Genomic DNA, 115,343 nt, shown 5'->3' with positions numbered 1-115,343 from the left:
GATGTAGCGAATAATTGAGAAGGATTATAGACATGCGGATTCATTTCACCTATATCCCTCGGCCAAGCCAAAGTAAGCATGTCTTTACTGTCTTTATTTGAAGTTGAATTTTCTTTTGATTCATTTGTACATCCAAGTAAAAGCGTTGATAAAATTAAAACGATTGCGGATATAAATAACACTTGTTTGCTGTTTCTTCTTTTTGACATGACATTGGTGCCTCCCAGTACCATATTGAGAATCTTTATCAATTCTAATGAGTAACTATATTATTGTCAATATAATGTCGAAATTCTCGAAAGATATAAATTTGTTTTGTTAGAAACATATAAACTCAAAATCCTTTTCTTTGATGATGCTGTTCCAAATAATTTATTCTACGTCCCTACAAGCCTTCAAATGCCCCGCGCACCTGTACGTTCCACCATGCCTACTGATATAAAAGATTCTATTAAAAAAGGTCAACCAGTAATTTTACTGGTCGACCTTATAATACGAACGCACCCGTACGATTTGTGATCGAATTAAGATTCGTTGATTCGTACTAAAGCAGCAATATTGCGATAGGTGCAGTAATAATTAACGTGATGAGCGTCCGTTCAAACCAGATTACAATCAACTTCGTAATGCTGATTGGGATTTCGGTTGATAGGATACAAGGTATCGTCGCTGAAAAGAACAATATGGATGATACAGATACCACGGCAATAATGAACTTAGTTACCAGAGGTGCATCAACTACGAGAAGCGCCGGCAGGAACATTTCTGCAATTCCTATAGCTGAAGCTTTTGCAGCCAAAAATGGTTCAGGTATTTGCAATGCCCAAGTAAATGGGTAAAAAAGATAGCCAAGTAAATTAAATACTGGAGTATACTCCGCTAATACAAGGCTAATGAGACCAACGGATAAAATGGACGGCAGAATGCTCATTGTCATAAGAAAACCGTCCTTTAAGTTATCCCATAAATTTCTGCCAAGACTTACCGAATTGTTTGCTCCCACCATCGCACTATACCAGGCGTTTTTGAGAAGTCCTTCTTTGATAACCTCTTCTGGATCGGCATTATCCGAATAATAATCGTCGCTCATTTTATTTAATGGCCAAATACGTACGGTAATGGCAGTGACAAGGTACGTTATCCCTAAAGAAACCCAAAAGAAAAGGGACCATATGTCCATAAGCCCGAGAGTCTTTGCTACAACAATCATGAACGTTGCTGAAACGGTTGAAAAACCAGTTGCAATAATAGCGGCTTCTTTAAGCGTATATTTTCCTTCTTTATATAGCCGATTCGTAATAAGCATACCAATGGAGTAGCTTCCTGCTAAATCAGCGACCATATCAACTGCTGAACGCCCCGGCGTTTTAAATATCGGCCTCATGATTGGCTGCATCAGTACACCCAAAAATTCAAGAAGCCCGTATCCAATGAGAAGCGCCAAAAATAGAGCACCAAAAGGAACGACAAGTCCTACAGGTATGACAAGTTTTTCGAAAAGGAAAGGACCCATACTTGGGGCCATTAACCATTCGGGCCCAATCTTGAAATATATTAAGATCGCAACAACAGCACCTATTACTTTTAAGAAAGAAAAAACTATTGATACCTTATCCTTGCTCCAGCTTTTTGAAATAAATGGATAGACAGCTCCTAATAGAATGACAATAAGAGCATAAATAGGAACGGCTGACGGCAAGGTTACTTTGATCCATGTTACTATATGATCAATTGGTATGCTTGAAACACCATTTATGGTAATAGGAATAAAAAACATAAAACTTCCTATTAAACTATATATGATAAACTTCAGTATATTAGTAGTTGATTGAATTTGCGGCTTCTCTTGTTTCGTATTTGTCGCCACATTTGGTGATCCCATAATTATTCCCCCTATTATATAATTGCATGCTGGGTAAATTCTTGGCGTCATACCCACATCCGATCCTCTTATCGCTCCTGTCTCACGATTTGGTAAGGCAACAGGACCAGAATACAACGTTCGATTACGATAGGGCTTTTAGTTCTCCGCTTGCCGCCATATCGTTTAAAATTAAAATTCGGCACGCCCCCCTAGCCTAACCAGCAGAATACGGGAAGAAAAGCCTTGGAACTTTATTTATTATTGGGCCAATCCTGTTACACAAATGCCATTGCCCGTGGTGCATCGTTAGGATTCCCCAGAGCTTTCACCCTCTTCCAGCTCTTATTGAGGATTCGAAGCCAAACACTCCCAGTTATGTGCCGCTTTCCAATCCCGCCTTATACCCGCCATCTGGGGCTCAGCTATATTCCGATTGTTCATTAATATGACAAGTACTGTCTTTTGTATGCAATCCTGTTCCTTCATAAAGTCATTATTCCACTTATTGTATCCGCTTTCATTTTGATGGACCTCCTCGTTATTTAACATTCATTGTATACTGAAAATTCAAATAATAATTTTATTTTTTGATGATTATTTTATAATTTATTTACAAAAATTCATCTGATATTGTTCATTTTATAATCTATATTAAAATTAGAGCAAAATTTAATAGCAGAATGCGTGGTTTTGGTGCAAAAAACTTATACTGATTGTGTGGTCTATTAAACTTCTGCAGATGAAACCCAATGGAATTCTCAACGATCTGCCCATTTCTTTGCTTAAGAAAATGAGCTGAACGTTATTTTAAACAGTTTTCTTTTGCTTCTTGCTTGGGTAAAAAATAGTTTTTTTACACTTACGTTTATTTAATTGTTAAATTGGGGAACTATAAATTTAATCGATGACTTGAAAACTAGGATGGGTATGATGAGAATTAAGGTAAAAAAAATAATATATTACCTGATTAAATTAAGAGGTAGAATCTTTATACCATTTGCCATTTTATACATATTAGTTGCTGCGTATGTTGCTTTTTCAATAGAGCCACAGACGTTCGAATCATATTTAACCTCAGTTTACTGGGTTCTTACAACGCTTGCTACGGTTGGTTTTGGGGACTATGCACCAGTCACCGATCTTGGAAAAGCATTTACCATTGGTCTTTACATCACTGGTATTGGGCTTGTTAGTCTTTTTATTGGAAAAATCATTAAATCTGTATATCTTATCGAAAAACGTAAAGTTGGTGGAAAAATGAAATATACAGGTAAAAATCATATCATTTTGATTGGGTGGAGTGTTAAGTCAAAATCTGCACTCCAAGAAATTTTTAAATCTGATGAAACCATTGATATTGTAATCATTGATAACTTGGAAAAAGCTCCTATGATGGAGGAGCGTCTGTTTTATGTTCGCGGGGATGCCACCGATGAAGAAACATTACTCCGTGCAAATCTGCCTAAAGCAAAAGGCGTTATCATTTTTGCTGACCAAATTACACAAGATAATTATGCTACAAAGGATCCGTTACTTGTCGATGGAAAGACATTATTAGTTGCCACTGCCATAACGGCCATTGAAGAAAAAACAAATACGTCCATCCATGTCACAGCCGAGGTGATCAATCAAAAGCATATTCGTTTATTCGAGCGTGTAAAGGTGGACGAGTTTATTCCTACGCAAGAAATGATCTCCCACGCAGCAGTACGATCATTATTTTCTCATGGAGTCACCCACATGTATTCAGAACTTATGAGCACGAAATATGAGGAAACTATGTATGAGATTCCTAAACAAGATGAATGGCTAACCTATCGTGATGCGTTTATAGATCTTCTTAACAAAGGAGCCACACTGGTAGCAGATCGTGGTGATCTTAACATAAACCAAAAATTAGATGCACGAATTCCCGATGATGCACAGCTTTTCATTATTTGCGATAAAGAAACCATTTCCCAAATAAATTCAAAGATACATTAGAAGCAGAAATCTTTAGGGATGCTATAATAGCATTCCTCAGTTTGTAGACAAGAGGGTTCTATCTAAAGTTAGAACTAGGTTGATTGGAGCGGGTGTACGAGACTTCTTCTTAGAAAAGCGCGTCTAGGGGAGACCCCGCAGGCACAAGCGGAGGAGGCTCCCGGACCGCCCGCGGAAAGAGATTGCCTCTCGTTCCAATCAACGTCCAAATTGTACTAGCGCCATAAACTCAATTTTCTTCGTGTTTGCCTACAAATAAGCATCCTTAAATGAATAAGGCTTTAAAACAAAAAAAGAACCTTCAATCAATGATAGATTAAAGGTTCTGTTATTTTTAATTTCAATGTTACTTCAGTATCCAAAAATTAACTATAAACTAGCTCTTTTTTTTTGCTTAGACCAAGCGTCTCTGATGTTGAAGTTTGAATTTCGTGCAGAAGCTCAGTATTTTCCATTAGTGACTCTCCATAAGAAGGAATCATTTCTTTAATTTTCGGTTCCCACTCTTCCATACGTTGCGGGAAGCATTTATTAATTACCTCAAGCATAACATGAACAGCAGTAGAAGCCCCTGGAGAAGCACCTAGCAATGCTGCAATCGAGCCATCGGATGCACTGACAACTTCCGTACCAAATTGAAGTGTACCTTTGCCGCCTTCAGCAGTATCTTTGATAACTTGTACACGTTGGCCAGCCACTACTAAATCCCAATCCTCGCTCTTAGCGTTCGGGATGAACTCTCGTAACTCTTCCATGCGCTGTTCCTTCGATAACATAACTTGCTGGATCAAGTATTTTGTCAATGGCATCTCTTTTGCGCCTGCCGCCAACATAGTTAAAACATTATTAGGTTTTACGGAAGTTATTAAATCCAGCATTGAACCTGTTTTTAAGAACTTCGGAGAGAAGCCTGCAAATGGTCCAAAAAGCAACGATTTTTTATTATCGATAAAACGTGTATCAAGATGCGGAACAGACATTGGTGGAGCACCAACTTTAGCTTTTCCGTATACTTTTCCATGATGCTGCGCAACAACTTCCGGATTATTACATACCATGAAGTATCCGCTAACTGGGAATCCGCCGATATGCTTCCCTTCAGGAATACCGGATTTTTGCAGCAAATGCAAGCTTCCGCCCCCGCCGCCGATAAAGACGAATTTAGCATTATGGCGTTCTACGCTGCCAGTATCGACATTACGCACTTTTAATTCCCATGTATCATCGCTAGCCCGTTTAACATTATCAACACTATGTTTATATTTGATATCGACGTTTTTAGTCTTTAAGTGGTCAAACAACATGCGTGTCAAAGCACCAAAGTTAACGTCAGTACCGTAATCAATTTTTGTTGCCGCTATAGAATCATTTGATGGACGGTCTTGCATAATAAGTGGAATCCATTCCATCAGTTTTGCTGGGTCATCGGAAAACTCCATACCTTTGAACAGAGGATTTTTTGACAGCGCTTCAAAACGTTTCTTTAAGAACGCTACATTTTTATCCCCTTGTACCATACTCATATGAGGCAATGGCATGATAAAGTCTTGCGGATTATCAATCAGCTTACAGTTTACAAGATACGACCAAAACTGCAATGAAACTTGGAACTGTTCATTAATTTTAATTGCTTTGCTTATATCTATAGATCCGTCAGATTTTTCGGATGTATAGTTAAGCTCACAAAGTGCAGAATGACCCGTACCCGCATTATTCCATTCGTTAGAGCTTTCTTCTCCTGCGTTTGCAAGCTTCTCAAATACTTTGATTTCCCATTCCGGTGCTAACTCTTTCAGTAATGATCCCAAAGTCGCGCTCATGACTCCGCCGCCAATTAAGATAACGTCTGTTTGTTTCTGTATGTTGCTCATTATAACCTTCCTTATCCCCTATATTTTCAAAAAAGATGTAGGCGCTCCTGCTTAGGTGTCACAAAAAGCCAGGCACGAACAAGGAACACACCTTTTCTGTCTCCTTATAACTATATCATAGTCTATTATTATTATTTCATAGATTAAAATATTCTACTATTACTTTTTTTGTTAAAATATTGATTTTGTGAAGAAATTAGCTTAAACTTATCCGCCCCGATAGTCGCATTAAAAGATTTCTTCAGCAACTTCCCCTTATTGAAGGAAGAAACTGTTAGTGAAATAATATTGACACATCGGAAAAACGACGAAAAAAACACATTTATTGACAAAATCAGAAGTGAAATTAGAAGGATTTGTAACCATTTCCCTAAACAATAAGTACCTTCCTGAAAATGTTAAACTCCTACCTTTTTAACTTGTATCATAAATTTCACCCAATTATTAGATATTATAACAATACCAATAATTACTGATAATTAAACCAATATAAGGTAAGACCATTGATAATATTGCTAATTTTAAGACTTATAGCATAGTCCTTTTAAAAAATTCCTTACTTTATTGCTATTACAAAAAAATATTATTCTAATACACATTCCTTATATTCATTATATTATTTTCGCATAAAGATATTTTCAACTTTGTGTTCTGATCCTTTTTTCAAGACGAGTTTTGCCCGTCCTTTTGTCGGCAGTATATTTTCATGTAAATTTTTCAAATTGATTTCATCCCAAATTTGAGTCGCTTGTTTAATGGCCTGTTCCTTAGACAAGTTAATATAACGATGAAAATAGGATTCAGGACTTTGAAATGCGGTCTTTTGAAGTAAAAGGAACCTTTCAACATACCATCTTTCTATGTCATTTACATCTGCATCTACATAGAGTGAGAAATCAAAAAAGTCACTGACGAATACTTGGTTTTCCTTGTCTACTTGAAGAACATTAACACCTTCCACTATTAAGATATCCGGATTACAGATAGTCTGCACTTCATTTGGCAAAATGTCATACTTCAAATGTGAGTAGATTGGAACTTCCACTTTATTTTTTCCTGCTTTTACATCTCCGATAAGATTGATTAATTTTTGAGTATCATAACTTTCAGGAAACCCTTTTCTTTTCATGAGTCCTTTTTCTTCTAAAAGATCATTTGGGTACAAAAAACCGTCGGTAGTGACAAGACCTACGTTTCTGTGATTATCCCATCTAGATAATAAAGTCTGAAGCAACCTTGCTGTCGTACTCTTTCCTACAGCAACACTCCCTGCAATCCCAATGATATAAGGTACTTTTTTAACATCAGTTTTTAAAAATGAAGTGGTGGCTGTGTTAAGCTGCTGAGATGCTTCAACATGTAAATTGATCAAACGAGTCAAGGGCAAATAAACCTCTTCTACTTCCTGAATGGATATTTCTTCATTTATTCCTTTTAAGTTATCCAATTCTTCTTCAGTTAAAGGAAGAGGAGTATGGTTTCGCAGAGATGCCCACTTTTCTCGATTGAATTCAAAATAGGGAGTATAGGAACTCATGATTTTTCGTTACCTCACTTTTTAGAGTTACTATCAGTTTAACAAGGATGATGATCATAAAAAAGATGTTCCTGATCCCTTATCCAAGTAAAGTGATTAATCTTTGAATGATAACCCGCCTGTCTCCAAAGCAGCCCTAAGTTTAGGTAAAGAAGCTGGTCCCATACCGTGAAATTTCAAAATCTCTTTTTCACTATATGTTGAGAGCTGTTGTAAAGAGGTTACCCCATTGTATTCCAATGCACGTCTGGCAGGTGCCGAGAGCACTGAAAGAAATCCGGTGTCCGTTTTTCGTTCCTGCTCACATACAGGGCAGGTCGGACAATCGCTGGATTTATAGTATTTGTGTCCCTTTTCGCAAGTCCTCATATTCTTCTGTGAAGTTGTCATTGTCAACTTCCCCTTTACTTAAGATTTTTAATCCGAACATAAAAAGTTCACACTTCACAATGAAGCAATCATTTTAATCCATTTTATCATCTCTTGTTAAAACTGAACTGCCCTTTTGGTTTCATTGGAAAAGGGCTGCCGCAGCAACCCTTTGTAAAAACCCAAAGTGAATGATAGATTAACCCACTTTATCTTCCTTAGCCTCTGCCTGAGCATTGGCTTGTACACGCTTGTCTATTCCAAAAGCGAAATAACTAATTACAACGATAGCCAGAAAACCTACTCCAACCATAAGTGATATGCGTGTTTCATCATTAAACCACATACCGATTAATACCATGACCAAGAAAGCGATGGTCAGGTAGTTTGTAACAGGTGCAAAAGGCATCTTGAATGGATGATTGTGCATTTCAGCTTTTTTGACTTTCCTGAATTTAATTTGACTGATCAGAATGACAAACCATGGAATCATTCCAGGAAGTACACTCGCACTGTATACATGCACAAATAAATTTTCTGGTGCAATATAACTTAATACAACCCCAAGTGCTAACCCGACTATCACTCCAAAAGTACCGAATAAAGGAACACCACTATTAGATACTTTAGCAAAGAATTTTGGTGCTTGTCCATTCATCCCTAATGTGTAAAGCATGCGTCCAGCACTGTAAATACCACTATTGCAGCCAGACATAGCAGCCGTGATTACGACAAAATTAATGATTCCAGCTGCTGCCGTGATACCAACCTTCGCAAATGTCGCAACAAATGGACTGCCAATCGCGCTTAATTGATCCCAAGGGTAAACGGTTACAATAATGAAAATTGCACCGATATAGAAGATTAAAATACGCCAAATGGTACTTTGAATCGCTTTCGTTATCGTTTCTTGCGGATTCTTTGCTTCACCAGCTGTAATCCCAATTAATTCTACACCTTGATAAGCGGCAACCACCAGTGAAAGAGCAAAGAAGAAGCCCTTCCAGCCACCTGTAAATAAACCGCCATGCTCCCAAAGATTCGATAATCCTAAGGCTTCCCCTCCGTTACCGAATCCAAAGAAGATAAGTCCAAAACCTGCAACGATCATTAAAATGATTGTCACGATTTTAATCAATGCAAACCAAAATTCAATTTCCCCAAAGGATTTAACGGAAATTAAGTTCGCTGCTCCAAGAATCACCATTGCGATTAAACCTGGAATCCAAGCAGGGAGATCAGGGAACCAATACTGCATGTACGTCCCCACTGCAATAATTTCTGCCATCCCGACAATAACCCATTGGAACCAGTTACTCCATGCTGTCATATACCCAGCCAATGGATGAATGTACTTATAACCAAATGTCGCAAATGAACCTGTACTTGGCTCCAAATACAACATTTCCCCCATTGCGCGCATGATCAAGAATATAAAAAGCCCAGATATCGCATAAGCTAACATTACAGACGGGCCTGTCCATTGGATCGTGCTGGCTGAACCCATAAATAAACCGACACCAATCGTTCCGCCCAAAGCGATCATCTGAATATGACGACCTTTCAACTCCCTATTCAAATCTTTGTTTGCCATTCCATTTCCCCCTACACTACTAATAGTCGAAATTTTTTCAAGATGCTTAATACACTCCCTATTTAGTATAGAAATGATATAGCAGGCTCCACTTTTTTTATCTTTCTTAAAGCTGCCTCATAAAATCATTCTTCACTCTTAAGCATTCTGACAGTTGGAAAGATTACCATAAAATTTCATGTTATTTCTTAATTCTGTTCAAGGTTTCATAGAAAGCGCTTACTTTTTAACGTTTATAAAAGCTCACCCCTTAAACATTAAAATTCCCCTGTATAAAGTAACCCGAATAAAAGAGTATTGCAACTCTTTTATTCGGCTGGCAGGTTTATTATGCTGTTACTAAAAGGGACTTTATTCTCAGCTTTAACAACATATCATTCGTCATTTTCTCCAAATCATATTCCGCCTTGAATCCCCACTCTTCCTTCGCACAAGTTGAATCAATTGTATTTGGCCAACTGTCTGCAATGGATTGTCTTACAGGATCGACTTCATAATTCATGACAAATTCCGGAATATGCTTTTTAATTTCGGCTGCAATTTGCTCCGGATCAAAGCTCATGGCAGAAACATTGAAAGAATTCCGATGTTTCAATTTTGAGGCATCTGCCTCCATTAATGTAATGATGGCTGCTAAAGCGTCCGGCATATACATCATATCCATATACGTTCCCTTATCAATGTAAGAAGTATATCGCTTGTTTTTAATCGCTTCATAGTAAATTTCAACTGCATAGTCGGTCGTTCCGCCGCCAGGAGGTGTCGCATACGAAATCAGTCCCGGGAATCGAAGACCTCTCGTATCAACCCCAAATTTATGATGATAATAATCACATAATAATTCTCCGGATACTTTGTTCACGCCGTACATCGTGTTCGGCCGTTGAATGATGTCTTGCGGTGTCCAATCTTTAGGAGTGGTTGGACCAAAGGCACCAATGGAACTAGGTGTAAATAATTGGCAATCGAGTTCTCTTGCAGATTCCAAAGCATTGACCAATCCGCCCATGTTTAAATGCCAAGCTAAAAGCGGCTTCTTTTCAGCTGTTGCCGACAATAAAGCGGCTAAATGTATAATCGTATCCACTTCATGTTTTTTTGCCATGTTATACATCGCTTTTTCATCTGTAACATCCAATATCTCAAATGGACCCGATTGAGCAACATCGCTGTCCGTTTTTCGAATATCTGTTGCAATGATATTGTCAGCTCCATAAATCTCTCTCATTTTCAGCGTCAATTCTGAACCAATTTGACCTAAAGCCCCCGTTACCAAGACCTTTTTCATCAAAAATCCCTCCCCATGTTTTAAACTCTGAAACAAGCAATCTCTTATATGATCGACATCTCTTTTCCTACTTTTTCATAAATGGCAATTGCACGATCCAGCATCTCTTTTGTATGAGCAGCAGTAGGCATATTCCTCACTCTTCCTGTTCCTTTTGGAACGGTAGGGAATACGATGGATTTAGCATACACACCTTCTTCATTCAGCCTTTTGCTGAATTGCTGCGTTTTTGCTTCATCACCTATAATGCAAGGCGTAATCGGTGTTTCGCTCTCCCCGATATCAAACCCTAATTCTTTTAGGCCTTTTTTCAAATAATCGCTGTTTTCCCACAGCTTATTTTGAAGTTCTGAGCTATTCATCAAAATATCGATGGCTTCTATACTAGCTGCAACTGCTCCCGGTGTGGCAGCCGTTGAAAATAAAAATGGACGGCTTCTCACTTTTAACCAATCAATCAAATCTTTCTTTCCTGCTACATAGCCTCCAACAACACCAATGGCTTTGGATAATGTACCAATTTGGAAATCCACTTTATCCGATAATCCAAAATGTTTTACCGTTCCTGCACCATTACCTAATACACCTGAACCATGCGCATCATCAACATACGTAATTAAATCGAACTCTTCAGCTATCTTCACAATTTCAGGAAGCTTGGCAATATCCCCATCCATCGAGAAAACCCCATCGGTAATAATCATGATCTTGTTATACAATCCGGACTCCTTTGCTTGACGTGCTTTTGTCCGTAAATCGTCCATGTCGGAATGGATAAAAGGAATAATTTTCGCCTTGGATAATCGGCAACCATCAATGATTGAAGCATGATTCAGTTCATCTGAAAGAATGGCATCGTGTTTATCCATCACTCCTGAAATCGCTGCCATATTACAGTTAAATCCAGATTGATAAGCAATGGCTGCTTCTGTATGTTTAAACTCGGCAAGCTTTTCTTCTAATTTGACATGAATATCTAACGTTCCGTTGATCGTACGAACGGCACCGGCACCGACACCATATGTTTTAGTCGCTTCTATGCAAGCCTCTATTAATCGTCTATCTGTTGCTAAACCTAAATAATTATTGGATGATAAATTAATTAGCTCTCTGCCTGCAATGGTGATTACCGGACCGTTTGGACCTTCCACCGGATCAATAACGTTGTAAAGCCCTTTTTCTTTTAAATCTTCCAAATTTTCTTTCAAAAATTTATTTAATATTTCACTTGACATTTAATATACCCCCTCATTGATGGTTGGAATAAATGCAGGATCTTTATATGTTTTACCCCTATTTAAAAAAACATTGTATTTTTTCCCTTTTTTCCAAAAATACACGTGTCTTCTCCATAAACACACTCAACATTAACGTAAATCCCTTTATACTAAGTGTTATTACAATCATAATAATTGATAATTTTAATGTTGTCCATATTGTGTGGACAAAAAAATTTGAATTTTTGTAGTTTTTACAATCAGCATTCGCCTGAAATGCGTTTATATCAATGGAAATACGAAGAGAATTTCATCAATTTTCCAATGTAACCGATGTTTTATCTACGGGTTTTTTGGAGACATTAACCATTAACCTAATAAAGGAGTGGTATTGTGAAAACTGAAAATGAAAAGACCTCAGAAGGCCTAAATGAGATTTTTGAGATTATCAATGCAAAAGGTGACATTGGTGAATTAAAAGAAATCGTCCAAAAATCTGATGAACAAACAAATGAAGTCAACCAAGGGGATTGATTATCCTCTTTCAGTTTTGTCGAAAAAGGGAGTCCGGAATGGTCTCTTGCCGAATCCCTTCCACGATTTTACCGAAGTGATTTCACCACTTTTTAAAACAATACTTGGTGCCCCCTTCCAGATGAGACTTGGCAGATAGTCGGCGGAAAGGGAGCGAATTTCTTAAACTTTTTTAAAGAAAAAACTGAAATTGTCTATGGTCTGCAAGGGCATTAATTATCCTCTTTTTTGTCTGTTTTACATTGTACTAATGGACGTTAAAGTCCATTACAACAATAAAAAAAGAGCTGCTGATCAGCTCCGGATATTGCCGTAACTTACACGTAAAAAGTAAATCAAAAAACAAAAAAGTTATGCACATTCAGAAGGAAATGTGCACAACTTTAGTTGGAAATTTAAGCCAGCTCAATTCTGATGCCGACTTAAAATTCACATTATTGATTCATCTTTTTCATTCTGTGAAGTAAAGGACCATCTGAATGATTGTTTTCTCCAATTACAAAACTCGTCATATAATAGGTCAAATATTGACCGTAATGATTATTGGTATTTAACAATAACTCGTCCACATAGTATACCCCTTTGGGGATTTGATCCATTAGCAGCACCGATAATGAAGCATATATCCCGCAGGCCACTTGAAAGTATGTTGCATTGGTTTTGTATTTGGAAAAGATATCGCGATTCTTTAATGTATTATACATATAACGCTCCTTATCTTGATAAACGATAAGGACACCAACTAGATCTTCCCCGTCAAGTTCGGCTTCAAGCGGATCGAGAACCTTCATGTCATGGTTCCATAATTGATCGGCGTCATCCAGTTTCGAGCGGATTAACTCCGTCGTATGGTCATTTACCTTATATAAAAAGCCGCCTTCCATATCATACAATTTACCTAAAGTATATACTTCCTCATGAGGCATTAGACAACCGTAAAACTGTTTGTCCCCTAATGTGACTTTAAATTCGACATCATAAACATTTTCATATAAAAAGAGCGGTGTATGGTGATTCATAAACATTGGATAGCTTGAAATAGCCTCATCCAGAAAGCACTCGGGAGACCATGTTGTGTAAATGACGTCATTCTTTGCCTTCGATTTGTCCTTAAAAAACGAATTGTCATGCTCTACAATGTAACAGCCTAGCGGTCGTTCCTCTGAATCACTCTTTAACAGCTCAATGGCCATCCATTGCACCACCCCTGGATTCATTCCCGACCCAATTATAGCTGTAGAATTGGAAAATCGATCTTTAAACTTTTCAAAATGCCTGATCCGTTCAATTAGAGGAAACCCATAATATAATTCTTCATTTTCATCGACCATTGTGTTTTCTAAAGCGGAATTAACATAATTAACGCCTAATGCGTCGCAGCATTCCAGCATTTCAACCGTATCCGCCCATGAAAGATCAATCACACATAATGTTTTTGTGCTTTCAAGATGCTTGATAAACCGCTTTTTATCTTTTAAATCAAATTGATGCAGTACAATTTGATCTTTTAGGTGTGGAAATAATTCATGATAATATTTTTCTTCCTTTTGTTTAATATCAATTAAGTGAATAATACAACTGGATATAAAAAGATGGAGTGGATCCTTTTTATCAATAGCTGATTTATTCAATATGGCAAGTATTGATTTTGCTGCCCCTCCTGCACTCCCAAGAATGGTTATCACTTTTTGGTAATCATCCATTTTTACACCTCGTCCAACCTTTTATTATAAACTATGTAGTTACGGGTGAAATGCAATGGGCAACTGATGAAATGAGCAATACGTACAAGCTATCATCAATTCAAAATAATAGGAATGGTTATGAAGAAACTCCTGCATCTAAGAAGGGGTGTTACGTTTTAATATGCTTTTATCGGGTCCCTTAAAGGGAAAATAATATATATCCAAAGCTATTCCTGCATCTATTTTCATGATAAGTGCAATAATTAACAAGTAGAGATATCCAAAGAAATAAAGGAGAATGACTATGAATTATCAGAATATCACGATTGCCGGCAGCGGCGTTTTAGGAAGTCAGATTGCATTTCAAACCGCATTCAAAGGATTTAACGTATCAGTATATGACATCAATGATGAAGCATTGGAACGTGCAAAAGATAGGATCACTAATTTGAAGCCCTACTATAAAGAAGACATAGGAGCTGCGGAGGAAGATCTTAATGCTGCTTATGCCCGCATTTCTTTCCACAGTGATTTATCTGGGGCAGTTGCCGAAGCTGATCTTGTGATTGAAGCGATTCCGGAAGTGGTTCAAATCAAAACCGATTTTTACACAGAGTTAGGAAAAGTGGCACCTGAAAAAACAATTTTCGCCACGAACTCTTCTACATTATTACCAAGCCAATTTGCCGAAGCAACAGGCCGTCCAAAAAAATTCCTCGCTTTGCACTTCGCTAATGAAATCTGGAAAAACAATACGGCAGAAATCATGAAGCATCCTGCAACGGATAGTGAAGTTTTCGAAGAAGTGATTGATTTTGCAAAAGCGATTGGAATGGTTCCTCTGCCTTTACATAAAGAACAGCCAGGCTATATTCTGAATTCCTTATTGGTTCCTCTTTTGGATGCTGCCCAAATGCTCTTATTAAAAGGAGTGGCCGATACGGAAACCATCGATAAAACGTGGATGGTCGCAACAGGGGCACCTCTTGGTCCATTCGCTATATTGGACGTGGTAGGAATCAATACCGCTTATAATATTTCACTTGCAAAAGCGAAAGCGACAGGTGATCCAGAGATTGAAAAGCTGGCTAACTTATTGAAAACAGAATATATCGATAAAGGGAAAATCGGAAGAGAAGCAGGAGAAGGCTTCTATAAATATCCAAACCCCAATTTCGCAAAAACAGACTTTTTAAAAGGTTAATGATTCAGAAGGTGCCTTGAGAGAGCCTTCTTTTTTTACTATTTGCACTTTATATCCCTTCAATATCGTCATAAGAAAAAGACCATGAAATCGTGAAAAGTACTTTTCACGATTTCATGGTCTGATTTATAATGTAGATGTTACAGTGTTATCCCCTATATCTCAAAGTTAATCCTTTTAAGAAATTCCTCGCGTATCGATCTCCGCACTCTTTATAATTCCTATGACCCACTTTTCTTAGTATAGCGCTTAATTCCCCTTTGGTTATCATGACTCCTGCTTCTTCCAAAACTTCGATCATATCCTCACTGGTTAATGTTAATGCTATTTTCAGTTTCTTCAAGAGGATATTATTCACACTTTCCTTAATCTTTACAGCCGGTGCCTGACTTTGAGGCTGACCAGGTTTTGGCTCTTGTCTCCCTCTTTTAAAAATGATCAAACCATTTAAAAAGGACTCTAACATCATGTTATTGCAGGTTACCCCATCTTCCTCTTCATCCATATCATCATATTCTTCATATTCATCATAATAATCATCTTTTGGTTTTGTGAGCATCTGCATGACTTCTTCCATCGTCACTTCAATCTCCCCGAGTTTAAATATCTCTACCATATCTTTATTTTTAATATCAAGCGCATATCTTAATCGAATTAATATATCATGATTATGCATCCAAAAACCTCCTATGTATTTCTCTATTCACAGTACTCTCATTATTACACAAATGGATGGAAATAAACGCAGATTAAAATCCGAGAACCTTTTACAGATTCCCGGATCACTCTGCTTATTGCTCCCATCAACATTCTTTTCCAAAGTTATCAAGCAATGCACGCACTTCATCTGTTGATTTCGTGTTCATCAATTGATTTCTTAATTCACCAGCTCCACGGAATCCTTTGACATAAATTTTGAAAAAGCGATGAAGCCCTGTGATTGAACGTGGTAGTACTTCCGCATATTGATCTTGAAGATCGAGCTGCAATCTTAAAAGATCAAGGTATTCTTTACTGCTATGCTCTTTTGGCTCTTTTTCAAAAGCAAAAGGATTTTTAAAAATTCCTCGCCCGATCATAACGCCATCAATACCATATTGTTCAGCAAGCTGCAGTCCAGTTTGACGATCAGGAATGTCTCCATTGATTGTTAGTAGCGTATTTGGTGCGATACGGTCACGTAATTTTTTGATTTCCGGAATTAGCTCCCAATGCGCATCTACTTGGCTCATTTCCTTTCTTGTACGTAAATGAATGGAAAGGTTCGCAATATCCTGTTTTAAAATTTGCGTCAGCCACTCCTCCCACTCATTTACATCATTATAGCCAAGTCGTGTTTTCACGCTGACAGGCAGTCCGCCCGCTTTTGCTGCTTGAATAAGTTCTGCCGCCACGTCTGGACGCAGAATTAGGCCACTACCTTTCCCTCTCGATGCCACATTCGGTACAGGGCAGCCCATATTAATATCGATGCCCTTAAATCCTAGCTCTGCCATGCCAACACTCATTTGACGGAAATATTCGGGATTATCCCCCCAAATATGTGCCACCATTGGCTGCTCATCTTCTGTAAAAGTCAAACGGCCACGCACACTTTTCATGCCCTCTGGATGGCAATAGCTATCCGAGTTTGTAAACTCTGTGAAAAATACATCCGGTCGACCGGCTTCACTTACTACGTGACGAAAAACAACATCTGTCACATCTTCCATTGGTGCAAGTACAAAAAATGGTCGTGGTAAATCACGCCAAAAATTATCTATCATTTCAAACTCAAATCCTCTCACTATGGATACAACTTCAAACTCTCGGTCAAAAAATATAAAAGCCAAGTGCTCCACTTCTTTTACACTTATATCATGCTTAATAACTCATTATCAAACACAAGTACATTTTGGACATTTATAATTTGTGAAAATCAGCAATGTTTATTTTAAGGAAAACCGGTCCGAATGTAATTGACGGCGGACTTGAATACCCAAAACGCATTTACCGCTCAAACCCACCAGAATTACATTATGAAGAAGAATAAAAAATAGGAGAACATGTTTTAATAGAAACATGTTCTCAGAAAATCAGTATTTTATTCAATACATGATTCCAATATATTAATCCATTTACATCAGTGTAAAAACTATATACAAAAGCAACTAGCGATTCGTTAGTTTCCTTCTTTTAAAATGAGTTGCGAGACACACTCTACATGGCTCGTCTGCGGGAACATATCCACAGGCTGTATGGCCTCAACGCGATAAGAAGTGCTCAGTTCTTGTAAGTCCTTGGCCAAAGTGGAAGGGTTGCATGATACGTACACTATGGTTTTCGGTTTTACTTTCAAGATTGTCTGCAGTAATGATTGGTCACAGCCTGATCTTGGCGGGTCGACGACAAGTACGTCCGGTTTCCAGCCTTCTTTGGTCCAGCGTGGAAGGATATTCTCGGCCTTGCCTGTTTCATAGTATACATTGTCGCGTTTATGTTTTTTGGCATTTTTCTTGGCGTCCTCGATGGATTCTTTAATGACGTCCATCCCTCTGACTTCCTTGGCATTTTCAGACAGCCATAGACCAATGGTTCCTACACCGCAATAAGCGTCAACCACTTTTTCCGTGCCGGTTAAGGCTGCCGCTTTTTTCACTTCATCATATAAGCGAACAGTTTGAACGGGGTTAAGCTGGAAGAATGTACGCGCTGATAGTTCGTATGATAGGTCACCCAATGTTTCGTTGATGACTTTTTCGCCTGCCAGGTGAATCGTTTTTTCGCCAAATATCAGTGATGTGTTTCGGTTGTTGATGTTTTGAACGACCGATTTCACTTCTGGCAATTGGTCCCGAATTTGTTTTAGCAACTGATCTTTTTGTGGAATTTCCTCCGCACCTGTAACAAGGACAACCTGCACTTCACCTGTTTCAAAGCCTACCCGTGTAATGACCGTACGAATAACACCTTTTCTTTTTCTTTCGTTATATATTGAGATGTTCAGGTTCTTTAGAATCTTTTTCACTGTACGTGTTACCTTATTTGTTGCCTTATGCTGTACAAGGCAATTCGGGATATCGATCAGATTATGGGAATTCAAGCCGTAAAGGCCAGCAATCAATTTACCATCTTTTTGGCCGACTTGGTACTGACTTTTATTGCGGTAATTCCAAGGATCTTCCATACCGATCGTTTCTTTTACATTTAATGAAGAAACCGGGAATTTCGAATGGCGCTCCATCGCTTGAATAACGATATCGCGCTTTTCGATAAGCTGCTGGTCATAGCTTAAATGCTGTAACTGACATCCGCCGCATTCAGCGTAAACCGGACATGGCGCTGCAATGCGATGCGGTGATTCTTTACGGATGGTTTTTATTTTCGCCTCGGTGAAGTTTGGCTGCACCTTTGTGACCAAAGCTACAATTTCTTCACCAGGCAATGCTCCTGGGACGAAGACGACTTTCTTTTTGAAATAACCGACTCCCTCTCCATTAATGCCAAGCCGTTTAATCGTAAGGGGAAGGGTTTGATCCACTTCCAGTTTTGTATCTTGAATGTTTGTCATTTCTTTTCACTCCGTTTTTCAATGCTTCTCCACAAATAGAGGGAAGCGTAGCTTAGATATGGAGCCCATTTCTCACTATAGGACTCCATTTCTTCTTGGGTTGGCTTTTGCGGTAAGCCATATAATATTTTCAAGGCATTTTGAATGCCAATATCGGCTTTAGGAAATAGGTTCGGCCGGCCAAGTCCAAAAAGCAGGAAGTTTTCAGCCGTCCATCTACCGATACCGCGTATTTTTATTAGTGTATCCATAACCTCTTGATCGGATAGCTTTTCCATTATATCAAGGTTGAGATGGCCCTGAATGACCTGCTCGGAAAGTCCGATGACGTATTCCGCTTTCCGGCCGCTGAATTGAATGGCTCTCAATTGCTCGATTTTAAGTTGGGCGGTTGTTTCCGGCGTCGGATAAAACCAGGCACCTTCCATCTGGTAGCCGAAGGTTTTAACGAATCGTTCCGTAAGCGTATGGGCAAAGGATAAGTTCAATTGCTGATGTATGATGCATTTAACGAGGCAACTGTAGTAATCGAAGTCCAAGACTATGGCAGTACCGCGGTGCTCTTCGAAGATTTCCCGCAAATCGGATTCCCTGAAATGCCTGGAAACGCCTTCTAATGGCTGATGCCAATGAAAGACCTTTTTTAACCGTTCGATCGCTTTTGACTTGTATACCTCTGAATGACCTTTGATGATAAAAGATGGTTCATCGATATTTCCCATTGCTTGAACCTGCAAAACGATTGGTTCATTTTCTATATATAGCGGAACTTTTACCGTCCTGTTAGTGAAATCAACTACCTGAAGTGGGTCTAACGATAATCGTTCGAGAACTAGATCGAAATTATAGGGTCCTTGAACCTGTAATTTTTCTGTCCACACAAGCGATCCATCCTTTAGCAGTTTTCCACGTATTATAGCATGTTTCCTGAAATATTACTTGAAATTGAGGAGAATGGATAAAAGCGGGACCTGAATTATCTCTACAGGACCCGCTTCTCACTTTAATAAAGCATTCGGTTCGGCAACTGCTTCTCAATCATTAAATCATCAAGGCTACCGAAAGCATACCCCTGTTTTTCAAGATCCGTCAGAATCGAGTCCAAAGCATCCGCATTATCCTTCGATACGGTATGCAATAATAATATCGCACCGGGATGAATCTGCTTAAGCACTTCATCGTGTGCGAACGCGGCACCCTTTTGTTGATCAACAATCCAGTCTCTATATGCCAGTGACCAGAAGATGTGGTAATACCCTTCTTTTTTTGCGATCCTCATCGTTCTTTCATTAAATACCCCACGAGGCGGCCTTAAGTAGTTCATTTCCTTTTGCCCCGTTAATTTTTCCGTTGCTTCTTTTACCCGCTCAAGCTCCGTGCGAATCACATCGTCCGTCACGCTGGTCATATCCGGATGGTTCCATGAATGGTTTCCTACGATATGCCCCTCATTAGCCATACGGACAACAAGCTCAGGTGCCGTTTTTAAATAATGACCCGTGACAAAAAAAGCTCCAGGAGCACCATGTTTCTTCAGGACATCTAAAATTTGGGCCGTATAGCCATTTTCATAACCGTTATCAAATGTTAAATAAACGACTTTTTTCTTTGTATCCCCCTTATAAATCGCTTCATATTCAGGCAGCATTTCATTGAATTTTTTACCGGCATCGGCAGGTGTCCCATTTTTTCCTTTATTGAAACCCCAGTTATAGGATTCTGCAAAAGCCGGGCTTGCCAAAGAGCATATCAAGCAAATAAAAGCGGATAAAATCACCATTTTTTTCATTGGAATATCCCCCATGTTCTTTTTTCTTATTGTTTGGAACATGGAGATTTATATGCATGATATTGTGAAGGTCGAATTGATCTCGTTGTAGGTCGATTTTTTCGCTCCGTAGGTCGAATTTCTGCCGCTTTAGGTCGATTTTTCGCTCCGTGGGTCGAATTTCTGCCGCCGTAGGTCGATTTTTTCGCTCCATGGGTCGAATTGATCTCGCCACAGGTCGTATTTTCGCTCTTGAGCCGTATAAATTTCACTCTGGATCAAATTAACGCCCCGGAGGCCGAATTAGTTCGTTAGTATCTATGACAGACGCAAAAAAGGGCCTCTCCTCCGAAAAGGATTGGCCCTCCATGTTTTGTTTATCCTTTAAATAGCGCTTGTGCCGCCTTCCAAATAATGGCGATAGCGAAAATGAGAACGATTACAATTCCGATTACGTCAAGGAATGTTTCAAGTCCGGAGAAAATCGTGTTTGCCACAGGAAGTTTGATGAAAGCAAAACCGGTTAGCATGGCCATAAAGAATAAGAAGTAGTTATTCTGCATGAAAATCCCCCCTTTCTCTTCTAATGTATGTGCGACCTCTCCAAAAGATTGTACTTTTTTGAGGTAATTTTCGCCTTTTTTTCATATACATTAGCAGGGGGGGAATGAAATGCTGGAATGGGTTATCACTTTAGGCTTTGTTGGTTGTCTTGGTTTAAGTGGTGGAGTGTTTGTTCATTTTGTGAAAAGTGGATTGAATTTAGAGGATGCATCAAGAATCGATCCACTGCCGGAAATAGAGGAGTAAGCTATGCAAAAGACGCTCACCGTTTGGCGAGCGTCTTTTGCATACATTTATTTAAATACTGGTTCTTTGAATTGCGCCAATTTTTCCAATGAAGATTGCTGAACGTCTTTATGCAGGCTGTTTCCATGTGAATCCATGGTAACCACGGCAGTAAATCCTTCAACATTCAGATGCCACATTGCTTCTGGAATACCAAATTCAGTGAAGTTCACACCTTCGACGGATTTGATGCAATCTGCATAATATTGAGCAGCCCCGCCGATTGCATTTAGATAAACGCCGCCGTGCTCACTTAGTGCTTCTAGTGTTTTTGGTCCCATTCCGCCTTTACCGATAACTGCACGGATGCCGAATCGTTTCATGATATCACCTTGGTATGGTTCTTCACGAATACTTGTTGTCGGTCCGGCAGCCTTTACATGCCATTTGCCTTCTTCGTCCTTCAGCATAACCGGTCCACAGTGATAGATGATTTGTCCATCTAGGTCGATTGGTGCAGGATTTTCAGATAAGTGCTTGTGGATGGCGTCACGGCCTGTATACATTCTGCCGTTAATATGAACGACGTCACCAACTTTTAATTCACGGATTTGTTCTTCCGTGATTGGTGCTTGCAGGGTGATTTCACGGGAAGCTTCAACGTCCGATTCTGCAGCGGCTGCCACTTCATCCTTCGCTGCTTTTTCTGCTTCCAAAGCAAAGTCGATTTTCTCCCCTTCTTGATATAACCACTCATTTATTTCGCCTGTTTCCGGATTGACTTTCACTCCTAAACGGCGGAACGCCCAGCAGTTGTAAGCAACGGAGACGAAAAAGCTTGCCGGAATACGGTGCATGACACCGATTTTACATCCAAGCAACGTAGTTTCGCCACCAAAGCCCATCGTGCCGATTCCCAATTCATTAGCTGTCTTCATGATGTAATCTTCAAGTTTACGAAGGTCTTCATTCGGATTCACATCTTCATTACTGCGGAAAAGTTGAGCCTTAGCCAGATCATATCCGGATGAACGGTCCCCTCCGATACCAACTCCGATGAAGCCGGCACTGCAGCCTTGTCCTTGTGCTTGGTAGACAGAGTGAAGGACACATTTACGGATTCCGTCCAAATCACGGCCCGCTTTTCCCAATCCTTCAAGCTCCATAGGCAGACTGTATTGGATGTTTTTATTTTCACAGCCGCCGCCTTTTAAGATAAGACGAACATCAATATAGTCTTTTTCCCATTGATCGAATTTAATGACAGGAAGACCTTCCCCAAGGTTATCCCCGCTATTTTCACCCGATAAAGAGTCAACCGCGTTTGGACGAAGTTTTCCGCCCTTTGTCGCTAAGATGATCGCATTCCGGATTGCTTTTTTTATTTCAAGTTGGTTCACGCCAACTGGAGTTTTTATTTTGAAAGTCGGCAGACCAGTATCCTGACAAATCGGTGATACATTGTCGTCAGCCATTGTAATATTATTCGTGATGGTGGTCAGGCTCAATGCAGAACGAGTACCTGCATTTTCACGTTGTTTTGCACTTTTGACCGCACGACGAACATCCTTTGGAAGATTCGTTGAAGTTTCAACGATAAGACTGTACATACTTTCTTGGAATTTTTGAATATCCAAATTTCTCTTCCCCCTCTTATTTCCCCTAGATTAGATTTAATCATTTCCCTGCTTCTCTATAAATAGCGAATGATACAACACCCGTTTTATTATACATCTAACATAATCTTTCGAAAACAAGTAATTATTTTTCATAATGAAAAGCAATTTGGAGAGAAATGAGCAAACCCGCCAGAAATAACCCATGAATTAAATTTCATCACCAATCATTTCCATTAAAAAAGGATGACGCAGTATTCCCGTCATCCCTTCATGAATATTAACATTGAAAAAATCATACTATCGAAACAGATATTAATCTTCGCGGGTTTTGAATTGTTCCACTTTGCCTTCCAAATCATCTAACATGCCGATTAAACGGTCTATATCTTCCAACTCCGTATTTTCCGGTTCGATATGATCAAGAACTTCCATGAACATCGTGAGGCGTTCTTTTAAGTATGTTAATTGTTCGTTTTTACCTGTAATGGATTTTCCCATGAGGCACTCTCCTTCCGTTCTTCTTTCATCGTAACGAAATCTGCTTGAAAGTGCAATGGCAAGCTATAAATGCACTCTCCGCCATTTGACATTTTTTGTCCCCATTGTTCATAATGGGTTAGTGCATTATTACGTAAGGAGTTTTAAATATGTCAATAATCAAGCAAGATCTTTTAACACCAATTACACCCAAGTATGACCCTTGGGAAGCATATATGGACGTTGAACAATATGGAAAGCTCAGCCTTACCAATGTGGAGTTCACCACCACCACCCTTTGCAATATGCGTTGTGAGCATTGTGCCGTCGGTTACACACTTCAGCCCAAGGACCCGGATGCACTGCCACTGGAATTATTGATTCAGCGCCTCGATGAAATCCCTTTGCTTCGCTCGCTCAGCATCACTGGCGGGGAGCCGATGCTTTCAAGAAAACAAGTGAAGAATTATGTTTTGCCTCTATTGAAATATGCCCGTAGCCGCGGGGTCCGGACACAAATCAATTCCAATTTGACCCTTGACCTGGAACGGTATGAGGAAATCATTCCTTATTTGGATGTTCTGCACATTTCCCATAACTGGGGAACGATCGATGAATTCATTGATATCGGCTTTGCCATGATGGACCGAAAACCATCTCGGGAACAGCGAAAGAAATTATTCGATAAAATGATTGAAAATTCCCGTGCCCTGACCAAGGCTGGTGTGCTGGTTTCTGCAGAAACGATGCTTAATAAACGGACATTGCCGCATCTTGAGCATATTCACAGACAGATTGTCGATGAAATGGGATGTCAAAGGCACGAAATTCATCCGATGTATCCAAGCGATTTCGCTTCGGCACTTGAAACTTTATCATTGGACAAAATGCGTGAAGCGATGCATCATTTGCTTGATATCCGTGATGAAAATGTTTGGATGCTTTTCGGTACCCTGCCATTTTATCCTTGCAATAACAGTAAAGAGGATATAAAGCTGCTTCAACGCCTTTATGGTTCACATAAAGTAACTGTTCGTAATGACCCTGATGGACGTTCCCGGTTGAACATCAATATTTTCACCGGGGAAGTGATCGTGACCGATTTCGGTGACGCGCCTACATTAGGGAATATCAAAGACCAACCTTTGACAAAATCCTATGAAACATGGATGAATTCGAAACTCGCCAATGAATTGAATTGCCACTGTCCGGCAGTCAAATGTCTAGGCCCGAATGTTCTCGTCAAGAATGCATACTACCCGAAGGAGGACTTCAGGATCAGGAAGTCAACCATATGAAGAAAAAAAACTCGCCATTCCGGCGAGTTTTTCAATTTACCTGGGTTGCTGCGAGACTGTAAAGCTGAAGGAAACATGGTCCTGAACCGGTATCCATGCACCGATGCCTTGTGAAGTGATGTTCTTTATCGTAATGGTTCTTTTACTTCCTTTTAAGTTCAAATACACTTCCCCATATGTGATCTTCCCTTTTTCATTGACGGCGGAAGCATAACTGGATAAGTAACCTATCCTATTAGAAGCAACATTGTATACTTCATCTTTTTTTGTACCAGCTCCGATGATCGTTTCAAAAGCCAACGGCAAATTCGTTTTCTCAGTGGCTTTTAACAGCATCATCTTTTGAACATCCTCTGCCTTAGGGATTTTCGCAGTAAGACCGCCACTCACTGCCTTTTGACTTTCCTGGACATAACGGATCCTGTATGGAACCTCACCGCCGCGATTATCGTAGTAATTCGTATTGATTTTTTGGTACTCCCAGTTTGGCGCCGTTTCCGAAGACTCATAATTCAATGCCCAATGGCCAAGGTAAATCGTCGCCCTGTAACCAAAAGCAAGCGGAGCTTTTGCAATTGCCGATTCATTCAACATATGGATGAGTTCTGGATTTTCAATCTTGATATCCGACGAATCGATCAATTGTTCGGCCAACTTACTCGGCTGCAGCATCGGAAGATCCTGGGTTGGGTTCGGATACGTATTCTCCTTTGCAATATTCAAAACGGAAGGTGGGATTTTCACCATATTCGGATTTGCTTTGCCTTCTGGAATATCAGCTGCAAAACTTACATTCGTCTGAATAAAGGCAATTAGGGCAATCATCGTAATAAGAATAGTTCTTCTCATGCTGTCGCACTCCTTTTGAGGGGTTCAATCATTTTGTTATAGATTTTGTTTTTAGCTAACATTCTATACATTTCATTCTTATTTCGATTTTGTAATGAATTTGTAAAGTTCAGAATATTTACTTTTTTATTTAAATCGGTTATACTTATTTTACATTATAAAAAGGAGGCGAAATCGTTCATACCTATTAAACCTTCAGGAGGTATGCTTATCGAACAATCCATGACACCCTTTTAAAGGATGACAGAAAACGAATTCGCCTATACTTAAATCTGATGTAAAAGGATGGTGTGACACTCTAGAATATTTCTCAACTTTTACAAAAGCATGATGAAAAATTTTGGAATGACTTATGAATGGTAATTTACTAATATAGAAATGACTCTGCTAAATCTAACCTGAGCAGAGTCATTTTTATTTTTGAATTATATAAAAAGAAAGACCTCCCGCATCGGAAGGCCTGCATTTCTTATAATAAGTAAAATCCAATTCCCATAATGAAGTAAGCGGCCAATAAGGTAAGGCCTTCAAACCAGTTCGTTTCCCCGTCATTCGAAATCATGATCATCAGAAAGACTGCTGTAACCATTGATATCAGTTCTGGCATTGTGAAAACAAGCGGCATATGAGTTGGATACATTAATGAAATAAGTACGAGTACAGGAGCTACGAACATCGCTACTTGAAGTGTGGAACCAACGGCAATTTCCACTGCGACATCCATTTTGTTTTTATAGGCCATTATGACGGCTGACGCATGCTCTGCCGCGTTACCCACGATTGCAACGATAATGACACCTATGAATAACTCCGACCATCCGAAGGTTTCCCCCACCTCGCTGAACGTATGAACAAGTTTCTCCGATACATACGCAACGGCCAATGTAGCAGCAGCAAGTATAATAATTGCCTTTTTCCTGCTCCACTCCGGTACTTCCTCTTCATGTTCCTCGGGTTTCTCCGTATGCTGATATACCCCACGGTGAGTAACCAATTTAAAGAATAATGCAGCAAGATATAATAAGATCAAAATAATGCTAATTCCTACACTTAACGACATCGTACGTGATTCACTCATATCTTGTGTGAATACTTCCGGTATGACGAAGGCTACAATAACTGCAAAAATCAATAGACCGGCATTATGCCTCGCATCGAATACATTAAATTTCTGCCGTTTGTATTTAGTCCCTCCGACAAAGAATGAAAGTCCTGCCACCAACAATAAGTTTCCTAATACGGAACCAGTTAAAGAAGCCAACACGACCCCCACAAGCCCCGCCTTTAATGAAAAGATGGATATGATCAATTCCACTGCATTTCCAAAGGTTGCATTCAAGAGACCGCCAATCCTTGGTCCCATAACGATCGCTAAGCTTTCAGTCGCACGGCCCATGAATCCTGCTAGCGCAACGATGGTTAAGCAATATACGATGAACATGATCACGCTCGGCCAATGCAATAATGACCCAATGACTGATATAGGGACGCCTAACAGGACAAGCCCAAAAAATATTTTATTCACGATACTTCTCCTCACAATCCTATAATTCCTTTATGTAACAAAAACTATCATACATAATCTTCGGGAGATGACAAAGGAAAATTTTATCATCCTCTCTCTTCTTGTCAATATTTACCCAAATTTCTATTGCTTAATCCTCTTCCTAAGATGTAACATCAGAAGGTATACATTTCTTAGGAGACTTGATTTTATGAATAATAAATTGCTTTTTAGCGTTTTAATCTTAATTGTCGGCATATCGGGGTTTTCTCAAGGGATGCTTCTGCCGATCATTGCCATCATTTTTGAAAATGACGGAATTAGCTCATCCCTAAACGGGTTTCATGCAGCCTCGCTTTATCTTGGAATTCTGTTGATTTCTCCTTTTATGGAAGCCCCGCTCCGTAAATACGGCTATAAGCCTTTGATATTATTTGGCGGTATAACGGTCATTCTATCGCTTGCATTATTTCCTGTTTGGAAATCATTCTGGTTTTGGTTCGTCCTGCGTTTCTTCATTGGAATCGGCGATCATACACTTCACTTTGCTACCCAGACATGGATCACTGCCATTTCACCAAAAACGAAGCGCGGAAGGAATCTTGCCATTTATGGACTTTTCTTCAGTCTTGGGTTCATGGTTGGCCCGATGATGACGAAGCTTCTCGAGATTAATCAGTCTTTACCTTTCATCATCACATCCATACTTAGCCTTCTAGCTTGGTCCACTGTTTTCCTTATTGGAAATGAGCTCCCTGAACAGGATGATTCTGAAAACACATCATTCTTTGGCACACTCAAAAGGTTTACGAAAGTTAGCCGCATAGCTTGGGTCGCTTTTTTACTTCCGTTCACATTTGGCGTGCTTGAAGCATCATTGAATAGCAATTTCCCTGTATTCGCCCTGCGCTCCGGAATCGATTTAACCGCAGTATCCATCATCATCCCGGCATTTTCCGCGGGGACCCTGCTTACCCAGATTCCCTTGGGGATGATAAGTGACCGTTTTGGCCGGCGAAAGACCTTGCTGACGATACTTTTTTCCGGGTTTGCCATATTCACTCTTGCAGGGGTTTATTCTTATTCAGTGCTTGGTCTATTCATTTGCTTTATGTTTGGCGGAATGATGGTTGGTTCGACTTTCTCGCTGGGAATCAGTTATATGGCAGACCTTTTGCCTCGAAACCTATTACCTGCTGGAAATTTATTATGCAGTATCTTCTTTAGCCTCGGTAGCATCAGCGGTCCGTTTTTTGGCGGCCTTGTCATTGAACATATACAAGGCGGGAATTTTTTCTATATGATCAGCATCATGCTTTTCCTTGTCCTCATTTCGTTGGCCTTGTTTAAGGAGAAAATGCCTGCTTCAGTTATTTAGTATAGTTTATTATCTGGACTACTTCTTTTATTATTCAATTTGAAAGGTATTTCTCAATAGCGGCTGAATATTTGGTTAGGATGCACTTTATATTTTTTACTAGATTAGAATCATTCTTCTTTATTTCTGAATAGGATATGTGGTATTATAATAATAACAAAAGGGACATTACGTTTAAAAACCTTTGAAAACATTGCTGTCATCGCAATTACGGTGGCAGCTTTCATATTTTATCCAGAGAAATGACGTTGATTATCTTTCTCAATTATATATCACACAAATGATAATCTATATCATTTACACAAAATAGAGAAGAATGTGGGAGGGAATCTTATGACTACAGATACTAAACATTTAACCCAACCGGCTTCATGCCAAACCACTTGGTTGGAAAAAGCAAAACCTCATCTAGAACTTTTTGCTGCATTGTTCAGCGGTTTATTAATAGTGTTGGGATGGGCCCTTTCAAAGAACGGAATGGAGTCCACTTCCATCGTCATATACTTAGCTTCTTTCTTGATTGGCGGATATGCCAAAGCAAAAGAAGGAATAGAAGATACGATTGCCGACCGGGAATTGAATGTTGAGATGCTGATGATTTTTGCGGCCATCGGTTCTGCGGTCATCGGATACTGGACGGAAGGTGCCATATTGATTTTCATCTTCGCTTTAAGCGGTGCCCTTGAGACATACACGATGAATAAAAGCCATAAAGAAATTTCGGCACTTATGGACTTACAGCCTGAGGAAGCACTGCGCATCACTAACGGATATGAAGAAACCGTATCCGTTTCACAGCTGCATGTCGGAGATCTGATTTTAGTGAAACCAGGTGAGAGAGTTCCTTCAGATGGAAAAATCACTGACGGCCGTACCAATATCGATGAAGCCGCCATCACTGGTGAATCCATACCGGTCAGCAAATCATTGGATGATGAAGTATTTGCCGGAACGGTTAACCTCCGTGGTACGATTACCGTGGAAATCACCAAACCAGCAAGTGAAACATTATTTCAAAAAATAATCACTCTCGTTCAATCCGCACAAAGTGAAAAGTCCCCTTCCCAGCTGTTCATTGAACGGTTTGAAGGTACTTATGTAAAAGTGGTATTGACCGTTGTCGGCTTGATGATGTTCGTACCCCATTTCATATTGGGGTGGAGCTGGACCGAAACATTCTACAGGGCGATGATCCTGCTCGTTGTCGCTTCACCTTGTGCACTTGTGGCTTCTATTATGCCAGCAACGCTATCTGCCATTTCAAATGGTGCTCGTCATGGCATTTTATTTAAAGGCGGCATCCATCTTGAGAATCTAGGTAACCTGCAGGCAATTGCTTTAGATAAAACCGGTACATTAACAAAAGGAAAACCCGAGGTAACGGATGTCATTATCCGCGAAGATTTAAACGAAGATGATTTCTTATTTCATATTGCATCTGTTGAAAATTATTCAAACCACCCTTTGGCAACATCGATCGTACGTTATGCCAAAACGAAATTGCAAAGAGACATCATTAAACCGGATAACATGGAAGATATCTCAGGCAATGGGGTTCAAGCATACATCAATGGCGTGCTTTGGAAAGTCGGAAAAGCTGATTTCGTCGGTCGCAGTGAAGCAGAACTATTCCAAAATGGCATTGCACTGACATTGGCTGAACAAGGCAAGACAATCGTTTATGCAAAGGATGATCAAGGGATTGCCGGTATTCTCACTTTGAAAGATGTCGTGCGTGAAGAAACCATTATAGCCATCGAAGCTTTGAAAAAGGAGGGCATCCATACCGTCATGCTGACAGGCGATGGTGAAAAAACGGCTAAAGCGATTGCGTCGGAGAGCCACATTGATGCATATATTGCCGAATGCCTGCCAGAAACCAAAGTGACTGAAGTGAAAAGGCTGAAAGAACATTTTGGCACTGTAGCAATGGTTGGGGATGGCATCAATGATGCACCTGCACTAGCAACGGCATCTGTGGGAATTGCAATGGGTGAAGGCACGGATGTTGCCTTGGAGACAGCGGATGTTGTTCTGATGAAGAATGACTTGCCGCGCATCGCGGAAGCAGTCAAATTATCCAAGAAGATGAATCGAATCATCAAACAAAACGTCATCTTTTCAATTTCGGTCATCATGATCCTGATCGCATCCAATTTCCTTCAATTCCTTGACCTTCCATACGGCGTCATTGGACATGAAGGAAGCACAATTCTCGTTATACTGAACAGCTTAAGACTTTTGAGAAACTAAACATGAAAAAGGAGCCCTCCAAGGCTCCCTTTTTTTATGATCGTTTCAATTTAGTGATATCCGTTCTTACCATTTGCAGAACCTGATGTTTTATGGTTCGAACCTTTATTTTTTCCTTTTTGCTTTGTGCTGCCATCCTTTTTACTCATGAAAGAACTCCTCCTCATCAAAAGTTGTTATTTCTTGAATAGTATCTGCAGCATGATAGTCCGCTATTACGGGAACTTCAGGAAGCTCATGCACATTCTGGTTTTTGCCTTTCACTTATGAGCGCATTTATTTCCCCTCCCAGTATGATGATGAGCCCTGATAAATAAAACCAGACCATTAATACGATGATCCCTCCAAGGCTCCCATATGTTGCGGAATAATTAGCGAAGTTCTCCACATAAAAAGAAAACAAAAAGGAAACAAGACTCCATCCTGCCGTTGCAAAGATAGCACCGGGCAGTACGGTTATGCATTTTTGCTTTATGTTGGGGGCAATCCAATAAAGGATCGTGAACACAATTAAAAATACAAGCGTACTTATTACCCAGCGAAGCTGGTTCCAAATCATAAGAAATTCATCGGATTGTCCAATTTCGGCAAATAGGAATACTCCGATCTGTTTTCCGAATACCGGCAGCAATAAAACGACAATAAAAACAAAAATCATCGCTAATGTGAGCAGAATCGACATTCCCCGGGAAATAAAGAAAGTTCGACTTTCTTTTACATCATATGCATGGTTAAATGCTTTAATGATTGCATTCATCCCATTCGATGCCGACCATATCGTTCCGATGACACCAAACGACAATAAAGTCCCATTCGCTTCCATTACTTCAGATAGGTTGGCCTCAATGATTTTCATCGAATCGTCAGGCGCATATGTACGGACGGTATTTAATATATCTTCTTGGGAAAATGGCAGATAGGCCAATAAGGTGAATAAAAAAATAAGTAACGGAAACAGGGAAAGTAAGAAGAAATAAGACAGCTGTGCGGCAAGCCCCGACACATCATCCATCTGTAACCGTTTTATGAAAGTCTTGAAGAATGAGCCTTTCAGCCATTCTTTTTTATTGGCCATACCTCCACCCCATTTTCTAATTTAAGGAAATCCGTTCATGGTGACTTGAAGATGACTCATCTTGCTCTGCAGCAAAAACTTCCTTCGTCTCCATCACCACTTGGGCAACTTGCGATGGAATATCTTTCATTTCCTCCACCTTTTGGGAAATGAAGGATACATCATCGGAAATTTTTTCAACAGTGGAACGGACCTTGGATGATGTTTCACGTACTTGTGTAAGCACCCCATTGGGATTCTTCACGAATTCCTTCATATTACTCATGCAGCTTTTACTGTTTTCCAATACAGAATTACGCGTATCCTTGTCAAAAAGGCTTATCGCAGCCCCTGCTAACGCACCAATAAAGACCGCTTGCATAAATTTACTTTTCTTGACACACTTATATTCTTCTCGAATGTTGCTCATATATTCTCCTCCTTGTCATATATTAGTTGATGGATAATGGTAGCTATCTCCATTATACAATGTTTAAAAAAGTTTTTTCCTATCTTTTCCCAAACTCCCTCAGTTTAAAACGTGGAGATGACCAAGGATATTGGGGATCAAGCTTCGTAATATTCATTGACTTCCAGCGGTAATCATGCAAAGATGAAAATAATTTAGGAACGTATGAAAGGATGAGGGAAATGGATTTAACGCAAAACACAGCCGAAAGTGTCGAGTTTATGATCGAAGCAATCAAGGATAAATTAAAAGTGATGAACTTCGGTGCAATCAAATCAACCCATTTTGATATCGAAATGTACGAAGAGCTGCACGATATTTATACAATGGTGATGAAAAAAACGAATTTCAGTGTCCGTGAAATGGAAGCGATCGCCGAAGAACTTGGAAGACTGCGTAATAAGTAACATTCAAATCCTCCCGTACCGGTGAGGATTTTTTTCATTTTTAAAATAATTCTGATACATTTGATATAGAAATTGAAAACTGACAGGAGTTGTAATCATGGTAGAAAGAAGAACACCCATCAGTATTGCGGAAGCAGTGGAAAAAGTGATGAAGCATAAATTAATAGGGCATGCGGAACTGATTCCCCTCAAGGAAAGCCAAGACCGTTTTTTGGCTCAAGATATTGTAGCTACAAATGATGTTCCGCATTTTAACCGCTCTCCATACGATGGATTCGCCCTCAGGTCCAAGGATACGGCAGAGGGTTCCATAAATAACCCTCTTGAGTTCGAAGTGGTTGAAGAACTGGCTGCGGGGATGGTACCGACTATCCCTGTACAAAAAAATCAAGTGGCGAGAATCATGACTGGAGCTCAGATGCCAGCTGAGTGTGATGCCGTAATCATGCTCGAGCTCACAAAGGAATTCGAAAAGGACGGAAAGAAGTACATATCATTTAAACGCCCACTTAAGGAAGGCGAAAACGTTTCTTTTCAAGGAGAGGATGCAAAGAAAGGCGATGTTCTTGTAAAAAAAGGAACAACGATCAATCCAGGGATCATCGGCTTGCTGGCAACATTCGGATATGCCGAAGTCCCAGTTGCCAAGAAACCTGTCGTCGGATTATTCGCTACAGGCTCGGAACTTCTTGATGTTAACGAACCGTTGCAGCCCGGGAAAATCCGTAATAGCAATTCACATGCCATCTCCGCCCAAATTCGGAGGGCCGGAGGAGATGTCCGCTTTTATGGAAAGCTTAAGGACGAATTCGAATTAAGTTACGAGGCCATTTCAACTGCCTTGGAGGAAGTGGATTTGCTCATTACAACTGGAGGGGTTTCTGTCGGTGATTTTGACCTTCTCCCGGATATTTATCAAAAAATGGGTGCTGAAGTCTTATTCAACAAAGTGGCCATGCGCCCCGGCAGCGTGACGACTGTAGCGGTATATAATAACAAATTTTTATTCGGTTTATCCGGCAATCCTTCCGCCAGTTATGTTGGCTTTGAACTATTTGCAAGACCGATCATCCGCACCATGCTGTTTTCGGAACATCCGCATTTACGAAAAGAGACGGCCCTATTGGCAGAAGACTTTTTAAAGCCCAATCCATTCTCACGTCTGCTTCGGACCCGATTATTTTACGAATCAGGCCAGTTGAAGGTAATTCCTAGCGGTGTGGATAAATCCAATATTACAACAAGCTTGGCAGGTGCCAATTCACTGACCGTCTTACCTGGGGGGACCCGTGGTTTCCAAACGGGAGATTTCGTGGACATCCTGCTCCTCGATGACCAGGAAGGATGCAAATGGCCTTGGTGAAGCCTTTTATTTTTCAGGTGGTTGGCTACCAAAATAGAGGAAAAACAACCTTCATAACGAATATTATCAAAAAGCTTCGCAAAGCCAAATTAGAGACAGCCGTTTTAAAACATCATGGACATGGCGGAAAACCGTATGTTAACGGTATGAAGGATTCCAATAAACACTTTCAGGCTGGGGCGGCAGCTTCACTTGTTGAAGGTGATGGAACAATCGAGCTGCTCGGGAATTTCAAGGGTGAAGCCCCTATAACTGAGCTGATTCAATTACTGTGTCTATTTCTCCCTGATGTGATTTTAATTGAGGGTTATAAGCAAGAGGACTTTCCTAAGGTCATTTTAATCAAGGAAGAAAGTGACCTCGTGTTATTGGAACGGCTTACTAATGTCAAAGCAGCAGTGGCTTGGCCCGAATGTCTGGAACGAACCAGGAATCATGCTTCAGTTCCCGTATTCCCTTTGGATTCAGATTCATTCATTACATGGTTTTTAGAACAAATATGAAGGAGGGCACAATGTTCATTCAATTTCCCATAGAAAAACGCCGCAAGATGATCGAAAGTATCCAAGAATATGTGTATCAGGAACATGGCAAGGAAATCGGAGAAATCGCTGCTGAAAATCACTTGCAGTTCATTTTCGAAAATATTGCTCCATTTATTTATAATGAAGGTATCAAAGATGCTAAAAAAGTCATTGAGGACAGATTAGGAAATATCGAAGAAGATTTGTATTCATTGGAACGGCCAATTGATTAAAATGAAAAACAGCATCATAATCGATGCTGTTTTTTCATTTTCATTGTTCGGTCAGAATAAGCGGACCGTTTTTCGTAATGGCAATCGTATGCTCATATTGAGCCGAGTATTTCCCATCTGCAGTGGATGCCGTCCACCCATTCGGATCCCGGCTTGCTTTATATGTACCTACGTTTACCATTGGCTCGATGGTGAATACCATGCCTTCCTTAAGACGCGGACCTTTATTCGGCAGTCCATAATGCGGAACCTGCGGCTCTTCATGAATGACACTTCCTATCCCGTGCCCAATGAAATCACGAACGACAGAGAAGCCTTCCGCCTCGACATATGTTTGTATGGCATGACCAATATCTCCAATTCGATTGCCTTCCACACATACTTCAATCGCCTTATATAAAGATTCCTTCGTCACATGAACCAAATGCTCGGTTTCCTTAGAAACCTTACCGACCGTATACGTCCAGGCTGAATCGGCAAGGGCCCCGTTATAATTGACGACCATATCAATCGTTACGATATCTCCATTTTTCAAAGGGGTCTTACGAGGGAAACCATGACAGATTTCTTCATTTATGCTGGCACATGTCGCATATTCATACCCTTTGTAACCCTTTTGTTCCGGCTTCGCACCATGTTTTTTTAAGAATCCTTCAACAAATTCTTCTATTTCCCATGTTGTCACCCCAGGAACAATCAACTTAGCAATCTCCCTATGACAAGCTGCCAAAATTTTACCCGATTCATGCATCGCTTGGATTTCACGTGCAGATTTTAATACGATCAATTGTGACACTTCCTTTTTTATTCGTCTCTCCTTTTATTTTACTGCAAAGATGAAAGTATATGAATCCTTTAAAATGAAAAATCCCGGCAGCTGCCGGGATTTTTCATTATTTCAATAGATTGAGCGATTCCCGGTTAAATGCCGGAAGATCTTCAGGTGTCCTGCTGGTTACAAGCTGGTTGCCGCAAACAACAACCTCCTTGTCCAAATATGTTGCACCTGCATATTCCATATCGACTTTAATGGATGTATATCCTGTTGCATGGCGTCCTTCAAGTGTTTTGGCTGTAATCAGCAACTGCGGTCCATGACAGATCGCAAATACAGGCTTCTTATCATCCATGAACGATTTGGCGAAAGATACGAAGCGTTCGTCAGCACGCAGCTGATCAGGCGAGAACCCACCGGGGATGAATAATGCATCGAAATTTTCCGGTTTCACTGAGTCGATGCTTTCATCAATCTCGACTTCTACCTCCCCTTGTTTCCCTTTAACAGTTTTCCCTTTTATCATTTCAATCGTCGTTACCGTATGGCCGGCTTCTTCAAATGCCTTTGCCGGTTCACTATACTCCGAGTCCTCAAACATATTCGTTACTACACATGCGATATTTTTACCCATAATAATTCATCTCCTCAATTTTTGATCGAATGAACATACTTTGCACTTTATTTATGTTCCCTCTGCCACCATAAATAAAACACATAATTAATGTTAGTGCTAAATTTCATTAGCCTATCCCCAAAGCAAATCAATGTTTAGGATACTGACCAACAACGTGTATCGCATTGATGATTCTTTTATTGATCCATTTCCTGTTTTCTTCTGTATTCAAATTTCCAAATATCCTTTTCCGCCCTTCTTCCGTGGTTACATAGTAATTAGGCAGGTTATTCAATGATAATGTGATGATGTCATTTTTACATTTACCGCATGAACAAAATGTTTGGTATTCCATACCTGACATTAAAACCTGCACCCAAGTCACAACGATTTCTTCCATCACATTTGTATATTCTCTTTCCATATAATCTCCTTAAAAAAGAAAAACCCGTCCATTTCTGACAGGTTTTCACTCATTTATCGCTGTCCGTGGAACAATTAGGATTTCAACTCTCCGGTTTTTCGCCCTTCCTTTTTTCGTTTCATTGGAAGCAACCGGCTTGAATTCCCCATGTCCTTTAGCGCTGAACATTTCGGGATCCAACTCTTTATTTTCGAGGAGAAGCTTCATAAAATTCACAGATCGCATCACGCTCAGATCCCAGTTGGATTCATACTGGTAATTCTTTATAGGAATATTATCTGTATGTCCGCTTACGATAATGTTTCTGGGTAAATCCATGATTAGTAGATCTGAGATTTCCTTAGCGATTTTTCGGTTTTCACTTCTCACCTCAGCCACACCCGATTCGAACAGCACGTTTTCCCTAATTGAAATCAACATGCCTTCATCCGTTAGGTTCGTTCCCAATTTATTCGTTAAATCATTCTTTTGGATGTAGGCATTTACACGCTCCTGAACTTCCGTAAGTTCTTCTTGCTCGTTTTTCCCTAGCTTCTCAAGATCTTCCGCACCTGTTCTTTGTTCTGGTGACGTTGGCTCATTGCTGGGGGAATCACTTGGAAAATCCATAAAACCCGTTCCGCTTGTAAAAACCTGGTTAAATACATTGGACAACTGCTGGAACCTTACTGCATCAACCGAACTTGAAGCGAACAAGACGATAAAAAGCGCGAGAAGCAATGTTAAGATATCGGCGTAGGGAACCAGCCATGATTCATCGATATGCTCTTCATGCCTTTGTTTCTTTTTGCGCCTAGCCATCTTCTCTCACATCGCCTTCTAACCACTTTTTACGATCTCCAGCAGGCAAATATGATGTTAATTTCTGTTCAATCGTTCGCGGCGCTTCCCCTTCGATGATTGATAAAATACCTTCTATCATCATTTCTTTGATTCGAACTTCCTGCTGCGACTTCCGTTTTAGCTTATTGGCAAATGGATGCCATAAAACATACCCCGTATAAATACCCATCAAGGTTGCGACGAACGCGGCAGATATGGCATGTCCCAAAGCCTCCGTGTCGGCCATATTACCCAATGCAGCTATCAGCCCGATTACCGCACCCAATACACCCAGCGTCGGTGCGTATGTACCGGCTTGACTAAAAATCGCTGCCGCGCTTAGATGACGTTCTTCCATCGCATCTATTTCCTCTGCTAAAATATCACGAATATAATCGGCACTTTGACCTTCGACTGCAAGATTCAAGCCATTTTTCAAAAAAGTATTATCCACCTGATCCGAAATGCTTTCCAATGCCAATAAGCCTTCTTTCCTGGCAATGACCGCCCATTCAGAAAAGGTTTTTATTAAATCTTCAGGCTTTGTCAATTTTTGTTCAAAGAATAAAATCTTGAATATTTTTGGTAGTCTTTTTAATTCCGACAAAGGGAAAGCCGTTACGACAGCAGCTATCGTCCCTACAATAATGATCAAAATAGCCGCCGGGTTTATCAGCGCCGTTACACTAACGCCTTTCAACACCATTCCGACCAAGATGGCCACGATACCCAGAACTACGCCCAAAACTGATGTTATATCCATAATACTCACCCATTCATTTAAAGTCTCGTCTCCTCCTTATATCGGATGAAGTTCAAAAAAAGTGAGGATTATTTTACTATTCGATTTCAATTTTCACTAAATCATCACAAAATCTACCAACTTTATTGCCTTGATGAGCTTAACCAACAGCACATTTCAATATTTTGGGTACAATATCCTTTCAGAGCGGAATTACCAGCCTGTTTTGTACGAAATTATCTCAATACGTCTGGAATATGGGCATCTACTCGTGAGTTTTGGCTGTTTCTACTCGTGAATTTTGGCTGTTTACTCGTGAGTTCAGCATTTTACTCGTGAATTCCGCTTAACGCAAAAAGGACAAAGCCTGTCAGCTTTGTCCCTGTTTTTGTTTCCCGAGGTTTCTTCCGGCCAGCCATTTTATGATGGGTGACAGAAAAAATAAAATGAATAAGATCCTGAATAAATGAAAGCTTGTGACAACGGATAAATCCACATGCACCGACATGGCTGTGACTGCCATTTCGGCGACACCGCCTGGCGCCATGCTCAAAAATAATTCGTTCGCCTGTAAAGATAGGATTGGGGCAAACTGAATGGAAAGATAATAGCAAAATCCAATCAATAGGACATTACTGACGAATACGGCCCCGAACATCTTTCTGAAAAGTCGGGGGTTATCAACCTTCAGTGTGTAGCCTAAATGTGCGCCGATCAACAATTGCGATAAGTTCAACCAAAAGTCAGGAATCTGCGGTGCACCTGGGCCTGCTAAATTGAATAGTGCTGCGGCCATGAGAGGTCCTAGCAAAAAAGGTAGCGGAAAATTGGCTTTCTTTGTGATGAAGATGAATATCAGCAATGTTACCAACATCATGATCGCTAATTTCCCATCATATTCAAATAAGAAAAACGGCCGCTCCGATACGGCCATTACCGCACCTGATTCAACTGACATTACATGGGTCACAATCCAAGGAACAATGGATATCACAAGGATGACCCGCAGTGTTTGCATGAATCCTACAACCGTTTCATCACTATCCTTCATTTCCTCACTTAAGACCACCATCTGGGAAAGGCCTCCCGGAAAACTGCCAAGCATCGATGTGCTCAAGGATAAGTTCATTCGCTTTCCGACAAACCATCCAGTCAACACAGTAAATGAAATGATTGCAATTGTCGTAAAAAGCATAACAGGCAGATATTCAATCATCTCATTTAGCGATTGTTTCGTGAATGAACTGCCCAGTTGCAAACCTAGAATGACCAATCCAGTACTTCTAAAGGTTTTAGACCAATACAAATACTTCCTTAACTTCACTTTAGCAATCATCACGACGAATAATGGTCCAAGCATCCATGGCAGGTATACTCCAAGGCTATCAAACGCATAACCACCCAGGAAAGCTAGAAAAGCTGTAAAGATGACTCTAAAACTCTTACTCTTGATTAAATTTACACTCACAAAATTACCTTCTTTATATAAGCGGATTTTCATCTTTATCTTAACATAAAATAGGCGGATTCAAAGCTGCCTCCACGTTTGTTTTCAACATTCCATTGTCAGGATGCCAATTGGACATTTGCCGTTCTTGGGGCGCCTCCCTCACCAGTGCATTTTTATATTTCATCATGTTTTCGCTCTATGAAAGGAACAGCACGGGACTTCCACTATTTACTAGATTTCCCACCCCCACAAATTCGCTATAAAAGGTAGAATGAGTATATAGGGGTCAAACTCTTATGGAGGGGTGACTAGATGTTATCAAATACAGAAATAGGCATTGACTTAGGAACTGCAAATACGCTAGTTTACAGTAAAAATAAAGGAATCGTATTTAATGAGCCATCTGTGGTGGCCATTGATATAGAGACTAATAAAGTATTGGCAGTCGGTGTGGATGCAAAAAACATGATCGGAAAAACACCTGGAAATATTGTGGCAATCCGTCCGCTTAAGGATGGTGTCATTGCGGACTTTGATGTGACCGCGCAAATGCTTCGGGAAATCATGAAAAAAGCAAGTAAGGCCCTAGGATTATCGATTCGCAAACCTAGTGTAGTGGTCTGCACACCATCAGGTTCCACATCAGTTGAGAGAAGGGCCATTCAGGATGCAGTCAAAAGCTGCGGAGCGAAACAGGTCCACCTTATCGAGGAACCAGTAGCAGCAGCAATAGGTGCGGGCTTGCCTGTCGAAGAGCCAGTTGCCAATGTCATCGTTGATATCGGTGGCGGAACGACTGAGGTCGCAATCATTTCTTATGGCGGCGTCGTTTCTTGCAATTCAATCAGAATTGGCGGAGATCAATTGGATGAAGATATCAGCCAGTATGTCAGAAAAAAACATAATGTGCTGATTGGGGAAAGAACAGCCGAGGAAATAAAAAAAGAAATCGGCTACGCACTCGTTGAACATTCCGTGATCACCATGGAAGTCAGGGGCCGCGATCTTGTAACGGGTCTTCCAAAGCCGATTACAATATCATCCACTGACGTCCAGGAAGCCATCCAGGAATCGCTTCTCCATATACTGGAAGCAATCAGGGCCACTTTGGAAGATTGTCCTCCTGAATTGAGCGGGGATATCGTCGATCAAGGTGTCATCTTATCCGGCGGGGGTGCACTTCTCAACGGGGTACAAGAATGGCTGACGAATGAAATCGTCGTCCCAGTCCAACTTGCAGATAACCCGCTTGAATCAGTTGCCATCGGAACCGGGCTTTCACTTGAGGTCATTCACAAATTACAAAAAGCCGTATACTAGAAATAAATGGCTGTCTTTGAACTGCACCCCAATTGTTAGACAACATCTAACAATTGGAGGTGCAGTTTTTTTTCCTAAATATACGATAGACCAAAAATCAAATGCAGTTTTAGAGTACTTAGAAGGAAAAAAACAAGAAAGACATGAGGTTTATCCCCTCTGAAAAGATGGGTCGCTATCTAAAACATGGAATGGAAGGATTTGTTTCATCCTATACAAAATTACACTTGATGTGAGCACCTTGGTTACGTAATTCTAAGGTGATACGCCTATCCCCATAGCGCCGTCCTCCAGCAACCTTTTTTGCGTATCCAATACAAAGAAAAAAGACCTCAACATTTAAGTTGAGAACCTTTCATGCTTTGTAAAGGTATATAGGATTCACCCTTATTTTATTATCAAGGAAAACTCCCATTTGTTAAATCTTCCAATTCTTGAATTCTTAAGCCTTCAATATCCTTAATCCTAGAAGCTTCGGTATCATTTTCAGGATAAATAAAGCATTGTTTTTCATACGAAGAAGTAGCCAAACCAAAACTTTCCTTGTTTAAAAAATGACAAATCTTCAGGTGAATTTGGCATTTCCCACTCATAAAGCGATTTATCAATCTTATAATTTTCTTTGCATTCTCGTCAGCGTGAAAATAATAAACATTTGCTGTTTGATCATCACCAAGAGGTACTAGCCCATGTTGACTCGCATCTCAATTCTATTAATGATGCTTTTAACTTATTTATTATTTCTTCTAACCCTCGTATCGAACCCATATCGTTTCTAACAACTAGATGAAATTCATCACACACATCAAAGCATAAATCAAGCAGTTCTAAATATACTCGATTTTTTGGATTTCTTTCAATGCCTAACATCTTATCCCTCCCTTCGTCATCAATTACTTTTACACCGTTTACTTCTACTAAAGGATTGATTCCTTGCACCGTTTCTTCTTTTTCCTTTGCGGCAATTATGCTTGCAATTGGAGTTCCATGACCATATAAATCTTTTGTATAATTTTTTTATTAATTACGTCATATTTAACAACAATTTGTCCATTTAATGCAGGTTGCTGATCATTAATAACGCTGTCTAAAATTGCGACTTTTTTAGGCTTATCATAAATACTGATATTAGACACATAGCCCAGATTTCTAACACTCAACATCATTAAATTTCACCTTAATTTCTTTACTACCAAAATTGTATGCTGATAAATAACATAGTGATTATGTAAAAGATTGTTTTTTCATGGTTATACCTCAACTCGATAAACTTGATTTATCTGCGTTACAACCACTTCCTTTAATACATCTGTTGTTCATTAACTTACAATCATTATTCACCATGAACTTTAAAATAAAATTAAATATTCAAACATCATTTCACCATTTATTTCTTTATACTATTTTTCTTTTCTGAAACAGAACACTTCAAAATTGAGACGTAAATTGTGGATATTTACGATACTATAGTCCTTGTTAACAAATAGGTAATATGTGGTCACATATAAAAAAACTGAAAGGGTGTAATTATTGAAAACTAAATTATTTTCAGTTTCAGTGATATGTATATTATCAATTATAATAGCAATGCCCTCTTTTGCTTTTGCAGCAACTAACCTTATAGCTTTACAATGAATCTTCGTATAGTTGATGGAAGTAAAAACGGTCAATATTTTAAATTAAATAAAGGAACTGCAAAATTAAGTGGTACACATTATCAATATAGCTCTGACACTAGCCCTGTAGGTCCTAACCCCATAACTTATCAATTATGGAATAAGACCTCAGGTAACAGTTTTGGTACAATAAAAGCTACACCTAATAAAAATGGTACTTCTTCTAGTGTGTCAGGTAGCTATTCTGGTCTAGGTGGGGGTACTAAGTATTATTTGCAAATTTTTAGAGTTGATGACGGTAGAAATATAAAAGGTTCAGGAAAAATATCAAATTAAACAACTGGAAAGAGCTTATAATTCTTTATAAGTTCTTTCTTTATTAAGATAATATTTTTACGATAGGAGTCTCTAAAATGGTTTATCATTTCAGCGGTTGGATTCTTTACAGTTTTATAATTTTATATATCATTTTGGCACTAATACTAAAATTAAGTTTCAAAAAAAGTTATACCTATCTTTTATTCTATACAATTATGTATGTTTATTTATGTAATGTTATAAACCTCACTCAATTTCCCATTTATGTAGATGATGATCAAAGAGAAGCGTTTGGGGGGCAAAATGTTTGGAGAGAAATGAATTTAATCCCATTTAAATATGAATTTACCAAATTGAGCTTTTTTAATATTTTAATGACTGTCCCACTAGGCTTTGGATTACCCTTCTTATTTAGAGCCTCATTTAAGAAAATTTTAATAGCTGGTGTATTAACTGGAATAGTTCTCGAATCAGGTCAACTACTAACAGCTTTATATGCAGGATATACTTTTAGATTTGTTGATATTGATGATGTAATCTTTAATATATCAGGGACATTATTAGGATACTTCATTTTATTTAAGTTATTTAAATTAATGTTTCATATCCTTGTGAGAAAGTGGCATATAAAGTTTAATTCCATAGTTAAACATATCAATAATACATAATAACGATTTATCCTGTGAAAAACGCCATTTCAAATCGTTATCCGACTACACAGACACGGGTATGATGAAGCATCATCAGCGGGTCTCTATTTGGCATGAGAATTCAAGGAGCAACAGCCATTTTCGCAGTCAACCTCAAACGAATTTTCACGAAAATCAAAGCAGAAAAGTAACTAAATATGAAAGAAATAGATCACTTCCTGTTCATTATCGTACAGGAAGTGATCTATTTTTGTTAAAAAAACAATAACTCATTTAAAACCTTTAGTTTTTCAGCAGCCTCGCTGAAAGCCGATGCGGCTCCCGTACCGCCTCTGGAAAGCTTAGTGCCTCTCGTTACAACCACGCCCACATTGTACAAGCCATAAAAAAATGTAGACAAACCCCTTTTTGCTTTTAAAAGAAACTGATATATTTTCACTTGATTGTGTAGAGAATAAGAAAAGGCTTTTTTTGGTTCAACAGTACTTTGCTTTTTGGAGAAGCCTTAATAGGACTTAATAGGACTTAATAGGACTTAATAGGACTTAATAGGACTTAACGCATGCAATGTTACATAACTTGTGTTATAATATAATTATGTTACATTGGTAAGAGGAGAAGATCTATGGAATATGTAGAAGCCTTTAAGGATATCAATCAAATCAGCAAAATAAAAACATACTTACGCTCTCACTCCAGTCGGGATTATTTATTGTTTGTACTCGGCATCAATACAGGTATGAAGATAAATGAAATGCTCGAAATCACCGTCGCCAGCGTTCTGGATGAAACTGGAAAAATAAAGGAGTTCTATGAGCAGCGTACGGAAAATGACGAAGTAAACCAAATTTATTTGAACCTGAAAGTCCGTACCGCCTTACAAGAATACCTTAAAGGCTCAAAGGTTATCGAAGGTCAATTTTTATTTCTTTCCCCTAAGACAAAAAAGCCGATCACACGTCAACAGGCTCACCGAATCATACATGATGCTGTGGAAGGTGCAGGGCTGACAGGCAAATTCGGAGCAAGTTCGATGCGTAAAACTTTTGGCTACCATGCCTATAAACAAGGAGTGTCACTGGCATTGATACAGAAGCATTACCATCATTCCAGTCCATCGGAGACATTAAAATACATCGGCATATCGAAGGAGAAGAAATTCAAGACGAATATTGACGTTAACTTATAAACATTCTGCTATCTTCTATTAACTCTAACCAACATTTTAAGGAGGAATTCCAGTGAGAATTAGAGAAAGTGAACTTCCTGGTATTGGCCAAAAATTTGAAATCATAACAAGAAATGATGAAAAGTTAGTAATCGTCATTCATGATGACGGCCGTCGGGAATTATACCATTTTGATAATGAACATGAGGACGTCATATCGAGCATCACCCTTAACGATCAGGAATCACGGCAAATGGCTTCCATCATAGGCGGCATGGTTTATAAACCGCAAGCACTTGAAACGATTGAAATGTCATTGGGTGACTTGGTGATTGAATGGTTCAAAGTCGAACCAGGTTCAAAGGCCATCAATCAAACGATCGGTGCGATTGATATCAGGAGCAATTATAACGTGACCGTCATCGCCCATTCTAAAAAAGGAAAAAAACAACTGAATAATCCTGGTCCTGACTCCATCATCGAAACAGGCGACACCCTTGTGATATCCGGTGAAAGAAAAGATATCCGAAACCTCACAAGAGAATTATTGACCGACGAAAGGAGTGACTAAGCTCATATGGACCATTTAGTCTTTGAAGTGGGAACTGCCCTACTTCTAGTGGCATTAGCCGCTCTCGTAGCAGGTAAATTCAAAATATCGAATGTTCCACTATTAATTATCATCGGGATGCTCGTTGGCCCCCATGCCCCGCACTTCGGATTAATTGACCTGCGTTTCATCGAAAGCGATGAAATCATAGCATTCCTCGGTCGGGTCGGTATTTTATTCCTTCTGTTTTACCTAGGGCTTGAATTTTCCGTCAAAAAGCTCATGAAATCCGGAAAAAATATCGTGACAGGCGGAACCTATTACATTTTAATCAACGTGGGAATGGCCTTGCTTTACGGTTTCCTGCTCGGTCTTCCATTGAAAGAGGTTCTGATATTAACCGGGATCATCAGTTTTTCTTCAAGTGCCATTGTGGCAAAGGTGCTTGTGGACCTTAAAAGGACCGGTAACAATGAAACGGAGCTAATCCTTGGCATCATCATGTTTGAAGATATCTTCCTCGCTGTTTATTTATCAGTCGTATCCGGATTGGTATTAAGCTCTTCTGGTTCCGTTTGGGGAACATTACTTTCTACATTTATCGCGATTGGGTATATGCTGATATTTTTCGTTATCGCCCGGAAAGCATCTGGGGTCCTTAACAAATTATTCAATATATCCTCCGATGAGATTTTTATCATCGTCGTGTTCGCATTACTATTCTTCATTGCCGGTTTCTCGGAAACGATTCATGTTGCGGAAGCCATTGGTGCATTACTGCTCGGCCTAGTCTTTTCTGAAACTGAACATAGCGACAGAATCGAGAAACTTGTCATTCCCTTTCGAGACTTCTTCGGGGCCATATTTTTCTTCAGCTTTGGCTTGAGTATCGATCCGACTACCCTTGGCGGAGCTGTCTGGATGGTTCTTGGTGCCGTCATCATCACCATAATCGGTAACTTTGCAGCTGGTATGATTGCCGGACGCAAATCCGGTTTATCTCACAGAGCTTCCGCAAACATCGGTTTAACGATCGTTTCACGCGGCGAATTCTCCATCATTTTAGCCAACTTAGGCATTGCCGGCGGTTTAATGCCTATACTAACCCCGTTTGCGGCACTTTATGTTTTAACCTTAGCGATTCTTGGGCCGATCCTTACCAAAGAATCCAAACACATCTATAATATCCTAAATAAAGTATTCAAATGGACCTCTCCGAAGGTTCAGAAGGAACAGGGAAAAGAAGTGCAATAGAGAAAAACGGCCAGACCGCAATGTCTGGCCGTTTTTGTGTTTACCTTTTATAATCCCATTCCATAATTTACCTGATGATAATATACTTGAAAAAGGGGGCATAAATCATGAATCTTTCTTTAAAAAGAGCCATTAGTTATTTAACATACCTAGTAGTAGTGTTGGGCGTATTATTCATAGGCTTGAAATATGAACAGCACCTATTTACAGTTAGTCGCGAAACTTACGAGATTAAGGGATACTTGCTGTACGAATCTTCACTCCCAGTTTTCCTAGGCATGATACTTGCCATTCCCCGACTTCTGCAAAACTTTTCAAAAAAAGGGCATTGGAAAGTGAATTGGCTAAGGTTGGTCATCCTTGGCTTGCCCTTTCTTTACCTATCCATCATTCCGATTTTGTACTTTACTGGAGCATTTAAACTTGATTTGCCTCTCTCCAAATTTGTTTTTGGTTATTTCGGAGCTAATGGTTCAACCATGTTACTTTCGATCACCGGAGTAGTTGCAGGCTATATCCTTGTCACAAGCTTCTACAAGCTCGCGGAATAGAAATGAAAGGAAATTCTTTTTTAGGAAGCGCCTTTTAATTTCTTTTCTTTTGAGGATTAACTTACAGTAACAGAGGGAAAAGAAGCAGATAACCTAAGTAACTATTCAGGAGTGATGCCCAGATGAATAAGTCGATAAAATTTTCAAAGAAACTGATTAAAGAAATAAAGGAAGATCGTGTGACCGGACTGGCAGCAGAACAAGCTTATTACTATCTACTGGCACTATTCCCTTTGCTCATTTTACTGCTGTCCTTATTACCTTATCTGAACATCGATATTCAGACTGCCCTTGACACGATAAAAACCTTCATGCCTGCGGAAACGATGGAAGTCATCGAGAAAAATATCATTAACATATTATCTGAACGGAACGGAGGCTTACTGACTTTTGGTTTCCTTGGCACCATATGGTCCGCTTCCAATGGAATGAATGCGTTCATCCATTCCATGAATATCGCCTATGATGTTGAAGAAACAAGGAATTTCATTAAAGCCCGCTTCATTTCCATTGCATTGACATTAGGACTGGTTGTGGCATTCATCGTCATGTTGGGTCTCCCCGTTTTCGGAAAAGTGATCATCGATTTATTACAGCAAGTCATTCCGATCCCTGAAGAAACGCAAATAATATTCAGCTTTTTACGGTGGGTTATCGCGGTTGTGGTCATATCACTTGTCCTGACCTTTTTATATCGCTTTGCACCGAATAAAAGTTTTCCCATTAAACATGTCATCCCTGGGGCAGTTACCGCAACTGTACTTTGGCTAGGAATATCACTTGGATTTTCATTCTATGTCAGTAATTTTGCCAACTATTCTTCCACTTACGGCAGTTTAGGAGGCGTCATCATCTTGATGCTATGGCTGTATTTGAGTGGTCTGATTTTTGTGATCGGCGGAGAAATCAATGCAATTCTTCATCGCCAAAACTCCATTCCAAAAAAACCCTCCCGCACGATCGTCCATCCTGTCCCGCTTAAAAGATAAAATCATGAATTACGACAAAAGATAGAAAAGCGGCTGTCCCATTCGGACAGCCGCTTTCGTATTCATCCTTTATTGACAAACTCTTCATATCTTTCATCATGGGCCAGCCATGCAGCGTATTTCCGCTTCATGTATTTTTCCGCTTCCACAAATGTATCGAATGTTTTTTTCTGTTGTTTTCCGTTGATTTCAACAATCCATTGCTCTTCTTCATCTTCATAGATGAATATGTCATGTTTGTCTCTCGTTGAATATAGGCAGCCCTCTGGGGATTCCTTTACATTCAGTTGATTCTTATGTGCGTCTCGTTTAAGGGGCTCGGCAAAGAAGGTCTTTTCGACATATTGGCTATACGCCTTTTCGGACATGGTACAACCTGCCGCTTTTTGGTGGCCGCCTCCATCGTACTTGCCAGCAACTTCAGAAACATCAATATCGTCGTGAATTGTCCGGAAGCTGATTCTTTTACTTCCAACCATCAGGATCGCTATATAATCAAGATGCGAGAACTCTTTCGACAGTTCATTACCCAATTCTGAGTGATATGACTCTGCATGGACCACACCAGCTGTATGGGGACCGACCGTAGCCTGATAGACTTCTCTTTTTTTCCTGTTTATGTACCGATCTACCCGACTCTCTTCAACATTCAGAAGGGTTTGCTCCACTTCGTCAAAAGTAAAACTTTCAGCCGTAGACAGCTTATTTGCAATTTTCATTTCGAATTCCTCTATCGGAATCATGAAAAACAGGTCATTCAATCGTTTTGCCGTTGTATTTTTATTGACTTCCCATTCCCAAGTATCGTATTGTCGGACCAATTCAACGAATTCAGCGACAATGCTTGAAGGTTCCAGGTATTTATTTTCAACTGCATACTGATAGAATAATGATGTCGCTGCCGTCTGTTTACCATCTTCCTGTTCGACAGTTACAGATGCCCAATCATGTTCGTTCAAATGCAATGCTGACTTATGATGATCGATCAGCAGCGCTTTGCCTCCATCTTCTACAAACTGAGTAATCATTTTTTCGTTATCTTCATCAACCGATAGATCAGTAACGATCAATGTATCTTCAAGCTTGGCCTGCTCAAGAAATGCTCCTACGTTCTGATTAAGGCGACCAATTGAATTATAACTTACCACTACTTCTTCTCCGAAGGCCAGCTTAGCTATAATGCCGCAGCCGACTCCATCTAAATCATTATGTGTAAAGAGATGGTACACACAAACCCCTCCTAGTAACTAATAAATTTACTTTTCCCTAAAGACATGAATTTCAATTGCAATCTTTACAATTGTAGCATAATCATATCCGCATATTTTATCATGCTTCCATTACGTGATGCTTTTGTTCGTTTTTTTTTTCGAAAAATCCCCTGATGATTCTTTATTTTCCATAATTTATAACGTCCATTACTTTGAAGTCGAGGTTTTTCCATTGAAGAGGTTGCTGTGAGTGGTGAAGATCAGCATTCACTAATCGATCAAATGGCTAGGAATTTTACGAACTTTGAAGAATTGCTTAATGGTTTAAAAAGCCAGACCCAATCCGACAAATGATCCGGTACATCAAAAAAAGCCGCAGGGACGTTATTCCCTGCGGCTTCCTTATACCAAATCACTGTTCAATCAATTTTCCAAGGTTGGCCATTTCAATTGCACTAACGGCCGCTTCATAGCCTTTGTTACCTGATTTTGTTCCTGCACGTTCAATCGCTTGTTCAATATTTTCAGTTGTCAGCAAACCGAAGATAACCGGTACACCCGTTTCCAAGGAAACGGAAGCCATGCCTTTAGCCGCTTCATTACAGACATAATCATAATGTGAAGTGGCACCCCTGATTACCGTTCCAAGACCGATTACCGCATCATATTTACCTGTATTCACAAGTTTTTTTGCAATTAACGGTAGTTCAAAAGCACCCGGGACCCAAGCGATGTCAACATCATTCTCATCAACGCCATGACGCTTAAGGCCATCCAATGCCCCTCCTAAAAGCTTGCTTGTGATAAACTCATTAAATCTTCCTACCACGATACCGACTTTCAATCCTGATCCGATTAATTGTGCTTCAATAGTTTTCCCCATGTCCAATTCCTCCTAATTTTAAAAAACAATATAATTTTTTGTTCTGTAAGATGTAATTACTTAAATCCTCAAGCTTTCGGGATGTTCAGTTCAAGCTCCTGGTTCCCGATAGTATCATTTTGTTGAAGATACCGAATCAAATCGGCTATCGTAATGAACTTCAGGTTGAATTTATCAGCGATGACTTCTAAATCGGATACCCGGGCCATCGATCCATCTTCATTCATGATTTCACAAATGACACCAGCTGGAGCGGCACCGCATAACTTCGCCAAGTCCACCGATGCCTCTGTATGTCCCGCCCTCCTTAATACGCCGCCTTCTTTTGCGACTATCGGAAAAGTGTGACCAGGCCTTTGGAAATCTTCAGCGACCGAATCTTCATTAAGAAGCTCAAGGATGGTTAAGGACCTTTCAAAAGCACTGATTCCTGTAGAGGTGCTTTTATGATCGACACTTACCGTAAAAGCAGTGCCATGATGATCGGTATTTTCTCCAACCATAGGATGCAGTTTCAATTTCGCTGCCAGTTCTTCAGTGATGGTTGTACATATCAAACCACGTCCATGAGTCGCCATGAAATTAATCGCTTCCGGTGTCGCCTTTTCGGCCAGCACTACAAAATCCCCTTCATTTTCACGGTCTTCATCATCGGATACGATTACTACCTTGCCTGCCTTCAAATCTTCTATCGCTTCTTCTATTGTATGGAACATCATTACACCGCCCTTTTATTAGAATCCATGCTCTGCCAAAAACTCTAAATTCAGTCCTGGTTTTGGATTGCCATTTTTCATTTGATGTATTATATATTTCCCTATCATGTCGTTTTCGATGTTAACGATATCGCCAGCCGCTTTTTGTCCCAATATGGTGTCCTGATGAGTCAATGGAATCAGTGATACAGTCAATAGGTTCCTTTCGATCCCAAATATCGTCAAGCTCGTTCCATCAATGGCCACGGATCCTTTTGGAATGCAAAAGGCACTGAGCCCCTCTTCCAATTGGATTACATAATAAACGGCATTTTCTTTCCGTTCTTTTTTGATGATCGTTCCGGTTCCGTCGATATGACCTGAAACAAAATGACCGCCAAACCTTCCCTGTGCACTCATGGCTCGTTCAAGATTCACAGGTGATCCCAATTTCAATGTCCGTATCGAGGAAGCTTTGACCGTTTCCGGCATCACGTCGACCGTAAACAAACTTTTAGTGAAGGACGTTACCGTTAAGCAGACCCCGTTTACTGAAATACTATCCCCCAGATGAACATCTTCAAGGATTTTTTCAGAACGAATCGATAACTCCATACTGCTTTTTCCTTTGTTCATGGAATGAACGGTACCGATATCCTCAATGATTCCCGTAAACATGTTTTTCCCCCTTTTATAAAATATAAAAAACCCCTTAGGATGACCTAAGGAGTTAGCAGGAGAAATGAGTGAAAAAATTGTATACCTAAAAAGCCTAACATTTTCATTTTTGAAAAATTAGGCGTACGTATACACTTGGGTTCCACACGTCCTTCTCCCATCCAGACTTTACTGTCGGCTTTGGAATCTCACCAAATCCTGCCTTTAACAGGCTCGCGGGCTTAGAATTTCTTCATCACCGCCGGTTGGGATTTTCACCCGACCCCGAAGGACTAAAATAATATGAATCTTTGAATATTTTATCACCATAAAGTGAAGATGTAAAATTTCTAACCTTAAATGGTTCAATTGTTACAGAAACTTCCTCTCTTTATGGAAAAACGACCTCCAAAGTCCCCGATGTGCTCCAAAGAGGTTAATCAGGCTAAATATGTGGAATAGGGTTAGAGGATCACAATTCATATAAGGAGGAAGCCTTATGCTTATTTCCATCATCAACTTGATTTTCTATCTGTTCGTCGTCACGATGAATTTTTCAGCTAATTACCTGCCATTGAACGGCCAGACATCAGGAGAGATTTCCGATAAACTTGATGTCCTTTTCACTCCTGCAGGATATGTATTTTCCATATGGGGCTTGATCTATTTCCTGCTCGCCATCTGGGTATTCAGGCAGTTTTTAAGCAAACACCAAAACAGCCCTGCTTATAAGGCATCCTTCCCTTGGTTCGCTTTAAGCTGTGTCTTGAATGGCGCTTGGCTTTTGGCTTGGCACTATGAGCACTTTTTGTTATCCGTATTCATTATCATTGCTCTTTTGGCTACTTTAATGGTCATTTATACTAACGTAAAAAAAGTGAAGCATGAGTCTTTCGACCTATTTCCGTTTTCCGTTTATACAGGCTGGGTAAGTGTTGCAACGATCGCTGACATTTCTTATTACCTCACGTATATCAAATGGGACGGTTTTGGGGTTTCCAGTTCAACCTGGACGATCGTCCTGCTGATTGCAGCAACAATCCTGGCTTTTGTCTTTGCAGGTAAAAACCGGGATTGGTGCTATCCTCTCGTATTCGTTTGGGCGTTCATAGGCATCGGGATACGAAATAGCTCCGCCTATCCGGTAATTACGGACATTTCTTATATACTGGCTGTCATCACTTTTATCGTATCCATCACCATCTTCATTAAAAGTAGAAGGAATATGGTAGCCTAAAATGCTTGCTGAAGATCTTGCCAGACATCCTGCCAAGCTTCTAGGCCAACTGAGAGACGGACCAGCTGGTCACTGATGCCCATTTGTTTCCGTGAATCATCAGGAACTGCAGAGTGCGTCATGGTAGCGGGATGCTGGATCAATGTTTCGGCATCCCCAAGACTTACGGCAATTTTGATTAGTTTCAATTTATTTAGGAATTCCTGTGCATCCTGTTTTGTGCCATGCAATTCGAAAGAGATAAGGCCGCCGCCATGTTTCATCTGTTTTTGCATTATATAATGATCCGGTGAAGCTTCATCACCTGGATAATATACCTTTTTCACTTTTGGATGTTTCTTAAGTTCATGAAAGATTTCCATTGCATTGGCCGAATGACGGTCCATCCTGACAGGCAAGGTCTTTAACCCCCGCAATAGTAACCAGGCATCGAAAGGTGAAATGATTCCACCGATATCCTTCTGTGTAGTCCCTGCTACCTGATTCATGAATTCCTTCTTACCTACGACAAGTCCTGCAACGACATCCCCATGCCCGCAAAGATATTTAGTAGCGCTATGAAGGACGATATCACAGCCATACTCAAGCGGTCTCTGTAGATATGGCGTCGAAAACGTATTATCCACTACGACCGTCACATTATGTTCCTTCGCAACTTTCACCACCATCTGTAAATCAATCATTTTCATTGTCGGATTGATCGGGGTTTCTACATAGATGCAGGTCGTTTCAGGCCGAATCATTTTCCTTACCTGTTCTTCTGTATCCATCTCACAAAAATCATGAGTGATGCGGTATTTATTTTTCATAAGCTGCAGAAGGCCAAATGTACAACCATATAACCCCTGTGAGCATAGGATATGATCATCTGTTTTCGTTAACGCAAAAAGCACAGCTGAAACGGCGGCCATGCCTGAACCGAAAGCAAGGCCAGCTTCCCCGCCTTCCAAAGCGGCAATCTTTTCTTCAAGCACATGTACCGTTGGATTTCCAAGTCGTGAATATATATATCCATCTTCCATACCGGCGAAACGCCTCTCCCCTTGCTCGGCATTTTCGAAAGTGAATGTTGAGGTTTGAAATAAGGGTGTTGCCAAGCTTCCTAAATGCTTCTTTGAGTCATATCCTTCATGGATGACTGCCGTTTCAAACTTTTTATACTTTCCTGTCATACCGTCTCCTCCTAACCTATGTCTATTGCTATCATATGTCAAAAACCTATATAAAGGAAGCGTTTTCATTCATGGTCATCACCTATAAATGAACCCCTGAATTTAGTAAAGATGATATGATTTCCGTAGGGCAATAGATGAACAAGTTCAGATGGATTTACCCGGGCATTCGTAAAAAAGGGACAGCCGCCATGGCCGTCCCTTTTTCCGAATCATTCATCGACTACGATGTTTCCACCATAGAAGGTTACTCTCGTTAATGGCAGCTCTAGTTCACGAGCCATTTTTTTCAACTCTCGCTCTTCTCTTTCCGTTACGATTGAAATGACAGTGCCATCTGCACCTGCACGCCCAGTTCTACCCGATCTATGGATATATTGTTCGATGTTGTCAGCCATATCAATATGAACGACCGCAGTAAGGCCTTTTATATCTAGCCCCCTTGCCGCTACATCCGTTGCTATCAGCATCGGGGATTTTCCGGAACGAAGCTTGCGCAGCGCTTTCTCCCTGTCGACCTTATTGGATTCGCCGTGAAGCACGCCCATTTCAATACCTTTATAGCTCAGCTTTTCATGTAAGACGCTCAGCTCTGCTATATCATTCAGGAAGGCAAGGGCCTTCACATCTTTAAGTCTTGTGATTTTCTCTAGAATCTTGGACTTTTCCCGTCTCTCAACAACAAAGTAAAGATGGTCCACCTTTGATTCCATTTTTTCATGCTTATCAACCTTGATCATTTCGGGTTCATTCATGAATCCCCTGGCCGCTTTTTCCGTTTCCTCCGGCAGGGTCGCTGAAAACACCATGATTTGCCGGTCTTTTAGCGTTGTTTTGATAATATTATTGATCGTTCCCATATGCTCCGGAGTGATCAATTGGTCACCTTCATCAAGTACTATCGTCTTAACTTCGTGCATTTTCAATTTCTTTTGGGCAATCAATTCGTAAATCCGTCCCGGTGTTCCAGCAATCACCTGTGGACGCTTCTTCAGTTTGTCCAATTGCCTTTTCACATTTGCACCACCGATGAATGCTGCGCCCGTAATGCCGCTTCCCTCTGACCAAATGCGAATTTCTTCATTGATTTGCATGACCAGTTCTCGTGATGATGCCAAAATCAAAGCTTGGGGCGATTTTTTTTCAGGATCTATCTTTTCCAGCAATGGCAGTAAATATGCTAATGTTTTCCCTGTACCTGTCGGTGATTCGGCCATGATATCTTTTCCCTCGACAATCACGGGAATTGCTTTCGTTTGAATCGGGGTAAGTTGTCCGAATCCGGACTTTTTCCAGACCTCTTGTATATATGGTTTTCTATCGTTTATTAATGCGGGTAATTCGCTCATATCGTTCTCCTTTAATATAAAACTTTTCCTATCTTTCATAGTACCATTTATTCTTGTCCAGTAGCCAACGGAATGCGAATTGTAACCGTCGTCCCTTTGTTTATCTCACTTTCAAAATCCATTTCCCCCTGAAGGCGGTGAACGATCTTCCGGCAAATTGCAAGCCCGATCCCTGTGCCCTTTTCCTTCGTTGAGTAAAAAGGCTCACCAATCCGTTCAAGACGCTCGGGCCCCATTCCCACGCCATTATCACTCACGCTGACTACAGCTTGTCCATCGATGATTTGCAGTGAAATTTCAATTTCGCCATTATCCTTTATCGCTTCAATGCTGTTCTTTATGATATTGATTACCAACTGTTTAAGTTCAATTGAATCAGCCATAATATAAATCGGTTCGGCAGTTTTAACCCTGAATCCCATTTCGATATTATTCAAATTCGTTTCTGCCTTCATCAACGTGAAAACCTGCTGTAAACAGTCGGCAAGATCGATCCTGCGAAATGCGACATCCTGTTTCTTCCCAAGAACCAAAAGTTCGCTTGAGATAATATTGATTCGGTCAATTTCCTTCAACATTATATCGGAATGCTGCGGGTTTACTTCCTGGGTCATATCCATTAACTGTACGAATCCTTTTAACGATGTAAGTGGGTTCCTTATCTCATGTGCGACGGCGGCAGCCAGATGTCCGATAACAGATAGCTTTTCAGACATGATCATCAATTCCTCTTCGCGCCGCAATTCAGTAATATCCCTAACGATTGCATATACCCCTAGCATTTCCGCGTGAACGATGATCGGTAAAAAGGTCACACGGATTATCCGTTTTTCATCACTGCTATTCTGGATTGTCGTTTCGAATTTAACAGCCTCCCCTTGAAGGGACTGTAAAAAGAATTCAGATACTTTTTCACTTTCATTCCAGTTGAGGAGATGATTCGCATTCTTGCCTTTCAAATTGTCACTATTATGCCCCAACAGTTTCTCAGCTTCCGGGTTTAGCGAAACTACATTTCCTTCGAGATTCAGCTCAAGGACACAATCCGGGTTATGCTTGAACAGCGACCGATACTGTTCATCCTTCAGAATGAATTCCTGTTGGGACCTCAACATTTTCCCCGTCCAATACCTGATTATGAAGTATAGGAAAAGCCCGGTTATGAAAATGAACATCCAACCTTTGGAATGTTGAAACATTGCATATATCTGAACATCTGCCCTTGCCTGTGTCATAGAGATGTAATCCGTAACGACAATCCATAAGACTCCAATGGTTATATATATAAAAGCCACTTTACATGCAATTTTATGAGATTGGTTCATATTTTTTCCTTTGTATTGTTTTTGGTTTATTATTCCCAAATCACTCAAAAAAAGCCCTCATGTTTTCAACATAAGGACTCTATCGATATTGTACCATATATATTGCAATCATTGTTTTATATAGCTAAAAAATCCAGAGCATTTTAACTGGACCTCCAATGATCAAGAGAGGTTTTTAATGGCTTGATTGAATTCTTCTTCTATATCTTTTGTAGGCTTGGCCGATAATAAGCTGCAAACGATCACCGCTATTGAACCAGCAATGAAACCAGGAATGATTTCGTATACTTCAGCGAACTTATCGATCATATCCCAAACGATCACGGTTGCCGTACCGACAATCATTCCCGCCAGGGCTCCCCATTTCGTCATCCGTTTCCAGTATAGGCTTAATAGAATGACAGGACCGAATGCCGCTCCGAAACCAGCCCATGCATAACCCACCAATTTAAGGATTGTACCGCTTGGATTAAACGCCAATAATAAGGCAATGGCAGATATCGCCAATACACCAAACCGACCTACCAGCACTAATTCCTTATCAGATGCTTTCGGCCGAATGAACTGCTTATAGAAATCATCGGTCAGGGCACTTGCCGATACTAACAGCTGAGATGCAATCGTACTCATGACCGCTGCTAAAATCGCAGCCAACAAAAAGCCTGTAATTAGGGAAGGAAACAGTTCTTTTGCTAAAATGATGAAGACGGACTCAGCATTTTTTCCCCCTAAAGGACTGCTTGTCAGGTTAAAATAAGCAATCCCCACCAACCCGGTGAACATCGCTCCGACGATGGCAAAAATCATCCAGCCCATACCGATTCGCCGTGCGCTTTTCAATTCTTTAACAGATGAAACCGCCATGAATCGAACGATTATATGAGGCTGCCCGAAATAACCAAGCCCCCATGCCAGAAGAGATATGATGCCAATGGTCGATGTTCCTTCAAAAACATGCAATAAATTCGGATTGATCGATTTTATTTCATTGAAGGTGGGATCCCAGCCTCCAATATTTACAATTGTGACAACCGGGACTAGAATTAAGGCTATGAACATAATCGTACCTTGTACGAAGTCCGTCCAGCTAACAGCCAGGAATCCGCCGAATAATGTATAAAGAATAACGACGCTCGCTGTCAGCCAGATGCCCCACCGGTAATCCAAATTGAAAGCCGTGCGGAAAAGCTCACCGCCTGCTACCATGCCTGAAGATGTGTAAAAGGTGAAGAAAATTAAAATGACCGATGCCGATACCACTTTTAAGACCCGGGAGCCATCCTTGAACCGATTTCCCAAGAAGTCGGGAATCGTAATCGAATTACCGGCCAATTCCGTATATGTCCGAAGTCTTGGTGCCACGAATAGCCAGTTTAAATAAGACCCTGCACACAGGCCGACGACAATCCAGCCAGCACTCAATCCGCTTATGTACATTGCACCCGGAAGACCCATCAACAGCCAGCCGCTCATATCGGAAGCACCTGCACTCAATGCAGTTACAGCCGGGCCCAAGTTCCGTCCGCCAAGCATGTAATCGGTTAAATTTGCCGTTTTCCGATAGGCCAAATAACCAATTAACAGCATGCCTGCCATGTATATTCCAATTGATATTATAATTCCGTAATCCAAAAATGAATCCCCCTAGGTTAATTTTTCATCTAGTAAGCTTATCAGAAAAAAAAACATATGTTAAGAAGTTCTTGCACCTTTCACCGATTTCACTTTCAATATAATTAAGAAAATTCATTTTATTAGATTAAATTATAAGGAGGAATACGCCATGCAATCCTATATCAATCATCCAGATGGAGTCTTTCCCTCTGTTTGCTCTCTTGACTGTCCGGATCAATGCGGTTTACTGCTGCACAAAAAAGATGGGAAAATCATTAAAGTTCAAGGAGACCCTGATCATCCAGTCACAAAAGGGAATATTTGCAACAAAGTCCGCAACATGACTGCCCGTCTATATGACCCAAATCGCTTAAAGCAGCCATTAAAGCGCATCGGTCCGAAAGGAGAAGGGAAATTCGCTCCAATCAGCTGGGAAGAGGCCATTGACACAATCACTTCCAAATGGAAAGACCTGATCGATATGCATGGTCCGGAAAGCATACTTCCCTACAGCTTTTACGGAAACATGGGCAACCTTAGCGCTGAAGGAATGGATCGCCGTTTTTTCCACAGGCTCGGTGCAAGCATGCTTGAACGCTCCATTTGTAACGCGGCCGGCTCAGTCGGATACAGCTATACAATGGGTGGTTCATTCGGCACCGACCCAGAAGAAACGATTCATACAAAACTTTTCATCATGTGGGGCATTAACGCTGTGAGCACAAATATGCACCAAGTAACGCTTGCCCAGCAAGCCCGAAAAAACGGGGCCAAAGTAGTGGTCATTGACGTACATAAAAACCAAACAGGCAAGTGGGCGGATTGGTTCATTCCGATTCTGCCTGGTACAGATAGTGCGCTCGCCCTCGGATTAATGCATATCCTATATGCCGAGAATCTAGTCGACCAGGCCTTTCTCGAAGAATACACAGTGGGTGCTGCTGAATTGCGCGAACACGTCCGCCAATATGACCCTGCGACGGTCTCCGCGATCACTGGAGTTCCAATTGATGACTTATATGAATTAGCCAGGATGTACGGCACGACCAGTCCATCATTCGTCCGGATAGGCAATGGCCTGCAGCACCATGACAATGGTGGCATGGCAGTACGCACCATTGCCTGCCTGCCTGCCCTTACCGGCCAATGGATGGCGGAAGGCGGCGGAGCCATCAAAGGGAATTCAGGATATCTCGCGTTTAATACAAATGCCTTAAGACGTCCGGATTTATTGCAAAATAAAGCTACCCGGACCATTAATATGAACCAAATCGGGCAAGCTCTTCTGGAAAAAGAAAACCCGATTCGCTCCATGTTTGTTTACGGCTCCAATCCAGCACTTGTCGCTCCAAATGCAAATAAGGTACAGGAAGGTCTAATGCGGGAAGATCTTTTCACAGTGGTCCATGACCTATTCTTAACCGAAACGGCCATGTTTGCCGACATCGTCCTTCCTGCCACGTCATCTTATGAAACGGAGGATTTTTATAATTCATACTGGCATAATTACGTCCAAATACAAAAACCTGTAGTCGAAAAATATGGCGAATCTAAATCGAATGTTGAATTGTTCAAACTGTTGGCTGTTGGAATGGGATTTGAGGAACAAGCATTTAGAGATTCAGAGGAAGATATGATACGGCAGGCGCTGGATTTTCCCGACAACCCGCATTTGGAAGGCATCACCTATGACTCCCTTTCGAGGAATCAATTTCTCAAAGCCAAAATGCGGCCGATGTTCCCAGGCAAACTCCCGACACCAAGCGGTAAAATCGAACTTTATTCCGAAAGGATGAAGCGGGATGGATACGAGCCTTTGCCAACATATACGCCCATCATTAAAGACAGCGACCTGCCATTTTTATTCATACCGGCACCTAATCACAATTTCTTGAATTCAACCTTTTCTAATAATGCCAAACATATCTCCATGGAAAAGGAACCAAAACTGCACATGAATGCCGCTGATGCCAAAACAATGGGGATAGTACCCGGAGATATCGTTAAAATCTGGAACGATCGCGGTGAATGTTTGCTTACCGCTGCTCCTGGTGAAAATGTATTACCAGGCGTTCTTGTCAGCCAAGGCTTGTGGCAGAATACTCCCGAAACAAAGCAACACATTAATTCCCTTACCCCAGATCGCCTCGCAGATATGGGTAAGGGCGCCGTTTTCTTCTCAGGACGGGTGGATCTTGAAAAAGTCCAACAAAAGTAGATCAACGTTGAGCAATCTTTGAATATACCTGCGATTCTTTGAAATATATCTCCGATTTTTGGAGTTTTATCTGCGATTCCGGCATTTTATCTGCAATTTCGGAGTTTTATCTGCGATTCCGGCATTTTATCTGCAATTTCGGAGTTTTATCTCCGATTCTCGGATTATTTCTCCGATTTCGGAGTTTTATCTCCGATTCCGGCATTTTATCTGCAATTTCCGGAGTTTTTATCTGCGATTCTCGGACTATTTCTCCGATTTCGGAGTTTTATCTGCGATTCCGGCATTTTATCTGCAATTTCGGAGTTTTATCTCGATTTCCCTGAATATATCTCCGATTTCAGAAATATATCTGCGATCTACAAAAAAGGCTGTTCCCTAAGGAACAGCCTTTTCGTCAAGCTATTTACTCTTCATCAAACCAGCCTGTTGGCTGGATATCCAAGTTGTTATTGATTTGCTTCACTTCCGTATAAGCTTCGTAACCGAAAGTTCCCAGTTCGCGTCCATTTCCGCTTTGCTTGAACCCTCCCCAAGGAGCTTCGTTATAAGTTGGGTGATATGAGTTAATCCACGTGATGCCTGCACGCACTTTTTTAATGACACGGTATGCTTTTGCGATATCATTCGTGAACACCGCTCCCGCTAAGCCGTATTTCGTATCATTGGCAAGTCGAAGAGCTTCCGCTTCATCCTTGAATTTTTGAACGACAAGCACCGGCCCAAAAATTTCTTCCTGCACAATCCGCATGTCCGGTGTCGTATCAACAAAAATAGTAGGTTCGACAAAGTAACCTTTATCCATGCCTTCTTCTTTAATTCGATTTCCACCGACGATTAATTTGGCACCTTCTTCTTTTCCGATTTGGATATACGATAATATTTTGTTCATATGGGCTTCTGAAACGATAGGTCCCATCTGGCTGTTTTCATCAGAACCTGAACCTACTTTGATCTTTTTCGCCTTCGCAGTAAGACTTGCAATGAATTGATCGTAAATGGACTCTTCCAATAGTAAACGGGAGCCTGCTGAGCACACTTGTCCTTGATTACAGAAAATCCCGTATAGAGCATAATCAACGGCAGTCTCAAAGTCAGAGTCCGCAAATACGATATTAGGTGATTTCCCGCCGAGCTCCAATGTCACTTTCTTTAGGTTACCCAGTGAAGCCTCCATGATCTTACGACCTGTTGCCGTTCCTCCTGTAAAGGCTACTTTGTCGATTTCGTCATGTTCGGCAATGGCTTGTCCGACAACTGGACCCGCTCCCAAAACAAGGTTTGCGACACCCTTTGGCAATCCGACCTCATCCATGATTTCAAATAGTTTGACCGCTGTCACCGGAGTGATCTCAGATGGTTTGAATACAACGGAATTTCCTGCTGCAAGCGCCGGAGCCAGTTTCCAGGCTGACATCATTAGAGGGAAATTCCATGGAACGATCTGCCCGCATACACCGATCGGTTCCCTAACGACCATCGCTTGCTGGCCGTCAGGAACCTCAAAAGTCTGACCTGTCGGTTTTGTAGCCAATCCTGCATAATATCTAAAACAGGCTGCAGAATCAGCAATATCAAAACGAGCCTCACGCAGCGGTTTCCCATTATCCAATGTTTCCAACGCAGCTAGTTCTTCAGCTTTTTCTTCTATTTTGTCGGCTATTTTGAATAAAATGCGAGCTCTTTCCACTGCAGGAGTGCCCCACCAACCACCTTCATAGAAAGCATATTTTGCTGCCTCGACCGCTGCATCCACATCTTCCTGTGTTCCTTCCGCAGCTTTGGCAATAACTTCACCTGTAGCCGGATTCAATACATCCCTCTTCTCACCTGAAGTCGAATTCACCCATTCCCCATTGATGAACATCTTTAAGTCCAGTGCTCCCGTTCCTTCTTTTTTCTTGTTATTTTGCAAAGTTTCCTGCATGTAATTTCCTCCTCGGTTTTAAGTTATCTATCTATATATTAGATATGAGCAAGATTCATGCCAGTTTGAAATATTAGGTAACTCACGGTTTTTTGCCCTTTCCTGTCTCATTTAAATTCAGTGCTGAATTAACTATTCATTTTTGCATAACTTATAGGCCAAACTCTTTCAAGATTATAGAAAAAAGAGATGAGCAGCTGCTCACCTCTTTTCTGATTAATTCCGGTTAATAATGACCAATTTCATTTCCGTCATTTCTTCAATTGCATATTTCAGCCCTTCGCGGCCAGTTCCGCTTTTTTTGACTCCGCCATATGGCATGTTGTCGACACGGTAAGTTGGGATATCATTAATGATAACACCGCCGACTTCCAATTTTTCTGCGGCAGAAAGAGCCAGATTGATATTTTCTGTGTAAATCCCGGCCTGCAATCCGAATTCGGAATCATTGACCAAGTCAATCGCTTCCTCAACGGAAGAAACCTTATTGATCAAAACAATTGGAGCGAAGACTTCCTGACAAGATACCTTTAGCATTGCATCCACTTCCAGCAACACAGTTGGATGCAGGATATTTCCTTCAGATTTGCCTCCTGCTGCAACAATCGCACCGTGTTGTTTAGCTTCAGCGATCCAATCCAGGCTTCGCTGTACATCGCCAGCGCTGATCAATGCCGAAATATCCACCGACGGGTCCAAAGAATCTCCAAGTTTCAAGCCATTCGTTGCTTCTGTGAATTTTTTGACGAACTCATCATATACCTCTTCATGAACATATGCACGCTGTAAGGAAATACAGACCTGCCCTTGAAAAGCGAATGCTGCGGATACACAGCGTTGGATGATTTTATCGATATTGATCCCTTTATCAACGATGACAGCCGCATTCGAACCTAGTTCAAGACTCACTTTCTTTAACCCGGCCTTATTGCGGATCCCGATTCCGACAGCCGGACTTCCTGTAAACGAAATGCTCTTTACCCGTGAATCTGTGACTAATTTATCACCGATTACCGAGCCGCTTCCGGTAACTAAATTAAACGCACCTGCCGGCAAATCCGTTTCAGCTAATAGTTCAGCAAGAAATAGCGAAGATAGCGGTGTTTGGCTCGCAGGTTTCAGGACAAGTGTATTTCCGGCAGCAATCGCCGGGCCTACTTTATGGGCAACCAGGTTCATCGGAAAATTAAAAGGCGTAATCGCACCTACGACACCTAGAGGCTCACGGACTGTGTATCCTATTCTTCCTTCTCCGTCAGCTGTAGCATCCATCGTCAATGTTTCTCCATGAATCCGTTTTGCTTCCTCTGCTGCAAATTTATATGTGGCAATCGTCCGGGATACTTCAACCATTGCCGTTTTAATCGGTTTCGCTGCCTCTTTAGCAATTATTTCAGCTGCCTCATCTTTGCGGCTTTCCAAAAGGCTCGCAAGCTTTTCAAGTATGGCAGCACGTTTATGACTAGGTAAAGCTGCCATTGATTTTCTAGCTTGATAGGCTGATTCTATTGCCAACTCGACATCTTCAAGGCTTGCCGAAGGAATCTCCGCTAGAACTTCCCCGCTATAGGGAGACTTTAGTGTCGTGAAATTTTCAGCTTCTTGCCATTTACCATTAATGAATAATTTCTTTTTCAGCGTTTCCGTCATGACCATCACTTTCACCTCTTATAAAATTTCTTTTTCGACAGCAGTAAATGTCTCATCAAGGATTTCAATTATTCTTTCGACTTCCGATTTAGTAATGATTAAAGGAGGTGCGAATACGAGTGTATCTTGATCAAACGTAACAGACCGGCAAATCAAACCATTCTTCGCCGCTTCAGCAACCAGCCTTGGAGCAAGCTGAGTCTCAAAGCCTTCGCCTGTTTGTTTGTCCTTTACGATGGAGATGCCTCCAATTAATCCAAGTGCCCTGACATCACCAATAATCGGATGTTTGCTTTGAAGCTTCTTAAAGCCGGCAAGCAACTCTTCACCACGCTGTTTCGAGTTTTCTATCAGGTTTTCACGTTCAATTATTTCAATATTTTTCAAAGCAACCGCACAAGCCATAGGATGGCCACTGTATGTGTAGCCGTGTAAAAGCGTGCCTTTTGAAAGGGCAATGAAATCCTGATGCATCTTATCATTCAGGACGACCCCGCCTAACTGTGCATATCCGCTTGTCACACCTTTTGCAAAGCACATCATATCAGGTACAACACCAAAGTGTTCAATCCCAAAATAAGTCCCTGTTCTTCCGAAACCTGTAATGACTTCATCCGTCACCATTAAAATGCCGTATTCATTACAAATCTCCCTTACTTCTTTAAAATAGCCTTCAGGAGGAAGGTTCACGCCGCCGGCCCCTTGAATCGGTTCAGCGATAAATGCCGCAATCGTTTCCGGTCCTTCCTGTTCTATGACCTTACGCAACTCCTCAATGGAAGAACCGTCCACATGGTAAAAATCCGGTGCGATTGAATTAGTGAAGTCTCGGAACGGCTTCAGGCCAGTCGCACTTGTGGCTCCCATTGCCACTCCATGATAGGATTTCGAGCGGGAAATGATTTTTTGACGGTTAGGCTGCCCTTTCAAAAGCCAGTAATGTCGAGCAAGCTTGATTGCCGTATCATTCGACTCCGATCCACCTGAAGTGAAGAAAACTGCATTCAAATCCCCAGGAGCGATGGAAGCGATTTTGGCCGCTAAACGGATTGCCGGCTCATTGCTGAAAGTGGCGAAACTTGAGGTGAAAGCTAACTTCGCCATTTGTTCCTTTGCGACATCAGCCATCTCTTCTTGTCCATGTCCAATATTCACATTCCAAAGTGAAGCCATGCCATCAATGACAGTCCTGCCCGTTACATCCGTAAGATATATTCCCTTTCCTTCCTTAAAGATGAAACTTGGACCATCTGCCTGCTGTTGCTCAATTGACGTAGTCGGATGGATAAAATGCTTTTTATCCAAATCGATTAATTCCTGAATACCCGTAGTCTCTTTAATCATGTAAAAAACACCCTTCTCATGTATGGATTTTTTTCAAGCTAGTTTATTTTTTATATTTATATATATAGATATAGCAAGATGCATGCCAAATTATATGAGCCTTATATTAAAGGTATTCAAGTTAATATGATTCATAAGTGAATCATTAGGAGCGCGTGTTAATTCATATACAAATCATTTGATTCGAATTTGAATCACTCAACTCCCATTCATTAAATTAAATCTTAATTTACACAAATTTTTGAATCCCCCTCTTTATTTTTTAATTGATGTTACAAAACCTGACACACAATCTTGAATTTTCGGAAGATTTGTATTATTATCATGTTAATATTTTTTCATTCCTTTTGAACCGCTATGTTAATCTAAACGAAAGAAGTTGATATATATGCAGGTAGGATTTGAAATGTACCAAAAACAAACATTGAAATTGTCATTAACACCTGAATTACAGCAATCAATCAATATCCTTCAATATTCCTCCCATGAACTGATAGATTTCCTGAACCGACAGGCTTACGAAAATCCCGTTCTCGAAATTAGCTTTAAAGAACCCCTCGCATCATTTTCTGAATCTAGCATTCATACACATAAAATAAATTCTCAGATACGGTCCTATAAAAGTAAAAGTTTTAACGGAGACAATGATTACAACCCTATCAATAATTATTCAATCAACACAGAAACACTGGAAAGCCATTTACTGGAACAATTGAGTTTACTAAGTTCATTGAAAGCATTTGAAAAGAGAATTCTCCAATTCTTGATTGGGAACTTAAATGAATATGGATTTCTTGAATTGGATGCCAATTGGGCTGCCTCTCATTTTTCCGTGTCCGTGGACGAAATCGAAAATATGATTCAAGTATTGCAGTCCCTTGACCCCATTGGAGTCGGGGCTAAAGATCTGACCGACTGTTTACTCATTCAGCTGCGTGAGCATGAGGATTACAATGAATTGGCGTATAAGATCGTTAAAAAGCATTTAACGGATTTAGCAGAAAAACGCTACAGGAAAATTGCCGGTCTTTACCAGGTGACCGTTCAGGAAGTACAAGAGACCTCGGATTTCATCCGTACGTTAAACCCGCGTCCAGTCAGTCACTTTTCCAATGATATGACTCATTACATAGTTCCGGATGTTTACGTGGAAAAAGATAAAGAAGGTTTTCTGATAACGGTCAACAATAGCTGCATGCCTAAACTTTCCATCAATCCTTTCTACAAGAACCACGTTGCTATGAATTCAGTTAATCCAGCTAAAGATTATATAAAGGGGCACATAAATGATGCCCAATTACTTTTAAAAGGGCTTGAGCAAAGGCAAATGACACTTTATAAAGTGACAGCATCAATCGTGGACGAACAGCGAGAGTTTTTCATGAAGGGAATTACTGGATTAAAACCTATGACACTGAAAGACATTTCGGAAAAACTTCAGCTTCATGAATCAACGATCAGCAGGGCGACGAGCAATAAATATATCCAGACGCCGCATGGCCTCTTTAAACTAAGGAACTTCTTTACTAGAGGGTTACACCGCGTGAACAGCCAAGCAACCGAATCAACGACCACCATCAAAGAAAAAATAAAGGTATTGATTGCCGATGAAGATAAGATAAGGCCTTTTTCAGATCAGAAACTTTGTCAAATATTCGAAAATGAAGGAACGAAGATCTCCCGTCGTACTATTGCAAAATACCGTGAAGATCTCGGTATACCGGGATCTTCAAAACGGCGCAGGTTTTAACTTAAAAAGACTCTTACAAAAGATGTATCTTTCGTAAGAGTCTTTTATGTCTTCATCACAACCAAAAAGCCCTGAACCAGAGCTTAATAAAAAGTTTTGGAATCTTAATATATCGTTTTATTTATTACCCCATTTATCCTCGAAAATAAGTTCATCCATCGGCCTTCTTTTTTCCCAATTAGCAAGTTCAAGAATGGGCTTATCCGGATATTGATCCGTATAGCCAATCGACAGGAGTGCAACGGGTTCTACATGCGGCGGAATCTCCAAAATATCACGAATATCATTTTTCTTATAAAAGCTTACCCACCCCATTGCCAATCCTTCCGCACAGGCAGCCAGCCACATATTTTGAATTGCGCAGGCTGTGGATAGAATATCGGTTTCCGGAATGGAGTTCCTCCCTAAAACATGGGAGCCGCCCCGTGTCGGGTCGCATGTAACACAAATGGTGTATGGTGCTTCTTTTAACCCTTCCACTTTCAAACTAAGAAACTTATTTTCTTTACCTCCTTCATAATGAATAGCGAGTGCCCTTCTTTCTTTATCCGCTGCCCATGCCAAACTGTTCTTGGTTTCCTGAGACGAAATCACGATGAAACTCCAAGGTTGCATGAATCCTACAGACGGCGCATGATGTGCAGCATCCAAAATTCTCCGGAGTATATCCTTTGCAATTGGCTTTGGCAAAAAACTCCTGATATCCCTACGGTTATAAATGGCTTTATATACGGCAGCTTGTTCTTCATTAGTAAACATAGTTTCCCCCCTGTTTCCGGCTCCCCAGAAATTTATCTAAACATACAATCTATTTTATAGGTAAACCCTTACAATTAAAATATCCCCGGATTCATCTCGTTCCGTCCACAACAAGATTCGCTCTTTCTTGAGGCCTTTGGGCACCCACATAGAGATCTTCATGAACCATCCAATTATCCTCCCACATTTGACGAGCATCTTCACCATCCCGCTCAAGGCCACGTTTCAAACGCTGATCACGTGGACATTCCACCCAAATCGTGAAATCATGGTACCCTGCCAATTCATTACGGATAGAATACGTTCCTTCTATTATGACAAGGCCCTCAGCAGGAACCTCATGCCATTCGGCCATAGTGTCCGTTTCCCAATCATACCTTTGATACCTTCCTTCTCCTCCCTCCGTAAGCGGTTTCAGGATTTGGTTACAAACACGTTCCCAATCATAATCCGCTCCAATCGGCTTTTGGGATGGAGGCAGTTGAACCCTATCCGATGATGGCAAATAAAAGTCATCCATATGTACGACCGCGCTGCCCGGACATTCTGCTTGGATACGGGCAGCGAGTGTACTTTTTCCAGACCCGCCCCGGCCATCTATGGCCAATATAGAGAGAAATCGTTCTTTGGAAATTTCATGAATTTTAGTTATAAGACTGCTAATCGTATACGGTCCATTAAGTATTGGAAAGTTCATAAGCATTCCCCCTATACTACTTATTTCTATTCATCCTCCCTTAAATTCCTTCCTTGAGGGGATAAAATGAAAAAACTAAAATGAAGGTACTGTTATTAGTTTCAAACAAAAAATAGATTTGGTCCATCACTAAAAAAACGTTTAAGGTTCTTCGAACAGAAGTAAGCTAGGCAGGGTATACTCCTCTTGGATTACAGACGTTTCACTAACAGTCTTGGTAACTATATAAAAATGATTAGGCTGAAGCCGACCTTTTTCTCGCATATCCTGAACTTCAACTTAGCTTTCCATGAATATTAATGGCCGCTTTCCAATAGGTTTTCCTGTTCTGCGAGCATTACGGCTATCTTATCCTGAATTGCCGTAATACCTTTTTCTTCGATAAAATTATTCAAGATGATTGAAAATATGATTTTTTCCCCTCTTTTGGTCGTCACATAACCTGATAAGGAGCTCGTTCCTGAAATCGTCCCTGTTTTCGCCCGAACATTCCCGGCTGCAAGTGTCCCTTTCATCCTCTTTCTAAGCGTACCGCCCACCATTCGATTTTCGTTGCCTGCAATCGGTAGAGCATTCAAGTAAGCAGGAAACCACGTTTTTTCCTGAACGGCATACAGCAGCTTCGTTATTTCATTCGCTGGAATCATATTGACTTGGGAAATTCCAGATCCATCACGCATCATGATCGTTTGCATATCGAGACCCATACTCTTCAGCTGATTTTGAGTAACCTTCAAACCATCCTTCCAGCTTCCCTCCCCTTCTGCCTCTTTGCCCATTTCCTTTACCAAAACCTCGGCATGGCTGTTATTGCTCAATTTCATGAAAGGAATAAGCAGCTGTGAAAGCGGCATGGACTGATGAGTGGCAATCATGTCCGCTCCTACTGGCGTTTTCCCTTTTTTCCTTTTTCCCAACACTTTAATTCCATGTTTCTTCATTGATTTTTCAAATAGGCTCAGCGCATATTCTGTGGGATCTTCCACAGAAATCCACTCTTTGGTCACCCCGGCATCTTCCGGAATGGTACCGGTCACCGTAATGACTTGTGTGCCATGAGACCGTTCAACTTCAATTTTGTTATTAGCGTCAGCCGATACAGTTTTCGTTTTGTTGATGACCTTCACGTAATCGGTTTCAGGCTCCAGCTTCACCGTTGCCCTCTTCCCAGCCTTTTCCGCTGGGGTCATTTCCACGATGATGGTACCGGTATCGTAATCTTCATTCGGGGAAGCGGTTAAAGCCGAAACGGCTGCACCGTAATATTCCTGTTCATCGCTCCAAACTAAGTCTTGGGAATAACGAACATCATCATACCAAGAATCATCGCCTATAAGATCCCCGTGAACGAACTTAACTTGCCTGTGCTTCAGTGAAGCTGCCAGCTCATCAAAATCCTTTTCCAATAATGTGGGATCTCCTTTTCCCTTCAGATATACATTGCCCTGCAGAACATGGCCAACCTGCACTCCTTTTATGTATAGTTCCGTTTGAAAAACATGATCTTCCCCTAAAGTTTCCAGCGCAGCTGCTGCAGTCAAAAGCTTAAGGTTCGAAGCAGGCCGCAATCTCGTTTGCGACCCCCGTTCATAAATCACTTCCCCCGTTTCAGCTGAACGGATGGAAATTCCCGTCAACGCCCCATCCAGTCCTGGCGAATGCTCCAATATTCTTTGAATTTCCTGCCCTAGGTTTCCATCATCATTCGCAGCCTGCATCGATTCTCCATTAAAAAAACAAATCAAAAACAGGAAGAATATAAAACTCAACTTCCTTTTATACGTCAAACCTATCACTCCCACTCTAGAAACTCACCACTTCTATCTTGTCCATTTTTCGATCATATAAAAAGAAAAGATCCACTAGAAAACTCCTTATTTATACATACTCGGGAAACTGCAGGATTATTCGGCCGCCACTCCATGGTATGCGGCTGCTAATTTCTATACATGTACCTATAATAGGGAACTTTTTTGCAAGATAATCCGTATAAGTATAAAGACATAGTAAGGAGTGAATATATGTATTCCAAGATACAGCCACCAACGAAGAAAATATCCAAAGAATCAGTGAAGGTGTGGCGGATGACCGAAGCCATTACCAATCTCATTATCCTCGCCGTCCTTGGCATCCTATTATTTGTTGATGATTATTTCACTTGGAAAGAATGGATTGGATGGATTTTAAACGGACTTATCGTATTATCTTTTATCCATGCTATCTGGTCCATCTTCATTGAACCGATACTGTTGCAAAAGTATTGGCGTTACGACGTGAACGAAGAATTCATTCAAACAAAGCGTGGAGCCTGGAGTGAAACGCATGAACTCATTCCGATGACGAAGGTTCAATCCGTCAAATTGAACCAAGGACCGTTTTTGCGAAAATACAACCTTTATTCCCTAAGCATCGGAACAATGGGCGACTCTCATGACATACCAGCCATCCCCGAGAAGGAAGCGTATGAATTACGAGATAAAATTGCCCATTTCGCGAAAATTAAGGAAGTGGATTAATGATGGAAGAACAAGCAAAACGATTACACCCTATCAAAATCCCTTTCGAATTTTGGAAATTGCTGAAAGGAAATGTATTTTTCATAATCATGCTTTATGTCTTGAATTTCGGTTCTGAAAAGATGTATATGAAGGTACTCCAAATCGGCTTTCTAGTTTATCTGGTTTGGAAAGTCATTTCTGTCATCCTTAAATGGTATACATACAAATACCAAATCAAAGAAGGTACCTTATATATTACTTCAGGGCTTGTCTCAAAATCGTATCGAACTGTCCCGCTTCATAAGGTTCAGAATGTCCAGCAACGCACGACGTTATTTCATAAGATTTTCAGATTGACCTCTTTAACATTCGAAACGGGGATGACAGGTGATCAGGGTAGTGTACCTTTCCAGATGATTTCCCGAAAAGAGGCCGAACGGCTTGAGGGGGAATACGCTTCAAAACAGGAACTTCCGGTTAACGAAGCGGATATTCCCGAAGAACGAATTGCTGAGGATATGGAACCAGCCAATGAAAAAACGATTCATTTCACGCCAAGCAAACAAGATGTGCTGAAAGCTTCCTTTACATCACTCAGTTTCCTGGCTCTTATCCCGATATTGGCTACTTTATATAATACACTCGATGATTTTATCGATTTGGAGAATGCCGAAGGGTTTCTTGCCAAGTTATTGGATTCATGGTGGATCATTACCATCGTTTTTGCAGGCCTCATATGTGTCGCCGTTGCCTTCGGAATCGTTTCCACATTCGTTAAATATGGAAAATATGAAATTTCATCCGATCATGAGCGCATATATATCAAGAAAGGCGTACTGGACGAATCTGCTTTTTCCATTCGGAAAGAAAAAGTACAAGCAGTCGAAATCACCCAATCAATCATTAAAAGATTGCTAGGGTTGGCAGAAGTGAAACTGATCAGTGCAGGAAGCACCGGTGATGAAGAGCTGGAAACGAACACCCTCTATCCTTTTTTATCAATTGAACGGGCATATGGGATGGTAGAAGAGATTTTACCCGCTTATAAAGTGGAACGATCAATGAAGTCACTATCGAAACAGGCCTTCAAAATTCGAATGCTGCGGCCCAGCTTTTTCTGGATTCTCACAACATTGGCAATCTATTATTTCAACGTCTCCCTATGGTATATCTCACTGATTCTACTCGTTCTCATTTATACATTGAGAATAATGGATTACAAAAATAGCCGTTACTTAATAAATGATGAGTTCATTCAGTTCAAAGCCGGAAGTTTGGAAACATCACTATTCATAACCAAAAGGAGCAAGGTCATTCAAATTGAGGTGGAACGTTCGAAGTTGCAAAAGCTTTTCGGGCTTGCCACAATTGAAACGATCAACCGCTCCAAGCCTGTACACCATACAAAGCTCCAAGATGTATCCGTTGAATACGCAGACGAGTTTTACACATGGTATATGGACAGGACAAAAAATATCCAAGTCGAATAGTAATATTGAAATGAAAGAGTTGACGACGGCAGTCAACTCCTTTTTTATCCTCTATATCCCACTCCCTTCCACCTTTGCACTTCATGACAAAATTAATATTGGAATTTTCTAACTTAATCACTTCAAAAACGCGAAAGAAGACCGAAATATCAAATAGAAGCCAAAATTAATTAGAAGTTTATAAGAAGGAGGTTTTTCCAAATGAGAAGACTGACAGACTGGTATTTTAATTCACTAAAAAAACAAATATTGATTCCCTTTTTAGCTTTGATCATGATAAGCGGAATGGTCATTTCTTACATGAGCTATAAAAATAGTATCGAGTTGACGACCCAGGAACTTACCGGAACGACGGAGGAACAAGTCAAGTCAATGAACGATTCTTTCGAGACCTTCTTTCAAAAAACGGAAAATCAATTGGATAGAATCAGTAAATATCCTATCATGATTTCTTATGATAAGAACCTCGAATCCATAATGGATGAATTTTCTTATACGCAAACCAGTAACTCTGAAATAAATGGTATATATCTCGGCACAGAGAAGGATGGAAAAGCATTTATATTCCCAGAAACTGAATTGCCGGCTGACTACGACCCAAGACAGAGGGATTGGTATCAATCCGCATTAAAACAAAAAAACAAGACCATTTGGACGGAACCTTATACCGATCAGGCTACGAATGAGCTTGTCATTACGGCAGCAAAAGCCATATATGATGATCGTGATGAATTAATAGGCGTGCTCGGTGTCGACATCTCGATCGATACATTGATCACGATGGTCAATAAAACGAAATTCGGCGAAACGGGCTATACAGTTTTGCTGGATCAGAAAGGGTCATTCGTTACACATCCAGACAAGAAAAAAATTCAACAGGATATATCAAAGGAAAATATTTTCAAAAAAATGAAAAGTGAATCCGGATCAATGATCGAGGAATTTGAAGGGCAAAGCCGGATCGTCGGATACGCCACAAATCCTACCACTGGATGGAGAATAGCAGGTGTAATGGAGGAAAATGAAGTGAAAGTCCGAGCAAGCCCGATGATAATCGATAATATCATCACACTTTTGATTGTCTTTACCGTCACTGCACTATCTGCCATCTTCATCACCCGTTCTTTAACAAATCCCATTAAAAAGCTGCAGGAATCCATAAGAAAAATGGCTAACGGCGATTTCACATCCAGGAATTCCATTTCCAGAAAAGATGAGATAGGCCAACTTGCAGAAGACACCAGCTTAATGACGAGGAATATGAGTCATATGTTAGGAGTTGTCAACAACCTTTCCGATAAAGTATCGGATTCCTCCATGACGCTAGTGGCTAGTGCCGATGAAAATTCAGCGGCAGCTAACGAGGTGGCCATGACGATGGAACAAATAGCAGCCGGTGCCATAGACCAAATCGAAGTTGGGCAGAATAACGAAAAGGCCGTAAAGCTATTGGCTGACAAAATCAATGATCTTGAGGCGCAAACGGGCAAAATGGCCACGGAATCCGAAAATATGTTCAAGGCTTCCGAAAACGGAATCACTCAAGTACAAGGCCTGAAACAACAATTCAATGAGACGTCCATGATATCCAATAAGATGAGTACGGCAGTCAAATCATTGGATGCACGATCCAATGATATTAGTGCGATCGTAAAAACCATAAGCGGGATTGCAGGACAAACGAATTTACTAGCCCTGAATGCTGCCATCGAAGCAGCCAGGGCTGGTGAACACGGAAAAGGGTTTGCAGTCGTTGCCGATGAAGTGAAGAAATTGGCCGAACAGACGGAAAACTCACTGAAAGAAATCTCTCAAATCATTCAAGCCATGCAAACCGATACAACCAATACCGTTCATTTGATTGATCAAGTCAATCAAAAAATCCATCTTCAGGATACTTCTGTAACGGATACGGAAAATGCCTTCAGTCACATTGCATCCATCATCGCGAACACATTCAGCAATTTTGACGAAATCAAAAAGATGATGAACGATATGGTAAACGAGGTCACACGGATGGCGGGCAATGCAGAAAAATTAAATTCGATCAGTCAGGAAACTGCAGCGGGAACTGAAGAAGTATCTGCTTCCGTGGAACAAACGAATGCTTCCATGGAACAATTAAATGCCCTGGCTAGTGAATTGGATGCCCTATCCCAGGAAATGCACAAAGAAATAAAGAAATTCACATTCTAATCAAAAAAAGGACGGGTCCTAAGGGATCCGTCCTTTTTTAACTTACGACCTATAGAGTTCTTCTACCGTTCGTTAGCGTTTCATCGGTTTCCGTTATTCCTGAGTAAGAAGAACTGGATTTTCTCGCATCCGAATCGACTAACACAAGCAGCTTGCCACTCTTTACATCCGCTTCATAACGATTCGCCTCGTCTTCAGGTATGCCCATACCGATTAATGTACCGGCCAATCCTCCTGTACCAGCACCTACAGCCGCTCCGGCTAATGTTGCAGCAAGCGGTCCAGCTGCCAGTACCGGTCCGATTCCCGGAATCGCCAACGCTCCCACACCAGCTAATAATCCTGCAGCACCGCCCAAAATACCTCCGGTCGCCGCACCTGCTGCGAGCCCCTCCTCAACTTTTGTACCCGTTTCTTCATTCACTGCATTTAATTCTTCTTTATCTTTAGCTACCACTGAAATATCTTCACGATCATATCCTTGGGCCTGTAATGACTCAACAGCCTTTATGGCTTCTTCTCCAGTTTCATATACACCAATTATACGTTTATCCATATCTATCATCCTCCTTAAAGAATGTAAATTGTCGCTCCCCCTTTACATACCCCAGAGGATGAAAGTGCTAAACGTTAATTAACAGGAAAAAAATTTTGAGTTAACCCTTTCTCAGAAAGGGTATATATAATCATAGTATGCATATTTTTAGGAGGTTTTCTTTTTGCTCATCGAGTTACTTAAAGATTTAGTATCTATCGACAGTTCATCGAAAGAAGGAGCTAACCAAGCAGTTGATTACTGTGCGGACTGGCTTAAAGATCAAGGAATTACCGTGAATGTGATCGTAAATAACGGTTATAAGATGCTTGTAAGCGAGATTGGCAGCGGAGATAAAACCCTAATTTGGAATGGCCATGTCGATGTTGTCAGCGGAACGCCGGATCAGTTTTTCCCTGAGATTCATGAAGGAAACTTATATGGACGCGGGACAGCCGATATGAAAGCTGGAGTTGCAGGGATGTTGTGTGCATTTACCGAACTGAAGGATAAGGACTTAGGTTTGAAAATCCAGCTTCAGATCGTATCGGATGAAGAGATTGGCGGGTTGAACTGTTCCGGATATTTAGCGAAACATGGTTATATAGGGGACTTTGTGATTTGTGCTGAACCGACGCAATTGGGTATCGGGCTCCAGGCAAAGGGTGCCCTTCGTATCGATATTGAAGTATCCGGCAAATCCGCACACGGAAGCCGGCCATGGGAAGGCGTGAATGCAATTGAAAAGGCCTATGATCTTTATCAAAAAATAAAGGAACTTCCTTTCACCCGGGAGCATACTCCCCTTTACGCTTCACCTTCACTTAACCTAGCAAAAATAAAAGGTGGGGAGGTCTATAATAAGGTACCGGATGCCTGTTTGCTAAGTCTTGATATTCGCTATCTTCCTACGCAAACAATGGAAGATATCATTGCTCAGATCGAAAGTGTGACAGGAAATAATGTCCACCTTAATATGTACAGTAAACCTGTAAAAACCGAAGAGTCAGACCCATTCATCACTCTGCTCCGTCCGATTATCGAAAGAAACACCAAGCAAGACGCTGTCATTTTTGGACAACATGGCTCCGCAGATACCGTCTTTTTTGCGGCATATGATATCCCAGCGATTGAATTCGGACCAAAAGGTGAGAACTGGCATGGAGATAGGGAATGCGTCAATCTTGAATCGGTAGCAGTCTATCAAAAAATGCTTGTCGATTTCGCTTCTGAATTTGTTTTACATTAATCCAAATCATGAAAAAAGCCGGCATCACATAGATGTCGGCTTTTTTCATGTTCCGCATATCCTCTCCTACTAAAATAAACAGCATTCAATCGTCTATTATTACGTTGTTTTTTTACAAAATATACAGGACTTTAAAACCAGGGATTACACGTCCATATATTACCTCATTAAACAGGATACGCCATTACATCAACACTATTTAACAAAAATACGCTTATACTGACATAATAAATAATATATTTACATTTCTTAGATAAGTACTTTTGACCTAGTTTATATTACATTTATTTATCAAGGGAAACCTTTTTGTAACACAATTACTATTCCACCGAAACATTATTGTCATAAAGACCTGTTATTCTAAGTCTACGATTTAAAACAAAGGAGACTATTCATTTTGAAAAAAATACTACTTCCACTATTCACTGCTTTCTTTTTGGTATTTAGTTTTTCCGGAGTTTCATCGGCTGCTACTACTACATACAAAGTTAAAAGCGGCGACACACTATGGGGTATCGCCAATAAACATAATATAACAGTCAATCAACTCAAAAGTTGGAACAACCTGAAAAAAGATAACATCCATCCAAAACAAGTTTTAAAGGTCAAGAAAACATCGACCGCAGCTAAACCTAAAGCTAAAACATCATCATCATCAAAAAAATATAAAACGATCACGGTGAAGGCAACAGCATACACAGCAAACTGCAAAGGCTGCAGCGGGATTACAGCATCGGGTCTTAACTTAAAGAAAAACCCTAACGTAAAAGCAATCTCAGTCGACCCTAAAGTCATTCCACTTGGAACAAAAGTTCATGTAGAAGGATACGGGGATGCCATTGCTGCAGATAAAGGCGGCGCAATCAAAGGTAATAAAATTGACGTCTTCTACTCTTCTCACTCAAAAGCTATCAATTGGGGCAGAAAAACCGTTAAAGTAAAAATCTATAAATAATGATAAGCACCAGCCTGAAACCTTTCAGGCTGTTTTTTTGTTTTTCCCATTCTTGCAAACAACTAAACAACCAGTTACCGTCAAACGGAAAATATTTACCGAAAATTCAGTCAATGTTATGATTAGTATATCTTAATCAAAAGAGAGGTGTGCGCTTTGAATATTGTCATTATAGGGGCAGGGGCACTCGGCTCCTACTTTGGGGGCAGGTTGCAGCAGGCCGGGCAGGATGTTCAATACCTTGTCCGAAAAAACCGCGCTAAACAATTGAAGGAAAACGGGATCAGCTTAACCAGCCCACATGGAAACTACCAATTCAACGACCTTCATATCACAGAGAATGTAAATGATATAGAAAAGGTCGATCTTGTGATTCTCGCTGTAAAAGGCCAGCATCTGCCAGGCACTCTTACAGATTTAAAGGTGCTTGTTGAAAGGGGCGCAAAGGTCCTCCCGCTTTTGAATGGGTTGGAACATGTATCCATTTTACAGGACGAACTGGGCGAAGAAGCCGTCTTGGGAGGAAGCGCCTTCATCATAGCAACCCTTGATGAAAAAGGTCATGTCATTCACTCCAATGAAAATCACGATTTAATCTATGGCCCGCTTCATCCGTCACAAAAAAAGGTTTGTGATGAATTCGAACAGGCTACCGGATCAGCTATCATGAAGGCAAGCAGAACGGAAAACATATTGATCAGGATGTGGATCAAATATATGTTCATCACCGCTTTTTCCGGTGTGACAACTGCATCTAACCTCCCTATCGGCACGATACGGAGATTCCCGGAAACCAATGGATTGCTAGAAAAGGTCCTTGTTGAAATGAAGGAGCTTGCAAATGCTTATGACGTCGGTATTACTGTGGAGAATATTGCTCAAGCGTTAGAAAACATGGCAGGTTTACCTGACGAATCCACCTCTTCCATGCACCAGGACCGCCGGAAGGGCCTAACCCTCGAAGTGGAACATTTACAGGGCGGTGCACTGCGCCTTGCCGAAAAGGCAGGTTTGAAACTTCCTGTGATCGGAACCCTATATGCACTCATAAAACCTTTTGAAAATTGATTTTCGCCAATACCGGTGCTCCACCGGTATTTTTTTTTGCAGCTTAGTAATCTATCTATATCCTAATGGCACTTTTAATTCCTCTTCTTCCCTTCAGTTATTAAAAATCCCCAAGACCAAAAAGAACAAAAAGAAAACAATATCACCAAAAGAATATTCTGATTCTTTCTTCTGTTACACTATTACCAAGTTAAGAAAGCGCTATCATATAATAAAGGAGAATGCACCTTGAAAATATTAAAAAATCTAACAGTTCAGGTCATCATCGGTATCATTCTGGGTATAACAGTCGGTTTCTTCTTCCCTGCTTTCGGTGAACAACTGAAGATATTAGCTGATTTATTTATTAAAATGATTAAAATGGTCATTGCACCAATCATCTTCTTAACCGTCGTAATCGGAATTGGCGGTATGGGTGATATGAAAAAGGTTGGCCGCATCGGCGGAAAGGCCCTGCTCTATTTTGAGATCGTTACCACTTTCGCACTTGCCATCGGTATCATCGTAGTCAATCTGCTGGGACCTGGTAAAGGCTTTAACATCGATTCAGTCGAGGGCGGAGATGTATCACAATATACAACAGCCGCTTCCGAAACGGAACATGGAGCCATTGCTTTCATTTCTAATATCATTCCTGATAATGCCGTTGCAGCACTGGCCGGCGGAGACTTACTCCCTATTCTATTCTTTGCCGTATTATTCGGATTATCAATGGCGGCAATGGGACCGAAAGTGCAGCCAGTCGTTTCTTTCTTTCAGCATATTGCCGACATTTTCTTCGGCATAGTAGGTATGATCATGAAAGTTTCTCCATTGGCCGCATTTGGAGCAATGGCTTATACAATCGGTAAGTTTGGCCTTGGTTCTTTAACCTCGTTAGGACAATTAATGGGCAGCGTATATATCACAATGGCACTATTCATCATACTAATCCTTGGCTCGATCGCAAAAATGTACGGCTTTAATATTTTCAAGTTCATTGCCTATATAAAAGAAGAGATCCTCTTAGTTTTAGGAACATCTTCGTCGGAATCCGCCCTGCCAAGCGTGATGAAAAAACTCGAAAAATACGGTTGCTCAAAATCGGTAGTCGGTTTGGTTGTCCCAACAGGTTATTCTTTCAACCTTGATGGCACATCCATCTACTTATCCATGGCTGCAATTTTCATCGCTCAAGCATATGGTGTCGATTTAAGCATCTGGCAGGAATTGACCCTTCTGGGAATCTTGATGTTGACATCCAAAGGTGCTGCTGGTGTAACGGGATCCGGTTTCATTACCCTTGCTGCAACATTAGCTGCCTTCCCAATGATTCCAGTTGAAGGAATGGCATTACTACTGGGAGTCGACCGCTTCATGTCTGAAGCACGTGCCATCACCAACCTAATCGGTAACAGTGTTGCTACAGTGGTCATTTCTAAATCAGAAGGTGAATTCAATCCAAACCAAGCCATCTCAGGTGATATGAATGAAGTGGCCGTCTCATCGGAAAAATAATCGAACACTAATGAAGAGGTGTGTAACTTGCACCTCTTTTTTTTATTGCTCCCTTTCTATCAATTAGCCAATTTTCTATAAATAGCCAATCAAATAAATTTCAGAATCAGTGAAAAGTGTTTATACTTTTATGTAACAGGTAAAAGTATAAAGTTAAAAGTTTTAGTAGTTTGATGGATTTAACCAAATTAGGAGGTTTTATCATGAAGGATTACGGATTATTTATTAACGGTGAGTGGTCGGATTTTGGATTGGATAAAATTGAAGTAAGAAACCCGGCAACGGATGAAATAGTTGCCACCGTTCCTAAAGGCGGTGCAACTGAAGCGGCGAAGGCTGCAGATGCCGCATATGAAGCCTTTACGGGCTGGGCTGCACTCTCAGTCTACGAACGCGCTGAACTGATTTGGAAATGGCATCGATTGATTGATGATAATAAAGAAGAACTGGCAAAAATCATGACTGAAGAGCAAGGCAAGCCCCTTAAAGAGGCTCTTGGTGAGATGACATACGCAAACGGCTTTTTATCTTGGTTTGCCGAAGAAGGAAAACGGGTGTACGGCGAAACGATTCCTGCTTCCGTGTCCAATAAGCGTCTTTTCGTGACTAAACAGCCTGTCGGAGTTGTAGCTGTCATTACGCCTTGGAACTTTCCTGCAGCCATGATTACAAGAAAAGTGGCACCAGCGCTTGCCGTCGGCTGCACAGTCGTCATTAAACCGGCAAACCTGACTCCAATAACAGCTTTAAAAATGGCTGAATTAGCTGAAGAAGCTGGCATTCCAAAAGGTGTCATCAATGTCGTGACAGGAAAATCATCAGAAATCGGTGAAACTTGGCTTCAAGATACGAGGGTTCGTAAATTGACGTTTACCGGTTCTACAGAAGTCGGGAAAACCCTTATGAGGGGCTCGGCTGACACAGTTAAGAAAATCTCGCTTGAACTCGGAGGTCACGCACCAGCAATCGTTCTTGAGGATGCCGACCTTAATAAAGCGGTTGATGGCATCATCAGTTCAAAATTCCGTAACGCAGGACAAACATGCGTCTGTTCAAATCGCATTTATGTCCACGAAGCCATACAAGAAGCCTTCATCGAAAAGCTCGTTGCCAAGGTAAAGGAACTAAAGGTAGGAAACGGACTGGAAGATGGCGTCGATATCGGTCCGCTTATCGATCAAAATGCAGTGGATAAGGTTCAAAAACAAATAGATGAAGCAATCAGCAGCGGTGCTAAGCTTGAAGCTGGCGGTAAATCAATAAGCGGCCTTTTTCTTGAACCAACCGTACTGTCCAACATTGATGACAGCATGCTCTGCATGAAGGAAGAAACATTTGGTCCACTAGCTCCTATAGCCTCCTTTAAGACTGACGAGGAGGCAATCAAGAGGGCAAATGACTCCATCTTCGGTTTGGCAGCTTACGTTTTCACTGAAAATATCACCAAGGGCATCAAATTCACCGAGGCACTTGAATTTGGAATTGTAGGCTTGAACGATGGACTTCCTTCCGTTCCGCAAGCTCCATTTGGCGGATTCAAGCAAAGCGGACTCGGCCGTGAAGGCGGACACCAGGGCATCGAAGAATTCCTGGAAGTAAAATATATTTCCTTAGGTTTGTGACACTAAGAAAACGGGCCCGACTCAATTGAGTCGGGCCCGTTTTTTCATTCCAATATATCTTCTTCAAGCTTTTCCTCTTTTCGGATCCTGATGAATTTAACGATATTCAATACTATCGTTTTAACAACCGAGTAAGTCGGAACGGCCAAAATCATGCCGATGATACCGGCAATGTTTCCGGCCACGAGCAATAGGATGATGATGGTCAGCGGATGCGTGTTCAATTTTTTCCCAATGACTAGCGGTGAAATGAAATTGCCATCCAATTGCTGAATGACCGTTACAACCAGAATGACCAATAATGCCTCTGTCGGTGAATGAATCAATGCCACAATGACAGCAGGAGCGGCTCCGATAAACGGGCCTACATATGGAATGATATTGGTTACAGCACCAATCAGTGCGAATAAGAACGCATAAGGCAAACCAATGATCAAATACCCGATGAACGTTCCGATCCCGACAAACATGCAAACAAGCATCTGCCCTTGTATGTATGTAGTAAGCGTCCCGCCAGTTTCCTGAAGTACTGTTAAAGCTGGTTTTCTATAGCGAACCGGTACGAATTTCATAATGGCGGCCGGAAGCTTATCCCCATCCTTCAACATATAAAACAGGATGAAAGGAACCGTTACGACCACTAAAGTAATATTCGTCACTACGCTGAAAACGGAAGTTAAACTGTTCGTTATATTACTAGGTAAATCAGTCAAATATTTCTGAAGCGAATCCCCTACTTCTTGCAGAGGTACATAATCTTGTTCCACCGTCCATAAAAACCATTTTGACTCCGCTGAATCTTCAATGAACTTCCTTGTTTGATTGAAATAATCCGGAAGGTTATTGATTAAGTCCGTAACCTGTTTGGAAAGTGACGGGCCAACCAAACCGACCAATAAACTAATCAATCCCAGGAAAAATACATAAAGCAATAATATCGCCAATCCCCTAGGCACTCTTCTTTTAACGAGGAAATCAACAGTGGGATTGAACAGGAAATAGAGAAAACCTGAAATCAAGATGGGAAAGAACAATGTCGAGGTAAAAATCACGATTGGTTCAAAAAGAAAAGAAATCTTTGTACCAACATAAAAAAGTAAAGACAAAAGTAATAACTCTAACGTCCAAAAATGCAGTTTTTGCTTGAACAAATAATCTCCTCCACTATAAGCATTCTATATGACTCCTTATTTCTAAGGAAACGAAAAAATTCTATGTATGATAATCCTTCATTGTTAGCAGTTTACCATACTTCTATAACTTGAATGAATAATTATATACAAAAATAAAAGAAAAAAGCCTAAAGATACAGTTCCCTATCTTTTTGATGGCTAAGCATCATTTTACACTTTAAATCTTTTATATGTTAGAGGAAAAAAACTAATATGCACCATCATGCAAATTGAAAGATTCATGGTTTTCCCAATACGGGAAACGGACCCAAATAAAAAAAACCCCGCTGTATTGGCGGGGTGGTTTTGAGTCTTATTTTTGATCTTGAAGTACTGCTTCAAGCATCGTACCGTTTTTAGCTAGGTTTGTATGCCATGAAAATGCTTTTTCAAGAATGTGTGGAGTTTGATGCCCGCCAGTTTGCGCAACAGCTTCAGTGAAGTATGCACGAAGCTGTGGACGGTAGTCAGGATGCGCACAATTTTCAATGATTAACTCTACGCGCTCTTTTGGTGCCAAACCACGTAAATCAGCGATCCCTTGCTCTGTCACTAATACATCCACATCATGTTCAGTATGATCCACATGAGAAACGAAAGGAACGATACTGGAAATCTTGCCGCCTTTTGCATATGATTTCGTTACGAAAATGCCTAGGCGTGAGTTACGGGCAAAATCTCCCGATCCACCGATTCCATTCATCATTCTTGTCCCAGAAACATGTGTCGAGTTTACGTTACCATAGATATCACACTCTAACGCTGTATTGATTGAAATCAAGCCAAGACGGCGGATGATTTCAGGATGGTTAGATATTTCTTGTGGACGAAGAACTAGTTTATCACGGTATTTTTCAAGTTCACCGTAAACTTGTTTACCTTTTTCTTCAGCTAATGTGATCGAACAACCTGAAGCGAATTTCACTTTTCCAGCATCGATTAAATCAAATACCGCATCTTGCAGCACTTCTGAATAAACTTCCAAATCTTTAAATTCAGAATCAAGGAAGCCAGCGAATACAGCATTTGCCACTGAACCTACACCCGACTGAAGCGGAGCAAGGCTTTCAGTTAAACGGCCAGCCTTGATTTCTTCACGAAGGAAGTTAATGAGGTGGTTCGCGATTGTTGCAGTTTCTTCATCCGGCGGCACGATTGTAGAAGGTGCATCAAGATCTGTAGAAATGACGATTCCCATTACTTTTTCAGGGTCAACCGCAATACCGATCGATCCAAGGCGATCACTAGCTTTAGTCATAGGAATCGGTTCGCGTTTCCCTTGTTCAGCTGGTGTATATATATCATGCATCCCTTCCAATCCTTCTGGATGGGACACGTTCAATTCAATGATTACATGTTTAGCTTCTTGAACGAATATGGCTGAGTTACCTACAGAAGTTGTCGGGATGATCAATCCTTCTTCCGTAATCGCCAGTGCTTCGATGATTGCAAAATCTATAGGTCCGACAATGCCTTGACGAACTTGTTCAGCTGTATGAGATAAATGCTGGTCCACATAAGTGACTTCATCAGCATTTATTTTATTGCGAATGCCTTTATCCGCTTGGAACGGCAAACGTTTATTTATGATACCGGCTTCCGCCATATGTTGATCGACTTCCGGTCCTAATGAAGCACCAGTATAAACGTCAACTTTGAATTTTTCAGTTTTTGCTTTTTCAACTAGAGCCATCGGAATAACTTTAGCATCACCAGCACGGGTAAATCCACTCATCCCGAGTTTCATCCCATCTTTAATCCATGAAGCTGCTTCTTCCGCTGTAACTACTTTCCCCTTAAATTGTTCATTGCGAATTTTTTTGAAAACGCTTTCGTTCATACAAAAGACCCCCATTTTCGCTTTTCTTACACTTAATTTTACCAATCCTGTGTAATCGTCACATTCATTTTTGAATGAAAAGCCTTAAATAGGTCATAAACCAGCATTTTATTCACACAAGGGAGAATCATTAAAATCCTAAAGCCCTCCTGAATTGACTTGCATACGTTTGACTGACCTGGATTTTGGAATTGTCTTTCATTATCAGTAAAAATGTAGAATGAAAATCGGGAAGGATTTCTTGAATATAGTTGATATTGACGATGTACGAACGATGCACGCGAATGAATAAATCACTAGGTAAAATGAATTCCAATTCACTTAAATTCATTTTATGAAATCCACTCACACGTTCGGACTGAATTTTAGTTTTCCTATTTTGAGCTTCCAGATACATAATTTCATCATATGGAAGCGGTATCCAGCGATCTTCGGTTTTAATGGTCAAGAATGATGTCGGTAAAATTAATGGCTTTGTCGGCAAGATGGCCGTTACCGCTCCTAAAGGATTGCCCTGGTCCATGATAGGAACACTCAGCCCATAGTAAGGTACGCCAAATACATTGCTTTCAACCTGCACCCCTATTTTTTTACGGACACTCAGTGCTTTATATGTCGCTGTGTTTTCACTGATTAAATCACCTGGTTTTATTCTTAAATCAACTTGTTTGCTCGGTTGATAATAAATGTATTTTTCGGAATCAGCCACAGAAATTGAAGCATCCTTCGGTACAAATTCCCTGATGATATTTAAAACGGATTCGACCGTAAATTGATCCATTTCCTTTCACCTCTTAAAAGAACATATTAATAATTTCCCTATTATTAAACAGGGCATTCATAAAATAATTCATCATTTTTTTGGAAAACTTACATTTTTTTGAATTTACTATTCGTAAAATTAAAGAAAAATTGAAGTAACTAAGCGAAAAGCGTCAAAAAAGGCAAAAAAATCGTATTTAAATTTACATCCTTATTCATTATAGTTGGAAAGCTCCCCGATTTCCATGGGGGATTCAAGAAAAAAGTTTCCTTATATACTAACATTTAAATGTCGCGAGGGTGGAAATCAAACGCATAAAAAAGCCGCTCTCCCCATATAGGATAACGGCTAAAGGTCATTTTTTAAAACGGGGATTTTGAAACGAGGATTTTATTCTTAGAGATAGTATCTCTTCTAGATTTTTCAGTGGCAATTCCAATAAAAAGGGTCGGTCATCAGGTTGATATACACCCTCTGAAATGAGCGTATTAACGATCTTCTGTTTTTTTGCATTAACAATTCGGACCAGTCTCCCCATTTTCAGCTCCCTTTCTTTAATCAACTGTATCCGGCACATTCGGCCGGACATTCGGCCGGACATTCAGATGTCATTCTTTAACGCATCATGACCTTCTTTTCCGGTACGGATATTCACAACATTCGCCAATTCATAAATGAAGATTTTTCCGTCACCTGGTTTACCTGTACTCAGGAATTTCCTTGCTACATCCACAACATCCTGAACTGGCACTTCACACACGACGATTTCGATTTTCATTCGATCATGTAGTGACATTTCACGATTTCTGCCTCTATAGGTTTCCACATAACTTTTCTGAAGACCCGTTCCTTTTACTTCCGATACAGTCATTCCGCTTACCCCTATTTTTGCAAGTTCCGCTTTGAATTGTTCAAACTTGATCGGACGTGTAATGATTTCGATTTTCGTTAAAACCTCGGACATATGAGCAACCCCCTTTTAAATGGATTCGTGATAAGCTTTTTCTCCATGAAGTGTAAGATCAAGCCCCATTGACTCATCTTCTTCACTGACACGCAACGGTACGAAAAGGTTAATGACTTTAGCAACGACATATGTGACCACGGCAACGAAGATATATGTCGCAATGATCGCTACAAGCTGCTTCCACAACAAGTTGAAATCTCCATAGAATAAACCATCTGCACCGTTTTCGTTAACGGAAGTGGTCGCGAATAAACCTGTAGCGATCCCACCCCATGTCCCGCCGATCCCGTGCAATCCGAAAGCATCAAGTGCATCATCGTAACCGAGTTTATTCTTCAGGAAGAATACGCCCCAGAAACATACGGCACCACCAATGACACCGATGATGATGGAAGAGGCAGGGGTTACGAATCCGCAAGCAGGTGTAATGGCCACCAAGCCAGAAATAGCTCCTGATACCGCACCCAGCAATGTTGCCTTTTTATTAGCCATATACTCAACGATCAGCCAGCCTATGATACCAGCAGCGGCAGCAACAGCTGTATTGACGAATACATTCATCGCCACTTCATTGATTGTCAGTGCGCTTCCGACGTTGAAGCCGTACCAACCGAACCATATTAATGATCCGCCAAGGAATGTTAAAGGAAGATTATGCGGTGCACTGTCACCCGACTCTTTCCTTTTACCTAACATGATCGCTAAAACCAGACCTGCAACCCCTGAAGAAATATGAACAACGTTGCCGCCTGCAAAGTCAAGTGTACCAAGTTCCGCTAACCAGCCGCCTCCCCATACCCAGTGTGCAACGGGAGCGTATACGAATAAAGACCAAAGGATCGTAAAAATCAGGAATGCTGAAAATCTCATCCGCTCGGCAATGCCACCTGCAATGATCGAGACGGTTAAAACGGCAAAAGTCATTTGGAATAACATGAACAAACTATGAGGAATCGTTTCACTGTATGGTCCAGGTGCAAAGCCTACATCCTTTAAGCCAACCCAGTCCAGACCTCCCAGAAGTGTATTACCAGGTGAAAATGATATTGAATACCCAATCAGCACCCAAAGAATCGAAATGACAGCCAATGGCATATAACTATGCATTGCCGTATTCAGGACATTTTTACTTTTTACCATCCCTCCATAAAATAGGGCAATCCCTGGTGTCATTAACCAAACCATCATTGTCGCCAAAAACATGAATACCGAATCTGCCATTTGCATACTGTTTTTTTCCCCCTTGTTTTTTGTATATGTTATGTTTATTAACACTATTATGTTATATTTTTTATCATATACTTAATTTTCTAATAATTCAACTTAATTTTTATATTTTATAAAAAGATGTTAGGTTATATAACATCACTGTGAATAAAGGCTTAGATAATTTGATTTTTTTGTCTTATAATTAATTTTCCACCTTTTTACGACTCCATTACTATTACATTTACCCCTCTACCTATGTCCCACTTCAAAAAAACCAATAAAAAAAGGGCCCTCATATTGAGGACCCTCAAAAAATATTCAATTAACAGCAACGAGACACTTTCCCACCCTTTGCGTTATACCGTTCATCCTGGGCTTCGCAGAAAAATTCTTTCCTGGTTTTCACGCGCTCTTCAGGATGATGCTTTTTCATATGTGCCACATACGTATCATAACTTGGCACGCCGACGAGCAAACTGACGAATTGCTTTCTGTAGCTGAGAATTGTAATTATTCTTTTCAACATTGCTTTCCCTCCCTTATGACGTCCTTGATACATAAGGTGTTTCATGTAAATCTATTTTCTGGTTCTTCAAGACCTTTATCCATAACCTAATGGCAGAAATCAGGACAGTGATCACCACGATCATGAAGATGGCACAAAGGGCTGCATCCACATAATCATTGACGATAACCCGTTTCATCTCGGCCAGATTAGCTGCCGGAGCAAGAACTTCCCCACTATCATAGGCCGCTTTAAATTTATCCTTATGTGCTAAAAAGCCAATTGCCGGGTTTTCATGGAACAGCTTCTGCCACCCTGCCGTCATGGTCACTATCAACAAGAATGTAGTGGGCACAAGAGTGACCCATGTGTACGCTTTTTTGCCCATTTTGAAAAGGACCGTCGTCCCAAGCAGCAACGCAATGGCGGAAAGCATCTGATTCGCAATTCCAAACAATGGCCAAAGGGTATTGATCCCGCCAAGAGGATCAATGACCCCTTGATAAAGGAAGTACCCCCAACCGATTACACAAATGGCAGTTGCAATTATATTAGGCAGCCATTTATTCGTTTCGGCAAATGGTTTGTAAAAGGTGCCGATGATATCCTGTATCATAAAACGTCCCACCCTGGTTCCTGCATCAATGGTGGTCAATATGAACAATGCCTCGAACAAGATCGCGAAATGATACCAGAACGCCATCAGGGACGCCCCCCCAATCACTTGCGAGAAGATATGGGCCATGCCGATTGCAAAGGTCGGTGCTCCTCCAGTACGGGATATGATGGTCTCTTCCCCAACATCGTCTGCAAGGCCGGTAATCATCTCAGGTGTCACAAGGAAACCCCAATCGGATATGGTAGCAGCCACTTGCGCTGGTTCCGTTCCCACAACGGCTCCCGGGCTGTTAATAGCAAAATATATACCTGGCGTCAATACACAGGCGGCAATCATCGCCATGATGGCTACAAAGGATTCAGTCAACATCGCCCCGTATCCGATTGGACGTGCATGCGATTCGCGTTCAATCATCTTAGGAGTTGTACCTGAGGAAACGAGTGCATGGAATCCCGATACCGCTCCACAAGCGATCGTAATGAATAGGAACGGGAATAAATTTCCGGAAAATACAGGTCCTGTTCCATCGATGAATTGAGTGACTGCAGGCATTTCAAGGCTCGGCATGACAATAAAGATACCAAGTGCAAGTCCGATGATCGTACCGATTTTCAAGAATGTACTTAAATAATCACGCGGTGCCAATAACATCCATACAGGCAAAACGGAGGCAACGAAACCGTAGACAATCAACATGATGGCAATCGTTTCCCCGCTGAAAGTGAACATTGGCGCCAATGTTGCACTCTCGGCTACAAAGCGGCCGAAATATAACGCGAGCATCAAAAGTATGATTCCGATAATCGACCCTTCACCAACCCGTCCCGGCCTTATATAACGCATGTAAATGCCCATAAGGACTGCAATCGGTATGGTCGAGGCAATCGTGAACATTCCCCACGGACTGCCCACCAGCGCTTTTACGACAACCAGGGCAAGTACCGCCAATAAAATGATCATGATACCGAGGATACCGATCATCGCTATCAAGCCTGTAATCGGTCCAATTTCCTCTTTGATCATCTCTCCCAAAGATTTGCCGTTACGGCGCATCGAACCGAAAAGAATGATGAAATCCTGTACGGCACCAGCCAAAACAACTCCGACTACAAGCCATAGCGTCCCTGGCAAATATCCCATCTGCGCTGCAAGGATGGGACCTACCAGAGGGCCAGCTCCGGCAATTGCTGCAAAATGGTGGCCAAACAACACCCATTTGTTTGTAGGAACATAATCTTTCCCATCATTATTCGCTTCCGATGGAGTCTGGCGATTGTCATCTAGCTCAAACACTTTCCGTGCAATGAATTTACTATAAAAGCGGTATGCAATTGAATAAACACAGAGTGCTGCAGTGACAATCCACATGGCATTGATGCTTTCCCCCCGGTTTAGCGCGACGAAACCAAAACTCACCGCCCCCAAAGCAGATATGATCCCCCAAAGTACGACTGACTTAAGCGCTTTCATTTTTTTCCATCTCCCCTCCATTGAACTATTTTACAACTATAAAAAACCTTCATTTATAAGGGACCTGGGCTGAATTACTCCCCATGCCCATTAAATTTAAAGAATTTTATATATATTCTGAATTATATGTCACCATAAGGATTTTTAGCAATAGTAAATTGGTCAATTTGTAAAGTATTTTCCATTATTTTGTCGATAATTACCTCTTTTCCCACCAATATAGATTTATGAATTCACACTCTTTATAAGAACCGCATTGGGTAAATAACCCCATTTTTAGAAGGTGCATCATTAAATGAAACGGAAGTTGTCCTTTTTATTGGACCAACAACAAAAAAATGTGCGCCTGACGGCACACATTCTTTCTTCATCCAATCTGATTTCCCCTTAAAGAACTGCGAAATAGGTCGTAATAAAAACCCCTCTGCCGCAACAATTCATCATGGGATCCCTTTTCAATGACCCTTCCTTCATCAAGTACAAGGATTTGATCACTTTGCTGAATTGTATTCAATCTGTGGGCAATGACAAAACTTGTCCTTCCCTCCATCAAGCGGTGTAATGCTTCCTGGATTTTAAGTTCGGTAATCGTATCTATGCTACTTGTCGCTTCGTCCAAAATCAATAGAATGGGATCGGCTAAAATAGCCCTGGCAATCGATAATAACTGGCGCTGCCCCTGACTTATTCCACTGCCCTCTTGATTCAAGATGGTATCATATCGATCTGGCAGTTTCATGATAAAGGAATGGGCATTGGCAAGCATGGCTGCATTCACCACTTCTTCATCTTCCGCCTCCAGTCGGCCGTAGCGGATATTTTCACGAATCGTACCTTGAAACAAGAAGGAATCCTGTAAAACGAAGCCCATATGCTTACGGAGACTAGACCTCGTCACCTGTTGGATATCCTGCCCATCAATCATTATCCGGCCGCTGCTCGGCTCGTAAAAACGGGCAAGAAGATTAATGATCGTAGTCTTACCGGCCCCAGTGGGACCTACAAGCGCGATGGTCTCCCCTTTTTCCGCCTGGAAATTAACATCATATATCGTTTGCTCCTCATCATTATACGAAAAGGAAACACCCTCAAAGACCACCTCACCGCAGACATCGCGAAGTTCAGAGGCCTGCTTCTCATCCACTTCCTCTTCTTCTTCATCAAGTATGGCGAAAACCCGCTCCGCACCGGCAACAGCCGAAAGGAGTGTATTGAATTGGTTAGCCAGGTCATTGAGCGGACGGGTGAATTGCCTTGAATACTCGGTGAAGATGACAATTACCCCGATGGAAACCGTTCCTATGCCACTCAGCGCCAAAAACCCGCCGACAGCAGCTATTACCGTGAAACTTAAGTTGTTCAGTAAATTCATCAGTTTTGGAATCAGCCCGGAGTATGATTGTGATAGGAAGCCGGCTTTCTTCAAGTTTTCACTCCGGATGATAAAATCCCGGATCACTTTATCTTCTTGTGAAAAAGCCTTTACGATCCGTTGTCCGGAAATCGTTTCTTCTATAAACCCATTCAGTTCCCCAAGGTTCTTCTGCTGTTGTTTAAACAGCTTTCCTGTCCGGTTCGTTATCCACCTCAGACCGAAGAACATAAGCGGAACGATGAATAAGGTTAAAACAGTTAATAAAGGGCTCAAATACAGCATGACTCCGATCGTCCCGACCAGTGTCAGCACACTTGAAAAAATCTGGATGACGGAACTATTCAAAGTGGAACTGACATTTTCTATATCATTCGTGACCCTACTCATCAATTCCCCATGCTGGCGCCGGTCAAAAAAGGGGATGGACAGCTGGTGAAGCTTTTTAAATAATTGATTGCGCATTTCATAAACCGTATCCTGCGCGATTCCAATCATCCAATAATTCTGAAGCCACATGGATAGGGAATAGAATATATAGACTCCAAGAAGTCCGAAAAGAAGGGTGATCAGCCCCCCGCTATCTTTCGTGACAATATAATCATCAATGGACATCCCAACAAGAAAGGGGCCAAGCAATCCCAAAACCGAGCTTATCAGCACCATGAAAAGGACACAAAATAACAGGCTTTTATTCGTTGCTAAGTAGGGAATGATCCTTTTTATCGTATTCCAGGAGTTGACCGGTTTGGACTTTGCCTTATCGGGAGATATTCTTTGACTCAAGCGAAATCCCCTCCTCCCCAAACTGTGAGTGAACGATTTTTCGATAAAGATCGCTTGTTTGAAGCAAATCCTCATGTTTCCCCAGTGCAAGGACTTGACCGCTTTCCAGCAACAAGATTTTGTCCGCCTCCATGGCTGTACTGATTTTTTGTGTAATGATGAGCGTTGTGCATGTATATTCCTTTAAAGCGGCAAGCAATTTACTTTCCGTTTTCAAATCCAGCGCACTCGTACTATCATCCAGAAGGAGAATCTTCGGTCTGCGCACCAATGCTCTTGCGATCGATAAGCGCTGTTTTTGCCCTCCGGACAGATTCACTCCTTTTTGCCCTAACTGGGTTTCATATCGCTTCGGAAGTTTCATTACGGTCTCATGCACCTGAGCATGCTTGGCCGCAGCCATGATTTCCTCCATCGAGGCACCTTCTTTTCCCCAAGCGACATTATTTTTTATGGTTCCTGAAAAAAGCAGCGCCTCTTGCGGTACATAGCCGATCCTTTTCCGCAGAGAATTCAGTGGGATATCTTTCAGATCTTGGTCATCAATTTGAATGGAGCCGCTTTCAACTTCGTATAATCTCGGAATCAGCTGAAACAGAGATGTTTTCCCTGATCCTGTCGCTCCTAAGATGGCAAGCGTTTCTCCCGGATCGATGGAGAAGGTCAGGTTTTTCAATATCGGCGTATCGGTTCCAGGATAACGAAAAGATACATCCAAAAACTTGATGCCTCCCCCATTTACGGCCCCACTCTTGCTTTCCGCCTTACCTTCATCAATATCTATCGGGGTTTCAAATATTTCCGTCACACGCTCCGCTGAAGCCTTCGCACGGGAAATGACCATGATCAGCCATGAAAAAACGGAAAGGGATGCCGCAATTCTTGTGGCATAGTTGACAATCGCCACAACTTCCCCTACCTGTATATCTCCCGTTGTTATAAATTCGCTTCCAAGCCAGAGAATGATCAGAATCGCCACATTCATGACCAACATCAGTACAGGCATCGTCGTTTCTATTAGACGAAGCGAAGTCACGGTCTTTCTTTTCAACTCTTCATTCGCATCGTCAAATCGGCCGATTTCATGCTCCTTACGAAGAAAAGCCTTGATCAAGCGCATGCCTATCAGGTTTTCCCTCATTACGCCATTAACATTATCGAGTTTTTTCTGTACGAGCTTAAACAGCTTGGCTGCTCGTTTCATAACCCATCTCAGGAAGAAAACAAGAATCGGAATTGAAATGACCAAAACAAGTGATAGTTTCAAATCGACCGCAATAGCCATTATCGCTCCGCCGATTACGATCAGTGGCGCCCTCGCCATGATACGCAAGCCCATAAAAACCGTATTTTGAAGTTGTGTCACATCATTCGTCATCCTTGTTATCAACGAGGAAGTCGGGATATTATTCAAATTTGCAAAAGAAAACGCCTGTATTTTACCAAAAAGGCTTTTCCTGACATCATGTCCAAAGCTTTGACTTACATGTGATGCCGTAAATGAATTAACGATCCCGCCAAGAAATGAAAAAACGGAAAGTCCAACCATGACACTTCCCCATTTAATCACCACCGATAAATCTTTCTGCAAAATGCCATCATCAATGATTTTTGCTATAAATAGAGGTTGTAACAGCTCTACCCCGAGCTCGACAATCATTAAGGATAAAGCAAGAATGATCAAAAGCCAGTATGGCTTAAGAAATGAGGACAATTTTTTCATCTATGACACCTTCGATTCTCCGTATGTAAATAGCATCTTTTCATCCTCTCATTATACATTTTTATACAGATTTTTTAAAAGATTTTAACCGTTTTAAAGCATTGGTAAATATCTTGAATTTTTTTTTATAAATACCCTTGACAAATAACAGGAAATAAGCGAAAATTCTAATTGATAATGATTTTCAATTTCATTATCGATCTCTGAAATTTGATAAGCAATTACGATATTCTCTTATCGTACCCTTTTGATATTGTACATAGATACAATGTCGCCCCGGCTTCTCTGTGCCTAGTAAAATTATATGCTCATTAGCGAATGCAAGTCACTAGAATATTGCCCCCTCTTTATTCAAGTAATTTATTCACGTTGGAAGCATATTAGGCAGCCGGGGATTATTTTTTTTCAACTATTAAACTTACATATATGATTAAAGGAGCAGGATGATCATGAAACTAGAAGATATCATTAAAGAACGGCGCAGCATCAAACGATTTAAGGACATTCCTGTTCCTATTGATACCATTCAATCATTATTGGAAACTTCGACATGGGCACCGAACCATAAAATGACCCAGCCATGGCGCTTCGTCGTGGTGCATGGTGATAGCCGTTTAAAACTCGCAGAAGCAACCCGTGCATTCATGGAAGGCAAAGAGAAGGACCCTGAAAAGAAAAAAGCAGCCGGACAGCGAGGATATAATAAACTTATAGATGTACCGATGTTTGTCGCAGTGATCATGGAAGAGAACCCGAATCCCATGACACGTGAAGAAGATTATGCGGCTACAAGTGCCTTGATCCAGAATTTCAGCCTGCTTGCCTGGGAACAGGGAATCGGGATGATATGGGAAACATACGGCATGATACACAGCATGGAGTTTCGTGAAGCATTGGGCGTGAAACCAGGCGAGAAGATCGTCGGCAGCCTTCACGTTGGCTATCCCGATATGATTCCTGCCCCTCGTCCAAGGACCGCGATCGATCAACTCCTGACCATTATGGACTAACATAAAAGGAAAGCATCCAATCTTCTATTTGGAGACTCAGACTGTAGACAAACTTGATGAAAATCGAGTTTTCTACAGTTTTTTTATGGCTTTTACAATTTGAACGTTGATTTCCGCTCCAGGTACTCGCTTTCCGCGGGCGGTCCGGGAGCCTCCTCGGCTTACGCCTGCGATGTCTCCCCTAGACGCGCTTTTCCCCCAGGAGTCTCGCCCCTTACACTCCAATCAACTTTGTTTTAACATATAGATAGAACTTATCCCTACGCTCTTTTTTGTATTATATAGAAGTATTTAACTTGGGTGATATGGATGCTTTCTAAACATGATTCTATTCAGCAAGATCAACTCTAATTAATTACTTTAAATCAATTGGTGCCAGTGAATCATTTGGCTCGTAAACTTGATGTGCCTTTGACATCTCTTTCATTTATAATTTGGTGAAAGAGATGTATTCAGAGGTTGGAGCGTCAACTCCGTTCTCCTCTAATTGCTTTAACCACTTGACAAATGGGTATTAAATTAATACAGACGCCCTGAACCCTACAGCGCGTCTGTTAGCTTGTAATGGTTATCCCCACACGGTCATTGCCACTATCATAAAGAACCGAATGAAAAACCCAGCGTATGTATAGTGACTAAAAGCTCAATCAAAAAACCCCCTTCTAAAAGGAGGTCCCTGAACGCCCATACTCAAAAGAACTCGTGATACAATGCCTGAATCGCCGTCTCTTCGTTGTGCCCTTTCACACCGAACATCATGCTTACCTCCGAAGAGCCCTGGTTGATCATCTCAATATTCACCTTAGCTTCGGCCAAGGCTTTTGACGCTCTTGCCGTTGTACCGACATTATGGCGCATTCCTTCCCCTACAACCATGATCAAGGCAAGATCATGCTCCACATTCACTTCATCGGCATGCAGCTCTTTCTTGATTCGGGAAATGATTTTTCTCTCGGCTTCACCTTTCATCTGGTCCTGCCTTAGAATAAGCGTCACATCATCGATACCTGATGGAATATGCTCATATGAAACTCCATAATCTTCAAGGATGTGCAGCAGTTTCCGGCCAAAGCCAACTTCCCGGTTCATCAAATATTTGCTAATGTAAATGCTGCAAAATCCTTTATCACTCGCAATCCCAATAACGGGCCCGTTCGTATTATCCCGTGTATTCACAATGCGGGTCCCTTGTGCCGCCGGATTGTTCGTATTCTGGATATGGACAGGTATTCCCGCACGGAATGCAGGGATCAGTGCCTCATCATGAAATACCGAGAAGCCTGCATAAGAAAGCTCACGCATCTCACGATAGGTTAATTCCCGGATTCCCTTCGGATTGGAAACCACATTTGGATTCACCGCATAAACGGCATCCACGTCCGTAAAGTTCTCATACAAATCAGCTTTGACCCCATTCGCAAGAATCGAACCAGTAATATCGGAACCGCTTCTTGAGAAGGTTAACACATCGCCATCCAACGTATAACCGAAGAACCCTGGGAATACTACGATTCCAGGCTCATCACGCAGAGCATATAACCGATCATAAGACTCTGGCAGCACCTTGGTAAATCCACCTTCATCCGTTACGATCAAGCCGGCCTTCTTTGGATTTATATACTGCGCCTCTACACCACGGCTTTGGAAATAACCTGCGACCAGCTTCGCATTATTATCCTCGCCGCTGGCCTTCAAGGCATCCAGATAGCGCTTCGGGTTAGTTTGGTCTGCATGCAGCAGTACCATTAAATTTTCATGAATCCCAGTGATGACACTCTCGGATATATCCAACTCTTCAGCAATGCTCGCATAGCGGGATACGACATCTTCTATCAAATGCTCTCCGTTATCCCCGCGCAGCTGCTGTTCCGCAGCTTCAATCAATAAATCCGTCACCTTTATATCATCGGAATTGCGTTTCCCTGGAGCCGAAACGACTACAATCTTTCTCTCTGGATCAGAAACAACAATTTCGAATACCTTCCTCAACTGTTCACCTGACGCAAGTGAACTTCCACCAAACTTCGCAACTTTCATCTCGACATCCCCTATTTTCGTAAATATTCTGTCAAAATCAACTCTCCCTATTATTACGCTTTTTCTCGAAACAATCAAGTATAAATTCCATTATAGGAGGACATTTGTATTTTTAAAAAGGACAAACCATCAAAACGAAGGATCAAGAATGGCTAAAAACAAATAAAAAGACAACGGGCATATGCCCATTGTCTCTCCTATTCTTTAGCGATTATCCACAGTTTCCGGGTATAAGTCATGGTTCATCAAGCGGTAATTCGCCATTTCCTCATACTTCGTGCCTGGTTTCCCATAATTCGTGTAAGGGTCGATGGAAATTCCGCCCCTAGGTGTAAACTTGCCCCAAACTTCAATATATTTAGGATCCATCAATTCGATTAAATCATTCATGATGATGTTCATGCAGTCTTCATGGAAATCACCGTGATTGCGGAAGCTGAATAAATAAAGTTTCAAAGACTTGCTTTCCACCATTTTCACACTGGGAATATAGCTGATGTAAATGGTAGCAAAGTCCGGCTGGCCCGTTATCGGACATAAACTAGTGAATTCCGGGCAATTGAATTTGACGAAATAATCCCGGTTCGGATGCTTGTTATCGAATGACTCAAGGATTTCAGGCGCATAGTCAAATGTATATTTTGTTCCTTGATTACCAAGCAGTGTGATATCTTTTTTTAATTCTTCTTCTTTTCTTCCAGACATGAAAAGTCCTCCTAATCCCACGTTTCAGGGAGATTCATAAAATGGGCCTCTATATAACAAAAACCATATCTCCTCAAAGATATGGTTGATTCGCGAAAAATATCAAAGCCATAGTTTTTTTAAGAGGGTGATGCTATGAACCTCTCCCGATTATCGGGAAATATTTTAAAATTGTCTTAGTAAATATAAAAAAAAATAGTCAATATGTCAATGCAACTCTCTTAAATTGGGTTTGATTCATTTATATATTCAGTTTAAAATGGAAAAAGCAGTTCAACCTATAAGAAAGAAGAGAATATACACATGTGGATTTTTGCAGCACTCATCACCAGCTTATGTTTCGGAATCAATAACAGCATTTTCAAATGGAGCAGCGGAAAAGGCTATTCCAAGATACATATCCAATTTTTCTTTTATTTTTCAGCTTTTATTTTGTCCATTATTTATGGAATGTTTATGGATGGTTTGCAGCTGAACTGGCTGTCCATCATGCTTGGAGCAGCAATTGGTGTACTGAACGCTAATGGTAACATCCAGATGGCAAGCGCCTTTGAAAAAGGGCCGGCAAGCTTGACATCACCATTAATCGCAGCGAATGCCATATTCCCCATACTCTGTGCAGCTTTAATTTTTCACGAACATATTTCCTCCTTGCAGTGGAGTGGAATAGTCTGCATGTTTCTCGCTACATTAGTTATCCAGTATACACCTAACGCCAAAGGTAACCATCAATATGTCCCTTGGATCATGCACACAGTATTCTCCATCTTATCATTCGGAGTGCTCGGAATTCTAATGACGACATCAACACGTCTTCATTTAAACTCCCTTGATATCCTTGTATCAATGTATGGAGGCGGAATGCTTTATCTTCTTTCGGCTCTGGCCTTAAAAAAAGAAAAAATCAAGCTAAAGGAAGTCAAAATCGGTTCCTTAGTAGGTTTTTTAAGCATGATAGGCTATGGATGTTATTTCTTTGCATTGAACACCGGGATCGCAAGCATCATTTTCCCTGTCGTCAGCCTGAACTGTTTAGTTGTCGTATTCGCTGGATGTTATTTATTCAAGGAAAAACTAAAAACCTATCAAATTGCCGGTGTTCTTGCAGCATTAATCGGTATTATTTTAACTAAAATATGAATATAGTACGTTTACAAAAACAACCTGGCTGTCATGTGTACAAGCCAGGTCGTTTTCTATTTAATGGGAAATGGGGTAGGTCAAAAAAAAAATGTTGACACATCCGTAAAAATATCAGATAATTTTGAATATTAATTCTTTAGATTTAACAGCTTTTGAAATGTTTGAAAAATCCTCTGCCACGGGTATTAAAGAAATAGGTACAACCACCTCATTTTATTCTGAATCAAGAAAGGAAAGATGCATTATGGTAAAAGTTACAGTAACAGTTGATTTCCAAGGAAAATCTTATCAAACTAACGTCCTTACTAAACCGGGTACAGATCATGAAGTAATTTTACAACAAGCCCTTCATCAAGTTGAAAAGCAATGGAAAGCGTAAGAAGGCAGGCATCGCAATAGATACCTGCTTTTTTATTACCATTTTAATAATTTCCAAAATACGTTTCATATGAACTATTAAAGATCCTCTTGCAGCAATTCCCTCCTGGTAAAAAACACTTTTAATTATTTTTATTCAAAAGACACTAAAATTAAGATGTCAGTTTGTGTACTAGAATTTTTTATAATGAAAAAAATATCCAATTGAAATGGGATTATATAATAAAAGTCTTTTAAAAAAGACGGTCTTTTAAAGGACCGTCTCAACTGTAGACAATTTAACCGTTGATTTCCATTCCAGGCACTCGCTATCCGCAGGCGGTCCGGGAGCCTCCGTTCCAATCAACTTTGTTTTAAAATTTAGATAGAACCCCTTTTGTCCACTAACAAGCTAATAATTGATTTTCCTGCAGTTTTTGTTGAGGGTTTTAAATTCAATCGTTTATTTCCTCTCCTGGCACTCACTTTGCGCCTGCGAGGTCTCCCCTGGACACGCTTTCCCCGCAAAGGTCTCGCACACACCATTCCAATCAACCTTGTTTTTAATTTAATACAGAACCCTTTTGTTTACAAACTGAGACCGAATTACTGTTATTAAACTAAATTTCTTATCAATGGCATGGAACGTTCTTGGAGGTTATCGGAAAACAGGCTATAAGAAATGACTTTCTTCTTGTACTGTTTAACTACATCCACTCGGTCATTGTAAATAAACACAAATAACTTAACATCAATTTTGCCTTTTTTAGTATCAATGACTAATGGAGCCCCACTGTCCTCTGGATGTAAAAACAATTGCTCGTTACCCGGGAATATATGATTTTTCTTCAAAAATCTGGCATTATTAAAGTAATTAATAACTTGCACTTTTTCTTCACCTTCCAAACGTTTTCCGTCAAAGGATACGATCGCATTCCCGCCACTAATTTCTGAGTGTATTTTAAATTTGCTGATAATCCAATTAACAGCATCGGTTGGAAGACAGGAAACCAATATTTTTAACAAGCTTAATATAATTGTCAAAATCAAAACCGGCAATGTCAATTCATCATCTCCGCTACATTTATAATTAATTCTTTATAACTTATTATATCAATAGGGCTGGCAATTTCTCTTAGAAGATGTGTCCGTTCTATTAACGTTTTACTTTGGTAAAACATTGTACTTAAACACAATTTACCCTTTATAAATATAATTTTCCGAAATGGTTATACTAAACATAATCGTTTCATCCACATCCTTCTTAACAAATTTCCATGAATGAGATGGATAGATCGGTATAAGAAATTATATTTATTAAAGTACAAAAAAACTGGGCGTCATCAAGACGCCCAGCTTTTCCGGAATCGATTATTGATATCCCCAAATCATTGTTAGCATTGTACCGAAAATTGTAACCAATGCAACGAACAATCCGTAATAAACGTTTGTGTAAATCGATGCTTTATCTTCAGACTCACCTGCGTGCATGAACATAACTAATTGCAGTGCAGCTTGCATGAAAGCTGTAACAAGTAGGATGATCACACCCATTTTTAGTGAGAGATCAAACATAATAACTGATAGTGCGACCAAAGTCAGGACTAGAGAAAACGCAAATCCCATAACTTGGCCCCGTGGGAATAATTCTTTCATATTACATCATTCCTTTCAGGTAGACGAAACTGAAGATGAAGATCCAGACAACGTCCAAGAAATGCCAGTAAAGTGAAAAGATGAAAGCCTTGTTTGTTGTTTCTGGAGTCATACCGCGCTTTTTGATTTGCATGACGATGAAGGTTCCCCAGAATAAACCAAGTGTAACGTGAGCTCCATGCGTACCTAGTAATGTAAACAAACTAGATAAGAAAGCACTTGTTTGAATGGTTGCTCCTTCATGTACATACTCCACGAATTCATAAATTTCGACTCCCAAGAAGCCTAAACCAAGAATAAGGGTGATAATGAAGAAACCAATCGTTGCTTTCTGTCTGCCAAGTCTCATTGCATTGATTCCAAGACCTATGGTAAAACTACTGGTTAAAAGAAAGATTGTTTGGAACATCAGGGTTGGGACTTTAAAAAGATGTTCCCCTGTTGGACCATTTCCAGTTCCATTGACCAATACAAAATAAGTGGCGAACAGTGTAGCGAAAAGAGCTATTTCTGCTCCTAGGAAAATCCAGAATCCAAAAATCTTTAAGCGATTTTCTTCCGTGCTATATTCTAGTGGCAGCGAGTTATCTATTTTCATTACTTAGCACCTCGCAATTTATTTTCAGTTTCTTCGATCTCTTCAACAGAGATATAACGTCCGTGATCTTTTTCGAATGAACGGTGAATCATACAAGCAAAGATACCGATCGTTGCAATGATAGCAATGATCCACATGCTGAATACCATCGCAAAGCCCCAAACGAAGAAGATACAGCTCATGATAAACGGCACACCACTGTTATTTGGCATATGGATCTTTTCTACTTTACCGCCAAATAACTTAAAGCCTTTTTTCTTTGAATCCCAGAATGCTTCTGTAGAATCAACTGTTGGCACAATTGCAAAGTTATATTCAGGGATTGGTGTATGTGTAGCCCACTCTAGAGAACGTGCATCCCATGGATCGTTTGAAATATTTCTTGACGCATAACGAGTGCTCCAATAGATATTGTACACAATAAGTGCAAAACCTATTGCCAAGCCAATCGCTCCAACGAAAGAGAGCATATTCAATGGACCATACCCTGTTGATTCAGAGTACGTATACATACGACGTGCCTGCCCATCTAAACCAGTGATGAACATCGGGAAGAATGTAACATTAAAGCCGATTGTAATGAACCAGAACGACCATTTCCCAATTTTTTCGCTCAACATGAAACCGAACATTTTTGGCCACCAGTACGTGAAACCAGCAAGTACGGCAAATACAGTACCAGGGATTAAAACGTAGTGGAAGTGAGCTACTAAGAACATTGTATTATGGTATTGGTAGTCAGCACTTGCCATTGCAAGCATGACCCCTGTTACCCCACCGAGCGTGAAAATCGGAATGAAAGCTAAAGAGTAAAGCATCGGAACGGTAAAAACGATTTTACCTTTCCAAAGTGTGAACAACCAGTTGAAAATCTTAACACCGGTCGGGACGGCAATTGCCATCGTGGTAATCGAGAAGATACCATTAACCATTGCACCGTGACCCATTGTATAGAAATGGTGAGCCCATACAATGAAAGATAGAGTAGAAATAGCTACCATGGAGATAACCATCGAATTATACCCGTACAGGTTACGACGTGCAAATGTCGAAATGATTTCACTGTATATACCGAAAGCCGGAAGAATTACTATATAAACTTCAGGATGTCCCCAAACCCAGAACAAGTTCGCCCAAAGCATATCGCTACCGCCATTGGCCATCGTAAAGAATTGAGTTCCGAATAGACGATCCATTGTCATCAACGCAAGTGCCACTGTCAATACAGGGAAAGCGAAAACGATAATGAAGTTTGTGATCAAGATAGACCATGTGAACATTGGCATTTTCATTAAGTTCATGCCAGGTGCTCTCATTTTCAAGATTGTTACGATAAAGTTGATACCAGTCAGTAATGTACCGATACCAGCTATTTGAATTGCAATCGCGTAATAGTTCGAACCTACTGATTCACTGAAATCGTTACTTGCCAGCGGGAAGTAAGATGTCCAACCTGCATCAGGAGAACCACCGACTACGAAAGAGATGTTAAATAGCATTGCCCCCATGAAGAATAACCAGAAGCTTACTGCGTTCAGACGTGGGAATGCTACGTCACGCGCTCCAATTTGCAATGGTGTGACAATGTTCATTAACCCAATGATAAATGGCATAGCCATGAACAGGATCATGACGACCCCGTGTGTTGTAAATACCTCATTATAATGCTGTCCATCCAAAAGACCGTTATCTGGAATAGCCGTTTGAGCACGCATCATAAGAGCATCCACGCCACCACGGAAGAGCATAAGCAGTGCTGCCAAGATGTACATGATACCAATACGTTTATGGTCAACCGTTGTTAACCACTCACGCCATAAGTAACCCCATTTTTTAAAATAGGTAATTCCGGCAACAACCGCAATCATGGTTAAACCAATGGCAACCATGGATGCATAAATCGCAGGACTTGGATGAGGTACGGCAAATCGATCAAAGTAATCCATACTTTTGTGACTCCTTTCAGGAAAATATTCCTTATCTTGTAAACCTAGTTGTTTTATCGAACGAAATTAATTCTTAGTGATCATGATTCATGTTGCTGTGTTCTGAATGTTCATCGTGTGAATCCTTGGAATCATTTTCTTCCGTATCAGAAGATCCGTGGTCATGACCAGCATTTTCCCCTTCAGGAGCTGGAGAAAACTCTAAGTGAGTTCCAGTGTAAGTGGATTGTCCCACATGACCAGGTTTTAATAATTCATTGAATTTTTTCTCAGTAATCGGTTTAGCAGTAGCTTTAATTTCATCTACCCACTTATCGTATTCCTCTGCAGATAGTACATTAACGTTGAACGTTTGCTGAGCAAAACCTGAACCACTGAAGTTTGAATTTCGACCCATATACTCTCCTGGTACATCAGCTGCTAAGTGCAACGTATTAACCATGTCCGACATCGCGTATTTTTGTCCTCCAAGTTGCGGAATCCAGAAACTTGAGATTGGACCGAATGAGTAAAGTTTAAATTCAATTGGTCGGTTAGTAGGTAAAAACAGATAGTTGACTGTTTCGATATCTTCTTCCGGATAACTAAAATGCCACTTCCAGTTGGAAGATGAAGCGTAAATAATTAAAGGTTCTTGATCACCGTATCCTTTAGGTGTTGCCTCAACTTCATTTGTTGTTTTAACAGTAACAACGGATAGGAAAGCGACGATTAGAATTGGGATCGCAACCCAAATTATTTCAAGAACCTTACTTCCTTCAATATGAGGCGGTTCATAATCATCACGTTGTTTGGAAGCACGATATTTCATTATCATGAAGATATACAGTACCATAACGACAAGGACGACAAAGGCCATTGTCCATATCGAAATCATAATAACATCTGCTTGTGTTGCAGCTACTGGCCCTTTAGGGTCCAAGACCATTAATGGGTTATCGCAACCGGTTAGCACAGTGGCAATAGTAAAAAGTATAGTTAATAGAGCCCATTTTATTTTCATAGTACTACCCCTTTCTTACATAATAAAATTCCAATTGGTAATTATTCGGACAAAGTGTTACCATGTTCACAAACCCCGACATACCAATATTAATCCCAAGTCTAAAAAAAGACAATACAAAGTGACATCTGTCACATAAAGTTCATTAAAGAGCAGTAAGAAGATGGTAAATGAACTGAAATGTTCGAAAATCTTCAGCAAATGAAATATAATAAATGTTTCACATCTTGCCTTTGAAAATTCACTTAACAGTGCAGGATTACAAATAGTACCAATCCTCTTTCCATTTAATATTACTCTAATATAATGAAATAAAAAATTTCACATTATAGTCACCGTGTATATTGCCTCAAAACTCTTAAAGATTATGAATTATATTACCTATCCTGTCAATTAGGTATTTATCGTTAGATACCATGATTTAAAACGGATTTTTTTCACTCGGCCATGGAGGTTGTTAAATGGTAGACACATGGGACACGATGTTGTCTCCATGCTTCAATACCCTTATGAACCAACACAGGTCAATATTATATATGTATAAGGAAACAACGAGTTGAAATGAAATTGGGATCTTTTTGCAATCCTTATGCCCTGTCAGTATTTTTAAACAGCCGTGTAGCAAAAGCGTAGTAAGTAATTCAGGTTTGCTATCAAATCTGCCTTTAGCAAAACCACTGCTCAATAACCCCATATTGATACCTGTATCCCTTTCCCTTTTGAATTTTCAATTAAAAGTACATAGAAAAAAAACCACAAAAAAAGGACTTCTTAAAAGTGTCCTTTTCTCGTAGATATTGTTTAAAATGTAATTGAGACTTCCTGGCGTGCAGGCAGTTGGTTTGGATGTACAAGCACATCGTGTGTTTGGCAATGACGAGTGGCAGTATATTGAATTAAAATGTAACAAATCGATAATTCGATTCTGATAATACACAAAATGAAAGCGCATTCATTAATTGTGATCAAGTTGACTCAATTCAGCAAGTTAGGCAAAAATAACAACTAGTTTTGTTTAGAAAAACAGTATATTGCGCTATATTCCTCGCTTTAGTTACTGAATTCTGTACTTCTGTTTGTTGGAGCTTTAGCCTTTGTTTTCATTTTTATGATTTTAGTCGTTTCCGGTTCAATTCTTTCGCCTTTACGTGTATTCATTACCATTTCCTCTGTCAGGACAAAAAATATACCAACTAGAAAAATGGCAGCTGCGCTTAATGTGATGGCGATTCCAACAGCGGTGAATATATAATCCTTATTGTAATCGCTTACAAAGAAACTTAAAGCAAAAATAATAATTCCGATTACACAACCTGTGCCCGATACCCATTTCACTGCATCTAACATCTTCTGATTAGCTTCCATAATTTCATCCCCTTTCTTTCTATTTTATGACATTTCACAAATTTGTCAAATCTTTTCTATTTTTTAACATATTTACGATGAAAACCTTGACAAATAGAAGGCGCCACCATTCACTTTTAGGTATTCAAGACTATATGAGCAAACTGAAAAACAGTGCAAATACACTATCTATTTTTCCGATATTAGCCCACTGTATACTATTAAAAAAACTCCAATAAAAGACCCCTGTTGAATAATCAGGGGCCTTACCTCATTCTATGGTTTTTGCAAGGTGATCGTTACCGTTTTCTCTTCAGTGCCTCTATATACTTTAATCTTTACTTTATCTCCGATTTTCTTATCTGTATATAAGTACTTCCTTAATGCAGCGGCAGTATTTATTTTCGTTCCATCAATCTCAACGATGATATCCTGTTGCTTAAGCCCTCCATTCGCCGCAGCCGATCCCGCCTCTATACTCGTCACCATTACGCCGGACTTTACGGCTTCTGGAACATTTTGAATGTAATATTGCGGCAGTTCTTCCATACTGGCCAAGCTGACTCCTAAATATGGGCGCGTGATTTTTCCATTTTCAATCAGCTCCGTAACAATCGGAATCACATCATTACTTGGTATGGCAAACCCTAAGCCTTCCACACCGTTTTCGGAAATCTTCAAACTGTTTATGCCGATCACTTCCCCAGCGGTGTTGATCAATGCACCCCCGCTATTGCCGGGGTTGATCGCTGCATCTGTTTGAAGCACATCAAGTTCCCACTCCCCTTCCGAGGTATCGACTGAAATGGAGCGTCCGGTCGCACTGACGATCCCTTGTGTAACCGATCGTGAAAAATCAAGTCCAAGTGGGTTGCCAATTGCCAATACTTCTTCTCCTGGACGCATGCTATCGGAATTACCGAATTTAATTCCCTCAGGTGCTTTCGAGGCATCAATTGTCAGCACCGCTAAATCAGTCAAAGCATCAGCCCCGACAACCGTCGCCGTTGCCTTTTGTCCATCATACAATGAAATTTCGACTTCCTTAGCTCCTTCAATAACATGATTGTTCGTGATGATATAGGCTTTCCCATCAGCTTTTTTATAGATGACCCCTGAGCCGGTGCCGCTTTCAACCGTTTCGCTCTCCGTGCTTTGCTGCTGGTACGGGTACTGGTTTTGCATCTCCTGTAAATTCACGACCCCGACTATCGATTTGGATGCTGATTCGACCATCTCTGCCCTATCATTTGAATCCGTACTTGTCGATAACTTTTCCGCCGTGACACTTTTATCCTTTTCAACACTTTCCGTTTGCTGTACACCTGCCGTTTTGGTTGACTCATTCACTGGACTATTCCCTTGACCTATAAAGTCTCCGCCAAATAGAAATACAGACGATGTAACCATAGCAGCAACCGTTCCGGAAACAAGGCTAGTTAGCCAAAGAGACTTACCCTTTTTCCGTTCTGCCTTTACTCTGACTTGCTCATCACCATTATAATTTTCCATCTTTATCCCTCCTATGATTGTCCTTTATCCTTTACTTGACTCAATCATAAACAGGAAATATTAAAAAATTCTTAAGAAATAACGAATAGGGCGACATTTTACAAAAATTATAAAATTTTATCGAATCCTGTATCTTGCCGCCTGCAAAATAAAAAGGCCTCAACAGGGGCCTTCAATTCGACCATACAGTTATCCTTACAAGACTTCATAAACTTCTTTAGTCTTCTTATTCACGCCATACCAGCCCCAAGTGGTTTTGTGGCCACTTTCCTGACTAGGTTCATCCACCTCGAAAACATGAAAAATGTAATCTCCCTTTTCGGCATCATGATCATATTCGATATCTAAATCAGGAAAATTTTCCATGTCCACATAATCCTTAACTAGCTTCTCTGCCTGAGATTTACTTAATGTACTAACCGAAGCCTTGCTCTCTTCTTTGCCTATTGTATCCGTTGCCGCCTCATCTACTACTTTGGATCCATTGGTTCCGTCCACGGTTGCTTCCTCCGCCGGCTCCGCCTCGTCATTTCCCTCTACCGCTTCTATCGTGGCGGAGTCTGATACCGGCATTTCCACCGCCTTAGAAACCATTAGTTTACCTTCCCGGTATTTTGCTTTATATGCGGTTGCTTCTTCAAAATCTCTTTTGGCCGAATCAAAATCCTGTTCGTCGTATTTCTTCATTCCATTCGCCAGAAAACCTGAAAGATCCATTAACTCCCTTGCTTCCGGTGTATTTGCTTCTTTATAAGCTAATTCAAATGCCTCGTGGGCTTCTAAATAATTTTCCTCATTCAACTGACTTTTCCCTAAATCCATATTGGAATCATAATTCCTTGTTACGCAGCCTGAAGCAATCAACACCAAAAAGATAACCATGATTGACCTCTTCACTATATCACCCCTTGATTTTCCATATTATTCTGTAAATTCATCTTATACCATTTGATAAGAAATCCGATACCTCTATTTCCTATCTTTTTCATTAAGGAAATGTTTACATTGATGATTATTTTTTTACAAATAGTGGTACAGAATAGATAAACGCTTGAAAGGATGATCACAGAATGATGCAGGAAAAACAGACCTATCATGTCGATTTGGTCAGCGGCGACGTACTCGGACAAAAACTTGAAGAGAATCCAAGCTTCACTGTACACGCAACTGATGAGGAACTTGCAGAATTGAAACAATGCTTGGAGGAACACCGGACAGATGACCTGGAAGCATATGCCCGTTCACATGTGCCCTACCTACTCTATCATCATGACCGGGCAAATGATAAATACGATGCAGCCATGAAAAGGCTTTATGCCCTCATTTATAAATTAGGGGATGAAACGGCACGAAACCATATTGAAGAAATCGGCATATTGAAAGATAACAAATTCGAGGGAAAAGAAGAAGTGCAAAAGTTCAAATAAGAAATAGGAACAGAACCTGATTCAAAGGTTCTGTTCTTTTATTATCATGTCCCCAATAAAAGGGAAAACAGAAGATTCTATTTTATGATTCACTATAAAGTTTTATAAGCATAGTTCTTTTAATCTACATATTTATCCTTCAAATAATCTGAACCAATACCGCCAATGACCATCAAAGCTAATGGTAAAAAATTCGATACAACTGGCATGCTTTTTAAAATGGTAATATCTGTGCAGGCAAATTTATTAAGTCCAAAAATAATTAATTTAGACACTAACAAAAATGCTCCTATTAATAATACGATATCAAAAAACATTTTCCTTTTTGGAAATGCTAACTGCTTACTTTCCCTTATTATTTTTTCTTTCAATTCCTCGTCACTCCTTAATAATTCATCTACCGTAATTTGAAATAAATCACTTTAAATTAATTAGTACTTCAATACTAGGATAATTTTTTCCCGTTTCCCATTTGGACACAGATTGGCGACTCACATGAATCTTCTCCGCAAGATCATTTTGTGACCAATTTCTTTTTTCCCGTTCTTTTTTTAATCGTTCGCTAAAAATCATAATGAGTTCATCGCCTTTCCTACTCCTAGTATTGTGAGATGAATTATGCAAAGTAAAGATAGTAATAAGCGCATTACTATGCAACTTATGAGTGACACCGAAGAAAACCTTGATATATCAAGGGAATCAGATTAATTTTCCGGAACTGCTGCAGAAAGGTAAAATTTTAAAAGATTCCAGTTGATTTCAGAAATCAGCTCCCTTTCCGTCGACTGTCTGCCAAGCCTCATCAAAGCAAGCGACTCCGGGGTCGTAGCTAGCCAGTTAAGCAGCTACTCAATTCTATAATTTTTCAACTGAATAAGCCATCTTGCCATCACATGATTCAGCTTAATTCAAAAAAAGCCTTGTATAGACAAGACTTTTAAACCCATTTTTTCCTGCCTGTTTAACTACACGAAGCATTTTTTTATTTCGCTCTTTGATCCTTTTCCACTAATACTTTCACAATATAACAACTGGCAGTTATCAAAGATCATTCCTCACTTTGGTATAACTTTACCTTTTCGTTATCGAGTTGCTTTGCACATAAAAAAGGTTGCCTCGGCAACCTCCCTTTAATGAAGGAACTGTCTCCAGATCCCAGTATATATTCATCGCATTGACACGCAATCATAACGTTTCATTATTAAATGTTCCATTCTTTTAATTCGAGTCTCCGCACTTTATGTACAACGTGAGGATCATTTTCCGCTAAAGAGAGTGCTTCTTCAAATGTGTCTGCAATATAAACAACCAAGCCGCCTGAGCCATCCGCAAAAGGGCCTCTTGCAAAAACCTTCCCTCTACGATCAAGTTCGTTTAAATACTCGATATGATGTGGACGAACTTCTATATTTTTTTCAGCATCAATCATATGTAAAATTGCTGCATAATAAGCCATTCTTTCCACTCCCTAATTTCGGTTCCAGACAACCAGCTTCATTTCTGTCATTTCTTCAACTGCATATTTTAATCCTTCACGTCCAGTTCCACTTTCCTTCACTCCACCGTACGGCATATTATCCACACGGAATGTCGGAATGTCGTTGATCATGACTCCACCAACTTGTAAATTTTCCGCTGCATCCAGTGCTGTACCTACATCGTTCGTATAAATCCCTGCCTGCAGGCCATAAATTGAATCATTCACCAAATCAATTGCTTGTTCTACTGATTGAATCTTGTTAATCAAAACGATTGGGGCGAACACTTCTTGACAAGATACCTTTGTGTTAGTATCTGCATCCAATATGACGGTCGGATGAAGGATATTGCCTTCCGTTATTCCACCTGTTGCAATCTTGGCTCCACCTTGTCTTGCCTCTTCAATCCAATTGAGGCTTCTTTCAACATCATTTGGGGAAATCAAAGCGGAAACATCCGTTTCTGGATCAAGCGGATCACCTAATTTTAATAGTTTGGTAGCTTCTATAAACTTTTCAACAAAGCGATCGTAGATTTCTTCATGAGCATAAACTCTTTGCAAAGAAATACATACTTGTCCCTGATTGGAAAACGCTCCCGTCACACAACGAGAAATGATTTTATCGATATCCACACCCCTGTCAATAATGACAGCTGCATTTGATCCCAGCTCCAGCGTCACTCGTTTCAATCCGGCTTTGTTGCGGATGCCAATCCCGACTCCTGGGCTGCCGGTAAAAGTAATCATACTTACTCTAGAATCAGTGACCAACTTGTCTCCAACCACTCTTCCTCCACCTGTGACCACATTTAATGCTCCTGCAGGCAATCCGGCTTCCTGTAATAATTCTCCGAGGAACAGAGAGGATAGAGGTGTTTGGCTTGCTGGCTTTAATACAATTGTATTACCTGAGGCGATGGCAGGACCTACTTTATGAGCGACTAGATTCATGGGGAAATTAAAAGGTGTTATGGCCCCAATCACTCCAATCGGTTCACGTACAGTGTAACCGAGTCGGTTTTCGCCACCTTGGGCGGCATCCAGCGAAAGCGTTTCTCCATGAATTCTTTTCGCTTCTTCAGCCGCAAACTTGTAGGTTTCAATTGTTCGCGCCACCTCGCCCTTAGCGGTTGTAACCGGCTTTGCTGATTCAATAGATATGATTTTGGCGGCTTCATCCGCGCGCTCTGTAAGAAGATGGGCCAATGTTTCCAGGATTTTCGCACGTTGATGGGCTGGCATTTTTGCCATCACCTTAGCAGCTTTTTGCGCCGCTTCAATAGCTTGGTCGGTTTCTTCGTCTGTGGCCAGGGGGATTTCAGCTATGACTTCTCCTGAATAAGGAGAACGAAGCAAACTATACTCCTTCGCCTTCACCCATTCCCCTTTAATTAGTAAATGTTTTTTTTCTACTTTATCTATGATTGTCATGTTCTCAGCCACCCTTCACTCTTTGTAAGTGCTTCATCTAAAGATTAGAGGCAATTTTTGAAACAGTCGATTCCATTCTTGGAAAATAATACTCTTCTAATTTTGTCGTTAAGCCACCGTGACCAAATTTACAGTGATTATTTTCACTCTCGGAACTTCGCTTAATAAATTCAAGAAAATACAATATACTATTGCGCCTTTCTAGAATGTTACTAATTCCTTGCTTATAAAACCAGGCATCGATGGTATTATAAACTCCTCTATTAATCCCATACTGTTCATTACAAACTTTAATAAAGGATAAATCAGTTAAGTTTATTATCTCTTCTACATCTAATAGCAATTTGTCCCCTCCTTGCTACTTAGCTCTGCTAATTGAAATGTACTCAATTCCAAAACGATTTTTTATCAGCTGGAGTTTATTAAATCTCCTAAATCTACCGCCCTTTAGCTTAATTGATGCTCTGGTTTAGTACTTTTCAGTGCTTTTTGCATAAAAACGATTTCTTCACCCAGCATTGAAATACGTTCCAAAACTTCCTCATCAACCAGTTCGTTTTGTGAATTGAAATGGTCGTTATGAGCATAAACAGAGCCAGGTGCAACAAATGCACGGAAATAGCTGGCTATAGGTTTCAACTGATTTTCAATGACTAAATAATGCTGGTAGGTTCCACCGGTAGCCACTAGCCCCATTACTTTATTACGGAAATCCTTCGGGGGGATCAAATCAAATAAGTTTTTAAGAGCTCCTGTAATTGACCCTTGGAATATTGGGGTTCCTATAATGTAAAAGTCTGCTGAGGTAACGATATCAATTACTTTTTTCGTATCTCCAGTGTATGTTGACGGATTACGGCCATCACAAAATTGAACATCATACTTTTTCAAATCAAGCAATTCGACTTCGATATCAGGATGGTTATTCTTAACTTCCTCTAAAACCTTTTCAATAACAACTTTCGTCTTCGTTCCTATTATCGTTCCTGAAATCCCCAGTAATTTCATTTCACTTTTCCTCCTTATTAAATCTCTTAGATAAAAGTGCCTACCCAAAAATCCCCATTACCTCATTATGAACGGGTCAGGAATCGGTTCAGATGATGTATTGATCCAAACAACTTTATCTTGCATATATTCATGAATCGCTTCATAGCCCCCTTCTCTTCCATAACCGCTTAGGCCAGATCCGCCGATTGCAGCAATTGGTGAAATACTTCGATAGGTATTCACCCAAACAATTCCAGCACGTATAGCTTTCGCGACTCGATGAGCTTTTGCAATATCACTCACCCAAATTCCAGCTGCCAATCCGTAATCAGTACTGTTTGCTAATTGAATAACCTCTTCTTCATCTTTAAAAGGGATAACACTTAACACAGGGCCAAATATTTCTTCCTTTGTAATACGGGAATTATTATCGTGATGCTCGAAGATCGTGGGTTCAAAATACCAACCTTTTTCTAAATATTCAGGCTTTTTACCTCCGCAAACAAGTTTACCACCTTCATCTAACCCGATAGCCACGTATTTTTCGACTCGCTCCAATTGGGCCTGCGTAGCCAGCGGACCCATTTCTGTTTCATCTTGAAAAGGATCACCGATCTTGATTTTCGATACTCTGTCTACGAGTTTTTGCATCACTTCATCGTAAATATCAACATGTAAAAATGCACGCGAACCTGCCACACAACTTTGTCCTGAAGCACCAAAAATACCAGCTATGATACCCATCGCCGCATTATCCGGATTAGCATCCTCAAACACGATATTGGGTGATTTCCCTCCAAGTTCAAGTGATACCTGCGCAAAATTTTGAGCCGAATTACGAACAATATGCCGTGCTGATTCTGAACCTCCCGTAAAGGCCACACGCCTTACAAGAGGATGGGAGGTGAGTGTATCGCCTACAGGAGTTCCAAAGCCGGTAACTACATTGACTACACCAGGTGGAAAACCAGCTTCTTCAACCAGTTTCACCAATTCCAATAGAGAGGCCGAAGTCATTTCCGAAGGTTTAATGACTATGGTATTTCCTGCAATAAGTGCAGGTGCAAGCTTCAAGGTTGTTAAATAAAGAGGGGAATTCCAAGGAGTAATGGCGGCTACTACCCCCAGCGGCTCTTTGGATGTAAAAGCGAACATATCTTTTTTATCAATTGGTAAGGTTTGACCATGGATTTTATCTGCTAGACCCGCATAGTAATAGAAAAATTCAGGTAAATATTTTACCTGACCGCGCATTTCGCGTATTAATTTCCCATTATCCAATGATTCGACTTTCGCAAGCTCTTCAGAGTGATCAGCAATCAGCTCTCCAAGCTTTCTAACCAGACGCCCCCGCTCCGTGAATGTCATATTGGTCCATCCCGAATGCAGGAATGCATTATGCGCAGATTGAACGGCATGATTTACATCTTCAGCATTCCCTTTAGCGACTTGACACCAAGCTTCTTCGGTTGCAGGGTTATAACTATCGAAATATTCACCACTTGATGATTCTATCCATTCCCCGTTTATATACATCTGATATTTCTTCAGCTCTTTCACATCGAGTCACCCCTTTGCTTTTGTCTTTCAATAAACGACCTAATAGCTTCGTTCACTATTTTGGCTCCTTCTATCGGCAGCATATGCCTCATATTTGGTACTATCATTAATTCTGAATCCACAATCTTTTCATGCATTTGTCTTGCCATTTCGGGATTTGAACCTACATCATGCTCCCCTGTTATAATTTGGGTCGGTATATTAATCTGGTGGATCTGCGGCCACAAATCTTCATCCGCAGTTGCAAAAAGTGTATAGGCCGCTAAATATGAAGCAGCATCGTTTGTCTGAAGTCTTTCCCGAATTTCACTTACAGTTTCTTCCTTTGAATTCAAGAATTCAATATTAAACCATCGTTTAATGGCCGGTTCAATTGTTGCCAAAGGGCCCGTTATTTTCACTTCTTCCACTCTTTTTAAAACGGCTTTCCTCTGTTCCTTCGTCCGATTGGCCACTGCGTTCATAATTGTTAGCGTTTTCACTTTATCCGGATATTTTAATGCAAATGCCTGAGCGACCATACCACCCATGGAGAAACCAATAATATGACTTCCTTCAATCCGTAAGTGATTCATTAGTTCTGCTAACTGCTCAACAAACTGTGAAAGGGAATAAGGACCCGGAGGATGCTCAGATCCTCCGTGCCCAACCATGTCATATGTGATAACACGGAAATGTTTCGACAAATCTTCAACTTGTTTTTTCCACATCGTAAGATCAAGACCAACACCATGAATAAAGATAAGCGATTGCCCCATCCCTTTCTCTTCATAATGAAGCGAATCTTTTCCATGTAATGTAGTTGGCATTAAACCAGCCCCATTTCAACCATATCTTGATGCCTGTTTCCTGTTCTCGGATGAGGACGTCCTCCTGTAGAAGCCCCAATGGCAACAACGATCTCATCGGCCCTAGGTGCATCAGGTATAGAAGCTTCAAATGTAATGAAATGAGAGCGTTCAGACTCATCTGTCTTATGTACCATCGGTATGAGCACCGCAGATCCAGCGCCACCACGCTTATTAGTAAAGCTTAAGATACTCGTTCCTTTCACGGCGTCCCTGAATTTGTTACCGAATTTCAAAGTGTGGATAAAAGCTGATGCATGCTCAACCTCCCCATCAACACCCACGACAGCTGCCTTGCCGAATGCTTCGACGTCATCAGCGGAATCAATGTGCTTAAATAGTTCAG

The 115,343-nt window shown here is 40.7% G+C and carries 104 protein-coding genes, 2 pseudogenes and 1 riboswitch (2 of these 107 cut by a window edge); of the genes and pseudogenes, 34 read left to right on the top strand and 72 right to left on the bottom strand.

All coding sequences use genetic code 11. From position 1 onward, the window contains the following. Both nikA and ACWF5P_RS12315 read right to left on the bottom strand, forming a co-directional pair. Positions 1-209, bottom strand: the 5' portion of a protein-coding gene (gene nikA, locus ACWF5P_RS12320) for a nickel ABC transporter substrate-binding protein (RefSeq protein WP_434168447.1). 1,417 nt of this gene lie to the left of the window's left edge; 209 of the gene's 1,626 nt are visible here — the first part of the coding sequence; it begins with the start codon at positions 207-209; the stop codon falls past the left edge of the window. 335 nt (positions 210-544) lie between these two features. Then, positions 545-1,882, bottom strand: a complete 1,338-nt coding sequence (locus tag ACWF5P_RS12315) for a YjiH family protein (protein WP_230177831.1) — start codon at positions 1,880-1,882, stop codon at positions 545-547. A gap of 912 nt (positions 1,883-2,794) precedes the next feature. On the opposite strand from ACWF5P_RS12315, the gene ACWF5P_RS12310 reads away from it, so the two are divergent. After that, positions 2,795-3,847 (top strand): ion channel, encoded by a 1,053-nt coding sequence (locus ACWF5P_RS12310; protein ID WP_434168446.1) that lies wholly within the window; start codon positions 2,795-2,797, stop codon positions 3,845-3,847. Positions 3,848-4,212: 365 nt separating this feature from the next. Here the strand turns inward: ACWF5P_RS12310 and ACWF5P_RS12305 are convergent, their stop codons facing one another. From ACWF5P_RS12305 to ACWF5P_RS12280, 6 genes are all read right to left on the bottom strand, one after another. Further along, positions 4,213-5,718, bottom strand: a complete 1,506-nt coding sequence (locus ACWF5P_RS12305) for a malate:quinone oxidoreductase (RefSeq protein WP_434168445.1) — start codon at positions 5,716-5,718, stop codon at positions 4,213-4,215. A 616-nt stretch (positions 5,719-6,334) separates the two neighbouring features. Next, entirely contained in the window at positions 6,335-7,255 is a 921-nt protein-coding gene (gene coaA / locus ACWF5P_RS12300) for a type I pantothenate kinase (RefSeq protein WP_101224861.1), read from the bottom strand. Positions 7,256-7,351: 96 nt separating this feature from the next. Further along, entirely contained in the window at positions 7,352-7,645 is a 294-nt protein-coding gene (locus ACWF5P_RS12295) for an RNA polymerase alpha subunit C-terminal domain-containing protein (protein WP_452444908.1), read from the bottom strand. 178 nt (positions 7,646-7,823) lie between these two features. Continuing rightward, on the bottom strand, positions 7,824-9,218 hold the full coding sequence (locus tag ACWF5P_RS12290; RefSeq protein WP_434168442.1) for an amino acid permease: 1,395 nt from the start codon (positions 9,216-9,218) through the stop codon (positions 7,824-7,826). A gap of 328 nt (positions 9,219-9,546) precedes the next feature. Beyond that, positions 9,547-10,506, bottom strand: a complete 960-nt coding sequence (locus ACWF5P_RS12285) for an L-threonine 3-dehydrogenase (protein WP_101224864.1) — start codon at positions 10,504-10,506, stop codon at positions 9,547-9,549. A 44-nt stretch (positions 10,507-10,550) separates the two neighbouring features. After that, positions 10,551-11,741: a glycine C-acetyltransferase gene (locus ACWF5P_RS12280; protein WP_241589991.1), complete on the bottom strand. Its 1,191-nt coding sequence runs from the start codon at positions 11,739-11,741 to the stop codon at positions 10,551-10,553. Positions 11,742-12,116: 375 nt separating this feature from the next. Between ACWF5P_RS12280 and ACWF5P_RS12275 the strand changes: the two genes are divergently transcribed. Continuing rightward, positions 12,117-12,257 (top strand): hypothetical protein, encoded by a 141-nt coding sequence (locus ACWF5P_RS12275; RefSeq protein WP_202190642.1) that lies wholly within the window; start codon positions 12,117-12,119, stop codon positions 12,255-12,257. Positions 12,258-12,691: 434 nt separating this feature from the next. Here ACWF5P_RS12275 and ACWF5P_RS12270 read toward each other — a convergent pair whose 3' ends face one another. After that, entirely contained in the window at positions 12,692-13,960 is a 1,269-nt protein-coding gene (locus ACWF5P_RS12270) for an S-adenosylmethionine decarboxylase related protein (RefSeq protein WP_452444907.1), read from the bottom strand. A 286-nt stretch (positions 13,961-14,246) separates the two neighbouring features. On the opposite strand from ACWF5P_RS12270, the gene ACWF5P_RS12265 reads away from it, so the two are divergent. Then, positions 14,247-15,146 (top strand): 3-hydroxyacyl-CoA dehydrogenase, encoded by a 900-nt coding sequence (locus ACWF5P_RS12265; protein WP_452444906.1) that lies wholly within the window; start codon positions 14,247-14,249, stop codon positions 15,144-15,146. A 148-nt stretch (positions 15,147-15,294) separates the two neighbouring features. Here the strand turns inward: ACWF5P_RS12265 and ACWF5P_RS12260 are convergent, their stop codons facing one another. From ACWF5P_RS12260 to ACWF5P_RS12235, 6 genes are all read right to left on the bottom strand, one after another. After that, positions 15,295-15,822: a DUF1456 family protein gene (locus ACWF5P_RS12260; protein ID WP_452444905.1), complete on the bottom strand. Its 528-nt coding sequence runs from the start codon at positions 15,820-15,822 to the stop codon at positions 15,295-15,297. A 127-nt stretch (positions 15,823-15,949) separates the two neighbouring features. Then, entirely contained in the window at positions 15,950-16,912 is a 963-nt protein-coding gene (locus ACWF5P_RS12255) for a tRNA dihydrouridine synthase (RefSeq protein WP_101225034.1), read from the bottom strand. Between the two features lie 395 nt (positions 16,913-17,307). Next, entirely contained in the window at positions 17,308-18,696 is a 1,389-nt protein-coding gene (gene rlmD / locus ACWF5P_RS12250) for a 23S rRNA (uracil(1939)-C(5))-methyltransferase RlmD (protein ID WP_101224869.1), read from the bottom strand. Then, positions 18,693-19,577, bottom strand: coding sequence for a DNA-3-methyladenine glycosylase family protein (locus ACWF5P_RS12245; RefSeq protein WP_452444904.1), 885 nt, complete (start codon positions 19,575-19,577; stop codon positions 18,693-18,695). The genes rlmD and ACWF5P_RS12245 overlap by 4 nt, the downstream gene beginning before the upstream one ends. A 122-nt stretch (positions 19,578-19,699) precedes the next feature. After that, positions 19,700-20,485, bottom strand: coding sequence for a delta-lactam-biosynthetic de-N-acetylase (gene pdaA, locus ACWF5P_RS12240; RefSeq protein ID WP_101224871.1), 786 nt, complete (start codon positions 20,483-20,485; stop codon positions 19,700-19,702). A 356-nt stretch (positions 20,486-20,841) separates the two neighbouring features. After that, entirely contained in the window at positions 20,842-21,027 is a 186-nt protein-coding gene (locus ACWF5P_RS12235) for a hypothetical protein (protein ID WP_101224872.1), read from the bottom strand. Between the two features lie 109 nt (positions 21,028-21,136). On the opposite strand from ACWF5P_RS12235, the gene ACWF5P_RS12230 reads away from it, so the two are divergent. Further along, positions 21,137-21,274 (top strand): hypothetical protein, encoded by a 138-nt coding sequence (locus ACWF5P_RS12230; protein WP_170971547.1) that lies wholly within the window; start codon positions 21,137-21,139, stop codon positions 21,272-21,274. Positions 21,275-21,321: 47 nt separating this feature from the next. On the opposite strand, the gene ACWF5P_RS12225 is transcribed toward ACWF5P_RS12230, so the two are convergent. After that, complete coding sequence (locus ACWF5P_RS12225) at positions 21,322-22,890, bottom strand: fumarate hydratase (protein ID WP_133351834.1); 1,569 nt, start codon at positions 22,888-22,890, stop codon at positions 21,322-21,324. A gap of 294 nt (positions 22,891-23,184) precedes the next feature. Continuing rightward, positions 23,185-23,370: an SE1561 family protein gene (locus ACWF5P_RS12220; protein WP_101224874.1), complete on the bottom strand. Its 186-nt coding sequence runs from the start codon at positions 23,368-23,370 to the stop codon at positions 23,185-23,187. A 149-nt stretch (positions 23,371-23,519) separates the two neighbouring features. Here ACWF5P_RS12220 and yfkAB point away from each other — a divergent pair, with 149 nt between their 5' ends. Next, entirely contained in the window at positions 23,520-24,647 is a 1,128-nt protein-coding gene (gene yfkAB, locus ACWF5P_RS12215; RefSeq protein ID WP_434168437.1) for a radical SAM/CxCxxxxC motif protein YfkAB, read from the top strand. 36 nt (positions 24,648-24,683) lie between these two features. Here the strand turns inward: yfkAB and ACWF5P_RS12210 are convergent, their stop codons facing one another. After that, positions 24,684-25,496, bottom strand: coding sequence for a YfkD family protein (locus ACWF5P_RS12210; protein WP_434168436.1), 813 nt, complete (start codon positions 25,494-25,496; stop codon positions 24,684-24,686). A 469-nt stretch (positions 25,497-25,965) separates the two neighbouring features. Further along, positions 25,966-27,024, bottom strand: a complete 1,059-nt coding sequence (gene cax, locus ACWF5P_RS12205) for a calcium/proton exchanger (RefSeq protein ID WP_101225035.1) — start codon at positions 27,022-27,024, stop codon at positions 25,966-25,968. Between the two features lie 187 nt (positions 27,025-27,211). On the opposite strand from cax, the gene ACWF5P_RS12200 reads away from it, so the two are divergent. Next, positions 27,212-28,378, top strand: coding sequence for an MFS transporter (locus ACWF5P_RS12200; RefSeq protein ID WP_434168435.1), 1,167 nt, complete (start codon positions 27,212-27,214; stop codon positions 28,376-28,378). A gap of 333 nt (positions 28,379-28,711) precedes the next feature. Then, complete coding sequence (locus tag ACWF5P_RS12195) at positions 28,712-30,631, top strand: heavy metal translocating P-type ATPase (protein ID WP_434168434.1); 1,920 nt, start codon at positions 28,712-28,714, stop codon at positions 30,629-30,631. A 235-nt stretch (positions 30,632-30,866) separates the two neighbouring features. Here the strand turns inward: ACWF5P_RS12195 and ACWF5P_RS12190 are convergent, their stop codons facing one another. Next, complete coding sequence (locus ACWF5P_RS12190) at positions 30,867-31,706, bottom strand: YihY/virulence factor BrkB family protein (protein ID WP_101224879.1); 840 nt, start codon at positions 31,704-31,706, stop codon at positions 30,867-30,869. Between the two features lie 16 nt (positions 31,707-31,722). After that, a complete protein-coding gene (locus ACWF5P_RS12185; protein ID WP_101224880.1) occupies positions 31,723-32,115 on the bottom strand; it encodes a YtxH domain-containing protein in 393 nt (130 codons plus the stop codon). Between the two features lie 221 nt (positions 32,116-32,336). Between ACWF5P_RS12185 and ACWF5P_RS12180 the strand changes: the two genes are divergently transcribed. The 4 genes from ACWF5P_RS12180 to ACWF5P_RS12165 all read left to right on the top strand — a co-directional run bounded on the left by ACWF5P_RS12180 (position 32,337) and on the right by ACWF5P_RS12165 (position 34,681). After that, the gene (locus tag ACWF5P_RS12180) at positions 32,337-32,561 is read left to right on the top strand and encodes a DUF1128 domain-containing protein (RefSeq protein WP_034305672.1); all 225 of its coding nucleotides are present in this window, start codon (positions 32,337-32,339) and stop codon (positions 32,559-32,561) included. A gap of 97 nt (positions 32,562-32,658) precedes the next feature. Next, on the top strand, positions 32,659-33,924 hold the full coding sequence (locus tag ACWF5P_RS12175; protein ID WP_434168433.1) for a molybdenum cofactor synthesis domain-containing protein: 1,266 nt from the start codon (positions 32,659-32,661) through the stop codon (positions 33,922-33,924). Continuing rightward, positions 33,912-34,427 carry a molybdopterin-guanine dinucleotide biosynthesis protein B gene (gene mobB, locus ACWF5P_RS12170; protein WP_230177841.1) on the top strand — a complete coding sequence of 172 codons (516 nt, stop codon included), beginning with the start codon at positions 33,912-33,914 and terminating at the stop codon, positions 34,425-34,427. Before ACWF5P_RS12175 ends, mobB begins: the two co-directional genes overlap by 13 nt. Positions 34,428-34,438: 11 nt before the next feature. Continuing rightward, a complete protein-coding gene (locus ACWF5P_RS12165; protein WP_063234700.1) occupies positions 34,439-34,681 on the top strand; it encodes a DUF2164 domain-containing protein in 243 nt (80 codons plus the stop codon). A gap of 40 nt (positions 34,682-34,721) precedes the next feature. Here ACWF5P_RS12165 and map read toward each other — a convergent pair whose 3' ends face one another. The 6 genes from map to ACWF5P_RS12135 form a co-directional block, all read right to left on the bottom strand. Further along, positions 34,722-35,468: a type I methionyl aminopeptidase gene (map, locus tag ACWF5P_RS12160; RefSeq protein WP_101224883.1), complete on the bottom strand. Its 747-nt coding sequence runs from the start codon at positions 35,466-35,468 to the stop codon at positions 34,722-34,724. Positions 35,469-35,574: 106 nt separating this feature from the next. Then, entirely contained in the window at positions 35,575-36,090 is a 516-nt protein-coding gene (locus ACWF5P_RS12155) for a type 1 glutamine amidotransferase domain-containing protein (RefSeq protein WP_076370894.1), read from the bottom strand. A gap of 130 nt (positions 36,091-36,220) precedes the next feature. Next, positions 36,221-36,496: a late competence development ComFB family protein gene (locus tag ACWF5P_RS12150; RefSeq protein ID WP_230177842.1), complete on the bottom strand. Its 276-nt coding sequence runs from the start codon at positions 36,494-36,496 to the stop codon at positions 36,221-36,223. Positions 36,497-36,541: 45 nt separating this feature from the next. Continuing rightward, the gene (gene motB / locus ACWF5P_RS12145; RefSeq protein ID WP_101224884.1) at positions 36,542-37,297 is read right to left on the bottom strand and encodes a flagellar motor protein MotB; all 756 of its coding nucleotides are present in this window, start codon (positions 37,295-37,297) and stop codon (positions 36,542-36,544) included. Next, positions 37,290-38,081, bottom strand: coding sequence for a flagellar motor stator protein MotA (gene motA / locus ACWF5P_RS12140; protein WP_101224885.1), 792 nt, complete (start codon positions 38,079-38,081; stop codon positions 37,290-37,292). The genes motB and motA overlap by 8 nt, the downstream gene beginning before the upstream one ends. Positions 38,082-38,430: 349 nt before the next feature. Continuing rightward, complete coding sequence (locus ACWF5P_RS12135) at positions 38,431-39,528, bottom strand: AbrB family transcriptional regulator (protein WP_434168431.1); 1,098 nt, start codon at positions 39,526-39,528, stop codon at positions 38,431-38,433. A gap of 294 nt (positions 39,529-39,822) precedes the next feature. Here ACWF5P_RS12135 and mreBH point away from each other — a divergent pair, with 294 nt between their 5' ends. Beyond that, on the top strand, positions 39,823-40,830 hold the full coding sequence (mreBH, locus tag ACWF5P_RS12130) for a rod-share determining protein MreBH (RefSeq protein ID WP_101224887.1): 1,008 nt from the start codon (positions 39,823-39,825) through the stop codon (positions 40,828-40,830). 398 nt (positions 40,831-41,228) lie between these two features. Here mreBH and ACWF5P_RS12125 read toward each other — a convergent pair whose 3' ends face one another. The 3 genes from ACWF5P_RS12125 to ACWF5P_RS12115 form a co-directional block, all read right to left on the bottom strand. Continuing rightward, positions 41,229-41,360, bottom strand: coding sequence for a hypothetical protein (locus ACWF5P_RS12125; protein WP_434168430.1), 132 nt, complete (start codon positions 41,358-41,360; stop codon positions 41,229-41,231). 139 nt (positions 41,361-41,499) lie between these two features. Further along, positions 41,500-41,700 (bottom strand): hypothetical protein, encoded by a 201-nt coding sequence (locus tag ACWF5P_RS12120; protein ID WP_434168429.1) that lies wholly within the window; start codon positions 41,698-41,700, stop codon positions 41,500-41,502. 95 nt (positions 41,701-41,795) lie between these two features. After that, positions 41,796-41,993: a hypothetical protein gene (locus ACWF5P_RS12115; RefSeq protein WP_452444903.1), complete on the bottom strand. Its 198-nt coding sequence runs from the start codon at positions 41,991-41,993 to the stop codon at positions 41,796-41,798. Positions 41,994-42,461: 468 nt separating this feature from the next. Between ACWF5P_RS12115 and ACWF5P_RS12110 the strand changes: the two genes are divergently transcribed. From ACWF5P_RS12110 to ACWF5P_RS12080, 7 genes are all read left to right on the top strand, one after another. Further along, entirely contained in the window at positions 42,462-42,782 is a 321-nt protein-coding gene (locus ACWF5P_RS12110; protein ID WP_434168427.1) for a hypothetical protein, read from the top strand. 77 nt (positions 42,783-42,859) lie between these two features. Next, positions 42,860-43,432 carry a VanZ family protein gene (locus tag ACWF5P_RS12105; RefSeq protein ID WP_434168426.1) on the top strand — a complete coding sequence of 191 codons (573 nt, stop codon included), beginning with the start codon at positions 42,860-42,862 and terminating at the stop codon, positions 43,430-43,432. Positions 43,433-44,039: 607 nt separating this feature from the next. Further along, a complete protein-coding gene (locus ACWF5P_RS12100) occupies positions 44,040-44,603 on the top strand; it encodes a tyrosine-type recombinase/integrase (RefSeq protein WP_101224891.1) in 564 nt (187 codons plus the stop codon). Positions 44,604-44,655: 52 nt separating this feature from the next. Further along, positions 44,656-45,153 carry a cation:proton antiporter regulatory subunit gene (locus tag ACWF5P_RS12095; RefSeq protein WP_101224892.1) on the top strand — a complete coding sequence of 166 codons (498 nt, stop codon included), beginning with the start codon at positions 44,656-44,658 and terminating at the stop codon, positions 45,151-45,153. A gap of 6 nt (positions 45,154-45,159) precedes the next feature. Beyond that, positions 45,160-46,386, top strand: coding sequence for a cation:proton antiporter (locus ACWF5P_RS12090; RefSeq protein WP_230177854.1), 1,227 nt, complete (start codon positions 45,160-45,162; stop codon positions 46,384-46,386). A gap of 107 nt (positions 46,387-46,493) precedes the next feature. Next, a complete protein-coding gene (locus ACWF5P_RS12085; RefSeq protein ID WP_434168425.1) occupies positions 46,494-46,937 on the top strand; it encodes a hypothetical protein in 444 nt (147 codons plus the stop codon). A gap of 122 nt (positions 46,938-47,059) precedes the next feature. Next, positions 47,060-47,926: a YihY/virulence factor BrkB family protein gene (locus tag ACWF5P_RS12080; protein ID WP_101224894.1), complete on the top strand. Its 867-nt coding sequence runs from the start codon at positions 47,060-47,062 to the stop codon at positions 47,924-47,926. Positions 47,927-47,988: 62 nt separating this feature from the next. On the opposite strand, the gene ACWF5P_RS12075 is transcribed toward ACWF5P_RS12080, so the two are convergent. From ACWF5P_RS12075 to ribE, 4 genes and pseudogenes are all read right to left on the bottom strand, one after another. Next, entirely contained in the window at positions 47,989-49,155 is a 1,167-nt protein-coding gene (locus ACWF5P_RS12075) for a DHH family phosphoesterase (RefSeq protein WP_434168424.1), read from the bottom strand. Positions 49,156-49,549: 394 nt separating this feature from the next. Beyond that, on the bottom strand, positions 49,550-50,020 hold the full coding sequence (gene ribH / locus ACWF5P_RS12070; protein WP_048685088.1) for a 6,7-dimethyl-8-ribityllumazine synthase: 471 nt from the start codon (positions 50,018-50,020) through the stop codon (positions 49,550-49,552). 77 nt (positions 50,021-50,097) lie between these two features. After that, positions 50,098-50,736: pseudogene (gene ribB / locus ACWF5P_RS12065) on the bottom strand (3,4-dihydroxy-2-butanone-4-phosphate synthase); the annotation flags it as partial. Between the two features lie 18 nt (positions 50,737-50,754). Further along, complete coding sequence (ribE, locus tag ACWF5P_RS12060) at positions 50,755-51,393, bottom strand: riboflavin synthase (RefSeq protein ID WP_101224897.1); 639 nt, start codon at positions 51,391-51,393, stop codon at positions 50,755-50,757. A 145-nt stretch (positions 51,394-51,538) separates the two neighbouring features. Then, positions 51,539-51,669: riboswitch (FMN riboswitch) on the bottom strand. 202 nt (positions 51,670-51,871) lie between these two features. Between ribE and ACWF5P_RS12055 the strand changes: the two genes are divergently transcribed. Next, on the top strand, positions 51,872-52,609 hold the full coding sequence (locus tag ACWF5P_RS12055) for a TspO/MBR family protein (protein ID WP_452444902.1): 738 nt from the start codon (positions 51,872-51,874) through the stop codon (positions 52,607-52,609). On the opposite strand, the gene megL is transcribed toward ACWF5P_RS12055, so the two are convergent. From megL to putP, 4 genes are all read right to left on the bottom strand, one after another. Further along, entirely contained in the window at positions 52,606-53,781 is a 1,176-nt protein-coding gene (megL, locus tag ACWF5P_RS12050) for a methionine gamma-lyase (protein ID WP_434168422.1), read from the bottom strand. The two genes, ACWF5P_RS12055 and megL, sit on opposite strands and share 4 nt — an antisense overlap. Before the next feature lie 212 nt (positions 53,782-53,993). Further along, the gene (locus ACWF5P_RS12045) at positions 53,994-55,130 is read right to left on the bottom strand and encodes a DEAD/DEAH box helicase (protein ID WP_101224899.1); all 1,137 of its coding nucleotides are present in this window, start codon (positions 55,128-55,130) and stop codon (positions 53,994-53,996) included. Between the two features lie 47 nt (positions 55,131-55,177). Next, positions 55,178-56,503: an ATP-binding protein gene (locus tag ACWF5P_RS12040; RefSeq protein WP_434168421.1), complete on the bottom strand. Its 1,326-nt coding sequence runs from the start codon at positions 56,501-56,503 to the stop codon at positions 55,178-55,180. A gap of 114 nt (positions 56,504-56,617) precedes the next feature. Further along, positions 56,618-58,087, bottom strand: coding sequence for a sodium/proline symporter PutP (gene putP / locus ACWF5P_RS12035; RefSeq protein ID WP_434168420.1), 1,470 nt, complete (start codon positions 58,085-58,087; stop codon positions 56,618-56,620). 151 nt (positions 58,088-58,238) lie between these two features. Here putP and ACWF5P_RS12030 point away from each other — a divergent pair, with 151 nt between their 5' ends. Next, on the top strand, positions 58,239-60,287 hold the full coding sequence (locus tag ACWF5P_RS12030; RefSeq protein WP_434168419.1) for a molybdopterin oxidoreductase family protein: 2,049 nt from the start codon (positions 58,239-58,241) through the stop codon (positions 60,285-60,287). Positions 60,288-60,693: 406 nt separating this feature from the next. Here ACWF5P_RS12030 and ACWF5P_RS12025 read toward each other — a convergent pair whose 3' ends face one another. From ACWF5P_RS12025 to ACWF5P_RS12015, 3 genes are all read right to left on the bottom strand, one after another. Further along, complete coding sequence (locus ACWF5P_RS12025; protein WP_434168418.1) at positions 60,694-62,214, bottom strand: aldehyde dehydrogenase family protein; 1,521 nt, start codon at positions 62,212-62,214, stop codon at positions 60,694-60,696. Positions 62,215-62,430: 216 nt separating this feature from the next. Then, positions 62,431-63,864, bottom strand: a complete 1,434-nt coding sequence (locus ACWF5P_RS12020; RefSeq protein WP_101225038.1) for an aldehyde dehydrogenase family protein — start codon at positions 63,862-63,864, stop codon at positions 62,431-62,433. An 18-nt stretch (positions 63,865-63,882) separates the two neighbouring features. Next, complete coding sequence (locus tag ACWF5P_RS12015; RefSeq protein WP_101224905.1) at positions 63,883-65,208, bottom strand: aminotransferase family protein; 1,326 nt, start codon at positions 65,206-65,208, stop codon at positions 63,883-63,885. A gap of 406 nt (positions 65,209-65,614) precedes the next feature. Here ACWF5P_RS12015 and rpoN point away from each other — a divergent pair, with 406 nt between their 5' ends. Next, on the top strand, positions 65,615-66,958 hold the full coding sequence (gene rpoN, locus ACWF5P_RS12010) for an RNA polymerase factor sigma-54 (protein ID WP_434168417.1): 1,344 nt from the start codon (positions 65,615-65,617) through the stop codon (positions 66,956-66,958). Positions 66,959-67,075: 117 nt separating this feature from the next. Here the strand turns inward: rpoN and bluB are convergent, their stop codons facing one another. The 3 genes from bluB to dacB all read right to left on the bottom strand — a co-directional run bounded on the left by bluB (position 67,076) and on the right by dacB (position 70,132). Next, entirely contained in the window at positions 67,076-67,717 is a 642-nt protein-coding gene (bluB, locus tag ACWF5P_RS12005) for a 5,6-dimethylbenzimidazole synthase (protein WP_101224907.1), read from the bottom strand. A 91-nt stretch (positions 67,718-67,808) separates the two neighbouring features. After that, a complete protein-coding gene (locus ACWF5P_RS12000; protein WP_434168416.1) occupies positions 67,809-68,414 on the bottom strand; it encodes a uridine kinase family protein in 606 nt (201 codons plus the stop codon). Between the two features lie 296 nt (positions 68,415-68,710). Beyond that, positions 68,711-70,132 (bottom strand): D-alanyl-D-alanine carboxypeptidase/D-alanyl-D-alanine endopeptidase, encoded by a 1,422-nt coding sequence (gene dacB / locus ACWF5P_RS11995; protein WP_434169598.1) that lies wholly within the window; start codon positions 70,130-70,132, stop codon positions 68,711-68,713. A 303-nt stretch (positions 70,133-70,435) separates the two neighbouring features. On the opposite strand from dacB, the gene ACWF5P_RS11990 reads away from it, so the two are divergent. The 3 genes from ACWF5P_RS11990 (at position 70,436) to ACWF5P_RS11980 (ending at position 74,598) form a co-directional block, all read left to right on the top strand. After that, positions 70,436-70,930 (top strand): PH domain-containing protein, encoded by a 495-nt coding sequence (locus ACWF5P_RS11990; protein ID WP_434168415.1) that lies wholly within the window; start codon positions 70,436-70,438, stop codon positions 70,928-70,930. Next, the gene (locus ACWF5P_RS11985) at positions 70,930-72,402 is read left to right on the top strand and encodes a PH domain-containing protein (RefSeq protein WP_434168414.1); all 1,473 of its coding nucleotides are present in this window, start codon (positions 70,930-70,932) and stop codon (positions 72,400-72,402) included. Before ACWF5P_RS11990 ends, ACWF5P_RS11985 begins: the two co-directional genes overlap by 1 nt. A 201-nt stretch (positions 72,403-72,603) precedes the next feature. Next, positions 72,604-74,598, top strand: coding sequence for a methyl-accepting chemotaxis protein (locus ACWF5P_RS11980; protein ID WP_434168413.1), 1,995 nt, complete (start codon positions 72,604-72,606; stop codon positions 74,596-74,598). 49 nt (positions 74,599-74,647) lie between these two features. On the opposite strand, the gene ACWF5P_RS11975 is transcribed toward ACWF5P_RS11980, so the two are convergent. Continuing rightward, positions 74,648-75,154, bottom strand: coding sequence for a general stress protein (locus tag ACWF5P_RS11975; RefSeq protein WP_241590034.1), 507 nt, complete (start codon positions 75,152-75,154; stop codon positions 74,648-74,650). A gap of 163 nt (positions 75,155-75,317) precedes the next feature. On the opposite strand from ACWF5P_RS11975, the gene ACWF5P_RS11970 reads away from it, so the two are divergent. The 5 genes from ACWF5P_RS11970 to ACWF5P_RS11950 all read left to right on the top strand — a co-directional run bounded on the left by ACWF5P_RS11970 (position 75,318) and on the right by ACWF5P_RS11950 (position 81,524). Continuing rightward, positions 75,318-76,382: a M20/M25/M40 family metallo-hydrolase gene (locus ACWF5P_RS11970; protein ID WP_434168412.1), complete on the top strand. Its 1,065-nt coding sequence runs from the start codon at positions 75,318-75,320 to the stop codon at positions 76,380-76,382. Between the two features lie 397 nt (positions 76,383-76,779). After that, positions 76,780-77,337, top strand: a complete 558-nt coding sequence (locus ACWF5P_RS11965; RefSeq protein ID WP_101224913.1) for a 3D domain-containing protein — start codon at positions 76,780-76,782, stop codon at positions 77,335-77,337. 147 nt (positions 77,338-77,484) lie between these two features. Then, entirely contained in the window at positions 77,485-78,405 is a 921-nt protein-coding gene (locus ACWF5P_RS11960; protein WP_434168411.1) for a 2-dehydropantoate 2-reductase, read from the top strand. Positions 78,406-78,633: 228 nt separating this feature from the next. Next, a complete protein-coding gene (locus ACWF5P_RS11955) occupies positions 78,634-79,902 on the top strand; it encodes a C4-dicarboxylate transporter DctA (protein ID WP_434168410.1) in 1,269 nt (422 codons plus the stop codon). A 203-nt stretch (positions 79,903-80,105) separates the two neighbouring features. After that, positions 80,106-81,524, top strand: a complete 1,419-nt coding sequence (locus ACWF5P_RS11950; RefSeq protein WP_101224916.1) for an NAD-dependent succinate-semialdehyde dehydrogenase — start codon at positions 80,106-80,108, stop codon at positions 81,522-81,524. 44 nt (positions 81,525-81,568) lie between these two features. Here the strand turns inward: ACWF5P_RS11950 and ACWF5P_RS11945 are convergent, their stop codons facing one another. The 9 genes from ACWF5P_RS11945 to ACWF5P_RS11905 form a co-directional block, all read right to left on the bottom strand. Next, positions 81,569-82,675 carry an AI-2E family transporter gene (locus ACWF5P_RS11945; RefSeq protein ID WP_101224917.1) on the bottom strand — a complete coding sequence of 369 codons (1,107 nt, stop codon included), beginning with the start codon at positions 82,673-82,675 and terminating at the stop codon, positions 81,569-81,571. 334 nt (positions 82,676-83,009) lie between these two features. Continuing rightward, on the bottom strand, positions 83,010-84,536 hold the full coding sequence (locus ACWF5P_RS11940; RefSeq protein WP_101224918.1) for an acetyl-CoA hydrolase/transferase family protein: 1,527 nt from the start codon (positions 84,534-84,536) through the stop codon (positions 83,010-83,012). 130 nt (positions 84,537-84,666) lie between these two features. Continuing rightward, entirely contained in the window at positions 84,667-85,317 is a 651-nt protein-coding gene (locus ACWF5P_RS11935) for a LytTR family DNA-binding domain-containing protein (protein WP_133351753.1), read from the bottom strand. Between the two features lie 583 nt (positions 85,318-85,900). Continuing rightward, positions 85,901-86,263: a P-II family nitrogen regulator gene (locus ACWF5P_RS11930; RefSeq protein WP_063235326.1), complete on the bottom strand. Its 363-nt coding sequence runs from the start codon at positions 86,261-86,263 to the stop codon at positions 85,901-85,903. Positions 86,264-86,278: 15 nt separating this feature from the next. Further along, a complete protein-coding gene (locus ACWF5P_RS11925) occupies positions 86,279-87,493 on the bottom strand; it encodes an ammonium transporter (protein WP_434168408.1) in 1,215 nt (404 codons plus the stop codon). A 304-nt stretch (positions 87,494-87,797) separates the two neighbouring features. Next, complete coding sequence (locus tag ACWF5P_RS11920) at positions 87,798-88,001, bottom strand: YbdD/YjiX family protein (RefSeq protein WP_101224922.1); 204 nt, start codon at positions 87,999-88,001, stop codon at positions 87,798-87,800. 13 nt (positions 88,002-88,014) lie between these two features. Then, positions 88,015-90,069 carry a carbon starvation CstA family protein gene (locus ACWF5P_RS11915; RefSeq protein WP_434168407.1) on the bottom strand — a complete coding sequence of 685 codons (2,055 nt, stop codon included), beginning with the start codon at positions 90,067-90,069 and terminating at the stop codon, positions 88,015-88,017. 367 nt (positions 90,070-90,436) lie between these two features. After that, positions 90,437-92,302, bottom strand: coding sequence for an ABC transporter transmembrane domain-containing protein (locus tag ACWF5P_RS11910; protein ID WP_434168406.1), 1,866 nt, complete (start codon positions 92,300-92,302; stop codon positions 90,437-90,439). After that, the gene (locus ACWF5P_RS11905) at positions 92,202-93,950 is read right to left on the bottom strand and encodes an ABC transporter transmembrane domain-containing protein (RefSeq protein ID WP_434168405.1); all 1,749 of its coding nucleotides are present in this window, start codon (positions 93,948-93,950) and stop codon (positions 92,202-92,204) included. The genes ACWF5P_RS11910 and ACWF5P_RS11905 overlap by 101 nt, the downstream gene beginning before the upstream one ends. Positions 93,951-94,399: 449 nt before the next feature. Between ACWF5P_RS11905 and ACWF5P_RS11900 the strand changes: the two genes are divergently transcribed. Continuing rightward, positions 94,400-94,960, top strand: a complete 561-nt coding sequence (locus tag ACWF5P_RS11900) for a nitroreductase family protein (protein ID WP_434168404.1) — start codon at positions 94,400-94,402, stop codon at positions 94,958-94,960. Positions 94,961-95,650: 690 nt separating this feature from the next. Here ACWF5P_RS11900 and ACWF5P_RS11895 read toward each other — a convergent pair. After that, positions 95,651-96,997: an aspartate kinase gene (locus ACWF5P_RS11895; protein ID WP_434168403.1), complete on the bottom strand. Its 1,347-nt coding sequence runs from the start codon at positions 96,995-96,997 to the stop codon at positions 95,651-95,653. A 204-nt stretch (positions 96,998-97,201) separates the two neighbouring features. Beyond that, positions 97,202-97,702 (bottom strand): preQ(1) synthase, encoded by a 501-nt coding sequence (gene queF, locus ACWF5P_RS11890; RefSeq protein ID WP_034305880.1) that lies wholly within the window; start codon positions 97,700-97,702, stop codon positions 97,202-97,204. Positions 97,703-98,005: 303 nt separating this feature from the next. On the opposite strand from queF, the gene ACWF5P_RS11885 reads away from it, so the two are divergent. Together ACWF5P_RS11885 and ACWF5P_RS11880 are read left to right on the top strand one after the other, a co-directional pair. Beyond that, a complete protein-coding gene (locus ACWF5P_RS11885) occupies positions 98,006-98,842 on the top strand; it encodes a DMT family transporter (protein WP_101224928.1) in 837 nt (278 codons plus the stop codon). A gap of 124 nt (positions 98,843-98,966) precedes the next feature. Next, entirely contained in the window at positions 98,967-99,224 is a 258-nt protein-coding gene (locus tag ACWF5P_RS11880) for a BA3454 family stress response protein (protein ID WP_434168402.1), read from the top strand. A gap of 593 nt (positions 99,225-99,817) precedes the next feature. On the opposite strand, the gene ACWF5P_RS11875 is transcribed toward ACWF5P_RS11880, so the two are convergent. The 8 genes from ACWF5P_RS11875 to ACWF5P_RS11840 all read right to left on the bottom strand — a co-directional run bounded on the left by ACWF5P_RS11875 (position 99,818) and on the right by ACWF5P_RS11840 (position 108,143). Next, positions 99,818-100,267: a YfmQ family protein gene (locus ACWF5P_RS11875; RefSeq protein WP_434168401.1), complete on the bottom strand. Its 450-nt coding sequence runs from the start codon at positions 100,265-100,267 to the stop codon at positions 99,818-99,820. Positions 100,268-100,573: 306 nt separating this feature from the next. Beyond that, a complete protein-coding gene (gene qoxD, locus ACWF5P_RS11870) occupies positions 100,574-100,858 on the bottom strand; it encodes a cytochrome aa3 quinol oxidase subunit IV (RefSeq protein ID WP_034305888.1) in 285 nt (94 codons plus the stop codon). A 1-nt stretch (position 100,859) separates the two neighbouring features. Then, the gene (gene qoxC / locus ACWF5P_RS11865) at positions 100,860-101,456 is read right to left on the bottom strand and encodes a cytochrome aa3 quinol oxidase subunit III (protein WP_101224931.1); all 597 of its coding nucleotides are present in this window, start codon (positions 101,454-101,456) and stop codon (positions 100,860-100,862) included. Next, a complete protein-coding gene (qoxB, locus tag ACWF5P_RS11860) occupies positions 101,456-103,402 on the bottom strand; it encodes a cytochrome aa3 quinol oxidase subunit I (RefSeq protein WP_101224932.1) in 1,947 nt (648 codons plus the stop codon). The genes qoxC and qoxB overlap by 1 nt, the downstream gene beginning before the upstream one ends. Positions 103,403-103,475: 73 nt before the next feature. Further along, complete coding sequence (gene qoxA / locus ACWF5P_RS11855; protein ID WP_101224933.1) at positions 103,476-104,405, bottom strand: cytochrome aa3 quinol oxidase subunit II; 930 nt, start codon at positions 104,403-104,405, stop codon at positions 103,476-103,478. Between the two features lie 1,050 nt (positions 104,406-105,455). Continuing rightward, positions 105,456-105,770, bottom strand: coding sequence for a hypothetical protein (locus tag ACWF5P_RS11850; protein WP_101224934.1), 315 nt, complete (start codon positions 105,768-105,770; stop codon positions 105,456-105,458). Between the two features lie 255 nt (positions 105,771-106,025). Continuing rightward, positions 106,026-107,261: a S1C family serine protease gene (locus ACWF5P_RS11845; RefSeq protein ID WP_260356403.1), complete on the bottom strand. Its 1,236-nt coding sequence runs from the start codon at positions 107,259-107,261 to the stop codon at positions 106,026-106,028. 195 nt (positions 107,262-107,456) lie between these two features. Continuing rightward, the gene (locus ACWF5P_RS11840; protein WP_452444901.1) at positions 107,457-108,143 is read right to left on the bottom strand and encodes a hypothetical protein; all 687 of its coding nucleotides are present in this window, start codon (positions 108,141-108,143) and stop codon (positions 107,457-107,459) included. A gap of 188 nt (positions 108,144-108,331) precedes the next feature. On the opposite strand from ACWF5P_RS11840, the gene ACWF5P_RS11835 reads away from it, so the two are divergent. Next, complete coding sequence (locus tag ACWF5P_RS11835) at positions 108,332-108,688, top strand: hydrolase (protein WP_402944526.1); 357 nt, start codon at positions 108,332-108,334, stop codon at positions 108,686-108,688. Between the two features lie 119 nt (positions 108,689-108,807). On the opposite strand, the pseudogene ACWF5P_RS11830 reads toward ACWF5P_RS11835, so the two are convergent. The 8 genes and pseudogenes from ACWF5P_RS11830 to ACWF5P_RS11795 form a co-directional block, all read right to left on the bottom strand. Continuing rightward, positions 108,808-109,261, bottom strand: a pseudogene (locus ACWF5P_RS11830) (helix-turn-helix domain-containing protein). Between the two features lie 628 nt (positions 109,262-109,889). Next, the gene (locus ACWF5P_RS11825) at positions 109,890-110,144 is read right to left on the bottom strand and encodes a YciI family protein (protein ID WP_101224938.1); all 255 of its coding nucleotides are present in this window, start codon (positions 110,142-110,144) and stop codon (positions 109,890-109,892) included. Between the two features lie 12 nt (positions 110,145-110,156). Next, positions 110,157-111,599 (bottom strand): aldehyde dehydrogenase family protein, encoded by a 1,443-nt coding sequence (locus tag ACWF5P_RS11820; protein ID WP_434168398.1) that lies wholly within the window; start codon positions 111,597-111,599, stop codon positions 110,157-110,159. Between the two features lie 37 nt (positions 111,600-111,636). Continuing rightward, a complete protein-coding gene (locus ACWF5P_RS11815) occupies positions 111,637-111,942 on the bottom strand; it encodes a hypothetical protein (protein WP_101224939.1) in 306 nt (101 codons plus the stop codon). A gap of 104 nt (positions 111,943-112,046) precedes the next feature. Next, complete coding sequence (locus ACWF5P_RS11810; RefSeq protein ID WP_101224940.1) at positions 112,047-112,607, bottom strand: NADPH-dependent FMN reductase; 561 nt, start codon at positions 112,605-112,607, stop codon at positions 112,047-112,049. 57 nt (positions 112,608-112,664) lie between these two features. After that, positions 112,665-114,149 (bottom strand): aldehyde dehydrogenase, encoded by a 1,485-nt coding sequence (locus ACWF5P_RS11805; RefSeq protein ID WP_230177892.1) that lies wholly within the window; start codon positions 114,147-114,149, stop codon positions 112,665-112,667. Beyond that, positions 114,146-114,958, bottom strand: a complete 813-nt coding sequence (locus tag ACWF5P_RS11800; protein ID WP_101224941.1) for an alpha/beta fold hydrolase — start codon at positions 114,956-114,958, stop codon at positions 114,146-114,148. The genes ACWF5P_RS11805 and ACWF5P_RS11800 overlap by 4 nt, the downstream gene beginning before the upstream one ends. Next, positions 114,958-115,343, bottom strand: partial view of an amino acid synthesis family protein gene (locus ACWF5P_RS11795; RefSeq protein ID WP_057278565.1) — the 3' portion only. Its footprint extends 193 nt past the window's final position; the window shows 386 of its 579 coding nt (coding positions 194-579); its start codon lies beyond the right edge, outside the window — the gene reads right to left on this strand; it ends in the stop codon at positions 114,958-114,960. Before ACWF5P_RS11795 ends, ACWF5P_RS11800 begins: the two co-directional genes overlap by 1 nt.

The sequence above is a fragment of the Peribacillus sp. NPDC055009 genome (assembly GCF_053608705.1).
The sequence above is the reverse complement of the archived record's forward strand: the minus strand, read 5'-3'. Positions and strand labels throughout refer to the sequence as shown.

Excerpts from the sequence above, each read along its gene's own strand:
- ACWF5P_RS12315 (WP_230177831.1), bottom strand. The coding sequence starts at position 1,882 with ATGGGATCACCAAATGTGGCGACAAATACGAAACAAGAGAAGCCGCAA.
- ACWF5P_RS12310 (WP_434168446.1), top strand. The coding sequence starts at position 2,795 with ATGAGAATTAAGGTAAAAAAAATAATATATTACCTGATTAAATTAAGA.
- ACWF5P_RS12305 (WP_434168445.1), bottom strand. The coding sequence starts at position 5,718 with ATGAGCAACATACAGAAACAAACAGACGTTATCTTAATTGGCGGCGGA.
- coaA (WP_101224861.1), bottom strand. The coding sequence starts at position 7,255 with ATGAGTTCCTATACTCCCTATTTTGAATTCAATCGAGAAAAGTGGGCA.
- ACWF5P_RS12295 (WP_452444908.1), bottom strand. The coding sequence starts at position 7,645 with ATGACAACTTCACAGAAGAATATGAGGACTTGCGAAAAGGGACACAAA.
- ACWF5P_RS12290 (WP_434168442.1), bottom strand. The coding sequence starts at position 9,218 with ATGGCAAACAAAGATTTGAATAGGGAGTTGAAAGGTCGTCATATTCAG.
- ACWF5P_RS12285 (WP_101224864.1), bottom strand. The coding sequence starts at position 10,506 with ATGAAAAAGGTCTTGGTAACGGGGGCTTTAGGTCAAATTGGTTCAGAA.
- ACWF5P_RS12280 (WP_241589991.1), bottom strand. The coding sequence starts at position 11,741 with ATGTCAAGTGAAATATTAAATAAATTTTTGAAAGAAAATTTGGAAGAT.
- ACWF5P_RS12270 (WP_452444907.1), bottom strand. The coding sequence starts at position 13,960 with ATGGATGATTACCAAAAAGTGATAACCATTCTTGGGAGTGCAGGAGGG.
- ACWF5P_RS12265 (WP_452444906.1), top strand. The coding sequence starts at position 14,247 with ATGAATTATCAGAATATCACGATTGCCGGCAGCGGCGTTTTAGGAAGT.
- ACWF5P_RS12260 (WP_452444905.1), bottom strand. The coding sequence starts at position 15,822 with ATGCATAATCATGATATATTAATTCGATTAAGATATGCGCTTGATATT.
- ACWF5P_RS12255 (WP_101225034.1), bottom strand. The coding sequence starts at position 16,912 with ATGATAGATAATTTTTGGCGTGATTTACCACGACCATTTTTTGTACTT.
- rlmD (WP_101224869.1), bottom strand. The coding sequence starts at position 18,696 with ATGACAAACATTCAAGATACAAAACTGGAAGTGGATCAAACCCTTCCC.
- pdaA (WP_101224871.1), bottom strand. The coding sequence starts at position 20,485 with ATGAAAAAAATGGTGATTTTATCCGCTTTTATTTGCTTGATATGCTCT.
- ACWF5P_RS12235 (WP_101224872.1), bottom strand. The coding sequence starts at position 21,027 with ATGCAGAATAACTACTTCTTATTCTTTATGGCCATGCTAACCGGTTTT.
- ACWF5P_RS12230 (WP_170971547.1), top strand. The coding sequence starts at position 21,137 with ATGCTGGAATGGGTTATCACTTTAGGCTTTGTTGGTTGTCTTGGTTTA.
- ACWF5P_RS12220 (WP_101224874.1), bottom strand. The coding sequence starts at position 23,370 with ATGGGAAAATCCATTACAGGTAAAAACGAACAATTAACATACTTAAAA.
- yfkAB (WP_434168437.1), top strand. The coding sequence starts at position 23,520 with ATGTCAATAATCAAGCAAGATCTTTTAACACCAATTACACCCAAGTAT.
- ACWF5P_RS12210 (WP_434168436.1), bottom strand. The coding sequence starts at position 25,496 with ATGAGAAGAACTATTCTTATTACGATGATTGCCCTAATTGCCTTTATT.
- ACWF5P_RS12200 (WP_434168435.1), top strand. The coding sequence starts at position 27,212 with ATGAATAATAAATTGCTTTTTAGCGTTTTAATCTTAATTGTCGGCATA.
- ACWF5P_RS12195 (WP_434168434.1), top strand. The coding sequence starts at position 28,712 with ATGACTACAGATACTAAACATTTAACCCAACCGGCTTCATGCCAAACC.
- ACWF5P_RS12190 (WP_101224879.1), bottom strand. The coding sequence starts at position 31,706 with ATGGCCAATAAAAAAGAATGGCTGAAAGGCTCATTCTTCAAGACTTTC.
- ACWF5P_RS12185 (WP_101224880.1), bottom strand. The coding sequence starts at position 32,115 with ATGAGCAACATTCGAGAAGAATATAAGTGTGTCAAGAAAAGTAAATTT.
- ACWF5P_RS12180 (WP_034305672.1), top strand. The coding sequence starts at position 32,337 with ATGGATTTAACGCAAAACACAGCCGAAAGTGTCGAGTTTATGATCGAA.
- ACWF5P_RS12175 (WP_434168433.1), top strand. The coding sequence starts at position 32,659 with ATGGTAGAAAGAAGAACACCCATCAGTATTGCGGAAGCAGTGGAAAAA.
- mobB (WP_230177841.1), top strand. The coding sequence starts at position 33,912 with ATGGCCTTGGTGAAGCCTTTTATTTTTCAGGTGGTTGGCTACCAAAAT.
- ACWF5P_RS12165 (WP_063234700.1), top strand. The coding sequence starts at position 34,439 with ATGTTCATTCAATTTCCCATAGAAAAACGCCGCAAGATGATCGAAAGT.
- ACWF5P_RS12155 (WP_076370894.1), bottom strand. The coding sequence starts at position 36,090 with ATGGGTAAAAATATCGCATGTGTAGTAACGAATATGTTTGAGGACTCG.
- ACWF5P_RS12150 (WP_230177842.1), bottom strand. The coding sequence starts at position 36,496 with ATGGAAAGAGAATATACAAATGTGATGGAAGAAATCGTTGTGACTTGG.
- motB (WP_101224884.1), bottom strand. The coding sequence starts at position 37,297 with ATGGCTAGGCGCAAAAAGAAACAAAGGCATGAAGAGCATATCGATGAA.
- motA (WP_101224885.1), bottom strand. The coding sequence starts at position 38,081 with ATGGATATAACATCAGTTTTGGGCGTAGTTCTGGGTATCGTGGCCATC.
- mreBH (WP_101224887.1), top strand. The coding sequence starts at position 39,823 with ATGTTATCAAATACAGAAATAGGCATTGACTTAGGAACTGCAAATACG.
- ACWF5P_RS12120 (WP_434168429.1), bottom strand. The coding sequence starts at position 41,700 with ATGTTAGGCATTGAAAGAAATCCAAAAAATCGAGTATATTTAGAACTG.
- ACWF5P_RS12115 (WP_452444903.1), bottom strand. The coding sequence starts at position 41,993 with ATGTTGAGTGTTAGAAATCTGGGCTATGTGTCTAATATCAGTATTTAT.
- ACWF5P_RS12110 (WP_434168427.1), top strand. The coding sequence starts at position 42,462 with ATGAATCTTCGTATAGTTGATGGAAGTAAAAACGGTCAATATTTTAAA.
- ACWF5P_RS12105 (WP_434168426.1), top strand. The coding sequence starts at position 42,860 with ATGGTTTATCATTTCAGCGGTTGGATTCTTTACAGTTTTATAATTTTA.
- ACWF5P_RS12100 (WP_101224891.1), top strand. The coding sequence starts at position 44,040 with ATGGAATATGTAGAAGCCTTTAAGGATATCAATCAAATCAGCAAAATA.
- ACWF5P_RS12090 (WP_230177854.1), top strand. The coding sequence starts at position 45,160 with ATGGACCATTTAGTCTTTGAAGTGGGAACTGCCCTACTTCTAGTGGCA.
- ACWF5P_RS12085 (WP_434168425.1), top strand. The coding sequence starts at position 46,494 with ATGAATCTTTCTTTAAAAAGAGCCATTAGTTATTTAACATACCTAGTA.
- ACWF5P_RS12080 (WP_101224894.1), top strand. The coding sequence starts at position 47,060 with ATGAATAAGTCGATAAAATTTTCAAAGAAACTGATTAAAGAAATAAAG.
- ribH (WP_048685088.1), bottom strand. The coding sequence starts at position 50,020 with ATGGGGAAAACTATTGAAGCACAATTAATCGGATCAGGATTGAAAGTC.
- ribE (WP_101224897.1), bottom strand. The coding sequence starts at position 51,393 with ATGTTTACGGGAATCATTGAGGATATCGGTACCGTTCATTCCATGAAC.
- ACWF5P_RS12055 (WP_452444902.1), top strand. The coding sequence starts at position 51,872 with ATGCTTATTTCCATCATCAACTTGATTTTCTATCTGTTCGTCGTCACG.
- megL (WP_434168422.1), bottom strand. The coding sequence starts at position 53,781 with ATGACAGGAAAGTATAAAAAGTTTGAAACGGCAGTCATCCATGAAGGA.
- ACWF5P_RS12045 (WP_101224899.1), bottom strand. The coding sequence starts at position 55,130 with ATGAGCGAATTACCCGCATTAATAAACGATAGAAAACCATATATACAA.
- ACWF5P_RS12030 (WP_434168419.1), top strand. The coding sequence starts at position 58,239 with ATGCAATCCTATATCAATCATCCAGATGGAGTCTTTCCCTCTGTTTGC.
- ACWF5P_RS12025 (WP_434168418.1), bottom strand. The coding sequence starts at position 62,214 with ATGCAGGAAACTTTGCAAAATAACAAGAAAAAAGAAGGAACGGGAGCA.
- ACWF5P_RS12020 (WP_101225038.1), bottom strand. The coding sequence starts at position 63,864 with ATGACGGAAACGCTGAAAAAGAAATTATTCATTAATGGTAAATGGCAA.
- ACWF5P_RS12015 (WP_101224905.1), bottom strand. The coding sequence starts at position 65,208 with ATGATTAAAGAGACTACGGGTATTCAGGAATTAATCGATTTGGATAAA.
- rpoN (WP_434168417.1), top strand. The coding sequence starts at position 65,615 with ATGTACCAAAAACAAACATTGAAATTGTCATTAACACCTGAATTACAG.
- bluB (WP_101224907.1), bottom strand. The coding sequence starts at position 67,717 with ATGTTTACTAATGAAGAACAAGCTGCCGTATATAAAGCCATTTATAAC.
- ACWF5P_RS12000 (WP_434168416.1), bottom strand. The coding sequence starts at position 68,414 with ATGAACTTTCCAATACTTAATGGACCGTATACGATTAGCAGTCTTATA.
- dacB (WP_434169598.1), bottom strand. The coding sequence starts at position 70,132 with ATGCAGGCTGCGAATGATGATGGAAACCTAGGGCAGGAAATTCAAAGA.
- ACWF5P_RS11990 (WP_434168415.1), top strand. The coding sequence starts at position 70,436 with ATGTATTCCAAGATACAGCCACCAACGAAGAAAATATCCAAAGAATCA.
- ACWF5P_RS11985 (WP_434168414.1), top strand. The coding sequence starts at position 70,930 with ATGATGGAAGAACAAGCAAAACGATTACACCCTATCAAAATCCCTTTC.
- ACWF5P_RS11980 (WP_434168413.1), top strand. The coding sequence starts at position 72,604 with ATGAGAAGACTGACAGACTGGTATTTTAATTCACTAAAAAAACAAATA.
- ACWF5P_RS11975 (WP_241590034.1), bottom strand. The coding sequence starts at position 75,154 with ATGGATAAACGTATAATTGGTGTATATGAAACTGGAGAAGAAGCCATA.
- ACWF5P_RS11950 (WP_101224916.1), top strand. The coding sequence starts at position 80,106 with ATGAAGGATTACGGATTATTTATTAACGGTGAGTGGTCGGATTTTGGA.
- ACWF5P_RS11940 (WP_101224918.1), bottom strand. The coding sequence starts at position 84,536 with ATGAACGAAAGCGTTTTCAAAAAAATTCGCAATGAACAATTTAAGGGG.
- ACWF5P_RS11935 (WP_133351753.1), bottom strand. The coding sequence starts at position 85,317 with ATGGATCAATTTACGGTCGAATCCGTTTTAAATATCATCAGGGAATTT.
- ACWF5P_RS11930 (WP_063235326.1), bottom strand. The coding sequence starts at position 86,263 with ATGTCCGAGGTTTTAACGAAAATCGAAATCATTACACGTCCGATCAAG.
- ACWF5P_RS11925 (WP_434168408.1), bottom strand. The coding sequence starts at position 87,493 with ATGCAAATGGCAGATTCGGTATTCATGTTTTTGGCGACAATGATGGTT.
- ACWF5P_RS11920 (WP_101224922.1), bottom strand. The coding sequence starts at position 88,001 with ATGTTGAAAAGAATAATTACAATTCTCAGCTACAGAAAGCAATTCGTC.
- ACWF5P_RS11915 (WP_434168407.1), bottom strand. The coding sequence starts at position 90,069 with ATGAAAGCGCTTAAGTCAGTCGTACTTTGGGGGATCATATCTGCTTTG.
- ACWF5P_RS11910 (WP_434168406.1), bottom strand. The coding sequence starts at position 92,302 with ATGAGGATTTGCTTCAAACAAGCGATCTTTATCGAAAAATCGTTCACT.
- ACWF5P_RS11905 (WP_434168405.1), bottom strand. The coding sequence starts at position 93,950 with ATGAAAAAATTGTCCTCATTTCTTAAGCCATACTGGCTTTTGATCATT.
- ACWF5P_RS11900 (WP_434168404.1), top strand. The coding sequence starts at position 94,400 with ATGAAACTAGAAGATATCATTAAAGAACGGCGCAGCATCAAACGATTT.
- ACWF5P_RS11895 (WP_434168403.1), bottom strand. The coding sequence starts at position 96,997 with ATGAAAGTTGCGAAGTTTGGTGGAAGTTCACTTGCGTCAGGTGAACAG.
- queF (WP_034305880.1), bottom strand. The coding sequence starts at position 97,702 with ATGTCTGGAAGAAAAGAAGAAGAATTAAAAAAAGATATCACACTGCTT.
- ACWF5P_RS11885 (WP_101224928.1), top strand. The coding sequence starts at position 98,006 with ATGTGGATTTTTGCAGCACTCATCACCAGCTTATGTTTCGGAATCAAT.
- qoxD (WP_034305888.1), bottom strand. The coding sequence starts at position 100,858 with ATGAAAGAATTATTCCCACGGGGCCAAGTTATGGGATTTGCGTTTTCT.
- qoxC (WP_101224931.1), bottom strand. The coding sequence starts at position 101,456 with ATGAAAATAGATAACTCGCTGCCACTAGAATATAGCACGGAAGAAAAT.
- qoxB (WP_101224932.1), bottom strand. The coding sequence starts at position 103,402 with ATGGATTACTTTGATCGATTTGCCGTACCTCATCCAAGTCCTGCGATT.
- qoxA (WP_101224933.1), bottom strand. The coding sequence starts at position 104,405 with ATGAAAATAAAATGGGCTCTATTAACTATACTTTTTACTATTGCCACT.
- ACWF5P_RS11850 (WP_101224934.1), bottom strand. The coding sequence starts at position 105,770 with ATGGAAGCTAATCAGAAGATGTTAGATGCAGTGAAATGGGTATCGGGC.
- ACWF5P_RS11845 (WP_260356403.1), bottom strand. The coding sequence starts at position 107,261 with ATGGAAAATTATAATGGTGATGAGCAAGTCAGAGTAAAGGCAGAACGG.
- ACWF5P_RS11840 (WP_452444901.1), bottom strand. The coding sequence starts at position 108,143 with ATGGTTATCTTTTTGGTGTTGATTGCTTCAGGCTGCGTAACAAGGAAT.
- ACWF5P_RS11835 (WP_402944526.1), top strand. The coding sequence starts at position 108,332 with ATGATGCAGGAAAAACAGACCTATCATGTCGATTTGGTCAGCGGCGAC.
- ACWF5P_RS11825 (WP_101224938.1), bottom strand. The coding sequence starts at position 110,144 with ATGGCTTATTATGCAGCAATTTTACATATGATTGATGCTGAAAAAAAT.
- ACWF5P_RS11820 (WP_434168398.1), bottom strand. The coding sequence starts at position 111,599 with ATGACAATCATAGATAAAGTAGAAAAAAAACATTTACTAATTAAAGGG.
- ACWF5P_RS11810 (WP_101224940.1), bottom strand. The coding sequence starts at position 112,607 with ATGAAATTACTGGGGATTTCAGGAACGATAATAGGAACGAAGACGAAA.
- ACWF5P_RS11800 (WP_101224941.1), bottom strand. The coding sequence starts at position 114,958 with ATGCCAACTACATTACATGGAAAAGATTCGCTTCATTATGAAGAGAAA.